The organism is Streptomyces albiflavescens (assembly GCF_014645835.1).
In the GTDB taxonomy this organism is placed as follows: Bacteria; Actinomycetota; Actinomycetes; order Streptomycetales; family Streptomycetaceae; genus Streptomyces; species Streptomyces albiflavescens.
Genome location: NZ_BMMM01000021.1, coordinates 57,672 through 149,323, shown reverse-complemented (window position 1 = coordinate 149,323; position 91,652 = coordinate 57,672). Strand labels below are relative to the sequence as shown.

At 69.6% G+C, this 91,652-nt stretch carries 87 protein-coding genes and 5 pseudogenes; 55 read left to right on the top strand and 37 right to left on the bottom strand.

Annotated elements, in window-relative coordinates:
* Nucleotides 1-5: 5 nt before the first annotated feature.
* The 5 genes from IEY95_RS40705 to IEY95_RS40685 all read right to left on the bottom strand — a co-directional run bounded on the left by IEY95_RS40705 (nucleotide 6) and on the right by IEY95_RS40685 (nucleotide 3,645).
* Nucleotides 6-872: an RNA polymerase sigma-70 factor gene (locus IEY95_RS40705; protein WP_189191274.1), complete on the bottom strand. Its 867-nt coding sequence runs from the start codon at nucleotides 870-872 to the stop codon at nucleotides 6-8.
* Nucleotides 869-1,447, bottom strand: coding sequence for a carboxymuconolactone decarboxylase family protein (locus tag IEY95_RS40700; protein WP_189191273.1), 579 nt, complete (start codon nucleotides 1,445-1,447; stop codon nucleotides 869-871). The genes IEY95_RS40705 and IEY95_RS40700 overlap by 4 nt, the downstream gene beginning before the upstream one ends.
* A gap of 364 nt (nucleotides 1,448-1,811) precedes the next feature.
* Nucleotides 1,812-2,369 carry an amidase family protein gene (locus tag IEY95_RS40695; protein WP_189191272.1) on the bottom strand — a complete coding sequence of 186 codons (558 nt, stop codon included), beginning with the start codon at nucleotides 2,367-2,369 and terminating at the stop codon, nucleotides 1,812-1,814.
* Nucleotides 2,370-2,374: 5 nt separating this feature from the next.
* Nucleotides 2,375-2,689, bottom strand: coding sequence for an amidase family protein (locus tag IEY95_RS40690; protein WP_189191271.1), 315 nt, complete (start codon nucleotides 2,687-2,689; stop codon nucleotides 2,375-2,377).
* Between the two features lie 302 nt (nucleotides 2,690-2,991).
* Entirely contained in the window at nucleotides 2,992-3,645 is a 654-nt protein-coding gene (locus IEY95_RS40685; protein ID WP_229703694.1) for a TetR/AcrR family transcriptional regulator, read from the bottom strand.
* A 192-nt stretch (nucleotides 3,646-3,837) separates the two neighbouring features.
* Between IEY95_RS40685 and IEY95_RS40680 the strand changes: the two genes are divergently transcribed.
* The 5 genes and pseudogenes from IEY95_RS40680 to IEY95_RS40665 all read left to right on the top strand — a co-directional run bounded on the left by IEY95_RS40680 (nucleotide 3,838) and on the right by IEY95_RS40665 (nucleotide 6,979).
* Nucleotides 3,838-4,863, top strand: a complete 1,026-nt coding sequence (locus IEY95_RS40680) for an SDR family oxidoreductase (RefSeq protein ID WP_189191269.1) — start codon at nucleotides 3,838-3,840, stop codon at nucleotides 4,861-4,863.
* On the top strand, nucleotides 4,830-4,955 hold the full coding sequence (locus IEY95_RS50285; RefSeq protein ID WP_268240545.1) for a hypothetical protein: 126 nt from the start codon (nucleotides 4,830-4,832) through the stop codon (nucleotides 4,953-4,955). The genes IEY95_RS40680 and IEY95_RS50285 overlap by 34 nt, the downstream gene beginning before the upstream one ends.
* A 60-nt stretch (nucleotides 4,956-5,015) precedes the next feature.
* Nucleotides 5,016-5,492, top strand: a pseudogene (locus tag IEY95_RS49700) (hypothetical protein); the annotation flags it as partial.
* A complete protein-coding gene (locus tag IEY95_RS40670) occupies nucleotides 5,489-6,268 on the top strand; it encodes an SDR family oxidoreductase (RefSeq protein WP_189191268.1) in 780 nt (259 codons plus the stop codon). The pseudogene IEY95_RS49700 and the gene IEY95_RS40670, both read left to right, overlap by 4 nt.
* A 60-nt stretch (nucleotides 6,269-6,328) precedes the next feature.
* Nucleotides 6,329-6,979 carry a hypothetical protein gene (locus IEY95_RS40665; protein ID WP_189191267.1) on the top strand — a complete coding sequence of 217 codons (651 nt, stop codon included), beginning with the start codon at nucleotides 6,329-6,331 and terminating at the stop codon, nucleotides 6,977-6,979.
* Here the strand turns inward: IEY95_RS40665 and IEY95_RS40660 are convergent.
* Nucleotides 6,966-7,727, bottom strand: a complete 762-nt coding sequence (locus tag IEY95_RS40660) for a DeoR/GlpR family DNA-binding transcription regulator (RefSeq protein ID WP_189191266.1) — start codon at nucleotides 7,725-7,727, stop codon at nucleotides 6,966-6,968. The two genes, IEY95_RS40665 and IEY95_RS40660, sit on opposite strands and share 14 nt — an antisense overlap.
* Before the next feature lie 89 nt (nucleotides 7,728-7,816).
* Between IEY95_RS40660 and IEY95_RS40655 the strand changes: the two genes are divergently transcribed.
* The 6 genes from IEY95_RS40655 (at nucleotide 7,817) to IEY95_RS40625 (ending at nucleotide 15,443) form a co-directional block, all read left to right on the top strand.
* On the top strand, nucleotides 7,817-9,013 hold the full coding sequence (locus tag IEY95_RS40655) for an MFS transporter (protein ID WP_229703693.1): 1,197 nt from the start codon (nucleotides 7,817-7,819) through the stop codon (nucleotides 9,011-9,013).
* A 109-nt stretch (nucleotides 9,014-9,122) separates the two neighbouring features.
* A complete protein-coding gene (locus tag IEY95_RS40650) occupies nucleotides 9,123-9,944 on the top strand; it encodes an LLM class flavin-dependent oxidoreductase (protein ID WP_189191264.1) in 822 nt (273 codons plus the stop codon).
* A gap of 18 nt (nucleotides 9,945-9,962) precedes the next feature.
* Nucleotides 9,963-10,586: an HAD-IA family hydrolase gene (locus tag IEY95_RS40645; protein ID WP_189191263.1), complete on the top strand. Its 624-nt coding sequence runs from the start codon at nucleotides 9,963-9,965 to the stop codon at nucleotides 10,584-10,586.
* 673 nt (nucleotides 10,587-11,259) lie between these two features.
* Nucleotides 11,260-11,607 (top strand): hypothetical protein, encoded by a 348-nt coding sequence (locus IEY95_RS40640; RefSeq protein ID WP_189191262.1) that lies wholly within the window; start codon nucleotides 11,260-11,262, stop codon nucleotides 11,605-11,607.
* A gap of 317 nt (nucleotides 11,608-11,924) precedes the next feature.
* A complete protein-coding gene (locus IEY95_RS40635; protein WP_229703692.1) occupies nucleotides 11,925-13,067 on the top strand; it encodes a DUF3103 family protein in 1,143 nt (380 codons plus the stop codon).
* A 1,323-nt stretch (nucleotides 13,068-14,390) separates the two neighbouring features.
* Nucleotides 14,391-15,443, top strand: a complete 1,053-nt coding sequence (locus tag IEY95_RS40625; protein ID WP_189191260.1) for an alpha/beta fold hydrolase — start codon at nucleotides 14,391-14,393, stop codon at nucleotides 15,441-15,443.
* Between the two features lie 156 nt (nucleotides 15,444-15,599).
* On the opposite strand, the pseudogene IEY95_RS40620 reads toward IEY95_RS40625, so the two are convergent.
* The 4 genes and pseudogenes from IEY95_RS40620 to IEY95_RS40605 form a co-directional block, all read right to left on the bottom strand.
* Nucleotides 15,600-16,035: pseudogene (locus IEY95_RS40620) on the bottom strand (VOC family protein).
* Nucleotides 16,036-16,056: 21 nt separating this feature from the next.
* A complete protein-coding gene (locus tag IEY95_RS40615; protein ID WP_189191299.1) occupies nucleotides 16,057-16,389 on the bottom strand; it encodes an SDR family oxidoreductase in 333 nt (110 codons plus the stop codon).
* A 123-nt stretch (nucleotides 16,390-16,512) separates the two neighbouring features.
* Nucleotides 16,513-17,277: an SDR family NAD(P)-dependent oxidoreductase gene (locus tag IEY95_RS40610; protein ID WP_189191259.1), complete on the bottom strand. Its 765-nt coding sequence runs from the start codon at nucleotides 17,275-17,277 to the stop codon at nucleotides 16,513-16,515.
* A 319-nt stretch (nucleotides 17,278-17,596) separates the two neighbouring features.
* On the bottom strand, nucleotides 17,597-18,556 hold the full coding sequence (locus IEY95_RS40605) for an SDR family NAD(P)-dependent oxidoreductase (protein ID WP_189191258.1): 960 nt from the start codon (nucleotides 18,554-18,556) through the stop codon (nucleotides 17,597-17,599).
* Between the two features lie 152 nt (nucleotides 18,557-18,708).
* Between IEY95_RS40605 and IEY95_RS40600 the strand changes: the two genes are divergently transcribed.
* The 4 genes from IEY95_RS40600 to fumC all read left to right on the top strand — a co-directional run bounded on the left by IEY95_RS40600 (nucleotide 18,709) and on the right by fumC (nucleotide 23,223).
* The gene (locus IEY95_RS40600; protein ID WP_229703691.1) at nucleotides 18,709-19,293 is read left to right on the top strand and encodes a TetR/AcrR family transcriptional regulator; all 585 of its coding nucleotides are present in this window, start codon (nucleotides 18,709-18,711) and stop codon (nucleotides 19,291-19,293) included.
* A gap of 227 nt (nucleotides 19,294-19,520) precedes the next feature.
* Nucleotides 19,521-19,703: a hypothetical protein gene (locus tag IEY95_RS40595; RefSeq protein ID WP_189191257.1), complete on the top strand. Its 183-nt coding sequence runs from the start codon at nucleotides 19,521-19,523 to the stop codon at nucleotides 19,701-19,703.
* A gap of 368 nt (nucleotides 19,704-20,071) precedes the next feature.
* Nucleotides 20,072-21,745: an NAD-dependent malic enzyme gene (locus tag IEY95_RS40590; RefSeq protein ID WP_189191256.1), complete on the top strand. Its 1,674-nt coding sequence runs from the start codon at nucleotides 20,072-20,074 to the stop codon at nucleotides 21,743-21,745.
* Nucleotides 21,742-23,223, top strand: a complete 1,482-nt coding sequence (gene fumC / locus IEY95_RS40585; RefSeq protein ID WP_189191255.1) for a class II fumarate hydratase — start codon at nucleotides 21,742-21,744, stop codon at nucleotides 23,221-23,223. Before IEY95_RS40590 ends, fumC begins: the two co-directional genes overlap by 4 nt.
* Nucleotides 23,224-23,751: 528 nt before the next feature.
* On the opposite strand, the gene IEY95_RS40580 is transcribed toward fumC, so the two are convergent.
* Complete coding sequence (locus tag IEY95_RS40580; RefSeq protein ID WP_189191254.1) at nucleotides 23,752-24,369, bottom strand: TOPRIM nucleotidyl transferase/hydrolase domain-containing protein; 618 nt, start codon at nucleotides 24,367-24,369, stop codon at nucleotides 23,752-23,754.
* A gap of 127 nt (nucleotides 24,370-24,496) precedes the next feature.
* On the opposite strand from IEY95_RS40580, the pseudogene IEY95_RS50890 reads away from it, so the two are divergent.
* Nucleotides 24,497-24,676 (top strand): annotated as a pseudogene (locus IEY95_RS50890) (hypothetical protein); the annotation flags it as partial.
* Between the two features lie 151 nt (nucleotides 24,677-24,827).
* Nucleotides 24,828-25,268, top strand: a complete 441-nt coding sequence (locus tag IEY95_RS40570; protein WP_189191253.1) for a hypothetical protein — start codon at nucleotides 24,828-24,830, stop codon at nucleotides 25,266-25,268.
* Between the two features lie 144 nt (nucleotides 25,269-25,412).
* On the opposite strand, the gene IEY95_RS40565 is transcribed toward IEY95_RS40570, so the two are convergent.
* Nucleotides 25,413-26,081 (bottom strand): hypothetical protein, encoded by a 669-nt coding sequence (locus IEY95_RS40565; RefSeq protein WP_189191252.1) that lies wholly within the window; start codon nucleotides 26,079-26,081, stop codon nucleotides 25,413-25,415.
* Nucleotides 26,082-26,407: 326 nt separating this feature from the next.
* Here IEY95_RS40565 and IEY95_RS40560 point away from each other — a divergent pair, with 326 nt between their 5' ends.
* The 4 genes from IEY95_RS40560 (at nucleotide 26,408) to IEY95_RS40545 (ending at nucleotide 30,624) form a co-directional block, all read left to right on the top strand.
* Nucleotides 26,408-27,259, top strand: a complete 852-nt coding sequence (locus IEY95_RS40560) for a maleylpyruvate isomerase family mycothiol-dependent enzyme (RefSeq protein WP_189191251.1) — start codon at nucleotides 26,408-26,410, stop codon at nucleotides 27,257-27,259.
* Between the two features lie 337 nt (nucleotides 27,260-27,596).
* A complete protein-coding gene (locus IEY95_RS40555) occupies nucleotides 27,597-28,343 on the top strand; it encodes a hypothetical protein (protein WP_189191250.1) in 747 nt (248 codons plus the stop codon).
* Between the two features lie 68 nt (nucleotides 28,344-28,411).
* On the top strand, nucleotides 28,412-29,083 hold the full coding sequence (locus tag IEY95_RS40550) for a response regulator transcription factor (RefSeq protein ID WP_308429394.1): 672 nt from the start codon (nucleotides 28,412-28,414) through the stop codon (nucleotides 29,081-29,083).
* Entirely contained in the window at nucleotides 29,080-30,624 is a 1,545-nt protein-coding gene (locus tag IEY95_RS40545; protein WP_229703690.1) for a sensor histidine kinase, read from the top strand. The genes IEY95_RS40550 and IEY95_RS40545 overlap by 4 nt, the downstream gene beginning before the upstream one ends.
* Before the next feature lie 65 nt (nucleotides 30,625-30,689).
* Here the strand turns inward: IEY95_RS40545 and IEY95_RS40540 are convergent, their stop codons facing one another.
* Entirely contained in the window at nucleotides 30,690-30,881 is a 192-nt protein-coding gene (locus IEY95_RS40540) for a hypothetical protein (RefSeq protein ID WP_189191248.1), read from the bottom strand.
* Nucleotides 30,882-30,912: 31 nt separating this feature from the next.
* Between IEY95_RS40540 and IEY95_RS40535 the strand changes: the two genes are divergently transcribed.
* The 3 genes from IEY95_RS40535 (at nucleotide 30,913) to IEY95_RS40525 (ending at nucleotide 33,448) form a co-directional block, all read left to right on the top strand.
* On the top strand, nucleotides 30,913-31,701 hold the full coding sequence (locus IEY95_RS40535; protein ID WP_189191247.1) for a hypothetical protein: 789 nt from the start codon (nucleotides 30,913-30,915) through the stop codon (nucleotides 31,699-31,701).
* A 149-nt stretch (nucleotides 31,702-31,850) separates the two neighbouring features.
* Complete coding sequence (locus IEY95_RS40530; protein WP_189191246.1) at nucleotides 31,851-32,405, top strand: RNA polymerase sigma factor; 555 nt, start codon at nucleotides 31,851-31,853, stop codon at nucleotides 32,403-32,405.
* 5 nt (nucleotides 32,406-32,410) lie between these two features.
* Complete coding sequence (locus IEY95_RS40525; RefSeq protein WP_189191245.1) at nucleotides 32,411-33,448, top strand: hypothetical protein; 1,038 nt, start codon at nucleotides 32,411-32,413, stop codon at nucleotides 33,446-33,448.
* 262 nt (nucleotides 33,449-33,710) lie between these two features.
* Here the strand turns inward: IEY95_RS40525 and IEY95_RS40520 are convergent, their stop codons facing one another.
* From IEY95_RS40520 to IEY95_RS40505, 4 genes are all read right to left on the bottom strand, one after another.
* Nucleotides 33,711-35,369, bottom strand: a complete 1,659-nt coding sequence (locus IEY95_RS40520) for an acyl-CoA dehydrogenase family protein (RefSeq protein WP_189191244.1) — start codon at nucleotides 35,367-35,369, stop codon at nucleotides 33,711-33,713.
* 49 nt (nucleotides 35,370-35,418) lie between these two features.
* Nucleotides 35,419-36,027 (bottom strand): TetR/AcrR family transcriptional regulator, encoded by a 609-nt coding sequence (locus IEY95_RS40515; protein WP_189191243.1) that lies wholly within the window; start codon nucleotides 36,025-36,027, stop codon nucleotides 35,419-35,421.
* Between the two features lie 188 nt (nucleotides 36,028-36,215).
* Nucleotides 36,216-36,347, bottom strand: a complete 132-nt coding sequence (locus IEY95_RS40510) for a hypothetical protein (RefSeq protein ID WP_229703698.1) — start codon at nucleotides 36,345-36,347, stop codon at nucleotides 36,216-36,218.
* A gap of 141 nt (nucleotides 36,348-36,488) precedes the next feature.
* Nucleotides 36,489-37,388 carry an Lrp/AsnC family transcriptional regulator gene (locus IEY95_RS40505; protein WP_189191242.1) on the bottom strand — a complete coding sequence of 300 codons (900 nt, stop codon included), beginning with the start codon at nucleotides 37,386-37,388 and terminating at the stop codon, nucleotides 36,489-36,491.
* A 215-nt stretch (nucleotides 37,389-37,603) separates the two neighbouring features.
* Here IEY95_RS40505 and IEY95_RS40500 point away from each other — a divergent pair, with 215 nt between their 5' ends.
* The 3 genes from IEY95_RS40500 (at nucleotide 37,604) to IEY95_RS40490 (ending at nucleotide 38,891) form a co-directional block, all read left to right on the top strand.
* Entirely contained in the window at nucleotides 37,604-37,750 is a 147-nt protein-coding gene (locus IEY95_RS40500) for a hypothetical protein (RefSeq protein WP_189191241.1), read from the top strand.
* Nucleotides 37,747-38,532 (top strand): class II aldolase/adducin family protein, encoded by a 786-nt coding sequence (locus IEY95_RS40495; protein WP_189191240.1) that lies wholly within the window; start codon nucleotides 37,747-37,749, stop codon nucleotides 38,530-38,532. Before IEY95_RS40500 ends, IEY95_RS40495 begins: the two co-directional genes overlap by 4 nt.
* A 107-nt stretch (nucleotides 38,533-38,639) precedes the next feature.
* Nucleotides 38,640-38,891, top strand: a complete 252-nt coding sequence (locus IEY95_RS40490; RefSeq protein ID WP_229703689.1) for a hypothetical protein — start codon at nucleotides 38,640-38,642, stop codon at nucleotides 38,889-38,891.
* A gap of 116 nt (nucleotides 38,892-39,007) precedes the next feature.
* Here the strand turns inward: IEY95_RS40490 and IEY95_RS40485 are convergent, their stop codons facing one another.
* The 6 genes and pseudogenes from IEY95_RS40485 to IEY95_RS40460 form a co-directional block, all read right to left on the bottom strand.
* Nucleotides 39,008-40,153 carry an RNA polymerase sigma factor gene (locus tag IEY95_RS40485; protein ID WP_189191297.1) on the bottom strand — a complete coding sequence of 382 codons (1,146 nt, stop codon included), beginning with the start codon at nucleotides 40,151-40,153 and terminating at the stop codon, nucleotides 39,008-39,010.
* Nucleotides 40,154-40,161: 8 nt separating this feature from the next.
* On the bottom strand, nucleotides 40,162-40,575 hold the full coding sequence (locus tag IEY95_RS40480; RefSeq protein ID WP_189191239.1) for a YciI family protein: 414 nt from the start codon (nucleotides 40,573-40,575) through the stop codon (nucleotides 40,162-40,164).
* A gap of 128 nt (nucleotides 40,576-40,703) precedes the next feature.
* Nucleotides 40,704-41,132, bottom strand: coding sequence for an HIT family protein (locus IEY95_RS40475; protein WP_229703688.1), 429 nt, complete (start codon nucleotides 41,130-41,132; stop codon nucleotides 40,704-40,706).
* 283 nt (nucleotides 41,133-41,415) lie between these two features.
* A complete protein-coding gene (locus tag IEY95_RS40470; protein ID WP_189191237.1) occupies nucleotides 41,416-42,192 on the bottom strand; it encodes an IclR family transcriptional regulator in 777 nt (258 codons plus the stop codon).
* A gap of 703 nt (nucleotides 42,193-42,895) precedes the next feature.
* Nucleotides 42,896-43,258, bottom strand: a pseudogene (locus tag IEY95_RS40465) (nitroreductase family protein); the annotation flags it as partial.
* A 350-nt stretch (nucleotides 43,259-43,608) separates the two neighbouring features.
* On the bottom strand, nucleotides 43,609-44,250 hold the full coding sequence (locus tag IEY95_RS40460; protein WP_189191236.1) for a TetR/AcrR family transcriptional regulator: 642 nt from the start codon (nucleotides 44,248-44,250) through the stop codon (nucleotides 43,609-43,611).
* A 233-nt stretch (nucleotides 44,251-44,483) separates the two neighbouring features.
* Between IEY95_RS40460 and IEY95_RS40455 the strand changes: the two genes are divergently transcribed.
* The 3 genes from IEY95_RS40455 to IEY95_RS40445 all read left to right on the top strand — a co-directional run bounded on the left by IEY95_RS40455 (nucleotide 44,484) and on the right by IEY95_RS40445 (nucleotide 48,192).
* Complete coding sequence (locus IEY95_RS40455) at nucleotides 44,484-45,821, top strand: MFS transporter (protein ID WP_229703697.1); 1,338 nt, start codon at nucleotides 44,484-44,486, stop codon at nucleotides 45,819-45,821.
* Nucleotides 45,818-47,383 carry an MFS transporter gene (locus IEY95_RS40450; protein WP_189191234.1) on the top strand — a complete coding sequence of 522 codons (1,566 nt, stop codon included), beginning with the start codon at nucleotides 45,818-45,820 and terminating at the stop codon, nucleotides 47,381-47,383. The genes IEY95_RS40455 and IEY95_RS40450 overlap by 4 nt, the downstream gene beginning before the upstream one ends.
* A gap of 323 nt (nucleotides 47,384-47,706) precedes the next feature.
* A complete protein-coding gene (locus tag IEY95_RS40445) occupies nucleotides 47,707-48,192 on the top strand; it encodes a DUF2269 family protein (protein ID WP_189191233.1) in 486 nt (161 codons plus the stop codon).
* 77 nt (nucleotides 48,193-48,269) lie between these two features.
* On the opposite strand, the gene IEY95_RS40440 is transcribed toward IEY95_RS40445, so the two are convergent.
* From IEY95_RS40440 to IEY95_RS40435, 3 genes are all read right to left on the bottom strand, one after another.
* The gene (locus IEY95_RS40440; RefSeq protein ID WP_189191232.1) at nucleotides 48,270-51,893 is read right to left on the bottom strand and encodes an NACHT domain-containing protein; all 3,624 of its coding nucleotides are present in this window, start codon (nucleotides 51,891-51,893) and stop codon (nucleotides 48,270-48,272) included.
* 253 nt (nucleotides 51,894-52,146) lie between these two features.
* Entirely contained in the window at nucleotides 52,147-52,269 is a 123-nt protein-coding gene (locus tag IEY95_RS50885; protein ID WP_373294644.1) for an SbtR family transcriptional regulator, read from the bottom strand.
* 375 nt (nucleotides 52,270-52,644) lie between these two features.
* Nucleotides 52,645-53,355, bottom strand: a complete 711-nt coding sequence (locus tag IEY95_RS40435; RefSeq protein WP_189191231.1) for an SDR family NAD(P)-dependent oxidoreductase — start codon at nucleotides 53,353-53,355, stop codon at nucleotides 52,645-52,647.
* Between the two features lie 238 nt (nucleotides 53,356-53,593).
* Between IEY95_RS40435 and IEY95_RS50880 the strand changes: the two genes are divergently transcribed.
* Nucleotides 53,594-53,734 carry a hypothetical protein gene (locus IEY95_RS50880; protein ID WP_189191230.1) on the top strand — a complete coding sequence of 47 codons (141 nt, stop codon included), beginning with the start codon at nucleotides 53,594-53,596 and terminating at the stop codon, nucleotides 53,732-53,734.
* A 304-nt stretch (nucleotides 53,735-54,038) separates the two neighbouring features.
* A pseudogene (locus tag IEY95_RS40425) lies at nucleotides 54,039-54,464 on the top strand (alpha/beta hydrolase); the annotation flags it as partial.
* 40 nt (nucleotides 54,465-54,504) lie between these two features.
* Here the strand turns inward: IEY95_RS40425 and IEY95_RS40420 are convergent.
* Both IEY95_RS40420 and IEY95_RS49685 read right to left on the bottom strand, forming a co-directional pair.
* Nucleotides 54,505-54,813 carry a hypothetical protein gene (locus IEY95_RS40420; protein WP_189191229.1) on the bottom strand — a complete coding sequence of 103 codons (309 nt, stop codon included), beginning with the start codon at nucleotides 54,811-54,813 and terminating at the stop codon, nucleotides 54,505-54,507.
* A gap of 56 nt (nucleotides 54,814-54,869) precedes the next feature.
* Nucleotides 54,870-55,307, bottom strand: coding sequence for a hypothetical protein (locus IEY95_RS49685; protein ID WP_229703687.1), 438 nt, complete (start codon nucleotides 55,305-55,307; stop codon nucleotides 54,870-54,872).
* Nucleotides 55,308-55,476: 169 nt separating this feature from the next.
* Here IEY95_RS49685 and IEY95_RS40410 point away from each other — a divergent pair, with 169 nt between their 5' ends.
* Nucleotides 55,477-56,475 carry an ATP-binding cassette domain-containing protein gene (locus IEY95_RS40410; RefSeq protein ID WP_189191228.1) on the top strand — a complete coding sequence of 333 codons (999 nt, stop codon included), beginning with the start codon at nucleotides 55,477-55,479 and terminating at the stop codon, nucleotides 56,473-56,475.
* Complete coding sequence (locus tag IEY95_RS40405; RefSeq protein WP_189191227.1) at nucleotides 56,472-57,257, top strand: ABC transporter permease; 786 nt, start codon at nucleotides 56,472-56,474, stop codon at nucleotides 57,255-57,257. Before IEY95_RS40410 ends, IEY95_RS40405 begins: the two co-directional genes overlap by 4 nt.
* A 118-nt stretch (nucleotides 57,258-57,375) precedes the next feature.
* Here the strand turns inward: IEY95_RS40405 and IEY95_RS40400 are convergent, their stop codons facing one another.
* From IEY95_RS40400 to IEY95_RS40390, 3 genes are all read right to left on the bottom strand, one after another.
* Complete coding sequence (locus IEY95_RS40400) at nucleotides 57,376-58,119, bottom strand: TetR/AcrR family transcriptional regulator (RefSeq protein ID WP_229703686.1); 744 nt, start codon at nucleotides 58,117-58,119, stop codon at nucleotides 57,376-57,378.
* A 162-nt stretch (nucleotides 58,120-58,281) separates the two neighbouring features.
* Complete coding sequence (locus IEY95_RS40395) at nucleotides 58,282-59,706, bottom strand: sensor histidine kinase (protein WP_189191226.1); 1,425 nt, start codon at nucleotides 59,704-59,706, stop codon at nucleotides 58,282-58,284.
* Entirely contained in the window at nucleotides 59,703-60,374 is a 672-nt protein-coding gene (locus tag IEY95_RS40390) for a response regulator transcription factor (protein WP_229703685.1), read from the bottom strand. Before IEY95_RS40390 ends, IEY95_RS40395 begins: the two co-directional genes overlap by 4 nt.
* A gap of 174 nt (nucleotides 60,375-60,548) precedes the next feature.
* Between IEY95_RS40390 and IEY95_RS40385 the strand changes: the two genes are divergently transcribed.
* The 8 genes from IEY95_RS40385 to IEY95_RS40350 all read left to right on the top strand — a co-directional run bounded on the left by IEY95_RS40385 (nucleotide 60,549) and on the right by IEY95_RS40350 (nucleotide 68,746).
* Nucleotides 60,549-61,238 (top strand): DUF4956 domain-containing protein, encoded by a 690-nt coding sequence (locus tag IEY95_RS40385; protein ID WP_229703684.1) that lies wholly within the window; start codon nucleotides 60,549-60,551, stop codon nucleotides 61,236-61,238.
* Nucleotides 61,235-62,110, top strand: a complete 876-nt coding sequence (locus IEY95_RS40380) for a VTC domain-containing protein (protein WP_189191224.1) — start codon at nucleotides 61,235-61,237, stop codon at nucleotides 62,108-62,110. Before IEY95_RS40385 ends, IEY95_RS40380 begins: the two co-directional genes overlap by 4 nt.
* Complete coding sequence (locus IEY95_RS40375; RefSeq protein ID WP_189191223.1) at nucleotides 62,107-62,985, top strand: phosphatase PAP2 family protein; 879 nt, start codon at nucleotides 62,107-62,109, stop codon at nucleotides 62,983-62,985. Before IEY95_RS40380 ends, IEY95_RS40375 begins: the two co-directional genes overlap by 4 nt.
* 16 nt (nucleotides 62,986-63,001) lie before the next feature.
* Nucleotides 63,002-64,477 carry a hypothetical protein gene (locus IEY95_RS40370; protein ID WP_229703683.1) on the top strand — a complete coding sequence of 492 codons (1,476 nt, stop codon included), beginning with the start codon at nucleotides 63,002-63,004 and terminating at the stop codon, nucleotides 64,475-64,477.
* Between the two features lie 450 nt (nucleotides 64,478-64,927).
* Nucleotides 64,928-66,115 carry a cytochrome P450 gene (locus tag IEY95_RS40365; RefSeq protein ID WP_189191221.1) on the top strand — a complete coding sequence of 396 codons (1,188 nt, stop codon included), beginning with the start codon at nucleotides 64,928-64,930 and terminating at the stop codon, nucleotides 66,113-66,115.
* 5 nt (nucleotides 66,116-66,120) lie between these two features.
* Nucleotides 66,121-66,783, top strand: coding sequence for a hypothetical protein (locus IEY95_RS40360; RefSeq protein ID WP_189191220.1), 663 nt, complete (start codon nucleotides 66,121-66,123; stop codon nucleotides 66,781-66,783).
* Nucleotides 66,780-68,066 (top strand): cytochrome P450 family protein, encoded by a 1,287-nt coding sequence (locus IEY95_RS40355; RefSeq protein ID WP_189191219.1) that lies wholly within the window; start codon nucleotides 66,780-66,782, stop codon nucleotides 68,064-68,066. Before IEY95_RS40360 ends, IEY95_RS40355 begins: the two co-directional genes overlap by 4 nt.
* On the top strand, nucleotides 68,063-68,746 hold the full coding sequence (locus IEY95_RS40350) for an SDR family oxidoreductase (protein ID WP_189191218.1): 684 nt from the start codon (nucleotides 68,063-68,065) through the stop codon (nucleotides 68,744-68,746). The genes IEY95_RS40355 and IEY95_RS40350 overlap by 4 nt, the downstream gene beginning before the upstream one ends.
* Nucleotides 68,747-69,007: 261 nt before the next feature.
* Here the strand turns inward: IEY95_RS40350 and IEY95_RS40345 are convergent, their stop codons facing one another.
* Together IEY95_RS40345 and IEY95_RS50875 are read right to left on the bottom strand one after the other, a co-directional pair.
* Entirely contained in the window at nucleotides 69,008-70,459 is a 1,452-nt protein-coding gene (locus tag IEY95_RS40345; RefSeq protein WP_189191217.1) for an amidase, read from the bottom strand.
* Between the two features lie 132 nt (nucleotides 70,460-70,591).
* Nucleotides 70,592-70,960 carry an AI-2E family transporter gene (locus IEY95_RS50875; protein WP_373294645.1) on the bottom strand — a complete coding sequence of 123 codons (369 nt, stop codon included), beginning with the start codon at nucleotides 70,958-70,960 and terminating at the stop codon, nucleotides 70,592-70,594.
* A 491-nt stretch (nucleotides 70,961-71,451) separates the two neighbouring features.
* Between IEY95_RS50875 and IEY95_RS40335 the strand changes: the two genes are divergently transcribed.
* Nucleotides 71,452-72,177: an alpha/beta fold hydrolase gene (locus IEY95_RS40335; RefSeq protein WP_189191216.1), complete on the top strand. Its 726-nt coding sequence runs from the start codon at nucleotides 71,452-71,454 to the stop codon at nucleotides 72,175-72,177.
* A gap of 68 nt (nucleotides 72,178-72,245) precedes the next feature.
* Here the strand turns inward: IEY95_RS40335 and IEY95_RS40330 are convergent, their stop codons facing one another.
* Nucleotides 72,246-75,014, bottom strand: coding sequence for a LuxR family transcriptional regulator (locus IEY95_RS40330; protein WP_229703682.1), 2,769 nt, complete (start codon nucleotides 75,012-75,014; stop codon nucleotides 72,246-72,248).
* A 220-nt stretch (nucleotides 75,015-75,234) separates the two neighbouring features.
* Here IEY95_RS40330 and IEY95_RS40325 point away from each other — a divergent pair, with 220 nt between their 5' ends.
* The 9 genes from IEY95_RS40325 (at nucleotide 75,235) to IEY95_RS40285 (ending at nucleotide 86,317) form a co-directional block, all read left to right on the top strand.
* Nucleotides 75,235-78,042 (top strand): helix-turn-helix transcriptional regulator, encoded by a 2,808-nt coding sequence (locus IEY95_RS40325; protein ID WP_229703696.1) that lies wholly within the window; start codon nucleotides 75,235-75,237, stop codon nucleotides 78,040-78,042.
* A gap of 90 nt (nucleotides 78,043-78,132) precedes the next feature.
* Nucleotides 78,133-79,134 carry an alpha/beta hydrolase gene (locus IEY95_RS40320; protein WP_189191214.1) on the top strand — a complete coding sequence of 334 codons (1,002 nt, stop codon included), beginning with the start codon at nucleotides 78,133-78,135 and terminating at the stop codon, nucleotides 79,132-79,134.
* 150 nt (nucleotides 79,135-79,284) lie between these two features.
* On the top strand, nucleotides 79,285-80,253 hold the full coding sequence (locus IEY95_RS40315; protein WP_229703681.1) for an AraC-like ligand-binding domain-containing protein: 969 nt from the start codon (nucleotides 79,285-79,287) through the stop codon (nucleotides 80,251-80,253).
* Nucleotides 80,205-81,251 (top strand): helix-turn-helix domain-containing protein, encoded by a 1,047-nt coding sequence (locus IEY95_RS40310; RefSeq protein WP_189191212.1) that lies wholly within the window; start codon nucleotides 80,205-80,207, stop codon nucleotides 81,249-81,251. The genes IEY95_RS40315 and IEY95_RS40310 overlap by 49 nt, the downstream gene beginning before the upstream one ends.
* 93 nt (nucleotides 81,252-81,344) lie before the next feature.
* On the top strand, nucleotides 81,345-82,316 hold the full coding sequence (locus IEY95_RS40305) for an alpha/beta hydrolase (RefSeq protein WP_189191211.1): 972 nt from the start codon (nucleotides 81,345-81,347) through the stop codon (nucleotides 82,314-82,316).
* 68 nt (nucleotides 82,317-82,384) lie between these two features.
* A complete protein-coding gene (locus tag IEY95_RS40300; RefSeq protein ID WP_229703679.1) occupies nucleotides 82,385-82,651 on the top strand; it encodes a hypothetical protein in 267 nt (88 codons plus the stop codon).
* A 76-nt stretch (nucleotides 82,652-82,727) separates the two neighbouring features.
* Nucleotides 82,728-83,282, top strand: coding sequence for a Dps family protein (locus tag IEY95_RS40295; protein WP_189191210.1), 555 nt, complete (start codon nucleotides 82,728-82,730; stop codon nucleotides 83,280-83,282).
* An 826-nt stretch (nucleotides 83,283-84,108) separates the two neighbouring features.
* Complete coding sequence (locus tag IEY95_RS40290; RefSeq protein WP_189191209.1) at nucleotides 84,109-85,308, top strand: choice-of-anchor P family protein; 1,200 nt, start codon at nucleotides 84,109-84,111, stop codon at nucleotides 85,306-85,308.
* Between the two features lie 19 nt (nucleotides 85,309-85,327).
* Nucleotides 85,328-86,317 carry a hypothetical protein gene (locus IEY95_RS40285; protein ID WP_189191208.1) on the top strand — a complete coding sequence of 330 codons (990 nt, stop codon included), beginning with the start codon at nucleotides 85,328-85,330 and terminating at the stop codon, nucleotides 86,315-86,317.
* A gap of 109 nt (nucleotides 86,318-86,426) precedes the next feature.
* On the opposite strand, the gene IEY95_RS40280 is transcribed toward IEY95_RS40285, so the two are convergent.
* The gene (locus IEY95_RS40280) at nucleotides 86,427-89,237 is read right to left on the bottom strand and encodes a heavy metal translocating P-type ATPase (RefSeq protein ID WP_189191207.1); all 2,811 of its coding nucleotides are present in this window, start codon (nucleotides 89,235-89,237) and stop codon (nucleotides 86,427-86,429) included.
* Between the two features lie 203 nt (nucleotides 89,238-89,440).
* Here IEY95_RS40280 and IEY95_RS40275 point away from each other — a divergent pair, with 203 nt between their 5' ends.
* The 3 genes from IEY95_RS40275 to IEY95_RS40265 are packed head-to-tail and all read left to right on the top strand — an operon-like array spanning nucleotide 89,441 to nucleotide 90,324.
* A complete protein-coding gene (locus tag IEY95_RS40275; protein WP_189191206.1) occupies nucleotides 89,441-89,704 on the top strand; it encodes an SHOCT domain-containing protein in 264 nt (87 codons plus the stop codon).
* Between the two features lie 54 nt (nucleotides 89,705-89,758).
* The gene (locus IEY95_RS40270; RefSeq protein ID WP_189191205.1) at nucleotides 89,759-90,010 is read left to right on the top strand and encodes a DUF2933 domain-containing protein; all 252 of its coding nucleotides are present in this window, start codon (nucleotides 89,759-89,761) and stop codon (nucleotides 90,008-90,010) included.
* 35 nt (nucleotides 90,011-90,045) lie between these two features.
* Nucleotides 90,046-90,324: a hypothetical protein gene (locus tag IEY95_RS40265; RefSeq protein ID WP_189191204.1), complete on the top strand. Its 279-nt coding sequence runs from the start codon at nucleotides 90,046-90,048 to the stop codon at nucleotides 90,322-90,324.
* Between the two features lie 107 nt (nucleotides 90,325-90,431).
* On the opposite strand, the gene IEY95_RS40260 is transcribed toward IEY95_RS40265, so the two are convergent.
* Both IEY95_RS40260 and IEY95_RS40255 read right to left on the bottom strand, forming a co-directional pair.
* The gene (locus IEY95_RS40260) at nucleotides 90,432-90,719 is read right to left on the bottom strand and encodes a DUF1876 domain-containing protein (RefSeq protein ID WP_189191203.1); all 288 of its coding nucleotides are present in this window, start codon (nucleotides 90,717-90,719) and stop codon (nucleotides 90,432-90,434) included.
* Between the two features lie 28 nt (nucleotides 90,720-90,747).
* Nucleotides 90,748-91,353, bottom strand: a complete 606-nt coding sequence (locus IEY95_RS40255) for an Rv1733c family protein (protein ID WP_189191202.1) — start codon at nucleotides 91,351-91,353, stop codon at nucleotides 90,748-90,750.
* Nucleotides 91,354-91,652: the final 299 nt, after the last annotated feature.

Here is a 91,652-nt window from a genome sequence, read left to right as displayed (position 1 = left end):
CACGCCTACCTGGCGAGTTCGGCCGGTGCATCCAGCCGCGTCAGCTTCCGCGGGTTCCGCACCACGTAGATCCGGGTGACCCGTCCGTTCTCCACCACGAGGCTCACCGCGGACGGCTCACCGTCGATCTCGATCCGGCCCGCAGGCGCACCGTTGAGCCACACGGCCGTTGTCGAGAATGCGGCCACCACCCGGTTCGCGCGCGCGAGGAACGGCGCTACCACTTCGGCCCCGTGAATCGGAGCCAGAGCGGCGGCCACCACCCCGCCACCATCGGCGATCAGAACCACATCGGGTGCCATGACGTCCAACAGTTCCTGCAACTGCCCGGTGCGCAACGCGGCCAGGAACCGTTCCACCACGGCCCGCTGCTCCGACCTGCTCACCGGCACCCGTGGCCGCCGGGCCGCCACATGCTCGCGGGCCCGCCGGGCGATCTGCCGCACCGTGGCTGCGGACTTGCCCGTCGCCTCGGCGATCTCGCCGTACGGCAGGTCGAAGACCTCTCGGAGCACGAACACCGCCCGCTCCACAGGCCCGAGCGTTTCCAGCACGGTCAGCATCGCGATCGAGACACTCTCCGCGAGTTCGACGTCCTCGGCGACATCGGGGCTGGTCAGCAGCGGCTCCGGCAGCCACTCGCCCACATAGTCCTCGCGGCTGCGCGCCAGCGTCCGCAGCCGGTTGAGCGCCTGCCGGGTGACGGCCCGGACGAGGTACGCCCGCGGGTCACGTACCTGCGCGTGGTCGACGTCGGCCCACCGCAGCCAGGTCTCCTGCAGTACGTCCTCCGCATCGGCTGCCGAGCCGAGCATCTCGTAGGCGACGGTGAACAACAGGCTGCGATGGACGACGAAGGGATCCCCGGTCATGCCGTGGACGCCACGCGGGACTTCTCAGGACGCGCGGCCAGCGGAATCTCGCACGCATCGGAGAAGCCCTGCGACTCGACCCCGTTCGCCACGTTGGCCCTGGTCGCCAGGTTCACGAAGGCGATGTACGCGGTGACCTCGACCATCGCCGCCGGGCCGAGTCGCTCCAGCAGGCTCGCGTACAGCTCGTCGGTGACGGTCGGCGGCGTGTTCGTCATGGCCTCGGCGTACTCCATCACGTCGCGCTCCAGCGGCGTGAACACTTCCGACTCCCTCCAGCGCGGCACCTGGCTCGCCTTGGCCAGGTCCAGGTTCTCGTTCTGTGCCTGGAAGTAGCCGACGTCCAGGCACCAACTGCAGCCGACCTGCGCCGCGACGGCCATGTGCGCGAATGACTTGAGGCTCGCGTCGGCCGCATCCCACGCGCCCACCCTGCCGCCGAACTCCAAGTTGTCCTGGGCGACCCTGGGACTGTGCCACACCACCTCGACGTTCTCGGGTACGGCACCGAGCTGCTTGATCATGTTCTCCTTGAGTTCGGCCGGGAGCTCGGCCTTCGGAAGGCGTAGCGTCATGATGTCTCCTCATACGGGCACCTGTTTGGCTGTTCGGCATGAAGACACCGCCGGACCCGCGCATGTGACATCCACCGCCACCGAGACCATCTTCCGCTCGCCCGCACCGCACACATGGTGTGTGTGTTCGCCGGCCTCTTTGCCGCAGCGACCGGGGCGACCAGAACGGCGGGAATCTGCTTGCTGGCCCAGCGGCACGAGCTCGCCGTGGCCAACTGCCGCGTGGGGGTCGTGCAGGGGCGTACAGACGCTGACGGAAGCTACAGCTCCTTCCATGCTTCGGCGTCGTCCCCACGTTCCAGCCGGTCCAAGAGCTCGGGGACGCGATCAGTAACGAAGCGACAGACGTACATCTGTGCCCAGCTCACCACACCGGCATTGAACCGCCCTCAGAGAGCAGAGACGACCCCCACGCCGGAGCACGGTCATGGACTGGTCCTCGTCGACGACGAACCACGGGGTCGCGAACTCCCTGCCGACAAGGCCCGGAAACTCGGAGGCGTCCGAGACGCTCAGCGCGGTCGCTCCCTCGGTGGAGACGAGGAAAGGCCGTGACGGGGGTGGTCGGGGTCACCAGCACGTCGGCGCCGGTCATGGCCGTGAGGAAGGCGTTGTAGATGTCGGTCTTCCCTTGCCGGAAGGCGGCGCTGACCTGACGCCCGGTGACGCTTTTGGCGCGTTCGGCCGGCTCCAGGACCATCAGCCACAGCTCCACGCCCCCGGCCTGCATCTCCTGGGCGAACTCCAGGTACTCGCACGCGTTCAGGTGGTCGAAGAACAGCATCGTGTCAGGCAGTTGGATGCCCACCTCCTCGACAGTGGCGCCGGCGGCGCGCATGTCGTCCAGGGCCCGGGCGAAGAGCCTGCGCACATCGGGGTCGAGGACCTTCTGCCCCAGGTCGTAACAGGCGGCGACGCGCACCCCGGTCAGGTCTCCCGGCGTGAGCGCGGCCTCGATGTAGCTGCCGGCGCGCTCTCGGTGACCCCGCGCAGCCCGAACTCGGGCGTGGTCGTCTTGCCCAGCAGAATTACGCCCTGCTCCTTGAGCAGCGCCCAGCCGATCGCGTCCCCCTCCGGCACGTTCTCGGCGAAGGCCGTGCATCCGTAGGTCGTCCGCACCCCGGCGGTCTCGCCGAGGTCCTTCACCGTCATAGGCACCCCGAACAGCGGGGGCAGTTCCCCATGGGCCCGCAGGCGCCGCTCGGCCTCCTTGGCGTCCGCCCGTGCCTGGTCGGCGGTCACAGGGTCTGGGTGGAGGGGCGCGTTCGGTCGCGGTCCAGGGGTTGCTGTCGTCGCCGGTGCCGGGGACGTTGGAGCTGCCGGCCGCACGACCCGGTTCCCATGGTGTGCCGGTCGGCTCGCTCTCGGTGACACCGAGGACCCCGAACAAGGGAGAAACCCTACGGCGGAGGCGGTCTCTTCCCAGAGGTGAAGCGCCGTTCAGCCTTCGGTACCTGCTCCCGGGCGGCGGTCACCGTGGGCCGGACGCAAAAGAGGGCGTGCCTGACGGGTGCGGGGCCGCCCTTGGGCGCTGGTTGCCGGTATTACGAAGTGGCCGGTGCGTCGGTTCCGGTCGACAGAGCGAGCAGGAGTGGCTTGGTCGCGATCGTCATTTCGGTCGGCGTTCGCGGGCATCCGCGCTGCAGCCAGTCGGTGGCCACGCCGATGAGCGCGCCGGCGACGAATGCCGCGGGCACGTCGTGCGGGATCACGGACGCGTCCGCGGTGTCCGGCGTCGGGGTGTGGTCCGTGGCGGGAATCTGGCCGGAGGCGTGGGCGGCTGCCGCGGTGCGCAGCCGTACGTGCTCGATGACGCGGGCGCTTCCCGTCGGTCCGAGCAGGCTGCGGTAGAGGCCGGCGTGTTCGGCGAAGTGTGCGAAGAAGGCCGTCAGTGGCGGGTCGGGGTCCTCCGGGTTCTCCGAGGGCCTCGACGGGTTCGCGCGGGCCGGGTCGATGGTGAGGACCACCCCGATCAGGTCGTCGATCATCGAGGTGCAGGCGGCCTCTGCCAGTTCGTGCACGTCCTGGTAGTGGGCGTAGAACGTCGAGCGGTTCACCTCGGCCCGGTCGACGACGTCGGCGACGCTGATCTGTGAGAGGTCGCGCTCCTCGACGAGGTCGATCAGGGCGCGCTGCAGGGCTGCCCGGGTGCGCCGTACGCGCCGGTCGCCCGGCTGGGCGCTGCTGCTCTTGGTCATGGACATCCTCCGCAGCCTACCGTGCCCCACCCCACAAAGCCAACGAGTGTCGGTTTTCCGTCGAGTGTTGGTAAACCGACAGATGTGGGTTAACGTGAAACTCGGAACGTCACATCGACGGACAACGGCCTCATCCATGCCGTGTACCGACCAGCAAGCGGTGCACGGGCCACAGAGCAGAGGGAGAGGGATGTGAAGGGTTTGAAGGGCAAGCGGATCGTCATCGCCGGGGCTACCGCCGGGATCGGGGCGGCGACGGCCGAGCGGCTCTCGGAGGAGGGTGCCTCGGTCGTCATCGGTGGCAGAAACCTCGATGCCGGGCAGGTGCTGGCCAAGCGTCTGAACGAGGCCGGCGGCAAGGCGATCGCGGTGAAGTTCGACCTGGCCGACGAGGACTCGATCAAGGCGCTCATCGACACGGCCGCCACCGAACTCGGCGGGATCGACGGGCTGTTCAACGTCGGTGCCGAGCTCTCGGCCCAGCACCTGGCCCGGGACAAGAACCTGCTGGACATGGATGTGACCGTGTGGCGGCGCACCTTCGAGGTGAACCTGTTCGGTTACGCCATCGCCATCCGTGAGGTCATCCCGCACCTGCTGGCGCAGGGCGGCGGTGCCATCCTCAACACCTCGGCGGGCGCGGCCTGGATCGGTGAGACCGAGCGCCCGGCCTACGGGGCGTCCAAGGCCGCCATCAACTCGCTGGCCAGGCACGTCGCTTCTGCCTGGGGCAAGCAGGGCATCCGCGCCAACACCCTCGGGGTCGGCGTGACCATGACCGAAATCGCGCAGGAGCAGATCGGCGAGGAGTGGCAGGCCAGGATTCTGGCCACGATGCGCAGTCCGCGGCTGGGCAAGCCGGCCGACGTTGCCGCGGCCGCCGCCTTCCTGCTGTCCGACGACGCGGAGTGGGTCAACGGTGGCCGGGGTGAGGGCGCCTCCCCGCGCTGGATCCGTCGCGCGTTGGAAGCTGGCCTGCGCCGGCTGGGCACTGACCACATCGACCTCTACCAGCTGCACCGCCACGACTGGGACACCGGACTCGACGAGACCCTGGGCGCCCTCACCGACCTGCAACGCGTCGGTCTCATTCGTGCCTTCGGGCACTCGACGTTCCCGGCCGAGAAGATCGTGGAGGCGATGGGGGTGCCCCCGGTTCGAGCGAAGCCGAGAACTGGGGGAGGGTGGCCGAGCGGCGCGGCCACGCCCGTTTCCTGACCGAGCAGCCGCCGTACTCCATCGTCAACCGTGCGGTCGAGACGGCGGTGCTGCCCACCGCGCAGCGCTACAACCTGGGCGTGCTCAGCTAGAGCCCGCTCGCCCACGGCTGCCTCAGCGGCCGGGACGTCACCGACGCCCACCGGGCCAGGCTCAACCCGCCGATGTTCGACACCACCAACCCGGCCAACGCCCGCCGCGCCGAGATCGTCGACGCCCTGTCCAAGGTCGCCGACCAGGCCGGCCTCACGCTGCCGCAGCTGGCCCACGCCTTCGTTCGCGCGCACCCGGCCGTCACCTCGGTGATCATCGGCCCCCCGTACGCCGCAGCAGCTGCGGGACTCGATCGAGGCCTCCGACGTGCTCACCGGCGACGTCCTGGATGCCATCGACGCGATCGTCCCGCCCGGCACCGACATCAACCCCGCCGACACCTACAACGCCACCCCGCCCTCGATCACCGACCCCCATCAGCGCCGTCGGTGGGCCGCCTGGCGCCCGGTTCGCCGGCTGACGACGGCCATGCGTCGGCGGCTGGGCCCGACACGACCGGATGCCGCGTCCAGCCCGCCCCACCTGCTCACCATCCCCCTCGTGTATCCGCAGTTCGAGAAATTGGAGTGTCATGAACCTCAACCTCACCAACAGGACCGCTGTAGTCACCGGAGCCAGCCGGGGCATTGGACTGGCCACCGTCCGGACCCTGATCGGCGAGGGTGTCCGTGTCGTGGGCGCCGCCCGTACCGTCACGCCCGAGTTGAAGGAGACCGGTGCGCATGCGGTGTCGGCGGACCTGGGCACCGCGGAAGGGGTCTCCGCTCTCATCGACGGCGCGCTGGCCGAGCTGGGCGGCATCGATCTGCTGGTGAACAACGTGGGAGGCGGGGACGGGACGACCGTCGGCTTCCTCGATGTCGCCGAGTCCGAGTGGACCAGCGCGTTCGACATGAACGTGCTCAGCACCGTCCGTGCCACCCGGGCGGCCCTGCCCAGCCTGATCGAGCGCCGGGGAGCGATCGTCAACGTCTCGTCCATCATGGCCCTGATGTCCGGAGGCTTCCCGCCCGCCATCAGCTCGGCCAAGGCGGCGGTCACCGCGATCGGCAAGGCGCTGTCCGAGGAGTTCGGTCCCCAGGGTGTACGGGTGAACACCATTTCCCCCGGCTTGGTCAACACCTCCGTCTACTCGGACCCCAACGGCGCGGTTGCCCAGTGGGCCGCCGCGTCCGGCATGAGTCTTGCCGACTTCCGCCAGCAGATGGTGAAGGGCCAAAACGTCACGACCGGCCGCATGACCGAAGCGGAGGAAGTGGCGGCCCTGATCGCGTTCCTCCTGTCCGACGCGGCCGGAAACATCACCGGCGCCGACTACGTCATTGACGGCGGCACCATCAAGATCGTCTGAATTCGACTGGTGAAGTTTTTTACGTGATCGCGTGGTCGGGTGGGGCCCGCACGGGCCGACATGCAGAACGTGATCAAGGAATACCCCGACATGCTGATCCAGCAACACACTCCGCCGGTCGCGGAGGGGGAATGGACGGCGTCGGTTGTCCACCAGGTCGGCTTCGGCCCCGATGCCACGTCTACGGCCGCTGTCCACCGTCACCGCGGGGGTCGGATGGTCGAGGAGTACTGGTTCGGTCGGGAACTGACCGAGGGTGAGCAGGATCCGTACGCTCACGAGGAGCCGTTCATCACGATCACCAGCCCCGACAGCCACCTGCTGCAGGTGTCGGTCGACGTACGGCCCGGCTGGAGTGTCGTCGTCCGCGGCAGCGAGGTGGGCAAGCGTTCGGCCACCTTCACCCGGCGGGAGGACGGCGAAGCCGTCGAGCAGCTCCGGTTCCTCGCGACCTTAACGGCACGTGCTCGGAGTGGTTGGCCCTTGGCCGCGCCGACCGATGACAGCCGCGAAGCCTGTCAGGCTCGGCCAGGAAAGAGCAGGCATGCCACCGGCGCGGATAGTCAGGACGATGGCGGTGCAACTCCCTGCTCGACTTCAATTCCAATCGCTCATGGTTTTGTCGATGGTGGCTCTGACTCGGCGAACGATGAAGACGAAGGCGGCTCACCGAGTCCCGCCTCGTGCGGCGGCCTCGTCAGACGGCCTTGACGACGGTGCCGGCGTCTTCGAGCGCGGCCACCTCGTCGGCGGGCGCCGTGGTGTCGGTGACGAAGGTGTGCAGGAGCGTGGAGGGGCCGACGTGGGCGTAGGCGGTGTGGCCGAGCTTGCTGCCGTCCGCGGCGGCGATGATGCGACGTGCGGAGGCGATGCTCGCCTTCTTCACTGCCGCGTCGTCGAGGTCGTAGGCGGTCAGGCCCTCGGCTGCGCTCAGGCCGCAGCAGCCGACGACGGCAGTGTCGAAGCGCAGTGCCGACAGGGAGGCGAGCGTGAGGGGTCCGGTCAGGGCCCCCTCGGCGGAGCGGGGACGTCCGCCGGGCACCATCAGTGTGGTCGGACTCGGAGAGTCGCTGAGAATGTGGATGGCCTGCAATGACAGGGGCATCACAGTGACCGCTCGTCCACGCAGCAGGCGGGCGACCTCCAGGCAGGTGGTGCCGCTGTCCAGGAGGACGGTCTCGCCGTCGGCGATGAGCGAGGACACCTCGGCTGCGATCCGGCGCTTGGCGTCGACGGCCTCGTGGGCGCGCAGCGCGAAGGGCGGTTCCTCACCCCTGAGCAGCAAGGTGCGTGCCCCGCCGCGGACGCGTTCGAGGACGCCTTGCGCGGCCAGTGTGTCGAGGTCGCGCCGGATGGTCATCTCCGAGGCGCCGGTCAGCTGGGCGAGTTTCTGGACCGTGGCACTGCCCGACTCTTTGACGGCCTGGGCGATCAGCCGGTGACGGTCTGCGTTGCTCATACCGCGATTGAACACCACCCAGAACGAACACTCAAACTGTTCGGAAATCAGTTCTTCAAACACAAAAGATGTTCGTTATGGTGGTTGGCATGGAACATTCGCTCCGAGCCGCCCGTGTGGCGACCTTCGTTTACTTCATCCTCAACGGCACCCTGGTGGGCATATGGGTGGTGCAGATCCCCGCCGTCGAGGAGCGCGTTGGCATCAGCCACGCGACGCTGGGGGGCTTCCTGGTGCTGCTGGGTGTCGGGGCCTTCATCGGTATGCAGATGGCCGGCCGCCTGGCCGACCGCCTCGGAACGCGCGTCGTGGTCCCCGCCGCCGGCGTTCTCTGCAGCGCGGCCCTGGTGCTGCCCGGCCTCCCGCGGGATCCCTGGACGCTCGCAGGCGCCCTGCTGATCTTCGGCTTCGGCAACGGTTGCCTCGACGTGAGCATGAACGCCCACGCCGTGCATGTGGAGAAGTCATACAACCGGCCCGTCATGTCGGCCTTCCACGCCACGTTCTCCGTCGGCGGGGTCATCGCCGCGCTCGTCGGAGCGGGCGCCGCGAGCGCCGGTATGAGTCCGGCCGCGACGCTCGGCGCCGCAGGAGCCGTGGGCATCGTGACCGCACTGGTGTCGGCACGCGGTCTGCTGCCGGTCGCGCCGGTGTCCGCCACCACCGCTGCGGAGGATGAGGGCGATGCGACCGCGAAGCGACGCACCGCCCCCGGGCGCATCTGGATCCTCGCCGCCCTGGCCCTGATGATCATGCTGTGCGAGGGGGCCGCCAACGACTGGAGCGCCCTGCACCTGAGGAACATCCTCGGTGCACCCGCGAGCACCGCCGCCTTCGGCTACGGCACCTACGCGGCGACGATGACCATCGGCCGACTGCTCGCCGACCGCCTCTCCGCCCGGTTCGGGCCCGTGGCCATCCTGCGCCACGGCTCGGCCATGGCCGCCGTCGGAATCACGATCGTGGCCCTCTCCCCGTGGATCTGGGCCGCGTTCGCGGGCTGGGCACTGTTCGGCCTGGGGCTGTCCGGCTGCATCCCCCAACTGTTCAGCGCAGCCGGGCACGCCGACCCCTCCGCTGCCGGAACCAACGTCTCCCGCGTCGCCGGGCTCGGCTACCTCGGCATGCTCGCCGGCCCCGCCGTCATCGGCTGGATGACCCACCTCGTGGCGCTGAACCACACCTTCCTGCTGCTGACCCTGCTGTGCGTGATCGCCGCTGCGACCGCCGGAATCCTGCGCACCGGATCCGACCGCACGCGCGAGATGGCGCCGAGCAGTCACTGACCGCCTGTGCGGCACGGCCCGAACACCGTGCCGCACAGGCTCCCCGCTCACCCCTGCCGGGTGCCAGACCGGTGGGGGAGATCCCCACCGCCTGCAGAAGGAGCCCCCGATGCCCGAGACAGACGCCACCCCCGCCCGCGGCCGTGTCGGTGTGATGCTCCCTCGCGACCTGCCCGTCCGGGACGTGCTGCCTTACGCCCGGCGAGCCGAAGAGCTGGGGTTCGACCAGGTATGGGTGGTGGAGGACCTCGGCCGGCGCGGCGGACTCGCACAGGCCGGCCCCGTCCTCGCCGACACCACCAGCATCAAGGAGTACACGACCGCGCTGCGCCTGCTCATGCGCGGCGAGCCCGGCCCGGCAGACGGCCGCTACGTGCGCAGCGAAGGCGTCGTCATCACCGAGGCTCCCGACATCGTCCCCCCCGGTCATCCTCGGCGTACGCGGCCCCACATCGCAGGCAGCGCGGGCGAGGTGGCTGACGGACTCCTCCTGGCCGAGCCCGCGGCCCCCGCCTGCATCACGTCCTCGCTGCGGCATCTGGGCAGCGCCTCTGACGCCATCGGCCCCGAAGTCGTCGCCGCCGCCGACGACGACGAGGACGCCGCTCTCGCCCGCGTCCGCGACGGTCTGACCGCCATCGGCGAGCCGGGCTGGGCCGCGCACATCGACCCCCTGCCCTTCGCCGCGCAGCTGCGCGAACACCGCGCTGCCTGCGCCGACGCCGAGCGATGTGCCCAGACCATGCCCGCCACCTGGGTCCGCGAGCTGAGCATCGCCGGCACCCCCGACGGGGCACGCGAAGCGATCAGGGACCGCCACGCAGCAGGCGAGACCAGCGTCGTCCTCGCTCCCACCGGCCCCGACGCCCTGGCGTCCCTCCACTCGCTCGCCAGCGCCCTGGACCCCCACCCCCGAACCGAAGACCACTAGGACCCGGAGGAACCCACCATGCCCACCGACCGACGAATCGTGCTGTTCGACCTCTTCGGGGTCATCGCCCTCCACCAGCGCCCGGGCGCCTTGGCTGAGATGGCCGCCCGGTGCAACGCACCCGCAGACGCCTTCGCCGAGGCCTACTGGGCCTGCCGCCCGCCCTACGACGCCGCGCAGCAGTCCGCGCCCGAGTACTGGACGGCCGTACTGCGGTGGCTGTCAGTCCCCGTCGATGCCGACACGATCGAGCAGCTGCGGCTCGCTGACATCGACAGCTGGTCACGCGTCGACGGCCGCATGGTCGCCTACGCGCAGTCGCTGCGTGACTTCGCCGAGGTCGCCCTGCTGTCCAACATTCCCTCGGACCACGCGGACAGCTTCGTTGCCGCGCAGCCCTGGCTGCGGAACCTGGACCACGTCGCCTTCTCCGGAAAGATCAGCGCGGCGAAGCCGGACCCGGCAGCGTTCCACCACTGCCTCGCCGCCATGCGGGCCGCGCCCGCTGACTTCCTCTTCGTCGACGACCGCGAAGAGAACGTGCGCGCAGCGCAGGCCCTGGGTATGAATGGACACGTCTTCACCGAAGTCGACGAGCTGGCAGCAGCGATCGACACCTGGCTGCCGACCGGCACGGCATGACCAACGCCGTCGCCATGGTCACCATGGCTACCAGCATCATGGGCCCGAACAACAGCCGGTGATGCAACCGGAGTTGCTTCAGCTCCGACAGGCTCGCCGCCCCAGCACGATCGCGATCGCGAGGTGCACCAGGACCCCGGCGCGTTCGCACCGGCCGGCTGATGTGCTGGATGGTGGCACCCGGTCATCGCGTCACGTTCGAGGTCGACAATGGCGGTCGGGTTCTTCGCCCGGCATCTCGGCCGGGGCCGTCACGTCACCGGCCTGAACTGACGGGTATCGGCTTCGGCCGCGAGTCGGGTGTGAATACCGCTGCTCCGGTTTGAGGCTGCGCATCCAGATGATGGATTCGCGCAGTTGAAGTCCCGCCGTGCGACTGTCGGGCGTCTTGTCGTAAGGCCGTATCGCGAGGTCGGACCCCGTCCGCGTCGGGACCCGTGCGGGGACGGCCGACTGGCCCGCGCACCTTGATCTCATCCAGCACCGAAACGAACCCTCCGCTTTGCAGACGTAGTCCACATCCACATCAACTCGCCCTCGTCAGTGGAGGATTGACGAGATCGTCGTAAGACTGCTTCACTGGCACCGTGGCTGAGCCACTCAACCAGTGAACCGATGAACCGCTGCGCTCGTGAACTACTGGACCCCCCGCCCGTAGCTCTGGAGACCCTCCGTGGACGTCGAAAGCATTCCTCGCCCATCCGTGGTCGACCTGCTTGAAGGCCGGCTGCGCGAAGACAACCTGAGCGGCAGACGCAGGCCCGGATCCCTTCTGCCCCCCGAGCGACTCACCAACACGCTGTTCAATGCCTATCTCCCGGTACGGCGCTCCCTGCGGATGCCGTTCGAGGACGCGGCCACGGCGGCGGGGCGGCTTGCGCCGGTTGTGCGTGCCGTGGCCGAGCGCCGGGTCGAGGAAGCGCAGCGCGCGGCCGAAGCGTACCTTCGCAGCACTGAGAAGATCATGTTGAGCTCGTTGAGCCGTGCCCGGCAGCGGCCGACCGACGATCCTTCGGGGTAGCAGACGACGGATTCTGTCGTGCGGCCCGGATTCGACCGGCGCAACAGTGCGCGGACCGGTGCCACCGATGGGGCAAGTCCCCCGAGCTGCTTGATTCCTGCGCCACGTCTGGACTGTTCCTGACCCGGTCCGTAGAGATCGGGAATGGAGCTGTGAATTGTCATGGACAAGTCATTTCCGTCTTGCTGGTTGTTCGGCGCGGCGTGACGTACGGAGCCCTGATCACACAAGACGCCCGAGACAACTCGGGTTCACCAACCCCTCGGATGCGGCACCCCGTTCATCCAGGGGCAGCGACCAACAACAGGAGGAGCACGGTGAAGAGACCAAGCAAGCGGCGCAGCGCCCTGATCGGTGTGGCGCTGGCCGCTGTCGTCGGCACCGTCCAGCCGGCCATCGCCGCGACAGCGACGGACGCGGGGGACCAGACCACGGCACTCCGGCACTCCCCGGTCCACGATGTCGAGGACGGGATCGCGCGGTCGTTGTCCTCCTCACTCCTGAACCGGGAGTGGAGGGCAAAGGTCCGTGCGGCCGCGCTCGGCACACAAGAGGTGGATCTGCAAGCGCTGGCCGGCAAGGCCGGTGACCCGGCGGGAAGGCGACTGCAGGCCTCGGTGTCCGCCGCGGACCGACACATCGCGGCCCTGAAGGGGCTACCCGCGTCGACCTGCTCGCTGTTGCGTATACGCCTGGGTGCGCCCGCCATGCGCCCGCATCTGAGTGCCGACGCCACCCCTTGGGTAGCCGTCGCGGCAGCCGACGACCACGCCAGGACCATCACGGCATACGACAGCCAGGGCCGCGCCCATGCCGTGGACACCACCCGAGTGCCCGAACGCCCCCTCTACGTCCTGGACATCGACGTCTCCAAGGCGCACCGGGTCGGATTGACGGTGCTGCGCCAGGCGCTCGCCGACAAGGGCCTCGCTGCGCAGCCGACCGAATCGGCGAGCACTGCCGACGCGGCGGGTTGGTGGGCGACCAAGGTCACGGCCGTCGCGGTGCAGGACGACCAGGAACCCTGGTTCAAGGGCGGAGCCGAGATGTTCTCCCTGGTCACCGGTTTCGGGCTGGACGGCAAGGCTCGTGTCGACTCGGTCGACATGCCGTACCTGGACTACGACGGCACCACCTACTACCCGAACCAGATCTTGGTCAACTGGTCGAACTACAAGTACAACCTTGCCGATGTCGTCATGATGGAGGATGACGACGGCACCAACTACAAGGCGCTGGCCCAGGCACTCACCACGGCCCTGCTCACCGTCACCGATCAGGGGACGTACATTCCCTTGGTGAACGCGGTGCTGAGCGCGATGCCCGACTCCTGGTTCACCGACGACCCCGACTACGTGGAGTCCTGGTACACCCTGTCCAAGAACTCGACGGGCCGGCTCAACGGGGCTGCGGGCAACGGGTGGATGACCGTCGAACCGTACTTCGTCGAGCAGTTCTGATCCTCTCCGGCACGGGCGAGGAACGGTCTTTCGTTCATGGGTGGGGCCTCGCCAGGCGGTGCGGTGCCCCACCTCCGGTTCCGTCACAGCTCGGTGCGCACATCTCAGTGCGCACGCCGCAGTGCTGCATCCGCTGGACGAGACCGGCCTGGTCATTCAGTCAGAGTCAGTACTGGGAACGGCCGTCGAGCTGCGGCTGGGGGACTTGTTCGGTCCAGACGGTCTTGCCGTCGGCGCCGTAACGAGTGCCCCGGCGCTGGGCGAGTTGCGCGCAGATGAACAGGCCTCGGCCGCCCTCGTCCCAAGTGTGCGCCTGGCGCAGGTGCGGTGTGCAGGAACTGGCGTCGTGGGCCTCGCAGGTGAGGGTGCGAGGGCCAGGAGACTGCCCTCGGCCAGTGGGATGGTGGCCTGGGCGTAGGGTGGGCCCTCGGCTCTGCCCAGGGAGGGTCTCCTTGGCACCGGCCCCGTCGTGGTCGGTTTGTGGGGCGGGGGGATGGGGCGGGGCCCTGGAGGCTGGGCGGAGGCCAGGGTGCGGGCCGCGTCCTTCGGTTTCCGGTTCCAGGTGCGGTGGCTCGGCTTGGCTTGGGCAACCCGGTGACGACCAGGGACAGTGGGCGGCAGCGACCGTCGGCGCTCAGGTGGAGCTTGCTGGCGCACCCGCCGCGCGAGCGGCCCAGGCCCTCACCCCCTGCACCAGGGTGCGGGCGCCGGCCACATGTTGGTGGGTGCGCATGACGGTCGAGTCGACGGAGATGCTCCAGTCGATCTCGCCGACGCGGAGGTCTCTGTCGATCTGGCCGACGGCGTCGCCCGCGGCTTGGACTGCTGTGGGAAGCCTTCTCAGGTGCCGTCGGTCGGCCACTGCCTTTCCCCGTGCCCCGCCGGACTCCGTCCCGGCCACACGGCCTCACCCCACCTCGCTCAGTCTGCTGACATGCCCCCAGAGCTGATTTCGGGCGGCCTTGGCGACGCTCGGGGTGCGATGGCCCGGCGCGGGCGTCAGGCTGGAAGAGAAGGAAGCCCCACGCGCCCGTGACGGCGCTGTCCCGGCCGGGCACAGGCGCAAACCGCACGCAAAGACCGCACCCGTTCTCGAAGCGGCAGCCCAGGAGTCCGACGCGACGTCGAAGCCGCCTTTCCTCTGCGAGCTCGGTGTGGAGCGGGCTCTGACGGGTGTTGTACAGCAGAAGAGGCGCCAGTGCGAGGGCCCTCCCTTGAAGGTCCCCGGCCACGAACATCAGGCACATGCGATTGCCCACCCATTCACTCGGTGTCACGCCATCCGTGGCCCGCCAGCGCCGCCTCGAACAAGGAGACTCAGCGATGGAGAGGCACGGTCCCACGTACAGCCGTCGCCACTTCCTTGGCGCCGCAGCCGCGGCTGCGGCGGCGACCGAGTTCGGCATGAAGGGTAGTGCGCGAGCGCAGTCCGCATCGGGAGAACGTGTGGCTTATCCCACGGTCAATCGAGCGACGCGGCAATCCTTTGGTCCGGTGAGGCAGATCAATGCCGGGGATCTGAATGTAGGTTACGTCGAGGCCGGACCTGCGAACGGGCAGTCCGTCATACTTATGCACGGCTGGCCCTACGACATTCACAGCTACATCGAGGTCACGCCGCTGCTCGCAGCAATGGGGTACAGAGTGATCGTCCCTTACCTGCGCGGCCATGGAACCACGCGGTTCCTTTCCAGCAAAACACCCAGGAACGCCCAACAGTCGGCATTCGCGGTCGACATCATCGCCCTGATGGACGCCCTCAAGATTGACAGGGCCATCCTCGCCGGATACGACTGGGGCTCGCGGACGGGTGACATCGTAGCGGCCCTCTGGCCGCAGCGCTGCAAAGCATTGGTCTCTGTGACCGGTTATCTGATCGTGAACGTCGAAGCAAACAAGATGCCGTCGCCGCCCAAGAGTGAATGGGCCTGGTGGTATCAATACTATTTCTCCACCGAAAGGGGCGTGCTTGGCCTCCAGGAGTTCCGGCACGATTTGGCCAAATTGGTCTGGAAGTTCAACTCTCCGACGTGGAATTTCGACAACGCGACCTTCGATCGCACGGCAGCAGCCTTCAGTAATCCAGATTACGTCAGCATCGTGATTGATAATTACCGCTGGCGACTTGGCCTCGCAAAGGGTGAGCCCCGGTACGACGGGCTAGAAAAGCGCCTCGCCGCGGCACCGGTCATCACCGTGCCGACGATCACCATTGACGGAGCGCGTGATCCATTCACGCCTCCGGGAAATGGATCGGCTTATCGCAAGAAGTTCACCGGCAATTACGCGCACCGGACCCTGGACGTCGGACACAACGTTCCGCAGGAGGACCCGCAGGGCTTCGCAGCGGCTGTCGTAGCAGTCGATGGACTCTGACCGCGCCACTGAGACTCGACCGTCGATCAGCCTGAAGTCATGGGTACGCCCAGCGGCGGTCAACACCCCGCCCCCGGCCCCGAAGGCGCCCCGAAGGGCAAGGCCGTCGCCCGACCGATGCCGGATCGCCACCGGTGACGAGCGCCGTTTGGCCTGCTAACGGTCCGCGGTCTGCTGGGCCCGACGCGGATCAGTGGGCTGTAGCAGTTCGACGAGGTTGCCCTCAGGGTCGGAGAAGTAGGCGAAGCGGATTCCTGGACGCCGAGCCGGCGCCGGTTGGCAGACGATGCGGCCGCCGTGGGCGGCTGCGGCCGTGAGGGCGGCGTCCAGGTCGTCCACGGTCAGGGCCCAGTGGAAGTAGCCCTGGGTGCCCGCGCCATCGACCGGGTTGGTGAAACGCTGCGATGCGGAACCGGCGCGCTCGGTGAGTTCCAGCGCGGCGCCACGGGGGTCGCTGAGGAGCGAGATCCGGATGCCGGCCTCGGGGATCTCGGTCCGGTACGTGGAAGCCCAACGCCCGGGTGTAGAAGTGGCATTGCCGGTCGAGATCCGCGACGGAGAGGCCGATGTGGTGGAAGGAGCGTACGGGCACGGTCGGTTGTCCTCCGTGTGGTCAACGGGCGGTGTATCCGCCGTCGACGGGCAGGGCGGTGCCGGTGACGAAGCTGGACCGCTCGGAGCACAGCCACCCGACGGCGTCGGCCATCTCCTCCGGTTCGGCGATCCTGCCGATGGGGTGGGCCGCCACCCGGGCCGCCATCACTTCCGGTGAGCGTCCCCCTGCGATCAGCGGTGTCTTGACCAGTCCGGCGACGATGGCGTTGACCCGGATGCCGTCCGGTCCGTAGTCGAGTGCGGCTGTGCGGGTGAGGCCGACGACGCCGTGTTTGGCGGCGGTGTATCCGGCGAAACCCGCGACTCCGACGACGCTCGCCCCGGAGCCGATAGGGGCGGCCCGCCGAGTGGTTCGGTAGAGGTGACTGGTGGTGGTGAGCGGCGTCGGACGGTTGCAGCGGCCGCGACCATGTCGAGGGAGATCTGCCGCGGGCGGGCTTGTGGCGCGACGGGCCTACCAGCTCTGCTCGGCAGCGCGGACGAGGACCTCGTTGACGGACACTCTGCGGTCGCGTGTGACGACGAAGGCGACCGTGTCCGCAATGTCCTCGGGACGCAGCATCTCCATCCCGGCCAGCTGCTGGTCCAACGACGCCCTGATCTCGTCCCGCGAGTGCGTGACGAACTCGGTGTCCACCGTCCCCGGCTCGATCACGCTGACGCGCAGGCGCTGCCGCATGACCTCCTGGCGCAGGGCCTCGGTGAACCCGTTCACGCCGAACTTCGTCATGCTGTACACCGCCGTGCCCGGCCGGGCCACACGCCCGGCGGTGGAGCTGATGTTGACCAGGTCGGCGACCCGGCGGGGCGAGTCCTCCGCCGCGCGCAGCAGATGGGGCAGCGCCGCGTGGGTGACATGCAGCAGGCCGTGGAGGTTCACCGTCAGCATGCGCTCCCATTCCTGGGCCGGCGCGTTCAGGACCGGTCCGGCCATTCCCACACCGGCGTTGTTGACCAGGACGTCCAGGCGGCCGAGTTCAGCCACCACTCGCTCGACGGCGGCCGTCGTCTGTTCCTGCTCCGTGATGTCGGCCTCCACTACGAGCGCTGCCCCGCCCTCGGCGCGGATCTTCCCGGCCAGCTCCTCGAGCCGGTCACGGCGCCGGGCGACCACCGCGACAGCGGCGCCCTCCGCGGCCAGGCCCAGGGCCGTTGCCTGGCCGATGCCGCTGCTGGCGCCGGTCACCAGAGCAACGGTGTTCTGCAGACGTGCGGACATGACTGTCTCCTTGATTCAGATCGAGATGAAACCGAGCCGTTGACTACGCGGACGTACAGGTCCGGGTCAGTGGCAGCTCGCGGGCATTGAGGGCCACGCGACGGCAACGCGGACATGACTGGTCAGTGGGCTGCCGGCAGGGTGGCCGCAGCCGACCTGGTGAGGAGCCATGCCGTCGGTGGTGTGGCTGCTCAGTGCGCGGGCCTACGGGTGGAGCGCCGGCCGGTGGTGGCTTCACGAGTCCGGTCGGCGAGCAGGCGCGGGGCGTGGACGGGGGACGTGCCGGGCTCGGCGGTGGTGCTGGTGGCGGGTGGCGTCGTCAGACGGTCGTACCGGCGTCCGCGAGCAGGTCGAGGGAGATCCGCCAGAGGCGGGCCGCGCTCTGAGGGTCCACGGCGTGGGCGGCCACTCCCCGGCGCACACCGGGCCGGTGCGGTCCGGCCTCGTTGCAGTCCTCGAAGTACCGGCTGGTCACGCCCTCGGCCAGCGGGGAGGCGGCGAGCAGCACCGAGGTCGCCGCACCCTGCTCGATGTTCTTCCAGGACACGTCGGTGTTGGTGGCGTCGAACGAGGCCGGACTGTTGGCGATGTCCCCGATGTGGCGGCCGAGCCGGGTGCTGGTGATGCGGCCCGGGTTGAGTGCGTTGACAGCGATCAGGTCGGACGCCCAGCGGCGGCTCGCCTCGACCGCGAACAGGACGTTTGCGGTCTTGGACTGGCTGTAGGCCGCCCACGGGTCGTAGGGGTGCTGCTCGAAGTTGATGTCGTCGAAAAGTACGTCGCCGTTGACATGACCGACCGAGCTGACGGCGACCACACGTGCGCCGTGGGCCGCTGTCAGGGCGCTGTGCAGGCCGGTGGCGAGCGCGAAGTGGCCGAGGTGGTTGGTGGCGAACTGCATTTCCCAGCCCTCCTTCGTCCGCTCCAGCGGCGAGGCCATGACGCCGGCGTTGAGGACCAGGATGTGCAGCGGTCCCCGCCACGCCTCCACAAAGGCGCGCACCGAGGTCTGGTCGGCGAGGTCGAGCATCGCGGCGTGCACCGTTCCCGGGCCGGTTGCCGGGGCGATCTCCTCGGCGACCTGTGAGCCCGCGGCCAGGTCGCGCACGCCGATCGTCACCGCTGCGCCAGCAGCGGCCAGGACACGCGCGGTTTCGCGTCCGATGCCGGATGCTCCCCCCGTGACGATGGCGCGTTGGCCACTGAGGTCGATACCAGCGAGCACCTCGGCGGCGGTCGTCTGTGCGCCGAACGGGGTCGTGATGAGGTGGTCGGTCATGGGACTCTCCAGGGAGGTGGATCATTGAGTGCGCGCCCGGTGGCGCCGCGGCAGGGGGCGTCGTACCCTCATATCCGGAACTGGTTCCGGTTCGAGTTCGAGAGTAAGCGGAACTGGTTCCGCTTGCAAGTGTGGCAGGAAGGGAGTGGGCAGTGACCGGCCACGAGGGGGACACGGCGCGGCACCGCAGGCCGCTGCGCGCGGACGCGCAACGCAACGAGGACCGGCTGCTGGAGGCAGCAGCGGCAGCCTTCGCCCGCGAGGGAGCGGGTGCCTCGGTCAAGGACATCGCCCGCGCGGCCGGCGTGGGTGTCGGCACGCTGTACCGCCGGTTCCCGTCCAAGGAACTGCTGATCGAGGCGATCTACCGGCAAGAAGTGGGGCGCCTGTGCGAGGCAGCAGAGGACCTCACGGCCACACTGCCACCGGTGGATGCGCTGCGGACCTGGATGGAGCGCTTCATCGACTTCATGGCCGCCAAGCACGGCATGGCCGACGCGCTGGCCGTGGTGCTGACCGACGAGAGCGAGCGCCTGCAAACCCGGGCCCTGCTCGCCGACGCCATCACCCACCTGCTCGCCGCGGTGGAGAGCCAGTCGGTGGCGCGGCCAGGGGTCGGTGCCCGGGACGTGCTGATGGCCCTGGGCGGGATCAGTCTCATGGCCGCCAGCGAAGAGCAGCGCGACCTGGCCTCCAGGCTCATCGACCTGCTCCTGTACGGCATCGTGACGAACTGACGGGATCAGGTGGCCTCCGGGTCAGCCGGCCCGCAGACCTGGCCTCCTGCACCGGGCGTCTCGTCAATCGGTGATGACGGGGCGCCGTCGCGCCGTGGGCGAGCAGATCCAGTCGGCGCGCGCACTCCACGTTCCTCAAGCCCGTCGGAATCGTCGCTTGCTGCTACCAAGCTCTTGATCCGGCGTCGACGTTCCTCGACGTGGTTGGACGGCGCCGATACTGAGCGGTGGCCGCCGTGTCGGCGCGGCCGACCTGGACCGCGCCGCGAGGTCCCGCCAACTGGGCCGCCTCAACTGGAGGCCCCTGGGCCGCATCAGCTGGTGGCACTTGGCCCGCGCTCGACGTCGCAGGTGCGGTGGACCACCTCGACGATGTGGCGGTGCTGGTCATCAAGCGCATCGACGAGTGAAGTCGCGCGCCCGGTCAGCCCGTAGTTAGCCTGAAGTCATCACCGTGGCACCGATGGGGCGCCTGCCCGCGATGTGGGTGGCGGGCCCGTCGGGCGGTGCTTTGGCGAGCCGACCTACCGCACTGGGACGCCGGCCTCACACCTCCATACTCCGCCGGGCCCCGGGGCCGCTCCCACTTCTTAGGCTCCGATCAAGGACGCACTCTCGCTGACCTCTGCGGCGATGTCCGTGGCTGCTGTCTGCGTGGTGGGCATCGCAGGACTGCGTCCCCGGCGCCTTTCGACTTGCCGATGGCCGTGGCACGGGGCGAGCCCGCGCACTTACCCCGGTCAGATCCCATACGGCATGCGCACACAGGGAGATTCTCATGACCGAGAGCCACCCGCGAACCCCGGCCACCCCTGGCGTCCTCGTCGATCCGCTGCGTAATCGTGGCGTGGCCTTCACCCTGGAGGAACGAGATGCCCTCGGCCTTACCGGGCGGCTGCCTTCCGGAGTCCTCACGCTCGAACGGCAGGCTCAGCGCGCCTACCAGCAGATGCAGGTTCAGGGCAGCGACCTGGCCAAGAACGTGTACCTGGAACAGCTGCACGACCGCAACGAAACCCTGTACTTCAAGGTTCTCGCCGACCACCTCGCCGAGCTGCTGCCGATCGTTTACGACCCCACCGTGGGCGAGGCGATCGAGAAGTACTCCCACGAGTACCGGCACCCCCGCGGCATCTTCCTGTCCATCGACCGGCCTGACGACATGGAGAAGGCCTTCGCCACCCTTGAACTTGGGCCTGAGGATGTCGACTTGATCGTGTGCACCGACGCGGAGGAAATCCTGGGCATCGGCGACTGGGGCGTGGGAGGGATCCAGATCTCGGTCGGGAAGCTCGCGGTGTACACGGCGGCCGCGGGCATCGACCCGCGCCGCGTAATCCCTGTGTCCCTGGACGTCGGCACGGACCGCACATCGCTGCAGGAGGACGCGCTGTACCTGGGCAACCGGCATCCCCGCGTCCGCGGCGCCGACTACGACGCGTTCATCGAGAAGTACCTGGAGACGGCATCGTCCACGTTCCCCAACGCACTGTTGCACTTCGAGGACTTCGGTCCCAGCAACGCACGGCGGATCCTGGAGCAGTACGGCGGCCGCTACCGGATCTTCAACGACGACATGCAGGGCACCGGTGCCATCACGCTGGCCGCCGCCATGTCCGCCGTAAAGGTCAGCGGTGTGCGGATGCGGGACCAGAAGCTGGTCGTCTTCGGCGCCGGGACCGCCGGGGTGGGCATCGCCGACCAGCTCCGCGACGCGATGATCCGCGACGGCGCGGATCCGGAGCAGGCGGCCGCCCAGGTGTGGCTCGTCGACAAGCAGGGGCTGCTCACCCGGGACATGGCCGACCTGCGCGACTTCCAGCAGCCGTACGCGCGCGATCCCGCCGAGGTCGCGGACTGGGCGAGGCGCGACGGCGCGATCTCACTGCTGGAAGCGGTTCGTCGGGTCAAGCCGACGATCCTGCTGGGCACTTCCACCGTGCATGGCGCGTTCACGCGCGAGGTCGTCGAAGCCATGTCCGAGGGCAGCGAGCGGCCGATCATCTTCCCGATCTCCAACCCCACCTCCCGGATCGAGGCCATGCCTGCCGATGTCATCGACTGGTCCAGAGGAAAGGCGCTCGTCGCGACCGGCATCCCCGTCCCGCCCGTGGAATACGACGGCGTGACCCACCAGATCGGGCAGGCCAACAACGCGCTGCTGTACCCGGGCTTGGGCCTGGGCACGATCGTCTCCGGTGCGTCCCAGGTCACCGCGGGCATGCTGCTCGCGGCCGCACAGGCTGTCGCGGACCAGGTCGACCCATCGGGGCCGGGCGCCTCCCTGCTGCCGCCCGTGGACAACCTTCGGGAGTCCTCTGCGATCACTGCGACTGCGGTGGTCAAGGCGGCGCTCGACGACGGCGTGGCCACCTCCAAGCCGATCGACACCGCAGAGGCTGTTCGGGAGGCCATGTGGCAGCCGGCCTACACAGACGGAGCCGCAGCATGAACACGCAACACTCCGCCGCCGACCGGGCCGGGTCGGCCGGTCAGGACGCGGCACCGCAGATCCTCGACATCCCCATCGGAGTGCACGCGACCGGCACCCGGCGGGAGACCGACTCCATGGGAGCCATCGATGTCCCCGCGGACCACTACTGGGGCGCCCAGACGCAACGCTCCCTGATCCACTTCTCCATCGGGGACGACCGGATGCCCAAAGCGGTCTACCACGCCTACGGTTATGTCAAGAAGGCTGCCGCTGCCGTCAACGGTCGCGCCGGGCGGTTGCCGGCCTGGAAGGCCGACCTGATCCGGCGGGTGGCTGACGAAGTCATCGCGGGCGACCTGGACGATCACTTCCCGCTGTACGTCTGGCAGACCGGGTCCGGTACCCAGTCCAACATGAACACCAACGAGGTGATCAGTAACCGGGCCATCCAACTGGTCGGCGCAGAACTGGGCAGCAAATCCCCGATCCACCCCAACGACCACGTCAACATGGGGCAGTCCTCCAACGACACTTTCCCCACCGCCATGCACATCGCCGCGGTCAAGGAGATCCACGAACAGTTGCTGCCCAGCGTGCAGGCGCTGCAGCACGCCATCGATATCAAGGCACAGCAATGGCATGACGTGGTGAAGATCGGCCGCACCCACCTGGAGGACGCCGTCCCGCTCACCGTTGGGCAGGAATGGTCCGGCTACGCTCACCAGTTGCAACAAGCCGTCGACCGCGTCACCAGATCCGCCGAGGGCCTGTACGAGCTCGCGATGGGTGGCACCGCGGTCGGGACCGGGCTCAATGCCCCACCCGGATTCGGCGAGCAGGTCGCGGCCGAAATCGCCGGCGCGACCGGCTACCCGTTCACCACCGCGCAGAACAAATTCGCCGCCCAAGGCGGCCTGGACGCCATGGCCGACGCGTCCGCCGGACTGCGGGCCCTGGCAGTGCCGCTGATGAAGATCGCCAACGACATCCGCTGGCTGGCCTCCGGACCCCGCTGCGGCCTCGACGAACTCATCCTCCCCGCGAACGAGCCCGGCTCCTCCATCATGCCGGGCAAGGTCAACCCGACCCAGTGCGAGGCGATGGTCATGGTCTGCATCCAGGTGCTGTCCGAGGACCAGGCCATCGCGTTCGCCGGCTCACAGGGCAACTTCGAGCTCAACGCTATGCGTCCGGTCATCATCAACAACTTCCTGCACGCGGCGACGATCCTCGCCGACGCCTGCGCCAAGATGCGCGAATACTGCATCGAGGGCGCCCAGCTCAACCGAGACCAGATCGACAGCTACGTCGACCGGTCGCTCATGCTGGTGACGGCACTCTCACCCGTGATCGGCTACGACAAGGCCTCCGCGATCGCCCACAAGGCGAACGACGAGGACACCACCCTGCGCGCGGCAGCGCTGGCCTCCGGCTACGTCAGTGCCGAGGACTTCGACCGCATCGTCCGACCCGCCGCCATGGTCGGCCAGACGTAGAACAGAGCCCATCAGTGACCACGCCCCGGGCCACTTGGCCGTCAACGCCGCCCACACCCGGCGGCGTCCACAGCCCGGGAACAGCACCATGGCCGGGACCGATCCCGCCCGTGAAAGGCGTGCGCCCCTACGATCCCGACGAGGCCCCCGGCGCCGCCGATCCGCCAACCTGCCGGACCAGCAACGCCTATTAGGGCTACGACTACGCCCACCTGCGGCGATGGGTATCCGGCACCGCATGCCGGCAAAGGAGTCGAGACCCACAGCGGCCGGGACGCCATCACTGGACGATCGAACGCACGCTGGCGAGGCTCGCCGGCCGACGCCGGCTTCATCGCCGCCACGAGCGCAAAGCCGAGCGCTCCCTCGCCTTCGCAAGCATCGCCTGCACCTTCATGTGCTACCGCCGGCCATCCCATTGAGATGGCCTGGGCCTGCAAGCTGCACACGCCTCCCGGCTGTTGCCGTGTTCAAGAAGATCCCCGCGCTCGCCCGAGTTCTTCTGCCGAGACTGACGTCGCCCGGCGGTCAGAGGCTGATGAGCAGGCCGTCGAGTGGGGCGGGTATGCGGTCGGGGTCGAGTGCCTCGACGAGGACGCGGCCGTAGCGGATCTTGCGCCCCTTCTTCGTGCCGAGGAAACGCCGCAACTGCTGCTGTGAGCTGCGGCCCTGCTGTGCGGGCTGGCGCAGGAAGGTCTGGAGTGCGCGCTGGTCGCCCTCCGCCCGGACGAGTTCCTCCACCCGTGTCACGCCCAGCGCGCGGATGAGCTCGTCTTCCAGATCCGCCGCGCAGACGAAGAACCCTTGCTGTGCTGCACTGGCCCGCTCCAAGCCACGGGCGTAGTAGCGACGCTCCGCCTCGTCGCACAGTCCCGTGAGGCGGAGGCCAAGGCCGGGTGGCCCGAGGAGGTGGGTGAAGCGCCCGACGTTCATCGCGCCGCCCATCGGCAGCACGCTGACTCCTTCGGCCGCCAGGTTCCGGCCGCGGCTCGCGGCCAGCGCGTCGACCGCTGCGGCGTCGCTCGGCCCTTCGAGTAGGACGGCTGTCCGGACGGCCAGTTGCGAGGCCAGCTCGCGCGCGGCGTCGCTGGGTCCACCGGCTGCCCACGTGGTGACCGCATCCCGGAACGCCCCCATGTCAGTCATGAGACGAGTCTCCGCCGTTTCCCGCCACCACGGTAGGGAATTTCCGCCAGGCGTCGATCGGCGGTGAGCAGCCGGCCCCGACGGTCCGAACGAAGGAGGGCGCTGCCGTCTGGTGCCGCCCGAGGTGGCGGTGGAGGCGATGCGGCCCCGCGTCGACCTGCCGGAGGCGCTGCTGGAGGTGCTCGCCTGGACCGGCGCCGACCAGGCGTGCACCTCGATCACCGGCCTGGAGGCGAGGATGAAAGGCCTGCACGTGACGATCACCGCGCTGCTGGTCGCGCGCAGCTGCAATGTCACGGACGTCCCGCGGTGGTGCCGGCCAAGCGGATTCCGGCCTCGTCCCGGCCGCCGGGACTTGTGCATTCAGCGTGGAAGCGTGTGCATTCTGCCGACAAAGTGAAAGGACGGCGGGTAGCCTCCAAGCCGCATTCCGCGAACTCGCAGCGGAGGAGATTCACATGGCGTTACGCCGATCTACTCTCAGCCTTGCCGCCGCGGCGGGCCTGGCCATGTCCGCGGCGCTGACGGTACCGGCCGTCGCGGCGGCTCCGGCCACGCCGAAGGCGCCGACCACGGCCGCCGCCCGGACCGCCACGGTGGACATCGAGGAGCAGAGCGGTAGCTACGTCTATGGCACCTTGACCTGGTCTAATCGGGCGGTCGGCTTCCAGGGAGTGCTCATCGCCAAAGGCTGCCGAAGGGCGTGGTTCAGCACGTACGACGCCTCTGACAACCCGCTCGCTGCCAGGAGCACCAGTACTCACTGCAACACAGCGGATTCGATCCCCCCGTTCGCGATTCCCGCGAATGTCGTCGGCGGCGCTGCGTACGTCCGGGTCTGTCTCGAGGACGAGCACGCCGTCCCCACCACAGGCTGCCAGGTCTACTTCCCGAGCTGACCAGTTACCAGTCGTTTCCCCCACGGCTGGAAGCCGTGGGGGAAACGACTGGTTGAAGAGTGTTTTGTCCCGGCAACCGAATGTGATGGGCTATTGCCACACCTGAACCTCGAACCGAACACTCCCGCCAGGACAGAACGCTCTTTAACCAAAGAGAGCCGCGATCCTCCGCGCACCGTCCGACGAAGTCGTCGTCAGCCGGGCCCACGACCCGTCCCGGAAGGAGATCTTGAAGTCGGACTCGGCCATGCTGAATCGCTTGATCTCCGCGCCGACGATTTCCTTCCGAGGCAACGACCAGAGGACGGCCTCGGATCCCGGAACCTTCTCACCACCGCCCCATGAGAGGAACCAACTGCCCCGCGCCGTGTCCTCGTACGACGTAATGCGCACGAGGCCATCAGATTCGTCCAGTTCGATCTCGGTCACCATTCGCCAGGACCGCCGGGAGGGATCGAGCTGCCAGGGCAGCGTACGAGCCGTCTCGCCCACGCCCGCCCACATGACGGGGAAGTCGTCGACTTCGTTCTCGCGCTCCTCCAGCTTCCCTCGCCCGTCGGGCGACGCGGGGCTGCCAAGGGCGCTGGCGATGATGTACAGCGGCAACATCAGGAGCCCGGTGACGAGAGCATGGACGTGTCGGCCGAGCTTGCCGAAGAACCCCCGCACCGCGAAGGTCTGTCCAGGGGGCCAGCCGGGCAGGGCGGGTTCTATATCGTTGCGCTCGTGGTCGCGGAAGGAGCGCCGCTTCTCCACCGAGGCGGCAGTACCACTCGCGAACTCGACCCGGTAGCGCTCCGGTTCCTCGTCCATGACCCTTCCTTTCCTGCCGCCTTGGCGGGGTCAACTATGCCAAGTGAGTGCACAGCACCCGCACCCTGGACCTGACTGCAACCCCGGGGCCGCAAGGGCGAGCCCAAGGGCTTCGGCCGGCGGGACTTCCGCATCCTGATCGTTTGCGCCCGCATCCAGCTCGGCTTGTCAGGCGCCGACTCAAGAAACTCCAGTACTAGCCGGACCTGGTCGACGGCTGCCTCGTCGGCACAGGACTGATCACGGACGGCTGACGGGAACGGTGACCTTCGCGCGAGGACGGTATTCGCCGGCAGGCGAGGCCTGCCAAGTGTCAGGCTCCGCCTATGAGTTACCGGACCAACGGGGTCGCCGACGCCTCTTGGCTCGGCACACCGATCGACGCTCGCCCCCTGTTCGGGCCGGAGCTGGCCTCGCTCCTGAACCTACTGCGCGCACTGCGACCTACTGAATGGAAGGCGGCGGCGGTGCCGGGCTGGAGCGTGAAGGACCTCGCCGCCCACATCCTCGGCGACTACCGGGGTCGCCTCGGCTGGAGCACGGACGGCTTTCGGCCTGCGTTCGCAGTCGGCGAGACCCTGGAAGCATTCATCCATCGCGTCAACCAGGACTGGATAGACCTCCACACCGACCACGGCCCCGCCGAGCTCATCGATGCCGTCGAGGCAGCAGGTGCCCAGGTCAGCAGCAATTTCGCGGCCGCTGATCTCCGTACAGCAGGGCTGGGAGTGTCCTGGGCTGGTGCAGACCCAGCACCGAGGTGGCTGGACATCGCACGGGAGTTCACCGAGTACTGGACGCACCGCCAGCAGATCCGCCATGCCACCGGCCGTGGGACCGATCCGGAACCCCTGGCTCTCGCCACAGTCCTGGACACGTTTATGCGGGCCCTGCCTCACACGCTGCGTGGCACGACCGCCCCCACCGGAACTCAGGTCCGGATGGTCATCAGTGGCTCGGCCGGTGGCACCTGGACCGTGACAGCCGTTGAGGACCGATGGTCACTGGCTGCGGCGCCCAACGGGCGGCCCACCGCATCGGTGACGTTGGACTCGGAGACTGCCTGGCGCTTGTGCACCCGCGGCATCGAGCCGAGCACCGCCCTCACAGACGTCCACATCCAGGGAGAACGTCCGCTTGCCGAGGCCATGTGCCAGATCGTGTCCATCGTCTACTGAGAACCGCGCAGCCGGAGTCCCATGCCTCACTCACGGGCCCCGTCCTGTTGAACCAGCCCGACGTGCATGGACGCGTCGCCGGGCAGGACCAGGTCGGCAACCAGGGCGTGCATGCCCGCGTAGTCGGGAACGACGTCGCGGGCGCGCGCGGGCGCGCGGGCGCGCGGGCGCGCGGGTGCCGGCGGTCGTGCGGCGCCGCACGGCGTCCGTCGGCTGACCCCGCGGCTTGGCGCTCTATGGCAACTCTAAGGTTCGCCGGCAAGTCGTGTTGAAGTGCGGCTGGTCTCCTGGGGATCGGGCGGGCCGAAGACGTCGGCCCTTCGGGGAAGGGAAGCAGATGCGAAAGAGCAGGGGAGTTGCCGCCACGGCGCTGGCGCTCGTCATGGTGGCGGGGGTCTCCGGCGCGGCTGTCGCCGACGGGGCCAAGGGATCGCCGTCGCCGAGCGGCAGCGGGAGCGCGCACGTCCCGAGCAAGCACGGCGAGAAGGGCAAGCAGGGCGAGAAGAGCAAGCAGGGCGAGAAGGGCAAGCAGGGCGAGAAGAGCAAGCAGGGCGAGAAGGGCAAGCAGGGCGAGAAGGGCAAGCAGACCGACCGGCTGGCCGAGATAGCCAAGCGCTACGGCGTCTCCGTGGTGCAGCTCGAGAATTCCTTGCGCGACGTCAAGCGCGCCATCGGCGAACAGGGCAAGTCGCCGTCCGACCAGGCCATCGTCCGGCTCCTCGCGCACGACCTCGGCATCTCTCAGGCGAAGGCGGCGAAGCTGGAGCAGGAGTTCTTCGGACAGGCGGGCGGCAAGCGCCAGGGGAGGCTGGACGGCAAGGGGACCAAGGCCGACGCCAGGGCCTTTGTCGACGGGCTCGCCAAGCAGCTCGGCGTCTCCCACGAACAGGCCGCGCGCGCCTTCGCCGCCCTGGAGAAGCTGAGCCGGACGTCCGGCGGAATCGACCCGCGCGATGCTCGGTTCGCCGCGATCGCACGCGGGCTGGGTGTGACGGCCAGGCAGTTCGCGGATGCCATCGGCCAGGTCAAGTTGAGTCTGGGGGGCGAGCGACAGGCCGCCTCGGCGAAGCCGTCCGAGTCCTGACCGTGGCCGCGAGCCGGGTCCTCACGACCTGACCCGCCGCCTACACAACCTGAGGCACGCTATTGCCCATGCGGGTGCTGGTGGTCGATGACGATGACGCGGTGCGCCGTTCGCTGGCGCACGCCCTGACGCGGGACGGCTACGAGGTGTCCACGGCGCCCGACGGTGCCGCGGCGCTGAGCGAGCTGGCCCGGGCCCGGCAGGACGCCGTGGTGCTGGACATCCTGATGCCCGAACCCAACGGCCTCGAGGTGTGCCGCCGGCTGCGCGGCCGCGGCGACGGCACCCCGATCCTCATGCTCACCGCCCGCGACCTGGTCTCCGACCGGGTCGCGGGCCTGGACGCGGGCGCCGACGACTATCTCGTCAAGCCGTTCGCGCTGGACGAGCTGCGGGCCCGGCTGCGCGCCCTGCTGCGCCGCAGCGGCGCAGCGCAGGAGGTGCTGACCTACGCCGACATCGCTCTGGACACGGCCGCCTGCCGGGCCCGCAGGGGCACCCGGCAGCTGGAGTTGACGCGCACCGAGTACGCGCTGCTTGAGTTGTTCCTGCGCAACCCGGAGCGAGTGCTCAGCCGGACCCTCATCTTCGACTCGGTATGGGGCTATGACTTCGGTCCGTCCTCCAACGCCCTGTGGGTGTACGTGAGTTATCTGCGTGCCAAGCTGGAGGCAGCCGGCGAACCGCGGCTGATCCAGACCGTGCGCGGCCTCGGCTATGTACTGCGGGAGGAGCCATGAGCCTGCGCAACCGGGTCGCGCTGGCCGGCGGCGCGGTGGTCCTGGCTGCGCTCGTGCTCGCCTCCCTCGTGCTGTATCCCTCTCTCGACGCCAAGCTCAACCAGCAGCACGACGCCACCCTCGTGGCCGCGGTCGAGCAGGCTCCGGACACGTTGCGGGCACTCAAGACGAAGTCCGCCGAGACGGGCCAGAAGCCGGCCTTCTTCGCGGGCGAACCGGTCGACGTCGGCTCGACGAAACTGCAGTTGCTGGACGCGCCCGTGACGCCGGGCTCGAACACGGGCTTCATCAAGGTCAGCGTTACCGACCAGCAGGTCGCGTCCGGCGCTCACGAGCCGTACTTTCAGGACGCCGAGTTCGACGGTATCCGCTACCGCGTCTACACCGCCCCGCTGGCCGGCACCAACGGCGTTCTGGTCCGCGCCGCGATGCCGACGTCCGTGGTCGGTGCCCCGCTCGGCAGTCTCAAGCTACTGCTCATCGCGATTACCGTGGGCGGCAGCCTGCTCGCCGGACTGGTCGCCCGGCTCGCGGCCGGCCGGGTGCTGCGCCCGGTACGCCGACTCACCGAGACGGTGGAGCACATCACCGCGACACAGGACCTCGGCGCCCGCATCGAGATCTCGGGCCGGGACGAAATCGCCCGGCTGGGACGGGCTTTCGCGTCCATGACTGCGGCGGTCGAGGCGTCCGTGACCACCCAGCGGCGGCTCGTCGCGGATGCCTCGCACGAGTTGCGCACGCCGCTGACCAGCCTCAACACCAATCTGGAACTGCTGGACGAGGGGCTCGGTGTGCGGGATCCGCAGGCGCCGGAGCTGGTGGGGGCGGCGCGCGAGCAGACCCGGGAGCTGATGGCGCTGGTGGGAGACCTGATTGACCTGGCACGTTACGGGCGCGCCGACACGCACACCGAGGACACCCGGCTTGACCTCGTGGCCCAGCGGGTCGTCGTGCGGGCCACCGGCCGCACGCCGGGCCTCGCCTTCCGTATGGAGCTGGCCGAGTGCCTCGTCCACGGCGACCCGGATGCGCTGGAGCGGGCGGCGGCCAACCTGGTGGACAACGCGGTGAAGTGGAGCCCCGAAGGCGGCCGGGTCACGGTGCGGGTCGGCGCGACCGGGGTGCTGTCCGTGGCCGACGAGGGTCCCGGCATCCCGGCGGCCGATCTGCCGTACGTCTTCGACCGGTTCTACCGCTCGACCCAAGCCCGCTCCCTTCCCGGCAGCGGGCTGGGACTGGCGATCGTGCGGCAGATCGCGGAGACGCACGGGGGTACGGTGACGGCCGAAACGCCGGCAGCAGGCGGCACGATGCTGTGCCTTGCGCTGCCGGCGCTCGGGGTCGCGGCGCCTCGGACGGGGGTCGAGACCTTGCCGGGCGCGGGCGCCGGAGCGGCGCCGTCGAGCACCTCAACGGCGTCCGCCGCACCCTCGACCGCCCGCCGGAGCGGTGGAACCCGGCGCCCCGACGCGACGGCCGGGCCCTCGCTCTGCCCGCCGTCAGCCCAACGAGCCGACACGGTGCGCCAGTTGGACTGACGGGCCGTCATGAAACCGAGGTCAACGAGGTCTTGAGGCTCATCAGACTTGTTCATCGATCGCCGTTAGATGAACATTCGCCTCGCCTTGTGTACGGCGCGGCTCACGGCGGCCGATGCCGGGCTCTGGGCGCGCCACCTGGCCAGCTCGTAGCGGGCGGTGCGGGTGTGGTCGTGGTCGTCGCCGAACACTCGCACCATGTCGTCCAGCGCCTCGGCGAGCGCGGCGGCCGCGCCCGCCGGATCCCCCGCCAGCATGCGAGGTTGCCGCGGGTGAGGAGGTGTGGGGGTGGTCGTCGCCCAGCACTCGCACCATGTCCTCCAGCAGCTCGACGAGATCGGCGGCGCCCGCTGCATCCCCTGCCCGCCCCCGCCAGTGGGCCAGGTGGTGGCGAGCGGCGAGGGTGCAGGGGTGCCGCGGACCGAGGCGGCGACGGGTGGCGGCGGCAAGGCGCTGGCAGTGGTCGAGGGCGGCGGCAACCTGGCCGGTTGTATTCGGGCTGGTGTCAGCGCGATGCACGCGAAACAGCACCTTATGGGCGTCCGGCCGGTACAAGGCCTCTTGGGCTTGGGCGGCGAGGGCTGTGGTGTTGGCGCGCAGGGCCTGGGTCAGGGTGGTGTCGCGGTCGATGTCGGGCCAGGCGGCGAGGAGGGCGTCCGCCGCAGTGCGGGCGAACTCGTCCTGTTGGTCGGGGGTGAGGGTGTCACGGGTGGCGCGCTGGATGAGCTGGTGGACGCGGACGGCTTGGTGCGGGGCGGCGGGGGTGTGGTCGATGAGGCTGAGCCGGTGCAGGGCGTGCACCGCGTCCCGGGGGGAAACCGGTTGCGGTTCCCCGGTGCGGTCCTGGCCGGCTCGGGTCCGGTGCTGGGCGAGGTGGGTGAGGGCGGGCCGACTGTTGAGGACGGCGTGCTAGGTCCTGTCGTCAAATTCCCGTCGTCCGCCCGGAGGGCGGGCCCTGCGGCGTCAGGTGCGTGCTCTCGGCGTGCCGGGCACAGGCCCTCGTACTGGATGTACTTGGGTCTGTGCCCGGTGCGGCGAGAGTGCGTGCATGGCGTCGCGGGGCAGACGGGAATTTGACGACAGGGCCTAGGACGGGTACAGGCGATCTCGACGTTGCCGGCCGCGGCGAGGCGACTCGGGTCCTCGACCGGGGCGCGAACGCTGTCGGTGGTTTCCGCCAAGTAAGGGGTGAGACCGCCGACCGGCGGTCCGGAGACGGAGGTCCCATGACAACGGGCCTGGACGACGAGGAGCTGCTGGGCCGTACGGCACGCGACCCAGCCTCCTTCGAGCCGTTGGTGGAACGCCATTCGGCAGCCCTGCACGGCTACTTCGCGCGCCGCGCCCCCGGAGCCGCCGACGATCTGCTCGCCGAGCTGTGGCTCCAGGCGTACGCGACGCGACGCGGGTTCGACCCGGCCCGCGGGTCCGTACGGACCTGGCTGTTCGGCGTGGCCAGGAACGTGCTCTCCGCTCACTGGCGGCGGGTCGCGGCGGCTCGCCCCGACATCCCGCGCGCCATCGGCGACGACGACCCCTGGGAGGCCGTGGACAACCGGCTCGTCGCCGAAGCCGTGGCCCCCAGGCTGCGCGAGCTCCTCGCTCAACTTCCCTCCGAGGAACGGGAGTTACTGCTCCTTGTCGCCTGGGAGCAGCTGACGCCCAGCGAGGCCGCCACCGTGGTCGGCATACCCGCCGCGACAGCCCGCACCCGTCTGCACCGCGCCCGCAACCGTATGCGCTCGGGCGCCCCCTTCGACCTGACCGGAGACCTGAAATGACCGACATGACCGAACGTGACGACTTTCTCGACTTCCCCGACGCCGACGAACTGATCGCGGCCGGAACCGTGGCGCCGCCCTCGAACGCCAAGGTCATGGCCGTACGCGACATCGTGGCCCTCCTCGCGGAACGCGAGACCGAACAGGCACCCACCGCCACGGCACACGCCAACGTGGTACCCCTCGCCACGGCCCGACGAGGCGGCCCGGCGGCCTCCCTCGCGCCCCCGGAGGACCTGCCCGAGGACCCGCTGGTCGTCCTCGGCCCCGACGGGCCGCGCACGGCGCCGCGACAGCGCCGCCTCTCGCGTCGTGGACGCGTCTTGGTCGCGGCCGCGGCGGTGGCCGCCATCGCCGTGGGCGCGGCCGTCTACCCGGTGCTGGACGTGACCGGCAAGCCGCTGTCGACGGCCTCGGCGGCCTCGCAGTTCCTGAACGACATGGCGAAGGTCTCGACAGAGGCACCGGCGACCCACGGAACGTACTGGATGGTCCATTACTGGGTGAAGGACGGCCGGAGTACGGCGACGGTGACCGTGTACAGCGACCGGGCGGGAGCCACCTGGATTCGGCAGCCGAACGGCAAGCTGAGCAGGTCGGGCCACAACATCGCAGATTGGAACGTGGGCGACCGGCGCCTGCCCTGGACCGAATTCGACCACCTCCCCACCGAACCGGAGAAGCTGAAGGCCCGCTTCCCCAAGAACGCTGAGGAACGGTTCGGGCAGATCATGTCGTTGCTGGCGGAGTCACCCGCGAGCCCTGACCTGCGCTCCGCGCTCTTTCAGATCGTCGCGGAGACTCCGGGGGTCACCATGACCCCCGAGGTCAAGGACAGCCGGGGCCGTCCGGGCACTGAGATCGTCCTCCGCGGCACCAGGCGGGTGGACAAGCAGGGCGCCAAGCCCGTTTCCTTGCCGTACTCCCTCCGTTACGTCATCGACCCGGATACGAGCCGCGTTCTGGAAAGCGGCAGCGCCGGCGCCAACCCGCTGGTCCGCACGACCTACCTCGAAGTCGGCTGGACGAACCACATCAGCTGACGCGGCGAAGGCGGCGGCCCCGGGGATCGGGGGCCGCCGCCACGGTGGGCGCGGGTGGCGTGGAACCAAGAGGGCCCGCAGGGTCTTGCCCCCGCCGTCTTCGTCGTCCTCGTCTTCCTCGGGCTCGGGGAAGACCGCGCGGTACGCCTCGGGGCCGGCCAGGCGCTGGGTGTACGCCTCGCCGATGACGTCCCAGGTGGCCACTTCGATCTCGGGCGGGGCGCCGGGGCCGTACTTCCCCGGTCGCCGCGGGGCACGCCGGTCAGACGGGAAGGCGCTCCAGCAGTGCCGCGAAGTCCGTCCCCGGCGGGAGCGTCCCGAAGGCGAGCCCTCGGTCCCCGGCGAGCCGCGACGCGCAGAACGCGTCGGCTACGGCGGACGGTGCGTGGCGGACGAGGAGCGAGCCCTGCAGCACGAGGGCTGCCCGTTCGATGACGCGGCGGGCGCGCAGGGGCGCGTCGTCGGTGAGGACGAGCTCGCCCTGGAGCTCCCGCCAGGCGGCGTCGAGCCGTCGATCGGCACCGGTGGCCGTCTCGATCTCCGTACGGAAGGCCTCCAGCGATTCGGGCTCACGCGTCAACGCGCGCAGCATGTCGAGGGCGTTGACGTTGCCGGAGCCTTCCCAGATGCCGTTGAGCGGGGCCTCGCGATACAGGCGCGGCATGCCGGAGGCCTCGTCGTATCCGTTGCCGCCCAGGCACTCCAGGGCTTCGGCGACGGCGGCCGGCTGCCGCTTGCACACCCAGTACTTTCCGACGGCTGTGGCCAGGCGCAGGAAGGCGCGCTCCCGGTCGTCTCCGCGCTGGGCGCGGTCGGCGGCGCCGGCCAGACGCAGCGCGAGAGTCGTGGCGGCCTCCGACTCCATCCCCAGATCGGCGATCACGTTGCGCATCAGCGGCTGGTCGATCAGTTTGGCGCCGAACACGGCGCGGTGGCGCGCATGGTGGGCGGCCTGTGCCAGGGCGGCGCGGGTGCCGGCGGCGGAGCCGAGCACGCAGTCCAGCCGCGTCATGGTCACCATGTCGATGATGGTGCGTACGCCCTTGCCCTCGGTGCCGACGAGCCAGGCTACGGTGTCGTCGAACTCCGGCTCGCTGCTGGCGTTGGAGCGGTTGCCGAGCTTGTCCTTGAGCCGCTGGATGCGGAAGGTGTTGCGGCTGCCGTCGGGCAGGATGCGCGGGACGAGGAAGCAGGAGAGACCGCCGGGCGCCTGAGCGAGGACGAGGAAGAGGTCGTTCATCGGCGCGCTGGTGAACCACTTGTGACCGCGCAAGCGCCAGGTGCCGTCCGGCTGTTCGGTGGCGCTGCTGGTGTTGGCGCGTACGTCGGTGCCGCCCTGCTTCTCCGTCATGCCCATCCCGGCGAGCAGACCGCGCTTGTCGGCCGGGGCGCGCAGGCCGGGGTCGTAGACGCGGCTGGTGAGCAGCGGCTCGTACGTCTTGGCGAGGTCGGGGGAGTGGCGCAGGGCCGGGACCACCGCGTACGTCATGGAGATGGGGCACAGGTGACCCGGCTCCAGCATCGTGGTCAGCATGAAGCTCGCGGCACGCGCCACATGGGCGCCGGGACGCTCGTCGGCCCAGGCGGCGCCGGCGATGCCCGCGCTCACCGAGGCGTCCATCAGGGAGTGATAGGCGGGGTGGAACTCGACCTCGTCGATGCGGTGGCCGTAGCGGTCGTGGGTGCGCAACTCGGGCTCATGGCGGTTGGCCTGGTCCGCCCAGTGCTGCGCCTCCTCGCTGCCGACCAGGCGGCCGAGCCGGTGCAGGTCGTCCAGGTGCCACTCGGCGCCCTCCCGCCGCACACCCTCCAGCAGCACCGGGTCGGCCGCGGCGTCGTGACCGGTCAGCGGCGGGGGCTGGTTGGTCACTTCGTGTGTCACGGCGGTAGGACGACTACGCGGTGCGGCGGTCTCAGACACGGGGATTCCTCCGAGAAGCGGGTCGGCGCGGATCGGGTCGGGAGCGGCGCTACGTGGCGGGGGCGCCCGCGCACCGCAGGGCCATGGCGGTGAGTTCGGCGAGGAGTTCGTCGGTGGTGCTCTCGGCGGGGGCGCCGAGCGGATCGACGAGTACCTCGCCGATCGCACCGGTGAGTGCGGCCGCGGTGATCTCGCCGTTCTGGGATGGCAGCAGGCCTGCCGCCATCCCCTCGCGCACCACCTCGGCGAACAGCGCCCGGTAGCGACGGCGGAAGTCGAGGCGCTCGGCGCCGACCGCGGGTTCGGCCGGGGCGGCGAGCAGGGCGTAGGCCAGACCGCGGTTCTCCAGGGCTCGGCGGGCGAACACCTCGATGCCGTGGCTGAGTCGTTCGACGGGGCTGCCCGGGCCGTTCAGTACCTCACCGAGCACATCCACCTCGCGTCCGGCGGCGCGCCGGAACACCTCGACGGCGAGCGCTGCCTTCGACGGGAAGTGCTGGTACACCGAGCCGGCCGCGATCCCCGCCGAATCGGCGACGGCGGTCACGGACGCCTGTGACCAGCCCACTTCGGCGACGACCGAGGTGGCGCAGGTGATGAGGTGCTCCCTGACGGCTTCGAGCCGACGGATTTCGGCGGGGGTCTTGCGGTAGGCCATGAAAGAAGTGAACCATCATTCAGAGTTTCCCGCCATGACCGGTTCCACCAGCAAGGCTCGTCAGGAGACCGGAGGTGACCCTGTTGCCGCCGACGGACGCGGCCGGTCCCACGGCATCCGCCCTGATCGTCAGTGACGCACTGCTGGGCAATCCCTGGTGCCGCTGTTCCAGGAGGTGTGGCAGCGCTTCATCCCTCGGGGGGAGGGGACGGCATGCCCGCGGTGATGCCGCAGGTGCGCAGGGTGTGGGAGTTGACGACGCCGCCGTGGCCGGAGGCGTTCATGACGTAGACATCACGGTCGTCGGCGACGCGGTCCAGGTCGTGGCAGGTGGGGTGGCGGCGATCGGCCAGGCGACGGTGCTCGTAGCCGAAGTTCGCATCGCGTCTTGACTTACGTTTCGGCTGTCGCGGCTGTGGTGCCGGTGTCGGTCGGTCTCCCGTAGCGCCCGGGTCGCCTGCTCAGGCGGTTCGCGGGCCGAGGTCGTAGCGCTCCTTGACGAGTTCCAGGTGAAGCCAGCTCTCCACCTCGCGCACCGTGGGCAGGGCGCGCATCTCCTCCAGCGTGGCGCGCACGGCGCTGAACGACTCCGCCGTGATGGTGCCGACCAGTTCGGCGCGGCCCAGGCAGGTCGACAGGAAGGTCACCCGTGCGATCTGTGCCACCCGCTCGGCCACGGGTGCGGCCTGTCCGGCCACCCGCAGGCTGAAACCGCACAGGTAGCCCATGCCCAGGACGTCAGGCCGTACCAGCGCGACCACCTTGGCCACCCCGCCGTCCAGCAGTCGCAGTGTCCGCGAACGGGTCGCCCCGGCCGACAGTCCGACACGCCCCGCCAGTTCGGCGAACGGCAGCCGCCCGTCCTCCTCCAGCTCGGCGAGGATGCGCTCGTCCATCGCGTCCTGCAGTGTGACGGTCGGCTCCTCGGGCAGGAGATAAGGGTCCTTCACGTGCCGGGTCGCCACCAGCGGGTCCACCGTGCGCACCCCCGGCATGGCCCGGATGTGCTCGATGGTCCGCTCCAGTTCGGCGAAGCCCGCCGTGCGCAGCTCCGTCATGATCGATCGCCGTCCGCTGGTCAGCGTCACGAACGGGGCCTCGGGGAGTGTGGCGATCTCACGCGCGACGGGGGCGGCCAAGCCGTCGGTGTCGATGGCCAGATGCGCCGAGGCGGTCAGCCGGCGCACGGCCGGATGCACGATGGCCACGACCCGCACGGCGCCCGACTCCTGAAGTCGCTGTACCCGCATCCGGGTCGCCGGACGGGACAGGCCCACCCGCTGGGCCAGCGTCTCGTAGGTCAGCCGACCGTCCGTCTGCAGTTCTCGCACGATCGACAGGTCGGTCTCGTCGAGATCCACGTGATGGTCCCCTCCGTTGGCTCGTTCGCCGCCCGGCCCTGGGCCCGGGCGGCTGTGCGCTCATTGTCGGTCAGTCGGCCGGATGCCCCCGCACTGCCGAGGCGGGGCGGCATAACCACTGCGCGAATAACCATCTCATCCGAGCTGGACAAGCAATGCAGTCGAAACGTAAGTTCAAAGCCGCATTGGCGATCGAATCATTGATGGAGGATGGCGTGACGCGACCCGTTGCCGTGACCGACGTCATCGCCTGGTGGACCACCGGACGCCCCCACACCCCCGTGATCGTCCCGGACGGGGTGGCCGCGTCCGACCCCGGATCCACCACCCGCGCACCCCGTACGCAAGGAGCACCCGCGTGACCGACATCCTCGCGACCCCCGCCACAGTGAACGCCACCGCCGAGGAGGAGCTGCGGCTTCGGCGCGAACTGGCGGCCGTTTACCGTCTGGTCGCCCACTTCCGCATGACCGACCTGATCTTCACCCACATCTCGCAGCGGTTGCCGGGCCCCGACAACCACTTCCTCATCAATCCCTACGGGTTGCTCTTCGAGGAGATCACCGCCTCCAACCTCGTCAAGATCGACCTGGAAGGGAACCCTGTCGAGCCCACGCCTCATCCGGTCAACCCGGCCGGATTCGTGATCCACAGCGCGATCCACAAGGCCCGCCCCGACGCGCACTGCGTCCTGCACACCCACACCAAGGCCGGCTGCGCCGTCGCCGCCCAGCGCGACGGGCTGTTGCCCGTCAACCAGATGTCGCTGGAGTTCCACAACCGCGTCGGTTACCACGACTACGAAGGCGTCGCCCTCAACCTCGACGAGCAGCAGCGCCTGGTCACCGACCTCGGGAACCACCCGGCGCTCATCCTGCGCAACCACGGACTGCTCACCGTCGGCGACAGCGCCGCTCAGGCCTTCCTGCGCATGTACTACCTGGAGAAGGCCTGCGAGATCCAGGTCACCGCCCAGGCAGGCGGCGCCCCGCTGATCCTGCCTCCGGCCCAGGTCTGCGAGTACACCGCCCAGCAGCTGGCCGGCGAAGCCGAGGCCGACTTCCAGGACGACATCGCCTACGACCTGGCCTGGGCGGCGCTGCTTCGACTCGTGGAGCGGATCGCGCCCGCCTACAAGGACTGATCGCGCCCATCGGCCTGTGCGCCGCGCCGCGCCGGTCCGGTCCGTTCGGGGCCGGGCCGTCGGCGACCGGCTGACTCGGAGCTCCACCCGCTACGTGCCGCCGGATCATGATCGGTCAGTACCTCGGCTTCGCCGCCACCCTCGTCGTCGCGGTCGCCTCCGCGTTCGGCGCGACCTTCCTACCCGAGTCGGCCATCCCGTACCTCGGCCTGCTGCCTCTCGCGCTCGGCCTAAAGGCAGCCTGGCAGTCATGGAAGCACCGCGACGGCGAGGACGACGGGCAGGAGACGACCGAGGGCGGCCCGAAGAACGGTCGAGGTTGCGGCGCACCACGCCTTCAGCGCGCCTGTCGTCGCTGAACTTCCCCGTCAGCAACACGTCGTGCAGCTGGTCTCGACCTGCCTTCTCTCTGTGAGGCGACCGCTATGGCCACGGGACCGCGCCGAGTGCTGCGGGAAATTCCGAGCGCGGCCTGTCAGCGACATCGGCGGGAGTTGAGCCGGGCGGCCTGGCGCGTCAGGTGGTCGCGCTCGGCGAGGTTGGGTGCCTTCTGGGCTGCCTCGGCGTACAGCCGTGCCGCCGTCGCCAGGTCGCCGTCGCGCTCGTGGAGGTACGCCGCCACCGCGGCGTAGCGGGGCAGTGAGTCGTTCAGCGCCGAGAGCGCCGCCAGGCCGGCGCGCGGTCCGTCGGCCTCGCCGACGGCCACTGCGCGGTTGAGCCGGACGACCGGGCTGTCGGTCAGGCGCGCGAGCTCGTCGTACCACTCGACGATCTGTACCCAGTCAGTCTCCTCGGAGGTGGGCGCGTCAGCGTGGAGTGCCGCGATGGCGGCCTGGGCCTGGAACTCGCCCAGCCGGTCGCGGGCGAGGGCAGCCTGCAGGATCTCGACGCCCTCGGCGATCGACTCGGTGTCCCACCGGCCGCGGTCCTGCTCGGCGAGCGGCACCAGGCCGCCGTCGGGCGCGGTCCGGGCGGCGCGCCGGGCCTGGTGGAGCAGCATGAGGGCGAGCAGCCCCGCCACCTCGGGGTGGTCGATCGCGGCCGCGAGCTGCCGGGTGAGCCGGATGGCCTCGGCGGCGAGGTCGACGTCGCCGGCGTAGCCCTCATTGAAGACCAGGTAGAGCACGCGCAGAACGGTCGCGACATCGCCGGGCTGGTCGAACCGCACGCCGGAGACGGTGCGCTTGGCCCGGCTGATGCGCTGCGCCATGGTCGCCTCGGGCACCAGGTAGGCACGGGCGATCTGGCGGGTGGTCAGCCCGCCGACAGCGCGCAGTGTGAGCGCGACCGCGGACGACGGCGTCAGCGACGGGTGGGCGCACAGGAAGTAGAGCTGCAGCGTGTCGTCCACCGCGGGCGCGGGCCCAGGCGTCGGCTCCTCGTCGAGGCGGTCCTCACGCCGGCGGCGGGCGACGTCCGCCCGGGTCGCGTCGAGGAACCGGCGCCAGGCCACGGTGACCAGCCAGCCCTTCGCATCTCGCGGAGGGTCGGCCGGCCAGACGCGGACCGCCTCGACGAGCGCGTCCTGCACGGCGTCCTCGGCCGCCGCGAAGTCGGCTCCACGGCGGACGAGGACGGCGAGCACGCTCGGCGTGAGGCTCCTCAGCAGGACCTCGTTCATCGACGAGGTCACTCCGTGACGGTGCAGTGCTCGTGCCCGCCCAGGAACGGGCGCAGCTCGAGCCACTCATGGATCGGCTTCCCGCCCGCCCCGGGAGCGGCCGACAGTTCCCCGGCCAGCTCGACGGCGCGCTCGTAGCTGTCGACGTCGATCACCATCCAGCCGGCGATGAGGTCCTTGGTCTCGGCGAACGGGCCGTCGGTGACCGGCGGGCGCCCCTCGCCGTCGTAGCGGACGAACGTCCCCTCGGGGGCGAGCGCCTGACTGTCGACGAACTCGCCGGTCTTCTCGAGCCGGTCCGCGAAGTCGCGCATGTACTGCACGTGGGCCGAGATCTCTTCCGGCGTCCACTGGGCCATCGGCACGTCGTTGACCGCAGCCGGGGCGCCGCGGTAGTGCTTGAGCAGCAAGTACTTGGCCATCGTGTTTCTCCTCGGTGCTGGTGCGACCATTTTGATCGCGTTCACCTCGGGGACGGAGCCGGTCACGGGTTCTCGACATCGCCGTCCGATTTTTTTGTGTTCTCGGGGACGAGCCTGGGTGAGCCGTCTCACGGTGTCCGGGGCCACGGTGTGGCAGCCATGGCGTTGGCGAGCTGCGTGACAGGGTCATCAGCGATCTGGTGACGAGACCGCTGAGTGGGCCAGGTAGAGAACGCGTCGTCCGACCAGCGCGGAACAACGTGGAAGTGCAGGTGGGGTACTGACTGCTCCGAGCCGGGCCCACTGGCGCTCAGGATGTTCACACCTCCGGCCTTCAACTCGGTCCGCATCTTCCCGGCAACGCGCTGGACCAGCGCCATCGTGTGCGCCAAGACCTCCGGGGGAATGTCGAAGATGTCCGTCCAGTGGGACGTGGGTATCACCAGGGTGTGACCTGGCGCGAGGGGATCCAGCGGAGCGAACGCGCTGGCCACAGGCCCGTGCGTCACCCACCGGGCGGCGTTGTCCCGGATCAATCGGCAAAAGGTGCAGTCCATGCGGTCTGACCTTGCCAGAACCAACGCCGTGCCTGGCATCCGGGAAAGGGGACGAAGCCAGCCGCAGGCGCCTGCTGTTCGGCTCGGGCTCGGCTGGTGGCGGGGCGGCTGCCGCGCTCAAGGAGTCTGTCGAGAAGGCACGGGCTTGCCGCGGAGAGGATGCCACCGTCCACGAGCTGCCGAAGCGGGGGCCGCCGCCAGGAAGACGGCGAAGGCGTCGGCCAAGTCGGCCAAGAAGGCTGCGGCGAAGAAGTAGACGTCCACGCCGTGGTGCGAGCGTGGCTCAGTGCTGCTCGGCCAGGTCCTTCTCCAGCGCGTGCGCCGCCGCATCCAGTGCGGCGACCAGGGGCTGGAGGTGGTGCGGGTCGTAGCGCACGCTGGGCATCGACACCGAGAGACCGGCGAGCGCGGTGCCGTCCAGGTCGCGTACCGGTACGCCGACGGCGACGAGACCGCGTTCGGAACGCTCCTTGTTGACGGCGAACCCGTTGCGGCGCAGACGCCTCAATTCCGTCCGCAGCTGGGCGAGATCCGGGCGCTCGGTCGGACGGTCGCGGTAACGCTCGGGGGCGTAGACCTCCTCCAGTTCTTCGTCGGTGAGGTCGGCGAGCAGGAGCAGTCCCGTCGTCGTGCGGTGGGCGGGGAACACCATGCCCTCCCGGGAACCGACCCGCAGTGCCTGCCGGCACTCGACGCTGGCGATGAACCGGGCCGTGTCCCCGGTGCGCACGATCAGGTTCGTGGTCTCGTCCAGAAGATCGACGATCCGGTGCAGATGGGGTAGAGCCGCCGCGCGCAGCCGCGACACGAGGGATTGGGAGTGCGCGGCGAGTTCCAGCACCGGGCCCGCACGGTAGACGCGGTCCTCACCCTGCACGGCGAAGTCCCGGTAGACGAGCATCGCCAGGACCCGATGGGCTGTCGACCTGGCGACGCCCAACCGCTCGGCGATCTGCGACACGGTCGCGCCGCCCTCCATCTGCAGAATGGTCGCCGCCCGCAGTGCGTGGTCCACGCTGGCGATGGGATAGGGCGGCGGTGTCTTGAGCGGCTTGTCCATTCCTGCCTCCAGATTCTGCTATCCAGAATCTATCTGTTCTTCTGGAAGGCACGGCGCACGCTGGGGACCGTGACTCAGTCCTCCATCGTCCAAGACATCGACAGGGGTTCCCCGGTCCGGCTCCGGGCCTCATCCTGCGCCTGTGGGACGAGGCTCCTGGCGGCGGCCGCCAGCTGATCACCACCGGATACCTCAAGGCCTCCCACCGCGAGCTCGACGAGGAGCACACCACCGAGGGCAGCCCCTACCACCTGATACGGCCGTCACGACGCCGACCGGGGGACCGCTTGGCAAGATCCCCGTCGGACACCGAGGCAGTATCAGCCGAGCACCAAGGTCTACGGCGCGGTCGGCGGAGGGGCTCAGCATTTGCACTGCGCGCACGCCCGTTGAGCGGTGGGCCAGCGCGAAGAAAAGGCGCAGAGCGAGGCGATCAAGCGGACGCGGGTGGTGAAGAAGAAGGCTGGTGGGCGGGAAGCCGACCGCGGCACCTGTCCAGCCTGCCTCAAGGACTACGACGAGGGCGCGGATATCCAGACGGTGGGGAGGGCTGGCGTCGCTCGGGCCAAGCTGATCAGGGACACCTTGGACACCGCCGATTCCCGAGACCGGCATGCTGGACGCCACTTCCGGGGCGTCGATGTCACCGGTGCGCCAGGAGGCACTGACGGAGGTGCGCTGCCGGCTGGCCGTTGTTCCTCGATCAGACGGTAGTGACCACTTGCGCGTACCTCAGATGTGGGGAGCGCTTGAACCACGCGTTCTCGCCCGGCCTGCCGATGTTGACGATGGCGAGAACCGAGTGCTCGCCATCGCTGAAGAACTCCTTGTCGATGCCCTCGGCGTCGAAGCCGGTCATCGGTCCTGCGGCCAGGCCGGCGGCGCGGACGCCGACGATGAAGTAGCCGACCTGGAGGAGCGCGTTGAGCCTCGCGGACCGCTCACGCACCGCACGCTCGGCGAAGAGACCCTTGGCCGGTGGGAAGTGCGGGAACTGGCTGGGCAGTTCCTCGTGGAACTCGTTGTCCGCTGCGAGGACGGCGACGCGCGGGGCGGCGGCGGTCTTCTTGGGTGCGAGGGTGCCTGCGGCGGCGAACATCGGCGCCTGGGCCAGGCCGCCGGCCAGGCCCACCAGGAGCAGGCCCGGGAACATGTCGCTCCAGTAGTTGCCGGGAACATGTCGCTCCACCAGTAGTGGGAAGTGGTGTGCACGGCCGCGATCCAGTAGCCGGCCGCGAGCACCATGGTGCCGGTGACGGCGGGGGCGATGCGCCTGAAGCGGCGCTGGATGGGGCCGGCGTTCATTGCGAAGGCGATCGAGGCAAGGGGCGCCGGGGCGATGGAGACGCCTGCGCGCAGCGGACTGAAGTGCCAGACCTTCTGCATGAACAGGGCGGTGTTGTCGCGCGTGAGCGCTCAGGAAGCGTCGGAGACGACTGGGCGGGGCGCCTGCTGGGGCCGGGCCCGGGCAGTAAGCGGCAGCCCTTCGAATGCTTGATCGGCAACGCGCTCCAGCGCGACCGCGTCGAGCCCGGCCTTGGCAAGTACTTCCATGCCCCGGTTGATTGCCATGAGCAGTTGGCTGATTCCGGGGGCGTCCGCCTCGGCATCGAGGTCGCCATGTCGCTGCGCAGCCTGAACGCACTCGGTCAGTGAACCTTCGATTCTCATGAGGGCTTGCCTGACGCGTGCACTGGCCTGCGGATCGTGGTCGACTCCCTCGATGACGAAGCCGGTCACCATGCAGCCGAGCCCGTCGGGGTCATCGTGTACAAATCGCGCCGACTTCACGAGATATGCGTGCAGCCGTTCCAGTGCGGTGTCATCGGGGCCTTCGAGTACGGCCGCCCAGGCAGCCTCGTTGCGGTCGCAGTAGGCCTCCAGCGTCCGCAGGTACAGCTTGCTCTTGTCGCCGAAGGCGGCGTAGAGGCTGCCGCGGCCCAGCCCGCCGGCCTTGGCGATGTCGTCAACGCTGGTGCCGGCGTATCCGCTGCGGCGGAACTGTCGCTCGACGGCCTGTACGACCTTGTCCTTGTCGAATCCTGGTGGGCGCCCCATGGGGGCCAGCCTACAGGCCGCACCAGCATTCTTGACATTCCGTTCCACAACTTCTTACGGTTCCTGACAGAACGGTCCAGAACTCTGGTGTCCGCCACTCACGGCATCCCGCGAATCCCGCAGAACGGATCAGACGCATGTCTTCGCAAGATCAGATGACCCGTCCACGAATGCAGAGGGGAGGCGCAGGCTCCTCGAACGCCCGTCCGGCTCTCATCCTCGCCGTGCTGGCCATGGCGAGTTTCCTTGGCCAACTCGACGTGTGGATCACCAATGTCGGCCTGCCGGACATCGGGCAGGGCGTGGGCTCGACGTCTCTGTCGGATCTGAGCTGGGTGCTCAATGGCTACGCGATCGTCTATGCCGCCCTTCTCGTCCCCGCGGGGCGGCTTGCCGACCGCTTCGGACGGAAGGCCGGCTTCCTTCTTGGCATGGCTGTCTTCATTGCGGCGAGCCTGGGGGCGGGTCTGTCCGGCAACGTATGGATGCTGGTCGTCTTCCGCGCCGTTCAGGCGCTGGGCGCCGCCCTGCTGACCCCGGCCAGCCTGGGCCTGGTGTTGACGAGTGCTCCCGCGGAGAAGGTGGAGCGGTATGTCAAGATCTGGTTCACCGCAGGTTCACTGTCCGGGGTATGCGGGCCGATTTTCGGCGGGCTGCTGGTCCAGGTCTCCTGGCGGTGGCTGTTCCTGGTGAACATTCCGGTCGGGCTGCTCGCGATCGCACTGGCCGCCCGACTCGTGGCCAACGTCAAGCACGAACAGGACGCCCGCATCCCCGACCTGCTCGGCGGTGTCCTGCTGATCACCGTGGTCGGCGCACTGGCTCTTGGCGTGGTCAAGGCGCCCGACTGGGGCTGGTCGGACACCCGCGTCGTTTCGTCTCTGGTCGTGGCAGCGGCCGGGGTAATGGTGTTCCTGCTCCGCTCGTCACGTCACCAGGTACCCGTAGTGGACCTCTCACTCTTCCGTGACCGGATCTTCGCCTCGGCGAACCTCGCTGCCACCCTGCAACTGGCCTCGTTCGCCAGCCTGCTGCTGTCGACGATCCTCTGGCTGCAGAGCCACTGGCACTACTCCGCCATCAAGACCGGATGCGCCAGCCTTCCCGGCCCCGTGGGCTTCGCGCTGGCTGCCACTCTCGGTGATGCCCTCCAACGCCGATTCCGGGTGCCGGCCGGCATCATCGCCGCGATCGGCTGCGCCATCGCCGCTGTCGGCGCCCTTCTCTTCGTCGTTCTGCTGCACAACGACCCGAACTACGCTTCCGGAATCCTTCCGTGCTGGCTGATCTTCGGGGCCGGCGCCGGGCTGGCGCTTCCGACCGTCGTCTCTTCCGCGACGGTCAGCCTGCTCCCCGAGCAGGCGGCTACCGGCAGCGCCATCGTGACCATGGCAACTCAGATCGGTTCGGTCGTCGGCATCAGCATCCTGGTCGCCATGCTCGGCACCGCCTCCGGTGGAGCCTCTCTCGAGACCTACCAGCACGCATGGTTTGTCGCGATGGGACTCATGGCTGCCGCAGCCGCGGTATCGCTTGGCGTATCGCAGAAAAGGGTGGTGGCAGTCCGATGACAGCGTCCGTTCCGGCTCAGGCTTCCCGCGCCGCGGCCCGCGGCAGCGAGCGGGCCCGCTGGCTTGGCCTTCTGGTGGTTTGTCTCGGCGTCATGATGGCCTTCGTCGACGTCACCTCCACCATCTCGGCCCTGGGCGATATACAAAGTGACCTGCACGTCACTGCGAGCACGCTGGTATGGATCACCAGCGCGTACAGCCTTGCTGTCGTGAGCTTCGTGATGTCCGCCGGAACCTTCGGCGACCTCGTGGGACGTCGGCTCGTGTTCAGCCTGGGTGCCGCCGTCTTCTTGGTCGGCAGCCTGGTCGCCGTTTACGCCGACAGCGCCGGCATGCTCATCACCGCACAGGCGATCGCGGGCCTCGGTGGCTCAGCCGTGTTGCCGACGAGCCTGGCGATTGTCAGTGCCACCGTCACCGACCCGCACGAGCGCACCACCGCGATCGGCATCTGGGCCGCGTGCTCCGGAGTGGGCCTGGCCATCGGCCCGATCCTCGCAGGAGCCCTGCTCGAACATTTCTCCTGGCACGCCGTCTACATCGCCAACATCGTCATCGCCGGCACGGCCCTCCTCCTGGCCCCGGTCTTCGTGGCCGAGTCCAGACACCCCACGCGCAAGCCCGATCTTGCGGGCCTTGTCCTGGGCACAGTGATGACGGCCTCGGCCACCTACGCGATCATTCAGGGTGGCGCCACCGGATACACCAAGGCGCCGATCATCACCATGTACGTGGTCTTCGCTGTATCTCTGTTCATGTTCGTACGCGTAGAACTCCGTCACCCCGACCCCATGCTGGACCTGACGCTCTTTCGGAGCGCTTCCTTCTCGGCCGTCATGGGCGTGGCTGCTGTCAGCGTTTTCGGACTGGTCGGTGTCGCCCTGCTCAGCGTGCTCTACATGGAACGTGTGGGACAGACCAGTCCCCTCGACGTCGGCGTGCGCCTGCTGCCGCTGTTTGGAACGTTCCTCCTGGTCACAGTAGTGGCCGCCAGGGTGCTGGTACACCGGGTCGGCTTCACACCCTTGATCACTGCGGGCATGGTCCTCATCGGAGCCGGGTCTCTCGCGCTGCTCGCGACCGATGCCTCGGGAGGTTACGGGGCGATGTGGCCCGGGCTGCTCGTGGCGGGCGTCGGAGCGGGCCTGCTGACGGCGCCTTCGACGGCTGCCGCAGTCAACAGTGTCCCGCCACAGCAGGAGGGTATGGCGGCAGCAGCGGTGAACATGGCTCGTCAGCTGGGAACGGTGCTCGGCCCCAGTGTGCTCGGAACTGTCGTCACCAGTCGCTTCCCCCGGAACCTGCATGACCGTCTCGTCGAGGCAGGCATCCCCTCGCCGCAGGCGGACAGGATCGTGGAGGGTGCGTCACACGGCGGCGGCGCGACAGGCCTCCCCGCATCCCTCGCTCGCGTGGTGGGAACGGCGGCACCGAGGGCGTTCACCGACGCCGTGCACTTGGGCAACGTCATAGGCGGAGTTGTACTGATCGTCATGGCCGTGCCTACGGCGCTGTTCGTCCGCCACAGGGTTCACAGTCCCCGGACATCCGCCGAAGCGTAAGCGGTACGTCAACGGGACGGTGCGAGGCGCCCACAGGACTTCTGCCCGAACAACGTCCCCCGAACAGCCGGTGTTGATCGCTGAGCACAACCATCAACACCGGCACCGCCCGCGAACTGAGCACCGGTCAAACGGAGGGCCGGACCTCCGGGCCGACGCCGTGATCAATCTTCGCAGTCAGCCGCTGAGGAGTTGGTGAAGCGCGCGGCGCGCACGGGTGGGAGCCGAGCGGTCATGCAGAAGTCCTCGGCCCAGTGAGAACCAGACTGAAACCGTGCGCCTGACGCCCCGCGTCAGCGTGCGCGCGAAAGGGAGACACCGGCATGGCCAAATTCCTGCTCAGCATCCATGTACTGGCGGCGATCCTGCTCATCGGACCGGTCACCATTGCGGCGAGCCTGTTCCCGCGTTGTGCGCGCCAGGCGCTGGCCGACGGACCCGAGCGGCAGTCGGCCAAGGGCTCGGTCCGGCTACTGCACCGGATCTGCCGGGTCTACGCGGTGGCCGGCATCTCCGTCCCGGTCTTCGGTGTCGGCACCGCCGAGGTGATGGGCGTGATGGGCAGCGCCTGGCTCATCGCCTCCATGGCTCTGACAGCGGTGGCCGCCGTACTACTGGGCATTGCTGTGCTCGGCACCCAGGACGACGTGGTCACCCAGCTCGACATGCCCGAACAGGCGTCGACCGCCGCGGAGTTCTTGATCGCCCGGCTGCCCCGCCTGTCGATGATCACTGGCCTGTTCGCCCTCGCCTGGCTGATCGTGGTGGTCCTGATGATCGTCCGCCCCGGCTCGACGACAGGCGCATAACGGCTCAGCCACCGCAGTGAACCCCGCGCTCTGCCGGTGGCTGACCTTCTGCTCGAACTGCAGCGCGCCGGCGCCCCCTAGTCACGCGTGCGCCTGGCCATCGCGTCCCAGAAGCGGTCCAGTTCGCGGACGCGCATGCTGACCCAGTGGGGTGTCTTCCTGTGCAGGAGCCTGGGGAGACAGCGGCGCCCCCGTCCGGGCAACAGGGCCTGCTGCTGGCGACAGAACGGCTCGTGGATCTCTCCCCGGGGCTGACAGCCACGGGGCGGGTACGGGCAGAGCTGGAACTTGCAGTCGGGCAGACACGTGGTGCCCGGAGCGGGCGGCGCCGAGGTACCGGCCTGCAAGGTGGGCTGCAGCGGCTCGCGGTTCGTACGGATGCACGGCGGGAGCGGCATGCCGGGCTGCTCCACGCGGGCCAGGCGCTCCTCGACCTCATCCGGCTGCCCGTCCCGCTCGATGAGGTTCAGCATGACCAGCACATCGGCGACGAGGCGTTGGGCCCGCCCGTCCAAAGTGCTCCACCCGACCGAGGGCGGGATCCACAGGTTGTGCTTGCGGTATCCCCCGGAGTTGCCGGTGCGGGAGCCGATGTTGTCGGCTACTCCCTTCTCGTCGATCCAGAGGAAGCGCTCGGGCTGCCCGGTCTCCAGGGCAAGGGCCACCAGGTCGCCCCCCTCGGCGACGAACGGATGCAGGAGCCGTCGGGTCGAGTCGTCGTTCGCACCGGGCTGGGCGGGCGCCTTGTTCACCGTGCCCGCCATCGACAGCCAGCGCTGAACGGTCTGCACGGCGTTCGTCCCACCGATCGCCCGCGCCGGCTCGCACGACTCGTCTCGTTCGTCATCCTGCCCCGCCGCGGTGCCGCCGTCCTGCTCATGGGGGCCGACACTGTCCGGGAGCTCCCAGAGGCACAATGCCTGGAGCAGGCTGAGCTGCGCATACCAGCACCGGGACTGCTGCAGCACCGTCTCCGCCTGCCGGATCAGGGCGGCACGACTGCCCCGGTCTGTGTCGGGGTGACGTTGGCGCCGGTTGGCCGCGTACTTGAAGCCCTGGGCCAGCGCGGCCTCGAGGGCGAGCGGCAGGTTGGGGGTGCCGCCCGTGAATTTCGGGTCGAGGTGGCGCAGCCACTTGGTGAGGCGTTCCCTGGCCTCGTCCCGGTGGTCGTCGTCGACGGAGCCCAGAAGCATGGGGAGCATCCAGGCCCGCATCACGAACTCCCGGAACAGGGCGACCCGTTGCTTCCGGTACTGCCCGTTGAAAACCTGCCGGTCGCGTTGCAGCTGCTTGATGCGGTCGGACAACGCGGCCTGTGAGGACGCGCGGCCGGCCCTCGCCCCCCTCATGTCCTTGGCCCACGCCTCGCACTCCTGCCTCTTCTGGGCTTTCAGGACGCTGATCCTGTCGTTGTACTCCTTCACGGGATCGCTGTTCAGACCGATCCGCTCGCGGATCACGGCGAACGCCGCATTGCCGCCGCTGCCGAACTCCTGGGCGGCGGCCAGGCGTATGGAGTAGGAGGGCTCTGCGACGCCCATCTTGAAGAGCTGCGCATACAGCGGCGTGGTGTCGATCTTGTCGGAGACTCTCCGCAGCGCCGCGCCGAGCTGCTTGAGCAGTCCCAGCTTCGCGTCCTCGAGGGTGCGCCGATCGCCCTTGAAAAGGGCCCAGTCGTCGCACACGGTGTCGACTATGCCGCTCAGCAGTCTCGGGTGTTCCTCCACGCTTTCGACTTCGAGGGCCGCCGCGTAGAGATCGAGGGCCTTCGGGTCGTCCGGTCGGCCGTCCGCGGCCGCGCGGAGCCGGTGGGCCAGGGTGCGCCCCGTCACGGGCGCCCGCCGCCGCAGCTCCTTCATCCCCTTCTCCACCTCGGCCCGGACGCTGCCGCCCTCGGCCGTGAGTTTCGCCGCCCGCCGACGGGACAGCAGCACCAGAGCGACGAGCAGCTCACGGCTGGGACCGGGCGGCTGCAGCGACTGCTCGACCAGCTCACCGGCGCCACGCTCCTCCAAGTGGTCCAGCATGCGGAAGCCGAAGTAGGCCTGGACGATGCTGTGCGGGAAACGGGCCTTCTTCTCGAAGCCCTCCACCAGTTTGAGCCTGTTCGCGTTGCCCGCGAGGCGGGCGAGCACGGCGTGGCACTCGCCCATGTTCCCTTTGTGCAGACGCCTGCTCTCCTCGTCGCCGAGCTTGTCGCAGAGTGTGTTCCAGATCTGTTCGCGGTGCCACTCGGAGAAGACGTTCCCGCGCTTGCCGTACCGGTCGAACCGACGTTGCCTGGTCCACAGGTGCCCCACCTCGGCCCTCGCACGCCGCACCAGACTGGGGTGGACGTCCTGGTCGAGCAACTCCGCGAAGCCGACCTCCAGCTTGTCCTGGAGCAGTCCGACGCATGCCAGAGCGGAGACCACTTCAAGGGTGTCCTGACGCTCCTGCGGGGACAGCGCGACGTCCTCGCGCAGCCGGCCCTCGCACAGGGCCTGGTCCCATGTCTCCAGCAGCCACAGTCGAAGCGTGCTTCTATCCCGGCTGCGGGTGTCCAGACGCTCCGGATCGTCGCGCGGACGGTCGCGCTCCAGGGCGCCGTGGTGGTGCAGCTCGCGGGCGATCTGCAGGTAGATGGGCGATTCGGTCACCTCCGCCGTCTCCACGATCCAGTCCACGCGGCGCTCGTCCGTCTCCGGTACGCGCGCCTTGACGAAGTGCAGCGCCTCCTCCGCGCTCAGCGGTTCCAGCTCCACGATCGCGGCGGCAGTGCTCTCCAGTGGACTGTGCGGCCGGGAGGCGATCACCAGAGGCAGCTTCTCCTCGTGGGCGCGCTCGATGGCCCGGCGGATGATGTTGTCCCGGTTCTGCTGGATCCCCTCGTCGAGGAGAGCCTCTTCCAAGCCGTCGGCGAGGACGACCGGCTTGTCGTCGGCGAGCAGTTGCTGCCACACTCGCTCGTTCTTGGTACGGGCCAGGATGCCCTGAGGCGCCTCCTCGGCGAAGCGCCGCTTGGCCATGCGCTCGAAGTTCAGGTCGGCCCCGCCGTCCGCGTCCCTCAGCCGGATCGGCACGGGCACGGCGTGCTGCCGGGCCAGCAGTTCGGTGAGCCGCACAAGGACGGCGGTCTTCCCTGCGCCGACGCCGCCGACGAGCAGATAGGGCCTGCGGGTGTCGCGCTCTCGCAGGCGTTGGGCGATGACCTGGGCGACCTCCTCGCGGCCCACGATCTCGGCGATGTCCGGTCCGGCGGTGAGCACCAACTCACGGGGACGTCTGCGCGCCTTCGCGAGGTAACGCCGCTTGGTCCAGCTGTACCAGCCGAACAAGAAGAGTGTGGCGGCGATCGAAGCGGTGAGTATCGGACCGACGAAGCGGATGACGGCCTCGAAGCCCGCATTGTCGTCCCGCCACGTCTCGAAGGGGGTCGTTTGGTGCGTGACCAGGATGTACAGTCCCTCCCCGCACCAGGCGAGGAGCGCGAGCACCGCAATCAGCCAGACGATCCTGGTCGCGTTGGTGTAGGAGAACCATCTGCGCCACTTCTTGGGGCGGGTGGTGCCGCGGCGGGCCTCCAGACGGATCGTCAGCGCGTGCCAATGGCCGAGCAGGACGCGCCTGGACCTGTGCCCTGCCCGTCTCACATCCAGCGTCGCCATCGGCGCGTTGCGCGGCCGCTCCTTGCCCGGCGTGTGACAGACGAACCTCGTCATCGTGCGTGCTCCTTCCGAGAGCGATTCTCGGGACGGAGGACCCATGGGCGCCGGCACCTATTTCCATGGAAGCACTCCCAGGACGCCCCGCAACCCGGCCGCCCGCCGCGCACCGTCCGGGTGTGCGCACGGCTTCCGGGGAGGGGCACCGCTGTGGAAAACCCGAGGCCCGTTGTCGTACCCCTCGGGCACACTCCCCGCATGGACATCGTCATCAGGCGGGCACAGCCCGAGGAGTAGTCCGGAGTCTCGATCAAACCCCCGCTCTGACAATATCCACGTCGTCGCGCACTGCCCCGGCCCGCTGGGCGAGGGCGAGAAGTGCGCCGGACAACTGGCGTAGCTGTGCCGCCAGTTCGTCGGTTGCGGTCCCCATGAGGCCGCCCGCCGCACGCAATGGCTTCGGTCAGGTCCTGGGCCACCGACGACATGCGCCTCGTGAGGTGACGGAATGCCCGTCACAGGGCAGCGGGCCGGGCGGTCAACTCGCGTCCGACGACGTTCGCGCCCCGTGTACCAGGAGATCCAGGCCCAGGGGTGTGCACCAGTGCCACATGGCCTTGCCGGGAGTGACAGCGGGGTAGATCAGGAGGAGCCGTCCGTCGGGCTGGGGCGCTGCCAGGAGGTGGCCGGCCCAGAACAGCGACGGCTGCAGGATGATGCCGCGCCCGTGCAGGGTGACCTCGAGATCACGGGGGAAGACCGCTTCCAGGGTCCCCTGATCTGCAGGTCGGTTGGAGCCAGCTGCGGCTCAGTGGCCGGCGCTCTGGCCACCGTCGACGTGGAGAATTTCGCCGGTGACGAACGGGGCGTTCTCGAGATAGATCACCCCGTCGACGACGTCACTCACCTCGCCCATGCGGCCGACCGGGTGCAGGCCGGCGAGCGTCTCGTAGTAGCCCTCGGTCATCGGTGTCTTGATGGTGCCCAGAGCGAGGGCGTTGCAACGGATGCCGCGGGTGGCGTACTCGATGGCCAGAGCCTTGGTGGCGGACTGCAGGCCGCCCTTGGTCAGGGAGGCGAGCACGGAGGGCACGTTGGAGTTGGCATATTCGGCCAGCGTGCTCGTGATGTGCACGATGTGACCTCCGCCCTGGGTCAGCATCTGCTGGATCGCGAGCTGGGTGATCCGGAAGAAGCCGGTCAGATTCACGCCGATCATGGCGTTGTACTGTTCCTCGGTGTAGTCGGTGAACGCGTTCCCGATGTAGATCCCGGCGTTGTTGACCAGGGTGTCAATGCGGCCGAACCTCTCGATGCCTGCGGTGATGACGCGCTCAGCGGTGGCACGATCGGCGATGTCACCCTGGACGGTGAGGATGTTTTCGTCCTGCGACTCGGCGATGGTGCGCGAGGTGCCGACGACGGCGTAGCCGAGTTTGCGGTAGGCGGCGACAAGGCCCGCTCCGATGCCCTGCGAAGCACCGGTGATGACCGCGACCTTCCGACTCTGACTGCTCATGATGACCTACTCCGAAGGAGGCGGGACGGCATGACCGATCACTAGCCGCCAGTCATCGGCAGTTCCCAGCGGCAGTTGCGAATCGCCAGGTCAGTGCCTGTGTAGGGATTCTCTCATGTCATCGACGAGGGGGCATCTCACCGAGGATGATGCGGGGCCGCCGGCTGAGTTCCCGGGGCCGTGCAGTAGGTCGCGAGCAGACCGCGACTTCGTCGCGAGCGCGCCGAACCTTTGCTTGGTGGCCGACTTCACGCACGTCGCCGCCTGGACAGGTACCGACTACGTCATGGACACCTTCACCCGCCGCATCGTCGGCTGGTCGGCCTCGATGTCCAAGGAGACCCAACTCGCCCTGGCCGCACTCGACATGGGCCTGTGACAGCGTGACCGCGGCGGTCGCGTCGCGCAATGATCACGAACGGCGAGCTGGAACTTCCATTCGGCCCGCGAACATCAACGTCTCTACCCCACCCGTGACCAACAGGGCTACGGCCTCACTGCTTGATCCTGCGTCGAAGGGCTGGCCCGGTTGCCCTCGGTGAGTCAGGATCCTGTGGTGCGCCATGTCAATGAGGATGCCGAACTGCTGGACCTGCCGGTCCACGCTTGGACCGGCAGGTCCAGCGGTCGGGCGATAGGTCGTCCGGGAGCGCCGTTCAAGAGCACTCCCGAAAGGCACGACCATGCGATTCACTTCCGAGCAGCGCCTCGACGACGGCGTCCTCGAACGCGAATTCACCCTCGGCGAGATCCCCGGTGTCCTGTGGACGCCTGGATCCGCAACGGCCCCGCTGAACCTGAGCGGCCACAACAGTGGCTTGCACAAGCGGGAATCCCGGCTCGTGGCCCGGGCCCGGCACTTCGCGGCGGAGTACGGCTTCGCGGTGGCGGCCATCGACGCCCCCGGGCACGGTGTCCGGCCCCGTTCCGCCGTCGATGAGCAGGCCCGCGCCGACCTCCGCCGGGCGATGGAGGCCCGCGAGCCGGTCGACGAGATCGTCGACGCCTTCATCGTCCCGCTGGTCGAAAGGGCGGTCCCGGAATGGCGAACCAGTCTGGACGCCCTCCTTTCGCTGCCCGAGATCGGCGGCTCGGTCGGGTACTCGGGGATGCCGTTCTTCGCCCGGCACCTGAAGTGAGGCGGGGCCGTCAGGCCGGCGGTAGACGGTAGGCGGTGTCGGCCAGGATGTCGCTCGTCGAGGACAGGTCCCGGCCCTCCTCGATGGCGGTGGCCGGCAGATGAACAACCGCCCCGATTGCGGCGCTACCGGCCATCGGCGGTACCGGCCGGTCGGGGCGGCGCTCGGCCACCAGCGCCTCCATCAGCTGGGCCCACGCCGTGAGGCACTTGGCCCGTACCTTGCGGATCCCCGGGCAGGTGACCGACTCGACCACCAGTGCCCGGGCCAGGCCGGGTTGGCGGCCGGCAGCCGGCCGTCTGCGAACCAAGCGCACCATGGAGGCCCGGGAGTCCTGGCTCAGACACGAGGGAGCAAGCAACCGGCCGGTAGTTTTCAGGTGTTCACCACGGCCTGGGCGTTCTGTTCGTCGTGGTCGCGGAGCATCCGCACAACGGTGGCCGGCGAGGGGTGCTGGCCCTTCTCTTTGCCGGTGGTGATGACGGGCTTGGCGGCGATGTCGCGCAGGCTCATCTCCTGTTCGCGCAGGTGGAGGGCCATGGAGAGCATGTCCGGGTCGGCGACGCCGGCGCCGCCGGTGGTCTTGCCGCGCTGGCGGGCGGATTCGTGGCCTTCGAGGGCGACGCCGGGCGGCCCGCCGCAGCGCCGCAGCGCCGCAGCGCCGCAGCGCCGCAGCGCCGCAGCGCCGCAGCGCCGCAGCGCCGCAGCGGCCGGAGGTGACGGCAGGCGACGGATGCAATCCCGATCGACAGCTGCAGCACGAAGCCGGGTCCGCAGCCTGAGAAGAGCCAGACTGCCGCCCACCCTGCGCATACGCGCACCGCTCGGGACGCGGCCGTCCCTCCCTGGGCGGTTGGCGTCGACAGCGTCGAACGGCGTAGAGAGCCGCACGCCCCGCTGAACCAGTTGCGTACGACGTACTCACTTACGTACAGTGATACCGCGTACGAGGTACTCACTTGATTGGCGAAGTGGAGGAGACGTGGACTCACCCATCGTGTCGGCCCAGGGCCTGCGGAAACGCTTCGGTGAATTCGAAGCGCTGGCCGGCCTGGACCTGGCCGTGCCGCCCGGCACCGTCTACGGGCTGCTCGGTCCGAACGGCGCGGGCAAGAGCACCGCCGTCCGGATTCTCAGCACGCTGACCCGCCCCACGGCCGGGCGGGCCACCGTCGCCGGCTTCGACGTGAGAGAACATCCCGGCAAGGTCCGCGAAGCCATCGGGCTGGCCGGGCAGCACGCGGCCATGGACGAGAAGCTGACCGGCCGTGAGAACCTGCGGGTCTTCGGCAAACTGGCCCGGCTGGGCCGGCGCGGCGCCCGGCGGCGCGCAGACGAGCTGCTGGAGCGGTTCGAGCTCACCGAGGCCGCCGACCGGCAGGTCAGCACCTACTCCGGCGGCATGCGGCGGCGCATCGACCTGATCGCCAGCCTGCTGCGGGCGCCGTCCGTCCTCTTCCTGGACGAGCCCACCACCGGACTCGACCCGCGCAGCCGCCTGGAGATCTGGGCCATCGTGCGCGAGCTGGTCGCGGCCGGCGCGACCGTGCTGCTCACTACCCAGTACCTCGAGGAGGCCGACCAACTCGCCTCGGCCGTGGCCGTGATCGACCGCGGGCAGGTGATCGCCGAGGGCACCCCGGCACAGCTCAAGGCCCGGATCGGCAGTCACATCGATGTCGAGGTGGGCAGCGAGGACGACCTCGCGGAGGCCGGCGCCATCCTCGAGCGGATGACCGGAGGACAGCCGCGGGCCGAGGACCTGCGCATCGTCACGGGCGTGCACGGCACGGCACCGTCGGTGCCGCAGATCGTGCGCGAACTCGACGCGGCGGGGGTGGCCATTCAGGACGTCGGAGTCCGCAGGCCCAGCCTCGACGACGTCTTCCTCACTCTCACCGGCCGCCCCGCGGAGGCGCCCGCGGAGCAGCGGACCGACGAACAGCCCAAGCAGCGCGAGAAGCAGGAGGCGGCAGCGTGATCGTCCTGGCGGACAGTCTCACCCTGGTCGAGCGCAAGCTCCTCCAATTGCGGCATCAGCCCGGCACCCTCGTCGCGATGCTGGTGATGCCCGCGGTCATGGTCGTCCTCTTCGGCTATGTCTTCGGCAGCGCCATCCAGGTACCGGGCGGCGGGAACTACCGCGAGTACCTCATGCCCGGCCTGTTCGTGATGACCAGCATGTTCGCGCTGTCCTCGGCGATGGTGGACGTCGCCGCCGACCAGAGCCGCGGGGTGACCGACCGGCTGCGCTCGATGCCCACCTCCCGCATGGCGGTGCCTTTTGGCCAGACGGGCGCGGACGCCGTCACGGGACTCTTCGGACTGGTCATCCTGCTGGCCTGCGGGCTGGCCATCGGCTGGCGCGTGCACGACGGCCTCGGCCGCGCCGTGGCCGCGGTCGGTGTCCTGCTCCTCTTCCGCTACACCATGTCCTGGGTCGGTACGTACCTGGGACTGCTGCTGCCGTCGGAGCAGACGGCCGACTCGCTGTCGCCCCTCACCCTGCCCCTCAGCATGCTGTCCAACGCGTTCGTGCCGACGGACGGCATGCCGGCCTGGCTGCGGGCGATCTGCGAGTGGAACCCGATCAGCGCCGCGGTCGCCGCGTGCCGGAAGCTGTTCGGCAACCCCGGGGTGCCTGCCGCGGACGGCTCCTGGCCGCTCACCCACCCGCTGACCGCGACCCTGCTGTGGGCCGCGGTGCTCCTGGTGGTCTTCGTCCCGCTTTCGGTACGGCGCTTCGCCCGCGCCGGCCTGTGAACCCGCGCCTCGGGGCGGTTCATCAACGGGGCCGTCCGCGGCCGAGGGTGGACAGGCCCGGGGCCGGTGCCGTAACTCCCGTCGTTCGCGCGCAGCGCGGGCGCGGCGGCGTCCGTTCTCAGGAGCGCTCCGGCGGCTCGTTCACCGGGGGGCCGGACAGGGCCGGGAAACGGGCCCCGACGCCGTCCAGCAAGATGGCGAGGCTGGCCTCGAACTGCTCGTCGTGGCCGCCGTGCCGCGCCTCGTGGACCAACCGCTCCAGGTACGGGAAGCGGCCGGTGGCCAGCAGTTCGGTCATATACGGCCCCATCCGCTCCTGCCAGGCTGTGCGATCTTCCCCGGAGCGCAAGGCCGCTTCCCGCTCTGCCGTCTCGGCCTGGCTGGCACCCGTGACCCAGTGCCGGATCAGGTTCACGACGTGGACCATGTCGTCGATGCTCAGTCCGCGGCCGTCGACGAGGGCGAGGTCGCGCTCGTTGGCACGGAGCATGTTGGGGCCCATGATCGGCCTGCCGGCCATGGCGTGCGCAAGCCAGGGGTGCCGGCGCAACGTCTCCCGGTACCGGCGGGCGAACGTGGCCAGATCCGCACGGGCGTCCCCGGTCGGCTCCTGCGCTTCAAAGCCGAGGGCCTGGTCGATCACCACGGCGTACAGGTCTTCCTTGTTCGGCAGATACCGGTAGAGCGTCATCGCGCCGGTGCCCAGTTCCTTGGCGATGCGCCGCATCGTCACCGCCTCGATGCCCTCGCCGTCCGCCAGCGCGATCGCCACCTCGGCGATGCGCTCACGGCTGTACGTCGGAGCCGGTCCGCGCGCCCCTCTTTCCCGCCGCAACCAGATGATCGGATTCGGATCGCTCATGCGCCGATGGTAATCGCGTACAGCGTCCTCGATTACATCCCGGGCCTGCCGCCGATAACGGCAACGTCACTGCGCGCCCAGTCGTCCGCTTCGAAGGTCGACATCAGCCGCTCGCGGCTGCGGAGCAGGTCGGCGAGGTACGCCTCCAGATCGGGCGAACGGTCAGCAGGGGATGTCGAGGGTGACGGAGGCGCCGCGATCGGTGTTCTCGGCGTGTGCGGTGCCGCCGTGGGAGGCGGCGACGGCGGCGACGAAGGCGAGGCCGAGACCGGATCCGGGGCTGGTGCGGCTGGCCTCGGCTCGTGCGAAGCGTTCGAAGGCCTTGGGGAGGAAGTCGGCCGGGAAGCCTGAGCCTTCGTCGGTGACGTTCAGGCGCAGGCTTCCGTCCTGGGCGACCGCGGTGATGCGGATGTCCCCGAGGCCGTGGCGCAGCGCGTTGTCGACGAGGTTGCTGAGGGCCGGCCGGATCCAGCCGGCGTCCACGTGCACGGTGCCCGGTGCGACATCGACGTGGATGGTGCGGTGGCCCCGTCCGGCAACTGCGCGGTGGGAGCTGACGACGGCGTCCACCAGTTCTGCAAGGTCCACGGGGGCGCGGCTGAGGTGTTCGGTACCGCCGAGCTGTTCGAGGTCGAGCAGGGCGTTGGTGAGGTCGATAAGCCGCTGGACCTCGGTGTCCACCGCGCGGAGGGTTTCGGTGAGTTCGATGGCGGTGCGTGGTCGGTGCAGGGCGACGTCGAGTTCGGCGCGGAGCAGGGAGAGTGGGGTGCGCAGTTCGTGGCTGGCGTCCGCGAGGAAGCGCCGTTCGCGTTCGGCAGCGGCGTCGAGGCGTTCGAGCATCTGGTTCAGGGTGTGTCCGAGCCGGGTGAGTTCGTCGTCGCGGTCGTCGGGGACGGGCAGTCGTATGCCCGAGGTGTCGTCGGCGAGGCTCGCGGCGCGGCGGCGGTAGCGTTCCACGGGATCCAGTGCGGCGTGGGCGGTGCGGTAGCCGACGTAGGAGGCGGCGATCAGGGTGAGGCCGGTGGCGATGGCAAGCTGGGCGAGGAGTTCGCGTAGGGCCTCGTCGCGGTGGCCGCGGCGCAGTGCAGCGACGGCGATTACGGTGCGGTGGTCGGGCAGCCGGACCTGCTGGGCCTTGATCCGCAGGGTGTGCGGGTCGAGCGGCAACAGCCCTCCGATGTCGCGGTGGACGGTGCTGCCATGGATGAGGGACGTGACGTCGGCGGCGGCGAGAAGGTGGTCGGTTCGCACGAGGTTGCTGGCCTCGATGACCCGACCGTGGGTGTCGAGGACCTGGTAGGCGCTGCCGTCCGGGCCGCCGAGCTTGCGGCCGGTGAGGAGGTCGTTGCGCAGGTCGTGGTAGTACGTGGCCAGGTCGGCATTGAGTTGCTCGTCCAGGGCATGCTGGACCCGCCCGTACACGAGGGCGGCTGCTGCGCCCAGGACGAGGGACATGGTGACGGCGACGGCGAGGACGAGGCGCAGCACGATGGGCAGCCGGTGCCATCGGCGTGGGCCGCGCGGGCGGCGGACGGGCTCGGTCGCGCCTTCCAGCGGCATGCCGATCTCGTCGTCCGGCGCTGTCATATCCGGGTCTCCAGGCGGTAGCCCGTACCGCGCAGGGTGGTGATGCTGTCCCGGCCGAAGGGCTTGTCGATCTTCGACCGGAGTTTGGAGATGTGGACGTCAACGGAGTTGCTGTTCAAATCGGCCTCGCCGTCCCAGGCCTCCTCCAGGAGCCGGGTGCGGCTGACCACCCAGCCGGCGTTCTCCATGAGGATTTCCAGCACGGCGAACTCGCGTCGGGACAGGTCGAGTTCGACGCCCGCACGCCAGGCGCGTTGCTCGTGAGGGTCGAGGACGAGGTCACCGACCTCCAGTCGGCCGGTGAGGGCGGGCCGACGGCGGGATATGGCGCGCAGCCGGGCGCTCAACTCCTCCAGGGCGAAGGGCTTGACCAGGTAGTCGTCAGCGCCGGCGTCCAGCCCCGCGACACGTTCGTTGATCGCGCTGCGGGCTGTCAGCAGCACCACCGGCACGTCCTTGCCCTCGCGGCGCAGGGTGCGGCACACCTCCACGCCGTCCATACCGGGCAGCATCACGTCCATCACGACGGCGTCCACCCGCGGATCACGGGCCGCGTCGAGCCCATGGGGCCCGTCGTGGCACGCCTCAGCGGTATGACCGGATTCATGCAGGTATTGGACGATCAGGTCGGCCAGCCGGACCTCGTCCTCGACGACCAGGAAGTGCACGCCGGAAGGGTAACCCGCCCGGTGTGAGCCGCCGCGTGCTCCCCGGCTCCCTCCAGGCGCCGGCAAGGCTTCATGGTCTGTTAATGCGACATCCCTAGCGTGCGTCGCCTGACGGCAGTAGCCGGCCTCGACCGCCATCGGCGGCGGCTGCTGCCGGGAACGGAGACCACGATCATGCACGCCCCGATAACCCTGCTCGCCGACAAGTCCCTCGCCTCGGCGCTGACGGTGGGAGACCTGACGGCGCGCGCCGGCCTGGACGTGCTGGCGCTGCTGGTGCTGGTCGGCTGGCTGTACCGGCGCCGCCGACCCGGGCCAGAGATGCCGCTGGTCCTGACCGCACTCAACCTCGGACTGTTCGCCGCCATGACCGCGATCAGCGCCGGCAAGTTCCCCGCCGGTGTCGGGTTCGGCCTGTTCGGCATTCTCTCCCTGGTCCGGCTGCGCAGCGCCGCCTTCACGGTCCGGGATGTCGCGTACGCCTTCATCGCCCTGGTCATGGCACTGAGCAACGGACTGCCCCAGCGCGAGACCTGGATGATCATCGCCATCGACGCCTTCCTGCTCGTCGCGGTCCTCCTCGTCGACGACCCGGCATCGCACCGGCCCACCCGCGTCACGAAGGTCACCCTCGACCGCGTCTACCGCAACCCCGAGGACATCCGCGCCGACCTGACGGCCCGGCTGGGCACCGAGCCACTTGCCGTCGAGGTCGACGAGATCGACTACGTACGGGAGACCACCCGCGTCTCCGCCCGGTACGCCGTGGAGGACAGCACCCGCGTCTTCATCCCGGGCCAGCGGGAAACGCAGGACTCCTCGCCGCACCCCGCCGCCCCGGTCGGCGAGGGGAAGTCGCTGTGACCGTCACCTCAGCCGCGTACTCGGACACCACCGCGGCGGCCCCGCCTCGCGCAGGGTTCGCGGAGCTACTGGACCTGGACGGGCTGCGGCCGGCCTCGCTCGCCGAGATCGACGCTGCGGCCGCACTTCAACATCGGGTGGACCGCAAGTACCTCATACCGGCCCTGTCGGCGGCCCAGCTGATAGGCGCACTCGACAACACCCACCATGTCCTGGACATCAACGGCCGCCGCACCACCGAATACCGCAGCACCTACTTCGACACCCCTCACCTGGCCGCCTGGCGCGCCCACATGCAGGGACGACGCCGACGATGGAAGGTACGCACCAGGCTGTACGCCGAGGACCGGCTGTGCCGGATGGAGGTCAAGTCCAAGGACGGCCGCGGCGCCACCGTCAAGCACGCCCATACCGTCGATGCGGACGCCTACGGACGCCTGGAGCCCGGCACCGAGTCCGCCGCCTTCGTCGACCGCGTGCTCTCCGTAAGCGGCATAGACATCACCGCTGCCGACCTCACCCCGGCCGGAGAAGTCTGCTACCTGCGCGCGGCCCTCGCCGACCTCGAAGCCGGCACCCGCCTCACCCTGGACGGCGCTCTGACCTGCCATCGCGACGGCCGGACAGCCGCGCTGAACCCCGAGTACGTCCTGGTCGAGACCAAGGGCACCGCTCGCCCCGCTCCCGCCGACCGGCACCTGCTCGCCCTGGGCGCACGCCCGGTGTCCATCAGCAAGTACATCGTCGGGCTCTCCTTGCTCGTACCGGGACTGCCCGACAACAACGTCCGCCACCTCGCCCGCACGCGCTTCCACACGGGCCCGCACACCGAGACACCCACCGCCCGCACCGGAAGGAACACCCCCGCATGAACCGCCCCCGCCGCGTGAAGTGGCAGTACCCCGTGATCGCCGTCGTCGCCGCAGGCGCCGCCACCTTCGGCCTCGTCCACACCACCGCCGCCGCCCCGGCCGCTGCCACCTCCGAGGCGAAGAAGAAGCCCGGCGCGACCGACCTGATCAAGGCCGACCCGCCGCCCCAGCTCTTCACCGACGCCGAGGTGGCCGATCTCGCCCAGCAGCAGGCGGCTCAGAAGCACACCGCGGACGCCCTGTTCGCCAAGTGGAAGGCCATACACGGCGCCACGCGCGACGACAAAGCCTTCGCCACCTGGGCCGCCCAGCACGTCCCGGCCCCGCCGAACAAGGCCGACCGCACCGCGGAACTGCACCAGGTGCAGCAGCTCGCCAAGACCCGCACTGCCGCCGGAAAGAGGGCGGCGACCTGGCTCGAAGTCCACGGCAAGGGCGACATCTGGAAGCTCTACGCGCACGATCAGCGCGAACTGCTCCCTCAGCAGCAAGGCGCCCTGGAGAAGACCGAACTGAAGACGGCCCTCAAGCTCGCCAAGGCGATCACCGAGACGGTGGCCGCCCACGACAAGCAGCCCGCCCCCTACGTCCTCGACCCGACCCTGCGCCCCGACAAACACGTCACCCCCGGGCAGAAGGGCCCCTACTCCTATCCCTCACGGCACGCCGCCAAGGCCGCCACCGCCGTCAACCTCCTGAGTAACTGGGCCCCGCACCGCACCGAGGACTACCAGGCGATGGCCGCCCAGATCGTCTACTCCCGCCTCTACATGGCTGGTCACGTGCCCAGTGACATCACTGCCGGCACCCTGGTCGGCGACCTGGTCGGCGACTACTTCCAGAACGCCGCCTCCGCTCCCGGCACCGGCAAGTAGTTCCGGCATGATTCCGATGGCTCCGGTACGGCCGCGCCCCCGCCCCACGCGGGCGGGGGGCGCGGTCCGCAGCTCCCTGCCGCTGGCGGCGGTCGGGATCGCCTTCACTCTGGCCCAACTGCTGTTCGTGGCCCCCGGGTTGCACCTGAGCTGGGACGAGTCGGTGTACGCCAGTCAGGTCGCCCCGCACATCCCGTCCGCGTACTTCAGCGCGCCCCGCGCCCGCGGCGTTCCGGTACTCGTCGCACCGCTCACCCTCCTCACCTCGTCCACGCTCGCGCTCCGCGTCTATCTCGCCGTCCTCTCCGGCGCCGGGCTCTTCCTCGCCCTGCGCACGTGGCGGCGACTGCGGCCGACGCCCGTCCTCGCGCTGGCCGGACTGTTCTTCGCCGGCCTGTGGGTGACCCAGCTGTACGGCCCGCAGGCGATGCCGAACCTCTGGGTCGCCCTCAGCGGACTCGCCGCGGTCGGCTGCTTCCTGCGGGCCACGAGGGACCCGGCCGACCGGCGGGCGCTCGTCGGCCTGGGTCTCGCCCTCGCGGCCGCCGCGCTCTTCCGGCCCTCGGACGCCGTATGGCTGTCCCTGCCGCTGGCAGCCGCCGGGCTGGTCGTACGCCACTGGCGGCGCCCGGCGCTGCTCGCCGTCCTAGCCGCCGGACTCGCACTGGGCGGCGCGCAGTGGATCGTCGAGGCGTACCTTTCGTACGGCGGGGTGGCCGCGCGGCTGCACCGAGCCAGCGCCATCGAGGGCGGCATCGGCTGGCACATCGCGATCGGCGACCAAGTGCGCACGCTCGCCGGAGGCCCGGAGCTGTGCCGCCCCTGCACGGTGCCCTGGCGGCACCGGACGAGCGCGATCTGGTGGTTCATGACCCCGGTCCTCGCACTCGGCGGCATCCTGGCGGCCGCCCGCGCCCAGCGCCTCGCCGTCACCCTACTGCCCGCCCTGTGCGGCGTGTCCGTGGCCGTCCCGTATCTGCTGCTCATCGACTACGCGGCGCCCCGCTTTCTGCTTCCCGGCTATGCGCTGCTGTCCCTCCCGGTCGCGGACGCCCTGGCCACCATGAGCCGATCCGTACGGCCCCGGCTTCGGCCCGCCGCCACCGCGCTGGTCGCCGCGCTCCTCGCAGTCCAACTGGCGAGCCAGCACGTGGTCCTGACCCGCGCGGTACGGGCCACCGCCGACGGCACCGGCGACTACGCCCGCATCGCCGCCGACCTGCGGACCTACGGCGTGCGGCCGCCCTGCCTGATCACCGGCCGCCTCGCCACCCCCGTCGGCTACCAGGCACGCTGCACCTCCGGCCAGATCACCGGACACAACCAGAACACCACCGTCGCGAAGATCCTCGCCACCGCCCGGCACGAGCCCGTCGCCGTCCTGGTACGCCCCCACCACAAGCCCCCCGCATACGCTCGGCAGTGGACGTCCCACCGCCTGCCCGGCCTGCTCGTCCACCACGGCTACCGCGTCTTCCTGTCTCACCGGTGAGCCGACGGCGCAGGATCCCGATGCCGCCGCGCCGAACGCTGAGGAGCCAACTGTGATCAATCCCGGCGCTGCCACCCTCGAGGGCGAGGCCATCATCGGCCTGTACGAGCAAATGCGCGAACTCAGGAGCTCACCGGCTACTGGCCCGGCGCAGCACCGTCGCCGTCCTCGGAGAGTGGCTCAGCCGCTTCGCCTGCCGAGCAGCCACTCGTAGCGCTTGCGGTCCGCCACGAGGCGACCCCGCGGCGGCCGGACGGGCCGTGGCGGGTGCCTCACGGGTCGCATGGAGCCCAGAGCCCCTGCTCAGCACGGTGATGGACGACGGCACGTCACCCGTTCGGAGTAATCCGATCGTGTGCCGAGTTGTATGTCACCCGTTCGGAGTGGTCAATGGGGATGGGCTGAACACGAGACCGTCCATCGCCCCGAGGGGTTGATGCCATGGGAACCATGGGCTCCACCGATGCCCTCGCGGATGTGCACGTCGGCGACCCGTACCCCGTCTACGAATGGCTGCGTGAGACGGCACCGGTGTACCGGTGCCGGGGCGACACCTACCTCCTGACGCGTTACCCGGACTGCCGGCGCGTGCTGACCGAACGCGAGCTCTTTCTCGCGCCGGGAGGTCACCCGCCGTCCGGGAGGACGGCCGGACATGCCTCGCCGCCTGTGCTGTCGCGCGTCATGAGCTCGCAAAATCCGCCCCGGCACACGAGGATGCGTACGGCAGTGGCCCGGCGGTTCGCCGAGCACCTGCGAGGCCAGCAGCCGTGGCTGAGCAGACTCTGCGACCAACTTTTCGAACCCGTGGTGGAGACGCTCAGCCACGGCGTCGCCGACATGACCCCACTCGCCGAGGCCTTCCCCCGCGACACGATCATGCACGTGCTGGGACTGCCCCGGACCGACCGAGAGCTCGTCTCGGCGCTCGTCGCCGACATCTTTCCCACCTCGGGGCCGCTGCCCGGATCGGAACGCGACGGCGGGGCGGCGATGCGGCGGCTCACCGACTACCTCCACAGGGAGGTGGCCCGCCGACGCTGTGCGCCCGGCGACGATCTCACGTCCGAACTCGTCCGTGCGCACACCGCCCGTCCCGAGGCCCTGCCGCACGACGAACTCGTCAGCATTCTCACCGGACTCACGGTTGCAGGGTTCCCGCAGATCGCTGCGGGGATCGAGACCGGAATCGTCCTGATGAACCGTCATCCGGAGCGGTCGGCCTTCCTGGACGATCCCGTCAGTGCCCGGATGTTCGTCGACGAGCTGCTCCGCTACGACGCACCGGTGCAGTTCACCCCTGCCCCCCGTATTCCCGCCAGGACGGTGGTCATCGGCGGCGTGACGATACCGGCGGGCGCGCGGGTCTGGCCGGTGTTGGGCGCCGCCAACCGGGACCCCGCCGTGTACTTCCGGCCGGACGAGTTCCTGCCGGGGCGCCGCGGGCCACGTCATCTGAGCTTCGGTGGAGGCGCCCATTACTGCCTCGGCGCCGAACTGGTCCACCTTGAGATCGCGATGCTGCTGGGGCGGCTGCGGCAGCGGCTCCCTGATCTCGTGCAGGCGCAGCCGCCTGCTCAGAGGTACGGGCGGCTGCGCGGGTTCACGTCCGTCCCCGTCATGCGAACGGAGCGCTGATCGTGATGAACCGCACGAGTCCCTGCACGTGCCCGGACAGCATGCACGTCTTCCTGGAGAGCACCGCCTGCTCGACGTTCCTCGACGCCGCGCTCCGTGTCTACGAAGCTATCAAGCCGGGCTGTCCCTACTCGTGCTTCGGCGTGCTGGTCGGCCGTATGCACGGCGACAGTGCCCGCATCGAGCGTGTCGAGTTCGGCCGCAACGTGCGGGCCACAGACAGCGCGGCTCGGGCAGAGTTCGCGGAATCCATCGTGCCGAGCTTCGGAACGGCCTACGAGAACCCCCATCGCGGGTGGTGGTGCGATTCCACCGACTTGCTGCGCATTATGCGGGACGCCGAGCTGGACGGGCTGGACATTCTCGGGTCGATCCACCTCCACCCCGACTGGCACAACATCGACTCACTGGGCGGGGGGCCGCCGCTGAGCGAGCACCCGACGCGCATGGACACGTACGTCTTCGTCAACACCGGGTGGCCGGTCAACCTCATCTGCTACTTGGAGCGCCGGAACTGCAACATGTACCACTCGTGGGCTGCATGGACCCCGCACCCCGCCGACCACTCGAACCCGCGTTGCCACGCGCTGCCGGTGCGCCTGGCCCTGCCCGCCCATGCGCGGCACAACGGACAACCGGCGACCGCACGGCACATGGAGGTGCCGTGAGCGCAGAACAGGCCAACGACGTCGTCACCTGCCCCATGCCGTCCCCGGGACACGGAAATGCCGACGATGCCACCGATCTGATGGACCAGCAGGGCTATGTCGATGCCCCCTATGAGCTGCTCGCCCGGTTGCGGGCCGAACAGCCCGTACGGCGCGTGGTCTTCGCCGGCGTTCCGGTGTGGCTTGTCACACGGCACGAGGACATCCGGACAGCCAGCAAGGATCCACGGCTGAGCAACGATCCACGGCACGGCAACAAGACCGTGCGGTCCGCCCCGTGGGTCTTCGCCACCGAGAACTACACCGTCACACGCAACATGCTCCGCTGCGACCCCCCGGCCCACACCAGACTGCGGGCCCTGGTGGCAGGGGAGTTCACTCCGGGCCGCATCGAGGAGCTGCGTCCCCGCATCCAGGAGATCACCGCCGAACTCCTCGCACCGGTCCTTCCGCTGGGGCGCCTGGACGTCATCAGCGACTTCGCGAAGCGCCTGCCGCTCACCGTCATCTCCGAAGTACTGGGCGTGCCCGCCGAAGGGCGGGACACCTTCGCGCGACTGGCCGGCGTCTACGTCGAGATGAGCGAGAACGACGACCGCCGCATGCCCCGGGCCGCCTGCGAGATGCGGGACTACCTCATCGGACTGCTGAAGGACAAGAGGGAGTCCAACGCCAGCTGTGACGACCTGCTGGGGCGCCTTCTCTCGGCCGATCACCATGAGGACGAGGTGATCGGCATGTCCTTCCTCCTCCTGGTGGCCGGTTTCGAGACGACCGCGAACCTCATCGGCAGCGGGGTGCTGGCCCTGCTGGAACACCCCGAGCAGCTGGCGATGCTCCGCGGACAGCCGCACCTCATGGGGCAGGCGATCGAGGAGATCCTCCGCTGGAGGGGCCCCATCAAGATGGCGCCCGTCCTGCGGTTCACGACCTGCGACGTGCACATCGGAGACGTCACCGTTCCCGGCGGCGGAGAGGCCGTACTGCTGTCCTACGGCGCCGGCAACCGCGATCCCGCCCGTTTCGCCGAACCCGACCGGTTCGACATCCGCCGCGACAGCCGGGGGCACCTCGCCTTCGGACACGGGATCCACCACTGCCTGGGCGCGCCGCTCGGCAAGGCGGAAGCCACGATCGGGCTGCGCACCCTCCTGGAACGCTGCGACGAGCTGGTGCTCGCGAGTGATCCCTGCGAACTGACCTGGGGCCACAGCCGGTTCATGCATGGACTGACCAGCCTTCCGGTCACCTTCCGGCCCGTTCCACCAGGTGCCACACCATGACGACTCCCCGACCGCGCGCACTCGTGACCGGCGCCTCCCGGGGCATCGGTGCGGCCATCGCCCGTGCGCTCGCCCCCACGCACGACGTACTCCTCGGCGGCCGCGACGCCCGATCGCTCGAGGCACTCGCCCGCGAACTGCCAGGAAGCGCCGGCCCCTGGGTGGCCGACCTGGCAGATCCCGAGGGACTCGCCCGGGCCACGGCGGACATCAACCGGCTGGACGTGCTCGTGCACAATGCCGCCGTCGCGGAGCCCGGCACCATCGCCGACAGCTCGCTCGACGCCTGGCAGCGCGTCTTCGCCGTCAACCTCTTCTCCGCCGCCGAACTGACCCGGCTGCTCCTACCATCCCTGCGCCGGAGCCGAGGACATGTGGTGCTGATCAACGCGGGGTCCGGCCTGCAGATCAAGTCGCACCGCGGTCCCTACGCCGCCAGCAAGTACGCGCTGCGCGCCTTGGCAGAGGCCCTTCAGGCGGAGGAGGGCCCCAACGGAGTGAGAGTGACGTCGGTCCACCCGGGCCCGACCGATACCGAGCTGCAACGCAGCGCAGCCGAACGGGCCGGCCGCGCGTACCGCCCGGAGCAGTTCCTGCGGCCCGAATCGGTGGCCGCCGTCGTGCTCAACGCGATACGGACACCGGCGGACGCGACGGTGTCCCGTGCTGTCATCGACTGAGGACCGGGCAGTACCAGATCACGATGTGCTGGGTCTCGCGCTCGGCTTCGTATGGCGGCTCTGTGACCTGCGCCTTCCGCGCTGTCTCAGGTTGCTTCATCGGTTGGCCGTGTCAACTCCACTGCATTTCCTCGTGGTTCGCCAGGCCACCGATGAAAGTGCACGCCGGTGACCTGCGCGTTCCGGGCAGGGACTGCGCGCATTCGGAGGATCTCGTCGTGATGCGCACCTCGCCTTCGACGGACACTCAGGTGGTACGCCCTACTTCGGTGCCTGGAAGCCGCCGATCTTGTGCTCGAGCAGTTCGGCCAGCCGCAGCGGGGTGCGGTCCTCGAACATCGGACCGATGAGCTGCACTCCCACCGGCAGACCCTCGGGGGACCGGCCCGCTGGTATGGCGGTGGCGGGTAGGCCGGGCATGGTGGCCAGACCGGCCCAGACCAGCTGGTCGAGGTACGGGTACTCGACGCCGTCGATGTCGATCCGGCGTTCTAGTAGATCGGGGTTGTGGTCGTGCGGGAACGCGGGAGTGGGCGTGATGGGACACACCACGGCGTCGAACTCGGAGAAGAGCTGCCGCCAGCCGTGGCGGTGGAGTTCGCGATGGTTGTTCGCCTCGATCCAGTCGCGGTGGCTGAGCACCATGCCGCGCAGCCGCGTCGCGTCGAGGCTCTGGTCGTCTGCGCTCAGTCCGGCGGCGTGGGTCTGCAGCTGCTCGTACGCTTCGACGGGAAAACGTGCAGCGGAGCTCGAAAACAGCAACTGCGTGTAGAGCACCGCGGCTTCGGTCAGATCGGGCAGCAGCGGAGTGTGCCGTTCGACGCGGGCGCCGCCGTCGACCAGCGCGTCGGCCACCCGGTTCACGCCCGCCCGCACAGCGGACCCGGTCGGAATGAGCGGATGCTCGTCGAGGAGCAAGACCCGGAAGTCGCGGAGCCGCTCGTGCCGCGCGGGCGGCAGTGTCAGGTCGTGAGCCACACCGAGCGTCAGCGGGTCCGGTCCGGCCATGACGTCGAGCAGGAGCGTGAGGTCGCGGGCAGTGCGCGCCATCGGACCGACGACGGCGAGGTCGAGGTCGGCCGGCAATGCCGGCGCGGGCGGCGGGACCATACCGCGGTGCGCCGCCAGCCCGAGTGTCGGCTTGTGTGCGTAGACACCGCAGAAATGTGCGGGGGTGCGCAACGAACCGCCGATGTCGGATCCGATGGACAGCGCGCCGAATCCGGACGCCAGGGCCGCCCCCGATCCGCCGGAGGATCCACCCGACGTGCGACCGTGATCCCACGGGTTGTTGGTGGTGCCGTAGATCTCGTTGAAGCTCTGCACATCTTGCAGCCCCAAGGGCACATTGGTCTTGCCGAGCACCACCGCGCCTGCGGCCTTGAGTCGCGACACCTGTACCGCATCCTCGGCCGGCACATAGTCCCGGTACTGCGGCATGCCCCAGGTCGTGGGCAGCCCGGCGATGTTGTAGGACTCTTTGACCGTCACCGGAATGCCGAGCAGCGGCCGGTCCTCGCCGCGGGCGCGCGCCTGGTCGGCACCGCGCGCGGCGGCCCGTGCACGGTCGAAGTCCGGCACACAGATCGCGTTGATCGCCTTGTCGTCCCGCTCGATACGGGCGATCGCCTCGTCGGTCAGTTCCGCCGAGGTCACTTCACGGGCACGCAAGGCAGCCGCGAGTTCTTCGGCTGTCGGAAAATTCCACTCCATGAATCCGACCGTATCGGCCTCTGGAAGAGGTCATGAAATGCTGCTTTGCACAACGGGGTGGATGCCTCAATACTCATCATGTTCCTCTCCGGCAGAGGGTGCCCGCTCTGCATGCCGACCGACCGCCTGGGCTCACGTTGTGCCATCTCCCGGTGCGTCGCCCGTCGGCTCAAGGGAGGGAAAGACCTCGTACCGGGGCACGTATGCCGTGCCGAGTGCCTGCACGGTCGCGAGGGTGGGAATGGCGATGACGGCACCGACCGCTCCGAGGAGTGCCGCTCCGGCGAGGACGGATCCGAAGGCCACGGCGGGATGGACCTCGACCGTGCGCGCCGTGATGCGCGGCTGCAGCACGTAGTTGCTCAGCTGCGCGTGCGACGGGCAGAGGCGGCTCGGGCGCTGCAGTGAGACCTCTGTCCGAGACGGTGCGATCCGTTCGCCGGGACCGGGACAGCTTCTGTTCCGGAAATGGGGCGCCCAACATTGGCAGAAGCCTCTCACCAGCAAGAACAGGAAGCCCACCCGCCACGACGCTGCCGCCGTGGCGATCGGCAGGCGCGCCCTGCGGCCGCGACCGACCTGACCGCGCGCCGACTCCTCCGCACCCGAATGCTCGGCGGTGTCATCAACGCGTACAGATATGCAGCCTGACCAGCGGCGATGAGTTTCCGATCGGCACAGGGTGCGGTCGCCGGGCCCCGCGCATGGGGCGACGCCTGCGCAAGTTGCTGACTGGCAATCAACTCCTGCTGCTGTCAGGCATGTTCTATGGAGTCGGTGCCCTGGTGAACGCGTTCTCCACGAACATGGGGTCACTGTCGCGGTATCCGTGCCCACGGGCCTGGGTTGGCCGGCCGCCCTGGGTGTGCACGGGATGACGCGGGCGCGTGCACCGTGGCGCAACTGCGGTCCGGCGGAACCGCCTAGCGTGCGCAACGGCAAGAACGTTGCCTGTTGGAGACGCTGTCGCGTCCGAATCGAGGGAGAAGCCCATGCCCACGTCCACGCCCACGCCCACCGTTGTCCTCGTCCATGGTGCGTTCGCTGATGCTGCCAGCTGGTCCGGCGTCATCGCGGAGCTGCAGAGCCACGGTATTCCCGTGGTGGCCCCGCCGAACCCGCTGCGGGGCCTGGCTGCTGACGCGGCTTATGTGGCTTCGGTGGCGACGCAGATCGAGGGCCCGGTCGTGCTGGTCGGGCACTCGTACGGCGGCGCGCTGATCACCGTGGCCGGCACGGCCCCGAACGTCGTCGGGTTGGTCTACGTTGCCGCCTACGTCCTGGAGGAAGGGGAGAGCCTGGGTGAACTGCAGGGCCGATTCCCTGCGTCGCCGCTGGTGAGCAACCTCAAGGAATGGACGTACCCGCTGGCCGACGGAGGGAGCGCCGCCGAGGTCACCATCACGGCCGATGCCTTTCCGGCGGTGTTCGCGGCCGACGTCCCGGAGGAGGCGACGAAGGTTCTGGCGGTAGCCCAGCGCCCGCTTGCCGCTGGGGCGTTCAGCGAGAAGGCGGCGACCGCCGCGTGGCAGACCAAGCCGTCGTGGGCGCTGGTTGCCGCCGCCGACAACGCCATCAACCCGGAGGTGGAGCGGTTCGGCGCGAAGCGCGCCGGAGCGACGGTCGTCGAGGTCGAGGGCGCTTCCCACGCTGTCGCCGTGTCGCAGCCGAAGGCGGTGGCGTCCGTGATCATCGAGGCTGTTCGGGCGACGAGCTGAGGCTCCGACGAGGTTGACAGCCGCGCGGGTGTCTCGGGTAAGAGGGCCCGCGCGGCCGCGCCGTGTCGTCAGGGCGACGGCGCGGCGTCGGGGGAGAGGGCATCGCGCAGTTGCCCCCGGGACCGGATACCGAGCTTGGGGAAGATCTTGTGCAGGTGATAGCCAACGGTCCGCGGTGACAGGTAGAGCCGGGCGGCGATGTCCCGATTGGTCAGGCCCTGTGCCGCCAGCTCCGCGATCTGCCGTTCCTGCGGCGTGAGTTCGGCTGCAGGGGCGGTCGGTACGGTCACCGGGGCGCCGGCGGCCCGCAGCTCGGCAGTGGCCCGTTCGGCCCAGGGCTGCGCACCCAGGCGCTGGAAGACCTCCAGCGCGCCGCTCAGCATCGGGCGGGCCTCCGCCGCCCGCCGCTGCCGGCGCAGCCACTCGCCGAAGTCCAGCCGGGTGAGCGCGAGTTCGAAGGGCCACTGGGTGCAGGCCGGATCGTCGAGCGCCCCGAGGAAGTGCTGCTCCGCGTCCTCGGGGGCGCTGAGCAGGGCAGCGGCGCGTTCGACGACGGCGTGGACGCGGGAGGACCGGGTGGGGCCGAGGCTGTACTGGGCGGCCTCGAGCACGGAGCGGGCGTCCTGTATCCGGTCGGCGCGGACGGCTGCGGCGGCGAGGTCGCCCAGGTAGTACACGGACGCGTGGTAGTGCACCGGCAGCGGCTGGAAGTCGCGGGTGTACGTGGCACGCAACAGGTCGTAGGCGCTGCCGTGGTCGCCCGCCACGGTTGCGGCCAAGCCCAGCGCGTGCCGATAACGCACGTGCAGGCTGCGTGACTTACGCAGGTCCAGACCGCGGACCGCCTGCTGCGCCAGGACGCGGGCGGCCTCGTGATCGCCGCGCAGAGCGTGCAGGGTGGCCTGGAGGAGGGAGGAGCCGACGGTGACGTTGTCCGCCCCGGCTTCGGTGGCCATCCAGAAGGCGTCCTCGGCGGCGGCCTGTGTACCGGCCCAGGCGCCGCTCTCGAAGCGCGCCAGCGCGAGGGCCTGGGCGACGGTCGCGTTGGTCCCCGTGGTCCCGGTACGCCGCAGGTGGTCCATGGCTTGCCCGAGTAGGCGGACAGCAAGTTCGGTCTCGTCCAGGATCCACGCGGTGGCGCCCACAGCGGCGATTTCGCCTACGGAGTCCGGCGTCATGGCGGCGTGCGCGCGCTCCAGGCGCAGCAGGAGGTCTGCGCGCTGGGTGTGCGGGTGAAGGGCGGCGTGGCTCCAGGCCGCGTCCACGGGATGGTCGTCCTCGACGACGCGGGCGCAGATGCGCGCGAACTCGCCCTGGTAGAAGGGGTCCCCGGAGTTGTATGCGGAGGTGGCTGCCGTGCTCAGTGCGCCGAGGGCCAGGGCAGGCGCGGGATCGGCCATCGCTTCGGCGACCGGGAGCAGGACCGCGAGGGCCTCGTCGTGCGCGAGGGTGACGCCAAGGGCCCAGCCGCGCCACAGCGAAGCCTCGGCACGCAGCCGCGGTTCCTGGGTGACGTCGGCGACGCGTGCGGTGAGGTCGGCGACCCACTGGGGGTGCCCTGCGTACATGGCGGACCGGGCCGCAGCCAGAAGCCGTTCGGCGCGCTGCTGCAGATCGGGGGTGAGTTCTGCGGCCCGCTCCAAGGCCGTAGCCGCGGCGGCGTGTCCGCCGCGACTGCGGGAGTGTTCGGCGCTGTCGGCGAGCGCGTCCGCGACCTGCCGGTCCGGTCCCAGCGCGGCGGCGGCCAGGTGCCAGGCACGGCGGTCGGGTTGGTCGGTCAGGGCGTCGGCCAGCGCAAGGTGCGTGGCGCGGCGTTCGGAGAAGGATGCTGCCTGGTAGACCGCGGACCGCACAAGTGGGTGGCGGAACGTCACCTGCCCGTCGGCGACACGGACCAGCCCCACCCCCTCGGCCGGCAGCAGGGCCTCGAGCCCGGCAAGGTCCGGTGCGGCCCGCAGCACGTCCACGAGCCGGGCCGTTCCGGCGGCGGCCGCCAGGAGGAGCGCGCGCCGGGTGTCGGCGGGAAGAGCCGGTAGTTCCGCGGCGAACAGGTTCTTCAGACGGCGCGTGAGCGGCAGAGTGGCTGCGCCGGCGGGGCCGGTCCGGCCGTGCGCGAGCGCGAGGCTCAGCTCGATCAGTGCCAGGGGGTTGCCGGCGGCCTGCTGCAGGATCTGCGCGCGGGCCCGTCCCTGCGGGGGAGTGGGCTGGGCGTCCAGCAGCTGTACCGCGGCGGCGCGCTCCAGCGGTCCGACGGCCAGGTGAGGGAAGTCCCGGTCGAAACGCGCGGGGACGGCTTCCTCCCGTGCGGCGAGCAGCAGGCAGATACGCTCGCCGTCGAGACGTCGGGCGACGAACGCGAGAAGGTCGAGCGTGCCGAGGTCCAGCCACTGGGCGTCGTCGACGAGCAGGAGCAGAGGCTGCTCCGCCGCAGCATCGGACAGCAGCGTGAGTGCGCCCAGGTGTAGCAGCAGCGGATCCGTCGAGGCGGTCTCGGGTGCCGTACCGAGGCCGAATGCCCCGTGCAGCGCGAGGCGCTGCCGCTCGGGCAACCCGTCCATGGCCCCCAGCAGCGGGCGCAGCAACTGGTGCGCACCCGCCAGGCACAGACCGGACTCGCCCTCGCTGCCACGGACACGGAGTGTGCGCACCTTTTGGGCGGAGGCTTCTGCGGCAGCCCAGTCCACCAGGGTGCTCTTGCCCGAGCCCGGTTCCCCGGTCACCACAAGTACCTTCGGTCCCTCTCCCGTCGCGGCGGCGAGGAGCCGGGCCACCCTGGTCAGCTGCCGCTCCCGACCCGCGATCTGCGGTACGGGCGGGACTTCGGCAGGGGCGTGCACAAGTGGGTCCTCGTCTCTGTCGTTCGATTCGATGGGTGAATCCTGCCAGGTGAACGAGGGGGCGGCTGAGGACTGGTCATCCGACAGATGCGAGCTGTACCCGGAGCCCCGAGGATCGTTGCAGTGGAGCCGGTGCCCGAAGACGTGTTCCGAAGACGAGTGGTACAGCATCCGGGGATCACGAATGACGAGCGAAACAGCAGGTAAGACCGGACCGGGCGTGGTTGTCGGTCCCCAGGGCGGGGAAGCGGGGGACAGCGGACTGGTCGGCCGGGACTGGGAACTCGAGCGGATCCTTCGGAGCACTGGACGTGGTGGGGGCGTGATGCGTGGCCTGCTCCTTCTCGGCGAGGAGGGCATCGGCAGGACGCGCCTTCTGCACGCAGCCCGGGAGCAGGTTATTCGGGGCGGTGCTCTGGTGCTGTCCGCAATCGGCTGGGCGGTGGAGCGGGCACATCCCTACGCGTGCCTGCGCCAACTGCTCATGCCCGTGCGTCATGAGATCAGCGCTTTGCCGCAAGCGAACCGCGACATTCTGGAACCGGCGATCGCACCGGTGCGCACGTTGCCACCACCGGACCCTTTGGCCGTGCAGGGAGCCGTGCTGACGCTCCTTCAGCGTCTTGGCATCCAGCGGCCGGTCGTGGTGACGGTGGACGATGTCCAGGACTGCGACCGCCCCTCCCTGGACGTGCTTGGCTCGGTCCTTCGCCACCTCACCGACGACGGTGTGTCCCTGTTGCTCGCTGCGCGCGGTGACCTTGCACCGCCCGGCCTGCCGACGGAACTGCCCTATGTGCGCCTGGCACCGTTGGCCCCGCAGGCGGCTGCTGACTTCCTGGACCAGCAGCCGGGCGCACCCAAGGGGCGTCGCAGGCTGGAATTGCTGGAGGAGGCCCAGGGCAACCCACTGGCCCTGCTGGAGCTGTGCCGGCTCGCCCAGCCGGACACTGACCTGGCCTTCCCCGGGCACCGCTCCCTGCTGTCCCCGTACCCACGGCCCGACACCGAGGTCGAACTCGCCGCCCTGCCCACCGCTACGCAGCACGCACTGCTGTATGCGGCTCTGGCAGCCCCCGACGAACCCCTGGCCACGGTCACCACTGCTGTCGGTACGCCCGACCTGGGCGTCTGGGCGCCCGCCGAGGCAGCCGGCGTCATTACGGTGGCCGACCGCCGGATCTGGTTCCGGCACCCGCTGGTACGCCGCGCCGCCCGTGCACGTCAACCGGCCCAGCTGCGCCGTGCCGCCTGCCTGGGCCTGTCAAGGGTGACAGGCTCCCCGGTGTACCGCGCCCAGTACCAGGCAGCGGCCGCGCTCGGACCGGACGAATCGGTTGCCGCCGCGCTTGAGGAAACCGCCTGGGGCACCCAGAACGCGGTCACCGCAGCGACGGCCCTGGAACAGGCGGCACAACTCAGCCCCGACGGCGCTGCTCGTGCCCGCCGACTGGCCGAGGCACTGGCCGCCGCGCATCTCGTAGGCGACCCGGACTGGGTAGGGGACCTGTACCGGCAATTCACCCAGGGCGCCGCAGACGCTGAGCTGACATGCCTGGCCGCCGCTGCCATGAGCGGCGCGCTCTCGCTCGCCTCGTTCCAACAGGAGGCATTCGACCTGCTGTTGGACGTCCGAGAGCACGCTCTTCCCGCTGACGGCCCGCTTGCGCTCGCCCTGGCCTCGGTGGCTGCTGCCGTCGCCGACCAGTCCGCGCTGCCGCACCACCGAAGCCAACTGGCAGCACTGTTCGCCCGGTCCGACAGCCGTAGTGCGAGCGCCGTAGCCACGGGGGCGCTGACCCGGCTCGACGAACCCGCGGTGCGCTCGGCCCTCCGCGCCTTTGTATCCGTGGCGGCGGCAGCTCACGGAGCCGGCCAGCTTCTGCGTCGACTCGAGTTTCCCCACCTCGGGGCGCTTCCGGACGCTCCAGAGCGGTTGGTTCGTCGGCTGGCCGTTGCCTGGATCGCCTACCAAGCCGACGAGGCGGACACCTGCCTGAGGCAGTACCGCAAAGCCGATACACAGCTACGGGCTCGCAAAGCCTTGGGTCTACGCGGCTGGTCCCTGGCGCCCATGGCTGACACGCTACTGGCCACCGGCTGGTGGGCCGAAGCAGAAACGTTGCTGGCCGAAGGAAGTGACGCTGCCGCTGTTCTGGGCCAAACCCGCGTCCATGCGGACCTCGATGCATTGGCAGCGACCCTGGCAGCGCTACGTGGCAGAAGCACGCCGGAGCTCACCGCTACCGGGCCGAACTGGTGCGCATTCGACCTGGCCGAGAATCGGGCGACCCACGCCCGCATGCTGCGGGCTCGCGCCCTGGCAGCCGCAGCCCAGGGCGACTGGGCCCGCACCTTCCGTCAGCTGCGTGCACTGTTCGACACCGACGGCTCGCCACTGCACCCCTTCTTGTCACCCCGCACGATCGCCGAGCTTGCCACCGCAGCCCAGCGGATAGGCCGCGAGGAAGAGGCGGCCCAGGTCCTGGCCCAGGTCCGCACCCAGCAGGGCGAGCGGCCGACCCCTCGCATGACGCTGCTGCTGCATCACGCGACCGCGGTGGTGGACCGGGCGGCCGACCCTGAAGAGCACTTCCAGCTCGCGCTGGTCAACCCGGAGGGTGAACGCTGGCCCTGGGAACGGGCGCGAGCCCGCCTCAGCTACGCGGTCTGGCTCCGGCGCTCACGTCAGCCTCTGCAGGCACGGGAGCAGCTCACCGCAGCTCTGGAGATAGCCGAGCGGCTCGGCGCGGCACCCCTGGCTGCGACCGTCCGAGCCGAACTGCGCGCCAGCGGGGCAGCCGCAGACACCGAGCCCGATGGCGCCCTGGAAGGACTGACCGCCCAGCAGCGGCAGATCGTCGAAATGGCAGCTGACGGTCTGTCCAACCGGGAGATCGGTGAGCAACTGTTTCTCTCACCACGCACTGTGGGCACGCACCTGTACAACAGCTATCCCAAACTCGGCGTGAGTCGGCGTCATCAGCTGCGGGACCTATTGGCCGCAACGGACAGGGGCGCCGACTGACGAGGTATCAGCACAGCACCTTCAGGCGCAGGACTCCGTCAACTCCTGGTTGTGGAGCCCCAATGGCCGAGCGAGAGATGAGGGCCGCAGATGCAGTGGGACTCCTACGACGGCGCAGGCAGGCCCCCCATGTCCAAGGTCGTGCTCGACCCGGCAGTGGAACGGCTGGTGGCTGCCACGGCTGCACCCCCCTTCCTGGACGACCTTGGGCCAACGCTCGGCAGGCAGGCACTGCGTGAGTCCCAGGCCGACGGCATCGACGACTACGACGTGGACGCCGTCTTCAGGGTCGCCCCGGTTGGCCCCACCGGCCTCGTTGGTTTCTGGGTCTTCCGCCCCGCTGGCGCAACTGGGCCGATGCCCGTCCTCTTCTACCTCCACGGCGGTCGTTGGATGCTCGGTGATGCCCAGACGCACACCCAGGTGATCAGTGAGTTCGTCCGGGAACTCGGAGTCGCGGCGATCGTCCCGGAGTACAGCCGCATCCCCGAGGCTCGGTATCCTGTGGCACTGGAAGAGTGCTATGCGCTCCTCGCATGGACGGCTGAACACGCTGAGCAGCTGGAACTGGACCCGAGACGGCTGGCCGTGGGCGGCGACTGCGCGGGGGCCACACTGGCCACAGCGCTCACCATGATGGTGCGCACACGCGGCGGACCACCGATCCGGGCCCAACTGCTCTACTACCCGCTCACCGATTCCCGTTGCGATAGCGGCTCCCAACGGCAATTCGCCACCGGCCATCTGCTCACCCGTCAGGCGTTGCGCCGGTACTGGGCGCAGTACGCGCCAATTCCGCGGCAGTTGACCGAACCCACGGCCTCCCCGCTCTGCGCGACCCGCACGGACCTGACGGGGCTGCCGCCCGCGCTGGTGGTAACGGCCGAGGCCGACATCGCCCGCGACGAGGGGGAGGAGTACGTCCGACGTCTACGCGCCGCCGGCGTCGAGGCGGCGGGCGTTCGCTTCCTCGGCACAGTCCACGACTTTGTCGCACTGAGCGCGCTACGAGACAGCCCACCCACCCGCGGCGCGGTGTGCCAGGGCTGCAGCTTCCTGCGCGCCAAGCTGGAACTGAGCCGATCGGGTTGATCAGACCCTGTCAATAGGCTGGCGGGCAACCAGTCGGCCGACGTATTCAGGCGCGCCCAGCCTCCCGGGCAGGCTGATCCCATGTCAGCAAGAACGAGTCCTGCCGGGGCAAACAGCGCGGGAGAGCAGGGCACGCGGCGAGATGGCCTGGTGCTCACCACCCGCTCGGTCCCTGAGCGCGAGAGTCTGGAGTTCTGGCACGACGCGGTGCTGGCCACCCTGGTGGGCATGGACATCCGTGCGCCAGGCGGAACCTATGACGCCACGCTGCGCACGCACCACCTTGGTGCCCTGCAGATCACCAAGGTCGACTGCGACCCAGGCGAAGTCCACCGTTCCCCGCGGTTCGTCGCCCGTGGCGACGGACGCCAGGTCTTTGTGGCGGTGCAGGTCAGCGGTGTGGCACAGGTCGAACAGGATGGCCGCACCACCGAACTGAGGGTTGGCGACATCGGCTTCTTCGATACGGCCCGTCCGTTCCGCGCGCGCTTTCCCGAACCCTTCACGATGAAGATCTTCGCACTGCCGCGCGAGCTGCTCGGCCGGCCTGAGGCAGATCTGCGTATGATCACCGCTCGCGCCTTGCAGCCTAGCCATGGGCTCCCGGCCCTGCTCTCCCCGTTCCTGTCCACCCTGGCCGAGACGCCCCAGTCCTACACGGCCTACGTAGGCGAACGGCTCGCAACAAACGTCGCGGACCTCTTGGCGGCCACTGCAGCCGAATGCCTCGGCCGGCGGCCCACGGAACTGCCCGGCGCGAAACGAGCGATGCTGCTGCGTGTCCAGAGCTTCATCCGCTGGAACCTGGCCGACCCCGCCCTGACACCGCAGGCGATCGCCCGGGCCCACAGCATCTCCGTTCGCTACCTGCACCGGCTCTTCGAGGGCGAAGGGACCACGGTGTCCTCCTGGGTCCGGCAACTGAGGCTCCAGGAAGTACGCAAGGACCTCGCCGCGTCGTCGGCCACCGGTCCGGTGGATCTGAGCCAGGTGGCGCGCAGCTGGGGGTTCAGCAGCACCGCCCAACTGGGACGCGCCTTTCGCACCTGCCAGGGCCTCTCACCGACCGAATGGCTCCGGCGCGAAAGGGGGGATGCGTTGTGCCCGGGCGCCAACTGACCGCCGTACCGAACGAGTTCACCTGCTCCGTCGAGGCAGGAGCCCCCGAGGAGCGCTGGGCCGCCTGGCAGGAGACGTACTCCCGCGCATGCATCGATGTGGAGATCTCCCCGAACGATCCCGCCTCCTGGCGTGGTGCCTTGCACGGCCGGCGCTTCGGCTCCCTGCAGATCACGATCGAGGAAAGCAGTGGCCCCGCGACGATCCTGCGCAGCACGCCATCCGCCGCGGCAGACCGCAGCTCTCAGGTGTTCCTGCGTCAGCAACTGGAAGGCTCCACACTGCTCATGCAGGACGGCCGGACAGCCGCTCTGGGACCTGGCGGTTCCGCCTTCTACGACGCGGCCCGACCGTTCAAGCTCAGGCTCACCGGCGGTCAACGCGCCAGGACCCTGATGATGCCGCGCTTTCTGCTGCGACTGAAGGAAGCGCAATTGCGCCTTCTGACCGCGACCCTACTGGACAACGCCCCAGCCACCCCGAACCCGCTGCAGTCCCTGGTGGCCGGCCTGGCTGAGGAAACCCTCGCCGCAGCCCCGGACCGGCGCGAGCAGCTTGCCCGCGCGACCGCAGACATGATCGCAGTCCTCGCACTGCACACCCTGGGTGATCGGGACACGTGCGAGCAACGGCCAGCAGTCGCACTTCTCGCCAGAATCAAAGGCTTCATCGAGACCCGTCTGGGCGACCCGGACCTCTCGCCGAAGGACATCGCCGACGAGCACAGCATCTCGCTGCGCTACGTGCACCAGCTGTTCCAGCAGCAGGACACGACCGTCAACACCTTCGTCCGCGGCAGAAGGCTGGCACGCGCCCGCGAGGACCTGGCCCGGCCCGACGCCGCCCGGCGCACCGTGGCCGCCGTCGCGGCCCGCTGCGGCTTCGCCAGCGCCGCTCACTTCAGCCGGGTCTTTCGCGAGGCATACGGCATGTCGCCAGTGCAGTGGCGCACGGCCTCCCGGACGGGCGAGACGTCTTCCGGCGACGCGGTGCACTAGCGGCACGGAAGCTGTGCACGGGCGGACAAGCTCATGCGCCCCTGATTCATAGCCTGGGGAACATCAACGGCCTCAATGTCCAAGGAGTAGAAGATGTCTGACGAGACGGCAGCAGTCATACCTGTGCTGGAACCGGAGGCCCAGGAATTCGCCGCCGCGACCGCCAACCCGCCGTACCTGTTCGACCTCGGTCCCATCGAGGGACGCAAGACGGTCGACGAGGTCCAGTCCGGTGACATCGACAAGCCCGCCGTCGACGAGGAGTGGATCACGGTCGAGGGTGGCCCCACCGGGTCGGTGAAGGCCCGCATCGTCAAGCCCGCCGGAGCCGTCGGCACCCTGCCGGTCATCCTCTACATCCACGGCGCCGGTTGGGTGTTCGGCAACGCACACACCCACGACCGCCTCGTGCGCGAACTCGCCGTCGGCGCCCGGGCCGCCGTGGTGTTCCCCGAGTACGACCTTTCCCCCGAGGCGAAGTATCCGGTCGCGATCGAGCAGAACTACGCCGTCGCCCGCTGGATCGTCACCGACGGCGCGAGCAAGGGTCTGGACGCCACCCGCCTGGCCGTGGCCGGCGACAGCGTCGGCGGCAACATGACCGCCGCGCTGACCCTGATGGCCAAAGAGCGCGGCGACGTTCCGCTGGTCCAGCAGGTGTTGTTCTACCCCGTCACCGACGCCGGCTTCGACACCGACTCCTACCACCAGTTCGCGGAAGGCTACTTCCTGCGCCGCGACGCCATGCAGTGGTTCTGGGACCAGTACACCACCGACGAGAACCAGCGGGCCGAGATCACCGCCTCCCCGCTGCGCGCCACCATCGAGCAATTGGCAGGCCTGCCCCCGGCGCTGGTCATCACCGGCGAGGCCGACGTCCTGCGCGACGAGGGCGAGGCCTACGCCAACAAGCTCCGCCAGGCCGGCGTCCCCGTCACCGCCGTCCGGTACCAGGGCATCATCCACGACTTCGTGATGCTCAACGCCCTGCGCTCCACCCAAGCCGCCCAGGGTGCCATCACCCTCGCCATCCAGACCCTGCGCACCGCCCTGCGCACCGCCTGACGAGTCCGTCGCGGGCTCGGCCGGAGTCACCCGACCGCGGCAGAGCCCGCTTCCTGCAGGAGGCTCTCATGACCCAAGCCACCACACCCACCGTCGTCCTGGTGCATGGCGCGTTCGCCGACATCCAAGGCGTCCCCCGTGGCGGCGTGGAGACCAAGCCCGCATGGAGCCTGGTCTCCACGTCGGACCACACCATCACCCCGGACGTTGAGCGCTTCGGCTACAAGCGCGCCGGGATGACCATGGTCGAGGTCGACTCCTCCCACCTCGTCATGCTCGCCCACCCGAAGCGCGTGACCGACCTGATGCGCGAAGCCGTCCGAGCCATCAGCTGACCGCGCCCTCCGCTCACCGTGTGCAGCTCGGCCCGCTCGGCCGGGCTGCGACCCCTCGACCGAACAGGAGCCAACCATGACCAGCCAGCCGCGACTGCATCAAAAGAGCCAGCAGATCCAGGAGTTCGGGACCGTCAAACTGTTCCCGATCGCGCTGTCCTACGACGCACGGATGTACTCCTGCCAGCGCCTGAACCAGGTGCTGGCGGACACCCAGTTCCTGTACGCGCTGTACAAGAAGCACCATTGGCTCATGCGTGGCGCCACCTTCTACCCACTCCACCTGCTCCTGGACCAGCACGCCGAGCAGCAACTCTCCCTGGTTGACGACATCGCGGAGCGCGTGCAGAGCCTGGGCGGCGTCGCCGTGAGCGACCCTCGGCATGCCGCCGAGATCACCTCCATCCCGCGTCCCCCGGACGGCGTCGAGGAAGTCCCTGCCATGGTGTCCCGGCTGCTGGAAGCCCACGAGACGATCCTCACCGAAGCGCACGATGCCGCTGCCCGCACCGCCGAGCTCGGCGACGACGGCACCCAGGACCTGCTCGTCTCGCAGGTCATCCGCACCGGTGAACGTCAGGTCTGGTTCCTCGCAGAACACTTGGTGGTCACCCCGCTCGTCCAGAGCTGAGCGACAGGAAGTGCGATGAAGCCGCTCGGCGCGAAGCCCCTCATCAGTGAGTGGGGCTGGCAGTGCAGGCCGCCGCGGCCCGTGTCTCCCGTGTGGACGGTGAGATCTCCTCGCTGGGTCGGCAGATCGCTGTCCTCGCGTCCGCAACGCCCGCCGCCGACATGGAGCAGCGGATGCGCGACCTGCGCGAGCGCCTCGTGCGGGCACGGTGCGCCGCAGGCACGTTCACCGCCGTCCACGAGGCGTTCTGGGCCGCGGCAAGGAAGGCCCTCGGCGACACCGAAGGAACGAAGGCCGGTGAAGGTACTGTTGCGGCACCGGCACCGGCACCGGCACCGGCACCGGCACCGGCAGCACGCCGACGTGGTGGCCGGAATCCGCGTGGCCCTGGGGGCCGGCACCATTCACGAGGACGTCATCGCGCTGGAGGCCCGCAAAGCCGCCCAGGCCGCCGGACGGGCACCGGCGGTCACCGCCGGCCGGCCTGCTGCCGAGCTGCCGGGCCTTGATCCTGCCCCGGTCACCGGCCTTCGCCGACAACGACGACGTCGCCTTCATGCGCATCTCCCATGTCGCGCAACAGGTTCCGGCACTTTCGGTGACAATGCGGGGCGGAACATGTGCTTCTGGGAGTGAGTGTGCGGATGTGAGGGAGTCCGGTTCCGCCGCACGGCCGGTCCGGTCCGGCGCTCCTACCATCGCTTGACGCGGCCACATCAAGTGGTCGGCCGGGGGACACGCCGCCCGGGGGACACGGCGTACGAGGAGGGCGCACATGCGCCTGCCCAGACCATCCCGCACCCGCTCCAGACTCTTACTGGCCGGCTTGACCGGCCTCCTGCTGACCGCTGCCGCGGCCGTCGTGGCCGTACCGGGCACCGCGGCCGCCGCCACCCTGAAAGTCACCTACACCGGACCGGACAGCGCCCCCTACCGGGCCCCGACGAAGCTCTCCGCCGTCATCGCGCTGGGAGACTCGGGATATGCGGGGGCCACCGTCACCTTCCGCGTAGGCACCGCCAGTTGCACCGCGACCAGCGCCGGCGACGGCTCCGCGTCCTGCACCCTCGCCCCGGCCGACAAGCCGGGCTACTACGGCGTCAGCGTCCGCGCCGAGAGCGATGCCGGTCGGGTCGGCACCTTCAGCACCTTCCGGATCGAGAAGGCGGCCACCACGCTGGCCTACACCGGCACGAAGTACATCGCCAACGACGAGCCGGCGCGGCTGGCAGCCGTACTGAAGGACGGCGCGGGGCAGGCGGTCGAGAACCGCACGGTGCAGTTCGCCCTGGGGACCGGAGCGAACGAGCAGAAGTGCGACGCCGCCACGGACACCGGCGGCACGGCCTCCTGCACCGTGGCGAAGGTCGACCAGCCGCTGAATGAGAACGGCACCGTGCCGGTGTCGGGGGCGTTCGCCGGTGACGACTACTACCTCTCCTCCGGTGACTCGGCGACCGTGCTGCTGCAGTACGTGACGGGCCGCGCCTACGGCGCCTTCGCCGCCGTGGACCTGCTGCTGTTCCCGGTGACGCTGCCGCCGCAGCCGGACACCGGGGCCGTGCGCACCGCCAGGGCCACCGTCACCAAGCCGCCCTGCAGTGCCGAGATCGATGCCCCGGGGCTGGAGTTCGATGCGGTGTGCGCCGACGTGACCACCAGTCTGGCCCCCGGTACCTCGGTCGCCCACACCACCGTGGAGTCGGCGCGGATCGGGCTGCCCGGACTGCCTGTCATCGAGCTGTCCGGCGTCGAGGCGGTCTCCACCAGCACCTGCCAGAAGGCCGCGGGAACGACCGGCCTGACGCTGAAGATCGCCGGGAAGCAGATCGACGTTCCCGACGTGCCGAACACCGAGATCGACCTGGGTCTCGCCCGGCTGGTCGTCAACGAGCAGATCCCGGTGGCCGACGCCGACCACGGGCTGACCGTGAACGCCGTTCACCTGCAGGACGCGGCCGGGCTCATCGACGTCGTCGTGGGTTCGGCGACCAGCGACGCCCACAACTGCCCGCCGACAGCCTGACCTTGGGGGGAAGAGGCACATGAGCACGAGCAGAACAGGCATGGGCAGATCCAGGACGTTCCGGGTCCTCGTGGTGGCGGCGGTTGCCGTCACGGGGGCGCTGACCACAGGCGCAGCCGACCCCGCGGTGGGCGGCGGCGACCGGGCCACCTCCGGCGTGACCGTCTCCAGCCCGGCCGGGGTGACACTCGGCGGACCCGACGCGCACCGTTTCCATCTGGACCGGCAGCGCCGGCTCACCGCCGACGTCTACGAGACGGCGTGGACCGACGGCAATACCACCGTCCGGGTCTCCACGCGTGCCCGTTCGCACGTACGGGTACAGCGGGAGGCGGGCCGGGTGACGGTCGACGCCGAGCAGGCGCCGGACACCGCCGGCCGGAGCGACTCCGAGCTGATCGTCCGTCAGAAGCGGTATGGCATGAGCGCGGTGAACCAGCAGGTCGCGCTCGGCATGGACCCGGCCGAGGCCCGGAAGACATTCGCGGCCGACGACGGGGAGCCCCCGGTCATCGACACCTGGTGCGTGGACATCAGCGCCGAGGGCGACCTGCTCCAGTCGCACGGCTGCGTCGTACGCCACCTGGACCAGGACGACGAGTACGGCCGCTACATCGCGGACGAGATGACGACCAGCGCGCTCTCCAGGGACTACGACTCGTGGTTCCCCTACGGGCTGACCCGCGTCGACTCCATCCTGTACTACAAGGGCGGCGAGCAGGTCGTGAAGTGGTCGCCCATCTCCGACAAGCCAGTCTCCGAGTGCGGTTCGGTCGAGGTGGGTGTGGAAGGCAACGGCGGCAGCGTCTCGGTCAGCACACCGATCTGCCCGGACACCTTCGGCCCGTCGGTGATCCCCGCCGCGAACGACCCGAAGTTCGGCGCCGCCTGGTCGGGGCCGCCGTCCGATCCCGGGAAGTTCATGGGCACGGAGGGAGTCACACTCGTGAAGCAGGCGGCGGGCGCGCCGCCCACCACGCTGCGCAACGAGATCACGTACTCCTGGTAGTAACGGACGGCCGGCGCGGTGTGGGAACTGCCCTCACCCCGCCGGCCGCACGTCCGTTCGTCGAGGGCGGTGACTTCGCCGGCCGACGTGCCGGGCGAACGCCTCGTCATCAGGGGTCGCCTCCCTCGTGGCTGTCGCCGGCCGTGGGGGCGGTGTGGCGGTGGGGATCGGCGTCGAACGTGGCGGCGCAGTGGGCGGAGCAGAAGTAGTAGGTGCCGTGCTCCGTCTGCCGGTGCTCTGCGGCGGTCGCCCTGTTTATCTGCATGCCGCACACCGGGTCCGCGACCATGCCGTCGTCGTCGCTCTGGGAAGCCGGGTGGTGGTGCCCAGAGCCTGCCGGGGCGGCCGTGCTCCCGGCAGCTGGGGCTCGGTCAGCAGCGGACTCGACACGGGGCTGGACGCGAGCGGGCCGGGCATCGGTCAGCGGCTGGGGGCGCCAGCGGCGCAGCCGGGAGGCGTTGGTGACGACCGACAGCGAGCTGAGCGCCATGGCCGCGGCGGCGATGATCGGGCTGAGCCGGATGCCCCACAGCGGATACAGGGCGCCTGCGGCGAGCGGGACACCGACGGCGTTGTAGATCAGGGCGAAGAACAGGTTCTGCCGGATGTTGCGCATCGTGGCCCGCGACAGCCGGATCGCCGTCACGACCCCGCCGAGCGAGCCGGAGATCAGGGTGATGTCGGCGGCCTCGATGGCGACGTCGGTGCCGGTGCCGATAGCCAGGCCGACGTCGGCGGCGGCCAGGGCGGGGGCGTCGTTGATGCCGTCGCCGACCATGCCGACGGTGCGGCCCTCGGCCTGCAGACGGCGGATCTCGTCGGCCTTGTGCTCGGGCAGCACCTCTGCCAGCACCCGGGTGATGCCGACCTGAGCGGCGATGGCGGCGGCGGTGCGGGCGTTGTCGCCCGTGAGCATGACGACGTCGATACCGAGATGCTGCAGGGCGGCGATGGCGGCGGCGGAGTCCTCCTTGACGGTGTCGGCGACGGCGAGAACGCCGGCGGGCTGTCCGTCCACCGCGGCGAGGACGGGAGTCTTGCCCTCGGCCGACAGGTTGGCCGCGACGGGGGTCAGTGCGGTGGTGTCGATGCCGACGTCGCCCAGCAGCCGGGCCGTGCCGACCAGGACGGCGTGTCCGTCGACGGTGGCCTGGACGCCCTTGCCGGTCACCGAGTCGAAGCCCGTCGCCGCCGGCGCGTTGAGGCCGCGGTCGCGGACGCCGGTGACGATGGCCTGCGCGAGCGGGTGTTCACTGTCGGCCTCCGCCCCCGCGACCAGCCGCAGCAGCGCCGTCTCGTCGAATCCGCCGACGGGTTGGACGTCGGTCAGGACGGGCCTGCCCGCCGTGACGGTGCCGGTCTTGTCCAGCACGACGGTGTCCAGCTTGTGTGCCGTTTCCAGGGCTTCGGCGGAGCGGATCAGGATGCCGGCCTGGGCTCCCTTGCCGGTGCCGACCATCACCGACAGCGGAGTGGCCAGGCCCAGCGCGCACGGGCAGGCGATGATCAGCACCGCGACCGCAGAGACCAGCGCCAGGGTCAGCGCGGGGGAGGGGCCCAGAGTGAACCAGATGGCGAAGGTGCCGATCGCGATAGCGATCACCGCGGGTACGAAGTAGGCCGACACGGCGTCGGCGAGCCGCTGGATGGGGGCCTTCGACGCCTGGGCCTGCTGCACCAGACGGATGATCTGAGCCAGCATCGTGTCGGCCCCGACCTTGGCCGCCCGTACCCGCAGGGACCCGGTGCCGTTGACTGTGGCGCCGATGACGACGTCGCCGCTGTGCTTCGTGACGGGCATCGACTCGCCGGTGACCATGGACTCGTCGACTGCGGAGGACCCGGAGAGGACCTCGGCGTCGACGGGGATCTTCTCGCCCGGCCGGATGACGAGTTCGTCTCCGACCACGACGTCCTCGACGGGGATCTCCCTCTCGGTTCCGTCCCGCACGACTCGGGCGGTGCGGGCCTGCAAGCCAAGCAGGGCGCGGATGGCCTCGCCGGTGCCGGCCTTCGCGCGGGCCTCCAGCAGCCGCCCGAGCAGGATGAGGGTCAGGATGACGCCGACGGCTTCGAAGTAGACCTCCCGCAGGTTTTCAGGCAGCAGGCCGGGGGTGAGGGTGACCAGCAGGCTGTAGCCGTAGGCGGCACTCGTACCCAGGGTGATCAGGGAGTTCATGTCGGCGGCCCGGTGGCGCAGGGTCAGCCAGCCCGTCACGTGGATCGGCCACCCGGTGTAGAACATCACCGGCGTGATCAGCGCCAGCTGCAGCCAGTGGTTCAGCATCCAACCGGGCACCCAGTCGGCACCGAAGAGTTCGTGCGCCATCACGGCGAACAGCACCGGGGCGGTGAACACCGCGCCGAGCAGCACCCTGCGGGTGAGGTCCTTGATCTCGGCCTGTCGCTCGGCGGCGTCCGCGGCCTCCGCCTCGGCCGCCGTCCGTTCTTCACCGGCCGCCGGTCCGCCGGTGGTAACAGGAGGACCAGGAGCAGGTGCGGCCGTGGCCCCGTGGCCGTTCGGGGTGGGTGGTGCGGGGCTTTCCGCGGGTTCGACCAGCAGCGTGCCGTGGATCATGTTCATCCCGCAGGAGAAGCCGAAGGAGCCCGGACGGTCGGGGCTCAGTCGCACCGTGGTGCGGGTGTGGGCGGGCAGGCCCGCCCCGACCTTCAGGTCGGGAAAGACCACTCGGGAGCTGCACTCGCCGGCCTCCTGCCGGTCGAAGACCACCTCCACCGGGGTGCCCTGGCGGACCTTGATCAGGTCGGGGCTGTAGCCGCCCCGCACGGTCACCTCCACCCGCTGCACCCCGCCTTCCAGCCGGGCGGCACCGGCGCGGCGCGGGCCGAAGAAGTACCAGCCCAGCGTGGCGATCAGCAGGGCCGAGGCAAGGGCGACGACGATTTCGAGGGCACCCATGGGCTGCTCGCCTCCCCTCTCCTTTCACTCTCCAGCCTGCGCCGGGCTACCCCTACCTGGTAGGGGCGCACTGGCCCACTGGCCCGGGACCTCCGGCCCCAGACCGCCACGCCCAACGGCGGGACGATGCAAGAGAAGGCAAGAAGTGCTGGGTGCGCTTCCGTATCCCGGCCACAGAACAAGGCCGAAGCAGGTGAACGGCGATGCTGTTCTGGTATGACCACAACGTCAGCGGCTGGGGCTGGTTCGCGATGTCGGCCGGCATGATTCTGTTCTGGGCGCTGATCATCACAGTTGCCGTGCTGCTCTTCCGCGCCCTGAACCGGCCCCAGATGCACACCCACACCCCGGCCACGCCCTCGGCGGAGGACATCCTCCGGGAGCGGCTGGCCCGCGGGGAGATCGACGAGGACGACTACCGGCGCCGTCTGAACGCACTGCACGCCGGACCCCTCGCCAAACCTTGAAGCCCGCAGGCCGCACCGGTTGCGGCCCCTGCCCTCCTCTGAAGGAGGCCGGTCATGAACAAGCGCAACTACGGCCTGTACGCACTCGCCGCCGCGATCGTCATCGCCGCTGTCCTGATCGTCGGCGCGCCGCTGCAGAACCTGATCTGGCTCGCCATCCTCGTTGCCTGCCCGCTGATGATGTTCTTCATGATGCGCGGCATGCACGGCCAGGACATGCATGGCGGCCACGATCAGCACCGCGACGACCGGGACGAAGACCCGCTGCGCAAGCACGACCACCACACCGGGCCCAGCCGGCCCTGACCCGGCCCCGGCCCGGGTGGGGGAGGTGGAAGGCCATGGCCGCCCTCATCGCCGCACTGATCGGGCTGCTGATCCTGACAGCCCTCGTCTACGACATCACCCGGCTGTTCGGTTGCGATGAGCCGCGCCGCCCGCCGCTGGCCCGCCTGCGGGGCCGGCGCGCAGCCCTGGAGGCCGCGGAGCTGAGAGTGGTGGGCCTGCGTCTGCACCACCGCCTCGACGCAGGCGCCTACCAGCAGCGCATGAGCAGCCTGTCCCACGGACGGCGCACACCCGCCCACCCCGCCTCCACCATGGGCGGTCGCCCTGGATGACGCCGCAACGGCCTGTGGTCGCTGGTGGTCCTCAGCACCCCTGGGAGCCGCCTCCGAGGGGTCACATGGGATCTGCCGTGGATGATCCTTCTTGAATCCGCCGGGTTTCACATGGGCCATCCGGCGGGCTCACGGGTGCCCGGCTGGTGCGCGCCCATGCCTTGAATGTCGTTTCCGGCGGCGTTCAGCAGCTGGTGGGCGAGGTCGTGCATGGCCCGGCCTGCCGCCAGTTCGTCACCGATCTCCGGCACGTTCGTGTCCGCCGGATTGCAGTGCGCGGTTCCGTGGCCGGTGAGCGCCGCGGTGCCGGTGTCCAGGACCACGTGCGCCTTCGTTGTTCCGTCGTCGTCTTCGAAGAGGTGGAGGCGAACCTTCCACTCAGCCGTGTGCGACATTGCCTTCCTCCTCATTCCGGCCCGTCAGTCACCGGCGGAAGCGCCCGGACCACAGCGGCTCCACCAGGTCCCATTCGACGTCCCACTGCGCGGACCTTCTCCGGTCCAGGGCCAGACACATGGCTGCTCGCGCCGCGTAGAACCCGGCGACCACACAGAGTGCCGTCATACCGCCCACGAACCAGCCGTTGGCCTTCGCGGTGACGGCGCTCATCGGTGCACCGGTGATGGCTCCGTCCCGGTCCACCCATACCCGCACGGTGGCGCCCTTGGACGTTCCCAGTTGCACGAAGGTGGTTCCCGTCCGCACAACGCCGTTACGCTCGGTCCAGCGGATCTGTGCCGGTTGCTTCGAAACACGGTCATCGCCCGCCACGTTGGACGCGAGTCGGGCGGTGACCTCGTGTCGTTCAGCAGCCTGGGCATGCACGGTGCGCATGGATGACTCGTACGCCGTCAGCCCCGCGCTGAGCGCCGCCATCGGCAGTCCGAGGACGAGGACGAGCATCAGTACGCGGCGGAACCAGGATTCGAACCTGTCGGACGTACGCCTCAGCGGGTTCGCCCCATGCGGCGCGTTCTCTTTGCGCGGCCGGGGCGGACCGGATGCGGACGGCGATCCGGGTGCCCTCATGGTGCGGCCTCCAGCACGTTGCTGGTCCGTTCCCCCCGCCTCGTCCATCATCGAACAGCAGCGGGCTTCGGTCACGGGGCCGAAAGTCCCTGCGGGACCGGCGTAGGCCCGAGCGGTCGGCTGTCGACGCGGTCAACCTCAGCAGGCGACGGTCATCATCGTCACCGCCCCTGCCTCCTCTCGTGTCGGATTCCACGCCTCCGGCCCCTCCTCGACAGGTCCACATGCGTCGCGGAGGGGATCGGGTGATCCTCGAATGAGAGAACGCAGCGCGCTCGGCACGGAGGCGATGTTTCGGA

Excerpts from the sequence above, each read along its gene's own strand:
- IEY95_RS40705 (WP_189191274.1), bottom strand. The coding sequence starts at position 872 with ATGACCGGGGATCCCTTCGTCGTCCATCGCAGCCTGTTGTTCACCGTC.
- IEY95_RS40700 (WP_189191273.1), bottom strand. The coding sequence starts at position 1,447 with ATGACGCTACGCCTTCCGAAGGCCGAGCTCCCGGCCGAACTCAAGGAG.
- IEY95_RS40685 (WP_229703694.1), bottom strand. The coding sequence starts at position 3,645 with ATGACCAAGAGCAGCAGCGCCCAGCCGGGCGACCGGCGCGTACGGCGC.
- IEY95_RS40670 (WP_189191268.1), top strand. The coding sequence starts at position 5,489 with ATGAACCTCAACCTCACCAACAGGACCGCTGTAGTCACCGGAGCCAGC.
- IEY95_RS40665 (WP_189191267.1), top strand. The coding sequence starts at position 6,329 with ATGCAGAACGTGATCAAGGAATACCCCGACATGCTGATCCAGCAACAC.
- IEY95_RS40660 (WP_189191266.1), bottom strand. The coding sequence starts at position 7,727 with ATGAGCAACGCAGACCGTCACCGGCTGATCGCCCAGGCCGTCAAAGAG.
- IEY95_RS40655 (WP_229703693.1), top strand. The coding sequence starts at position 7,817 with ATGGAACATTCGCTCCGAGCCGCCCGTGTGGCGACCTTCGTTTACTTC.
- IEY95_RS40650 (WP_189191264.1), top strand. The coding sequence starts at position 9,123 with ATGCCCGAGACAGACGCCACCCCCGCCCGCGGCCGTGTCGGTGTGATG.
- IEY95_RS40645 (WP_189191263.1), top strand. The coding sequence starts at position 9,963 with ATGCCCACCGACCGACGAATCGTGCTGTTCGACCTCTTCGGGGTCATC.
- IEY95_RS40625 (WP_189191260.1), top strand. The coding sequence starts at position 14,391 with ATGGAGAGGCACGGTCCCACGTACAGCCGTCGCCACTTCCTTGGCGCC.
- IEY95_RS40610 (WP_189191259.1), bottom strand. The coding sequence starts at position 17,277 with ATGTCCGCACGTCTGCAGAACACCGTTGCTCTGGTGACCGGCGCCAGC.
- IEY95_RS40605 (WP_189191258.1), bottom strand. The coding sequence starts at position 18,556 with ATGACCGACCACCTCATCACGACCCCGTTCGGCGCACAGACGACCGCC.
- IEY95_RS40590 (WP_189191256.1), top strand. The coding sequence starts at position 20,072 with ATGACCGAGAGCCACCCGCGAACCCCGGCCACCCCTGGCGTCCTCGTC.
- fumC (WP_189191255.1), top strand. The coding sequence starts at position 21,742 with ATGAACACGCAACACTCCGCCGCCGACCGGGCCGGGTCGGCCGGTCAG.
- IEY95_RS40580 (WP_189191254.1), bottom strand. The coding sequence starts at position 24,369 with ATGACTGACATGGGGGCGTTCCGGGATGCGGTCACCACGTGGGCAGCC.
- IEY95_RS40570 (WP_189191253.1), top strand. The coding sequence starts at position 24,828 with ATGGCGTTACGCCGATCTACTCTCAGCCTTGCCGCCGCGGCGGGCCTG.
- IEY95_RS40565 (WP_189191252.1), bottom strand. The coding sequence starts at position 26,081 with ATGGACGAGGAACCGGAGCGCTACCGGGTCGAGTTCGCGAGTGGTACT.
- IEY95_RS40560 (WP_189191251.1), top strand. The coding sequence starts at position 26,408 with ATGAGTTACCGGACCAACGGGGTCGCCGACGCCTCTTGGCTCGGCACA.
- IEY95_RS40555 (WP_189191250.1), top strand. The coding sequence starts at position 27,597 with ATGCGAAAGAGCAGGGGAGTTGCCGCCACGGCGCTGGCGCTCGTCATG.
- IEY95_RS40550 (WP_308429394.1), top strand. The coding sequence starts at position 28,412 with ATGCGGGTGCTGGTGGTCGATGACGATGACGCGGTGCGCCGTTCGCTG.
- IEY95_RS40545 (WP_229703690.1), top strand. The coding sequence starts at position 29,080 with ATGAGCCTGCGCAACCGGGTCGCGCTGGCCGGCGGCGCGGTGGTCCTG.
- IEY95_RS40540 (WP_189191248.1), bottom strand. The coding sequence starts at position 30,881 with ATGCTGGCGGGGGATCCGGCGGGCGCGGCCGCCGCGCTCGCCGAGGCG.
- IEY95_RS40530 (WP_189191246.1), top strand. The coding sequence starts at position 31,851 with ATGACAACGGGCCTGGACGACGAGGAGCTGCTGGGCCGTACGGCACGC.
- IEY95_RS40525 (WP_189191245.1), top strand. The coding sequence starts at position 32,411 with ATGACCGAACGTGACGACTTTCTCGACTTCCCCGACGCCGACGAACTG.
- IEY95_RS40515 (WP_189191243.1), bottom strand. The coding sequence starts at position 36,027 with ATGGCCTACCGCAAGACCCCCGCCGAAATCCGTCGGCTCGAAGCCGTC.
- IEY95_RS40490 (WP_229703689.1), top strand. The coding sequence starts at position 38,640 with ATGATCGGTCAGTACCTCGGCTTCGCCGCCACCCTCGTCGTCGCGGTC.
- IEY95_RS40485 (WP_189191297.1), bottom strand. The coding sequence starts at position 40,153 with ATGAACGAGGTCCTGCTGAGGAGCCTCACGCCGAGCGTGCTCGCCGTC.
- IEY95_RS40480 (WP_189191239.1), bottom strand. The coding sequence starts at position 40,575 with ATGGCCAAGTACTTGCTGCTCAAGCACTACCGCGGCGCCCCGGCTGCG.
- IEY95_RS40475 (WP_229703688.1), bottom strand. The coding sequence starts at position 41,132 with ATGGACTGCACCTTTTGCCGATTGATCCGGGACAACGCCGCCCGGTGG.
- IEY95_RS40470 (WP_189191237.1), bottom strand. The coding sequence starts at position 42,192 with ATGGACAAGCCGCTCAAGACACCGCCGCCCTATCCCATCGCCAGCGTG.
- IEY95_RS40460 (WP_189191236.1), bottom strand. The coding sequence starts at position 44,250 with ATGGGGCGCCCACCAGGATTCGACAAGGACAAGGTCGTACAGGCCGTC.
- IEY95_RS40455 (WP_229703697.1), top strand. The coding sequence starts at position 44,484 with ATGGCGAGTTTCCTTGGCCAACTCGACGTGTGGATCACCAATGTCGGC.
- IEY95_RS40450 (WP_189191234.1), top strand. The coding sequence starts at position 45,818 with ATGACAGCGTCCGTTCCGGCTCAGGCTTCCCGCGCCGCGGCCCGCGGC.
- IEY95_RS40445 (WP_189191233.1), top strand. The coding sequence starts at position 47,707 with ATGGCCAAATTCCTGCTCAGCATCCATGTACTGGCGGCGATCCTGCTC.
- IEY95_RS40440 (WP_189191232.1), bottom strand. The coding sequence starts at position 51,893 with ATGACGAGGTTCGTCTGTCACACGCCGGGCAAGGAGCGGCCGCGCAAC.
- IEY95_RS50885 (WP_373294644.1), bottom strand. The coding sequence starts at position 52,269 with ATGGGGACCGCAACCGACGAACTGGCGGCACAGCTACGCCAGTTGTCC.
- IEY95_RS40435 (WP_189191231.1), bottom strand. The coding sequence starts at position 53,355 with ATGAGCAGTCAGAGTCGGAAGGTCGCGGTCATCACCGGTGCTTCGCAG.
- IEY95_RS40420 (WP_189191229.1), bottom strand. The coding sequence starts at position 54,813 with ATGGTGCGCTTGGTTCGCAGACGGCCGGCTGCCGGCCGCCAACCCGGC.
- IEY95_RS49685 (WP_229703687.1), bottom strand. The coding sequence starts at position 55,307 with ATGCGCAGGGTGGGCGGCAGTCTGGCTCTTCTCAGGCTGCGGACCCGG.
- IEY95_RS40400 (WP_229703686.1), bottom strand. The coding sequence starts at position 58,119 with ATGAGCGATCCGAATCCGATCATCTGGTTGCGGCGGGAAAGAGGGGCG.
- IEY95_RS40395 (WP_189191226.1), bottom strand. The coding sequence starts at position 59,706 with ATGACAGCGCCGGACGACGAGATCGGCATGCCGCTGGAAGGCGCGACC.
- IEY95_RS40385 (WP_229703684.1), top strand. The coding sequence starts at position 60,549 with ATGCACGCCCCGATAACCCTGCTCGCCGACAAGTCCCTCGCCTCGGCG.
- IEY95_RS40375 (WP_189191223.1), top strand. The coding sequence starts at position 62,107 with ATGAACCGCCCCCGCCGCGTGAAGTGGCAGTACCCCGTGATCGCCGTC.
- IEY95_RS40370 (WP_229703683.1), top strand. The coding sequence starts at position 63,002 with ATGGCTCCGGTACGGCCGCGCCCCCGCCCCACGCGGGCGGGGGGCGCG.
- IEY95_RS40365 (WP_189191221.1), top strand. The coding sequence starts at position 64,928 with ATGGGCTCCACCGATGCCCTCGCGGATGTGCACGTCGGCGACCCGTAC.
- IEY95_RS40360 (WP_189191220.1), top strand. The coding sequence starts at position 66,121 with ATGAACCGCACGAGTCCCTGCACGTGCCCGGACAGCATGCACGTCTTC.
- IEY95_RS40350 (WP_189191218.1), top strand. The coding sequence starts at position 68,063 with ATGACGACTCCCCGACCGCGCGCACTCGTGACCGGCGCCTCCCGGGGC.
- IEY95_RS40345 (WP_189191217.1), bottom strand. The coding sequence starts at position 70,459 with ATGGAGTGGAATTTTCCGACAGCCGAAGAACTCGCGGCTGCCTTGCGT.
- IEY95_RS40335 (WP_189191216.1), top strand. The coding sequence starts at position 71,452 with ATGCCCACGTCCACGCCCACGCCCACCGTTGTCCTCGTCCATGGTGCG.
- IEY95_RS40320 (WP_189191214.1), top strand. The coding sequence starts at position 78,133 with ATGCAGTGGGACTCCTACGACGGCGCAGGCAGGCCCCCCATGTCCAAG.
- IEY95_RS40310 (WP_189191212.1), top strand. The coding sequence starts at position 80,205 with ATGGCTCCGGCGCGAAAGGGGGGATGCGTTGTGCCCGGGCGCCAACTG.
- IEY95_RS40305 (WP_189191211.1), top strand. The coding sequence starts at position 81,345 with ATGTCTGACGAGACGGCAGCAGTCATACCTGTGCTGGAACCGGAGGCC.
- IEY95_RS40300 (WP_229703679.1), top strand. The coding sequence starts at position 82,385 with ATGACCCAAGCCACCACACCCACCGTCGTCCTGGTGCATGGCGCGTTC.
- IEY95_RS40295 (WP_189191210.1), top strand. The coding sequence starts at position 82,728 with ATGACCAGCCAGCCGCGACTGCATCAAAAGAGCCAGCAGATCCAGGAG.
- IEY95_RS40285 (WP_189191208.1), top strand. The coding sequence starts at position 85,328 with ATGAGCACGAGCAGAACAGGCATGGGCAGATCCAGGACGTTCCGGGTC.
- IEY95_RS40280 (WP_189191207.1), bottom strand. The coding sequence starts at position 89,237 with ATGGGTGCCCTCGAAATCGTCGTCGCCCTTGCCTCGGCCCTGCTGATC.
- IEY95_RS40275 (WP_189191206.1), top strand. The coding sequence starts at position 89,441 with ATGCTGTTCTGGTATGACCACAACGTCAGCGGCTGGGGCTGGTTCGCG.
- IEY95_RS40270 (WP_189191205.1), top strand. The coding sequence starts at position 89,759 with ATGAACAAGCGCAACTACGGCCTGTACGCACTCGCCGCCGCGATCGTC.
- IEY95_RS40265 (WP_189191204.1), top strand. The coding sequence starts at position 90,046 with ATGGCCGCCCTCATCGCCGCACTGATCGGGCTGCTGATCCTGACAGCC.
- IEY95_RS40260 (WP_189191203.1), bottom strand. The coding sequence starts at position 90,719 with ATGTCGCACACGGCTGAGTGGAAGGTTCGCCTCCACCTCTTCGAAGAC.
- IEY95_RS40255 (WP_189191202.1), bottom strand. The coding sequence starts at position 91,353 with ATGAGGGCACCCGGATCGCCGTCCGCATCCGGTCCGCCCCGGCCGCGC.